105 protein-coding genes, 1 rRNA gene, 1 pseudogene and 1 riboswitch (1 of these 108 only partly in view) are annotated in these 114,003 nt (G+C 69.8%); of the genes and pseudogenes, 55 read left to right on the top strand and 52 right to left on the bottom strand.

Annotated features, from left to right (window positions below; translation table 11 throughout):
- A 5S ribosomal RNA gene (gene rrf / locus FHS44_RS23020) occupies positions 1-92 on the top strand; the annotation flags it as partial.
- A gap of 137 nt (positions 93-229) precedes the next feature.
- Here the strand turns inward: rrf and FHS44_RS23025 are convergent.
- Positions 230-1,033 carry a PhzF family protein gene (locus FHS44_RS23025; RefSeq protein WP_184718006.1) on the bottom strand — a complete coding sequence of 268 codons (804 nt, stop codon included), beginning with the start codon at positions 1,031-1,033 and terminating at the stop codon, positions 230-232.
- 193 nt (positions 1,034-1,226) lie between these two features.
- On the opposite strand from FHS44_RS23025, the gene FHS44_RS23030 reads away from it, so the two are divergent.
- Complete coding sequence (locus FHS44_RS23030; protein WP_184718008.1) at positions 1,227-1,613, top strand: cell division protein SepF; 387 nt, start codon at positions 1,227-1,229, stop codon at positions 1,611-1,613.
- An 84-nt stretch (positions 1,614-1,697) separates the two neighbouring features.
- Here FHS44_RS23030 and FHS44_RS23035 read toward each other — a convergent pair whose 3' ends face one another.
- The 5 genes from FHS44_RS23035 to FHS44_RS23055 all read right to left on the bottom strand — a co-directional run bounded on the left by FHS44_RS23035 (position 1,698) and on the right by FHS44_RS23055 (position 9,059).
- On the bottom strand, positions 1,698-3,026 hold the full coding sequence (locus FHS44_RS23035; protein ID WP_246435919.1) for a hypothetical protein: 1,329 nt from the start codon (positions 3,024-3,026) through the stop codon (positions 1,698-1,700).
- A 144-nt stretch (positions 3,027-3,170) separates the two neighbouring features.
- On the bottom strand, positions 3,171-4,898 hold the full coding sequence (argS, locus tag FHS44_RS23040) for an arginine--tRNA ligase (protein WP_184718011.1): 1,728 nt from the start codon (positions 4,896-4,898) through the stop codon (positions 3,171-3,173).
- Positions 4,895-7,246 (bottom strand): HAD-IC family P-type ATPase, encoded by a 2,352-nt coding sequence (locus FHS44_RS23045; protein ID WP_312863776.1) that lies wholly within the window; start codon positions 7,244-7,246, stop codon positions 4,895-4,897. Before FHS44_RS23045 ends, argS begins: the two co-directional genes overlap by 4 nt.
- A gap of 74 nt (positions 7,247-7,320) precedes the next feature.
- The gene (plsX, locus tag FHS44_RS23050) at positions 7,321-8,307 is read right to left on the bottom strand and encodes a phosphate acyltransferase PlsX (protein ID WP_246435945.1); all 987 of its coding nucleotides are present in this window, start codon (positions 8,305-8,307) and stop codon (positions 7,321-7,323) included.
- Positions 8,308-8,465: 158 nt separating this feature from the next.
- Complete coding sequence (locus FHS44_RS23055; RefSeq protein ID WP_184718014.1) at positions 8,466-9,059, bottom strand: DUF1707 SHOCT-like domain-containing protein; 594 nt, start codon at positions 9,057-9,059, stop codon at positions 8,466-8,468.
- A gap of 176 nt (positions 9,060-9,235) precedes the next feature.
- Between FHS44_RS23055 and FHS44_RS23060 the strand changes: the two genes are divergently transcribed.
- Complete coding sequence (locus FHS44_RS23060; protein ID WP_376771606.1) at positions 9,236-10,567, top strand: KamA family radical SAM protein; 1,332 nt, start codon at positions 9,236-9,238, stop codon at positions 10,565-10,567.
- 52 nt (positions 10,568-10,619) lie between these two features.
- On the opposite strand, the gene FHS44_RS23065 is transcribed toward FHS44_RS23060, so the two are convergent.
- From FHS44_RS23065 to FHS44_RS23080, 4 genes are all read right to left on the bottom strand, one after another.
- Positions 10,620-10,799, bottom strand: coding sequence for a hypothetical protein (locus FHS44_RS23065; RefSeq protein WP_246435921.1), 180 nt, complete (start codon positions 10,797-10,799; stop codon positions 10,620-10,622).
- A 177-nt stretch (positions 10,800-10,976) separates the two neighbouring features.
- On the bottom strand, positions 10,977-11,498 hold the full coding sequence (locus FHS44_RS23070) for a YbhB/YbcL family Raf kinase inhibitor-like protein (RefSeq protein ID WP_184718017.1): 522 nt from the start codon (positions 11,496-11,498) through the stop codon (positions 10,977-10,979).
- A 73-nt stretch (positions 11,499-11,571) separates the two neighbouring features.
- Entirely contained in the window at positions 11,572-12,423 is an 852-nt protein-coding gene (locus FHS44_RS23075; protein WP_184718018.1) for an ABC transporter ATP-binding protein, read from the bottom strand.
- Positions 12,416-13,345 carry an ABC transporter permease gene (locus FHS44_RS23080; protein WP_184718020.1) on the bottom strand — a complete coding sequence of 310 codons (930 nt, stop codon included), beginning with the start codon at positions 13,343-13,345 and terminating at the stop codon, positions 12,416-12,418. Before FHS44_RS23080 ends, FHS44_RS23075 begins: the two co-directional genes overlap by 8 nt.
- Positions 13,346-13,846: 501 nt before the next feature.
- On the opposite strand from FHS44_RS23080, the gene FHS44_RS23085 reads away from it, so the two are divergent.
- The 5 genes from FHS44_RS23085 (at position 13,847) to FHS44_RS23105 (ending at position 19,464) form a co-directional block, all read left to right on the top strand.
- Positions 13,847-15,469 (top strand): peptide ABC transporter substrate-binding protein, encoded by a 1,623-nt coding sequence (locus FHS44_RS23085; protein ID WP_184718022.1) that lies wholly within the window; start codon positions 13,847-13,849, stop codon positions 15,467-15,469.
- A 100-nt stretch (positions 15,470-15,569) separates the two neighbouring features.
- A complete protein-coding gene (locus FHS44_RS23090) occupies positions 15,570-16,508 on the top strand; it encodes an ABC transporter permease (protein WP_184718025.1) in 939 nt (312 codons plus the stop codon).
- Positions 16,501-17,448, top strand: a complete 948-nt coding sequence (locus tag FHS44_RS23095; protein WP_184718027.1) for an ABC transporter permease — start codon at positions 16,501-16,503, stop codon at positions 17,446-17,448. The genes FHS44_RS23090 and FHS44_RS23095 overlap by 8 nt, the downstream gene beginning before the upstream one ends.
- A gap of 8 nt (positions 17,449-17,456) precedes the next feature.
- Positions 17,457-18,491: an ABC transporter ATP-binding protein gene (locus FHS44_RS23100; protein ID WP_312863777.1), complete on the top strand. Its 1,035-nt coding sequence runs from the start codon at positions 17,457-17,459 to the stop codon at positions 18,489-18,491.
- Positions 18,475-19,464: an ABC transporter ATP-binding protein gene (locus FHS44_RS23105; protein ID WP_184718029.1), complete on the top strand. Its 990-nt coding sequence runs from the start codon at positions 18,475-18,477 to the stop codon at positions 19,462-19,464. The genes FHS44_RS23100 and FHS44_RS23105 overlap by 17 nt, the downstream gene beginning before the upstream one ends.
- 4 nt (positions 19,465-19,468) lie before the next feature.
- On the opposite strand, the gene FHS44_RS23110 is transcribed toward FHS44_RS23105, so the two are convergent.
- A complete protein-coding gene (locus FHS44_RS23110) occupies positions 19,469-20,296 on the bottom strand; it encodes an SAM hydrolase/SAM-dependent halogenase family protein (protein ID WP_184718031.1) in 828 nt (275 codons plus the stop codon).
- Positions 20,297-20,394: 98 nt separating this feature from the next.
- On the opposite strand from FHS44_RS23110, the gene FHS44_RS23115 reads away from it, so the two are divergent.
- The 5 genes from FHS44_RS23115 to FHS44_RS23135 all read left to right on the top strand — a co-directional run bounded on the left by FHS44_RS23115 (position 20,395) and on the right by FHS44_RS23135 (position 23,847).
- Positions 20,395-20,688, top strand: coding sequence for a DUF3263 domain-containing protein (locus FHS44_RS23115; protein WP_184718033.1), 294 nt, complete (start codon positions 20,395-20,397; stop codon positions 20,686-20,688).
- 51 nt (positions 20,689-20,739) lie between these two features.
- Complete coding sequence (locus tag FHS44_RS23120; RefSeq protein WP_184718035.1) at positions 20,740-20,979, top strand: hypothetical protein; 240 nt, start codon at positions 20,740-20,742, stop codon at positions 20,977-20,979.
- Positions 20,976-22,355: an IS607 family element RNA-guided endonuclease TnpB gene (gene tnpB / locus FHS44_RS23125; protein ID WP_184718037.1), complete on the top strand. Its 1,380-nt coding sequence runs from the start codon at positions 20,976-20,978 to the stop codon at positions 22,353-22,355. The genes FHS44_RS23120 and tnpB overlap by 4 nt, the downstream gene beginning before the upstream one ends.
- A gap of 107 nt (positions 22,356-22,462) precedes the next feature.
- Complete coding sequence (otsB, locus tag FHS44_RS23130; RefSeq protein WP_184718039.1) at positions 22,463-23,242, top strand: trehalose-phosphatase; 780 nt, start codon at positions 22,463-22,465, stop codon at positions 23,240-23,242.
- A 35-nt stretch (positions 23,243-23,277) separates the two neighbouring features.
- Positions 23,278-23,847: a hypothetical protein gene (locus FHS44_RS23135; RefSeq protein ID WP_184718041.1), complete on the top strand. Its 570-nt coding sequence runs from the start codon at positions 23,278-23,280 to the stop codon at positions 23,845-23,847.
- Here the strand turns inward: FHS44_RS23135 and FHS44_RS23140 are convergent.
- Positions 23,834-24,982: an MFS transporter gene (locus tag FHS44_RS23140; RefSeq protein ID WP_184718043.1), complete on the bottom strand. Its 1,149-nt coding sequence runs from the start codon at positions 24,980-24,982 to the stop codon at positions 23,834-23,836. The genes FHS44_RS23135 and FHS44_RS23140 overlap by 14 nt on opposite strands.
- 64 nt (positions 24,983-25,046) lie before the next feature.
- Positions 25,047-26,471 (bottom strand): alpha,alpha-trehalose-phosphate synthase (UDP-forming), encoded by a 1,425-nt coding sequence (locus FHS44_RS23145; RefSeq protein WP_184718045.1) that lies wholly within the window; start codon positions 26,469-26,471, stop codon positions 25,047-25,049.
- A gap of 105 nt (positions 26,472-26,576) precedes the next feature.
- Here FHS44_RS23145 and FHS44_RS23150 point away from each other — a divergent pair, with 105 nt between their 5' ends.
- The 5 genes from FHS44_RS23150 to groL all read left to right on the top strand — a co-directional run bounded on the left by FHS44_RS23150 (position 26,577) and on the right by groL (position 31,541).
- Complete coding sequence (locus FHS44_RS23150; protein ID WP_184718047.1) at positions 26,577-27,137, top strand: RNA polymerase sigma factor; 561 nt, start codon at positions 26,577-26,579, stop codon at positions 27,135-27,137.
- 113 nt (positions 27,138-27,250) lie between these two features.
- A riboswitch (SAM riboswitch) is annotated at positions 27,251-27,393 on the top strand.
- 14 nt (positions 27,394-27,407) lie between these two features.
- Complete coding sequence (thrC, locus tag FHS44_RS23155; RefSeq protein ID WP_184718049.1) at positions 27,408-28,670, top strand: threonine synthase; 1,263 nt, start codon at positions 27,408-27,410, stop codon at positions 28,668-28,670.
- Positions 28,671-28,692: 22 nt separating this feature from the next.
- Positions 28,693-28,968, top strand: coding sequence for a MoaD/ThiS family protein (locus FHS44_RS23160; protein WP_184718916.1), 276 nt, complete (start codon positions 28,693-28,695; stop codon positions 28,966-28,968).
- Positions 28,969-29,348: 380 nt separating this feature from the next.
- Entirely contained in the window at positions 29,349-29,549 is a 201-nt protein-coding gene (locus FHS44_RS23165; protein WP_113704857.1) for a cold-shock protein, read from the top strand.
- Positions 29,550-29,915: 366 nt separating this feature from the next.
- Positions 29,916-31,541, top strand: coding sequence for a chaperonin GroEL (gene groL, locus FHS44_RS23170; RefSeq protein WP_184718051.1), 1,626 nt, complete (start codon positions 29,916-29,918; stop codon positions 31,539-31,541).
- Between the two features lie 144 nt (positions 31,542-31,685).
- On the opposite strand, the gene FHS44_RS23175 is transcribed toward groL, so the two are convergent.
- The 5 genes from FHS44_RS23175 to FHS44_RS23195 form a co-directional block, all read right to left on the bottom strand.
- Positions 31,686-33,740 (bottom strand): HelD family protein, encoded by a 2,055-nt coding sequence (locus FHS44_RS23175; RefSeq protein ID WP_184718053.1) that lies wholly within the window; start codon positions 33,738-33,740, stop codon positions 31,686-31,688.
- Between the two features lie 303 nt (positions 33,741-34,043).
- Entirely contained in the window at positions 34,044-35,690 is a 1,647-nt protein-coding gene (locus tag FHS44_RS23180; RefSeq protein ID WP_184718055.1) for a DNA repair helicase XPB, read from the bottom strand.
- Positions 35,691-35,810: 120 nt separating this feature from the next.
- Positions 35,811-36,386 carry a DUF4190 domain-containing protein gene (locus FHS44_RS23185; protein ID WP_184718057.1) on the bottom strand — a complete coding sequence of 192 codons (576 nt, stop codon included), beginning with the start codon at positions 36,384-36,386 and terminating at the stop codon, positions 35,811-35,813.
- 73 nt (positions 36,387-36,459) lie between these two features.
- A complete protein-coding gene (locus FHS44_RS23190) occupies positions 36,460-38,832 on the bottom strand; it encodes a helicase C-terminal domain-containing protein (protein ID WP_184718059.1) in 2,373 nt (790 codons plus the stop codon).
- Positions 38,833-38,864: 32 nt separating this feature from the next.
- A complete protein-coding gene (locus tag FHS44_RS23195; protein WP_184718061.1) occupies positions 38,865-39,494 on the bottom strand; it encodes a TetR/AcrR family transcriptional regulator in 630 nt (209 codons plus the stop codon).
- A gap of 138 nt (positions 39,495-39,632) precedes the next feature.
- Here FHS44_RS23195 and FHS44_RS23200 point away from each other — a divergent pair, with 138 nt between their 5' ends.
- The gene (locus tag FHS44_RS23200) at positions 39,633-40,250 is read left to right on the top strand and encodes an HAD family hydrolase (RefSeq protein WP_184718063.1); all 618 of its coding nucleotides are present in this window, start codon (positions 39,633-39,635) and stop codon (positions 40,248-40,250) included.
- Between the two features lie 89 nt (positions 40,251-40,339).
- Positions 40,340-40,738, top strand: coding sequence for a cold-shock protein (locus FHS44_RS23205; RefSeq protein WP_184718065.1), 399 nt, complete (start codon positions 40,340-40,342; stop codon positions 40,736-40,738).
- A gap of 45 nt (positions 40,739-40,783) precedes the next feature.
- Here FHS44_RS23205 and FHS44_RS23210 read toward each other — a convergent pair whose 3' ends face one another.
- Complete coding sequence (locus FHS44_RS23210) at positions 40,784-42,244, bottom strand: MFS transporter (protein WP_246435923.1); 1,461 nt, start codon at positions 42,242-42,244, stop codon at positions 40,784-40,786.
- 387 nt (positions 42,245-42,631) lie between these two features.
- On the opposite strand from FHS44_RS23210, the gene FHS44_RS23215 reads away from it, so the two are divergent.
- Positions 42,632-43,447, top strand: a complete 816-nt coding sequence (locus FHS44_RS23215; protein ID WP_184718069.1) for a DUF3027 domain-containing protein — start codon at positions 42,632-42,634, stop codon at positions 43,445-43,447.
- An 87-nt stretch (positions 43,448-43,534) separates the two neighbouring features.
- Positions 43,535-46,570: a sacsin N-terminal ATP-binding-like domain-containing protein gene (locus FHS44_RS23220; protein ID WP_184718071.1), complete on the top strand. Its 3,036-nt coding sequence runs from the start codon at positions 43,535-43,537 to the stop codon at positions 46,568-46,570.
- Between the two features lie 6 nt (positions 46,571-46,576).
- Here the strand turns inward: FHS44_RS23220 and FHS44_RS23225 are convergent, their stop codons facing one another.
- Together FHS44_RS23225 and FHS44_RS23230 are read right to left on the bottom strand one after the other, a co-directional pair.
- Positions 46,577-46,807: a DUF2530 domain-containing protein gene (locus tag FHS44_RS23225; protein WP_312863778.1), complete on the bottom strand. Its 231-nt coding sequence runs from the start codon at positions 46,805-46,807 to the stop codon at positions 46,577-46,579.
- A gap of 48 nt (positions 46,808-46,855) precedes the next feature.
- Positions 46,856-47,959, bottom strand: coding sequence for an alpha/beta hydrolase family protein (locus tag FHS44_RS23230; RefSeq protein WP_184718073.1), 1,104 nt, complete (start codon positions 47,957-47,959; stop codon positions 46,856-46,858).
- 233 nt (positions 47,960-48,192) lie between these two features.
- On the opposite strand from FHS44_RS23230, the gene FHS44_RS23235 reads away from it, so the two are divergent.
- Positions 48,193-48,978 carry a hypothetical protein gene (locus FHS44_RS23235; protein WP_184718075.1) on the top strand — a complete coding sequence of 262 codons (786 nt, stop codon included), beginning with the start codon at positions 48,193-48,195 and terminating at the stop codon, positions 48,976-48,978.
- On the opposite strand, the gene FHS44_RS23240 is transcribed toward FHS44_RS23235, so the two are convergent.
- Both FHS44_RS23240 and FHS44_RS23245 read right to left on the bottom strand, forming a co-directional pair.
- On the bottom strand, positions 48,973-50,394 hold the full coding sequence (locus FHS44_RS23240) for a WD40 repeat domain-containing protein (protein WP_184718077.1): 1,422 nt from the start codon (positions 50,392-50,394) through the stop codon (positions 48,973-48,975). The two genes, FHS44_RS23235 and FHS44_RS23240, sit on opposite strands and share 6 nt — an antisense overlap.
- A gap of 57 nt (positions 50,395-50,451) precedes the next feature.
- Positions 50,452-51,804 (bottom strand): WD40 repeat domain-containing protein, encoded by a 1,353-nt coding sequence (locus FHS44_RS23245; RefSeq protein ID WP_184718078.1) that lies wholly within the window; start codon positions 51,802-51,804, stop codon positions 50,452-50,454.
- A gap of 465 nt (positions 51,805-52,269) precedes the next feature.
- Between FHS44_RS23245 and FHS44_RS23250 the strand changes: the two genes are divergently transcribed.
- The 3 genes from FHS44_RS23250 to thpR all read left to right on the top strand — a co-directional run bounded on the left by FHS44_RS23250 (position 52,270) and on the right by thpR (position 54,840).
- The gene (locus FHS44_RS23250; protein ID WP_184718080.1) at positions 52,270-52,731 is read left to right on the top strand and encodes a MarR family winged helix-turn-helix transcriptional regulator; all 462 of its coding nucleotides are present in this window, start codon (positions 52,270-52,272) and stop codon (positions 52,729-52,731) included.
- 206 nt (positions 52,732-52,937) lie between these two features.
- A complete protein-coding gene (locus tag FHS44_RS23255) occupies positions 52,938-54,311 on the top strand; it encodes an MFS transporter (RefSeq protein ID WP_312863779.1) in 1,374 nt (457 codons plus the stop codon).
- Positions 54,268-54,840 (top strand): RNA 2',3'-cyclic phosphodiesterase, encoded by a 573-nt coding sequence (thpR, locus tag FHS44_RS23260; protein WP_184718082.1) that lies wholly within the window; start codon positions 54,268-54,270, stop codon positions 54,838-54,840. The genes FHS44_RS23255 and thpR overlap by 44 nt, the downstream gene beginning before the upstream one ends.
- A 109-nt stretch (positions 54,841-54,949) precedes the next feature.
- On the opposite strand, the gene FHS44_RS41870 is transcribed toward thpR, so the two are convergent.
- Positions 54,950-55,075: a hypothetical protein gene (locus FHS44_RS41870; RefSeq protein WP_281401562.1), complete on the bottom strand. Its 126-nt coding sequence runs from the start codon at positions 55,073-55,075 to the stop codon at positions 54,950-54,952.
- A 260-nt stretch (positions 55,076-55,335) separates the two neighbouring features.
- Positions 55,336-55,833 (bottom strand): hypothetical protein, encoded by a 498-nt coding sequence (locus tag FHS44_RS23265; RefSeq protein WP_184718084.1) that lies wholly within the window; start codon positions 55,831-55,833, stop codon positions 55,336-55,338.
- Positions 55,834-55,945: 112 nt separating this feature from the next.
- Here FHS44_RS23265 and FHS44_RS23270 point away from each other — a divergent pair, with 112 nt between their 5' ends.
- The gene (locus FHS44_RS23270) at positions 55,946-57,244 is read left to right on the top strand and encodes a tetratricopeptide repeat protein (protein ID WP_184718086.1); all 1,299 of its coding nucleotides are present in this window, start codon (positions 55,946-55,948) and stop codon (positions 57,242-57,244) included.
- A gap of 59 nt (positions 57,245-57,303) precedes the next feature.
- Here FHS44_RS23270 and FHS44_RS23275 read toward each other — a convergent pair whose 3' ends face one another.
- Positions 57,304-58,272, bottom strand: a complete 969-nt coding sequence (locus FHS44_RS23275) for an aldo/keto reductase (protein WP_184718088.1) — start codon at positions 58,270-58,272, stop codon at positions 57,304-57,306.
- Between the two features lie 126 nt (positions 58,273-58,398).
- Here FHS44_RS23275 and FHS44_RS23280 point away from each other — a divergent pair, with 126 nt between their 5' ends.
- Complete coding sequence (locus FHS44_RS23280) at positions 58,399-59,427, top strand: YjiK family protein (RefSeq protein ID WP_184718090.1); 1,029 nt, start codon at positions 58,399-58,401, stop codon at positions 59,425-59,427.
- Between the two features lie 67 nt (positions 59,428-59,494).
- Positions 59,495-63,430, top strand: coding sequence for an SCO7613 C-terminal domain-containing membrane protein (locus FHS44_RS23285; RefSeq protein WP_184718092.1), 3,936 nt, complete (start codon positions 59,495-59,497; stop codon positions 63,428-63,430).
- Positions 63,431-63,447: 17 nt separating this feature from the next.
- Here the strand turns inward: FHS44_RS23285 and FHS44_RS23290 are convergent, their stop codons facing one another.
- The gene (locus FHS44_RS23290; RefSeq protein WP_184718093.1) at positions 63,448-64,671 is read right to left on the bottom strand and encodes a hypothetical protein; all 1,224 of its coding nucleotides are present in this window, start codon (positions 64,669-64,671) and stop codon (positions 63,448-63,450) included.
- A gap of 629 nt (positions 64,672-65,300) precedes the next feature.
- Between FHS44_RS23290 and lhgD the strand changes: the two genes are divergently transcribed.
- The 3 genes from lhgD to FHS44_RS23305 are packed head-to-tail and all read left to right on the top strand — an operon-like array spanning position 65,301 to position 68,630.
- Positions 65,301-66,491: an L-2-hydroxyglutarate dehydrogenase gene (gene lhgD / locus FHS44_RS23295; protein ID WP_184718095.1), complete on the top strand. Its 1,191-nt coding sequence runs from the start codon at positions 65,301-65,303 to the stop codon at positions 66,489-66,491.
- A gap of 34 nt (positions 66,492-66,525) precedes the next feature.
- Entirely contained in the window at positions 66,526-67,233 is a 708-nt protein-coding gene (locus FHS44_RS23300) for a response regulator transcription factor (protein WP_312863780.1), read from the top strand.
- Between the two features lie 8 nt (positions 67,234-67,241).
- On the top strand, positions 67,242-68,630 hold the full coding sequence (locus FHS44_RS23305) for a sensor histidine kinase (protein WP_184718100.1): 1,389 nt from the start codon (positions 67,242-67,244) through the stop codon (positions 68,628-68,630).
- A gap of 16 nt (positions 68,631-68,646) precedes the next feature.
- Here FHS44_RS23305 and FHS44_RS41875 read toward each other — a convergent pair whose 3' ends face one another.
- Positions 68,647-70,485 carry an efflux RND transporter periplasmic adaptor subunit gene (locus FHS44_RS41875; protein ID WP_184718102.1) on the bottom strand — a complete coding sequence of 613 codons (1,839 nt, stop codon included), beginning with the start codon at positions 70,483-70,485 and terminating at the stop codon, positions 68,647-68,649.
- Positions 70,486-70,630: 145 nt separating this feature from the next.
- Between FHS44_RS41875 and FHS44_RS23315 the strand changes: the two genes are divergently transcribed.
- The 7 genes from FHS44_RS23315 to FHS44_RS23345 all read left to right on the top strand — a co-directional run bounded on the left by FHS44_RS23315 (position 70,631) and on the right by FHS44_RS23345 (position 78,979).
- Positions 70,631-71,803: an efflux RND transporter periplasmic adaptor subunit gene (locus FHS44_RS23315; RefSeq protein WP_184718104.1), complete on the top strand. Its 1,173-nt coding sequence runs from the start codon at positions 70,631-70,633 to the stop codon at positions 71,801-71,803.
- The gene (locus tag FHS44_RS23320) at positions 71,800-72,552 is read left to right on the top strand and encodes an ABC transporter ATP-binding protein (RefSeq protein ID WP_184718106.1); all 753 of its coding nucleotides are present in this window, start codon (positions 71,800-71,802) and stop codon (positions 72,550-72,552) included. The genes FHS44_RS23315 and FHS44_RS23320 overlap by 4 nt, the downstream gene beginning before the upstream one ends.
- Positions 72,549-73,805 carry an ABC transporter permease gene (locus FHS44_RS23325; protein ID WP_184718108.1) on the top strand — a complete coding sequence of 419 codons (1,257 nt, stop codon included), beginning with the start codon at positions 72,549-72,551 and terminating at the stop codon, positions 73,803-73,805. The genes FHS44_RS23320 and FHS44_RS23325 overlap by 4 nt, the downstream gene beginning before the upstream one ends.
- Positions 73,806-73,841: 36 nt before the next feature.
- Positions 73,842-74,414, top strand: a complete 573-nt coding sequence (locus tag FHS44_RS23330; RefSeq protein ID WP_184718110.1) for a hypothetical protein — start codon at positions 73,842-73,844, stop codon at positions 74,412-74,414.
- Positions 74,415-74,488: 74 nt separating this feature from the next.
- Positions 74,489-75,184: a response regulator transcription factor gene (locus FHS44_RS23335; protein WP_221461256.1), complete on the top strand. Its 696-nt coding sequence runs from the start codon at positions 74,489-74,491 to the stop codon at positions 75,182-75,184.
- Between the two features lie 262 nt (positions 75,185-75,446).
- Positions 75,447-77,360: a P-loop NTPase family protein gene (locus tag FHS44_RS23340; RefSeq protein WP_246435924.1), complete on the top strand. Its 1,914-nt coding sequence runs from the start codon at positions 75,447-75,449 to the stop codon at positions 77,358-77,360.
- Positions 77,357-78,979: a GTPase gene (locus tag FHS44_RS23345; protein WP_184718115.1), complete on the top strand. Its 1,623-nt coding sequence runs from the start codon at positions 77,357-77,359 to the stop codon at positions 78,977-78,979. The genes FHS44_RS23340 and FHS44_RS23345 overlap by 4 nt, the downstream gene beginning before the upstream one ends.
- 37 nt (positions 78,980-79,016) lie before the next feature.
- Here the strand turns inward: FHS44_RS23345 and FHS44_RS23350 are convergent.
- Positions 79,017-79,409 (bottom strand): annotated as a pseudogene (locus FHS44_RS23350) (IS701 family transposase); the annotation flags it as partial.
- A gap of 229 nt (positions 79,410-79,638) precedes the next feature.
- A complete protein-coding gene (locus FHS44_RS23355) occupies positions 79,639-81,288 on the bottom strand; it encodes a hypothetical protein (protein WP_184718117.1) in 1,650 nt (549 codons plus the stop codon).
- 219 nt (positions 81,289-81,507) lie between these two features.
- Here FHS44_RS23355 and FHS44_RS23360 point away from each other — a divergent pair, with 219 nt between their 5' ends.
- On the top strand, positions 81,508-81,945 hold the full coding sequence (locus FHS44_RS23360; protein ID WP_184718119.1) for a DUF4132 domain-containing protein: 438 nt from the start codon (positions 81,508-81,510) through the stop codon (positions 81,943-81,945).
- An 86-nt stretch (positions 81,946-82,031) separates the two neighbouring features.
- Here the strand turns inward: FHS44_RS23360 and FHS44_RS23365 are convergent, their stop codons facing one another.
- The 3 genes from FHS44_RS23365 to FHS44_RS23375 form a co-directional block, all read right to left on the bottom strand.
- The gene (locus tag FHS44_RS23365) at positions 82,032-82,565 is read right to left on the bottom strand and encodes a DUF6879 family protein (protein ID WP_312863781.1); all 534 of its coding nucleotides are present in this window, start codon (positions 82,563-82,565) and stop codon (positions 82,032-82,034) included.
- Between the two features lie 124 nt (positions 82,566-82,689).
- Positions 82,690-83,202, bottom strand: a complete 513-nt coding sequence (locus tag FHS44_RS23370) for a DUF6879 family protein (RefSeq protein WP_184718121.1) — start codon at positions 83,200-83,202, stop codon at positions 82,690-82,692.
- A gap of 179 nt (positions 83,203-83,381) precedes the next feature.
- Positions 83,382-83,648, bottom strand: coding sequence for a hypothetical protein (locus tag FHS44_RS23375; protein ID WP_184718123.1), 267 nt, complete (start codon positions 83,646-83,648; stop codon positions 83,382-83,384).
- A gap of 325 nt (positions 83,649-83,973) precedes the next feature.
- On the opposite strand from FHS44_RS23375, the gene FHS44_RS23380 reads away from it, so the two are divergent.
- The 3 genes from FHS44_RS23380 to FHS44_RS40235 all read left to right on the top strand — a co-directional run bounded on the left by FHS44_RS23380 (position 83,974) and on the right by FHS44_RS40235 (position 85,960).
- Positions 83,974-84,486 carry a hemerythrin domain-containing protein gene (locus tag FHS44_RS23380; protein ID WP_184718125.1) on the top strand — a complete coding sequence of 171 codons (513 nt, stop codon included), beginning with the start codon at positions 83,974-83,976 and terminating at the stop codon, positions 84,484-84,486.
- 59 nt (positions 84,487-84,545) lie between these two features.
- Positions 84,546-85,460 carry a hypothetical protein gene (locus FHS44_RS23385; RefSeq protein ID WP_184718127.1) on the top strand — a complete coding sequence of 305 codons (915 nt, stop codon included), beginning with the start codon at positions 84,546-84,548 and terminating at the stop codon, positions 85,458-85,460.
- 233 nt (positions 85,461-85,693) lie between these two features.
- Positions 85,694-85,960 (top strand): cupin domain-containing protein, encoded by a 267-nt coding sequence (locus FHS44_RS40235; protein ID WP_221461204.1) that lies wholly within the window; start codon positions 85,694-85,696, stop codon positions 85,958-85,960.
- On the opposite strand, the gene FHS44_RS23395 is transcribed toward FHS44_RS40235, so the two are convergent.
- Both FHS44_RS23395 and FHS44_RS23400 read right to left on the bottom strand, forming a co-directional pair.
- Complete coding sequence (locus FHS44_RS23395) at positions 85,924-87,000, bottom strand: hypothetical protein (protein ID WP_184718129.1); 1,077 nt, start codon at positions 86,998-87,000, stop codon at positions 85,924-85,926. The genes FHS44_RS40235 and FHS44_RS23395 overlap by 37 nt on opposite strands.
- A 299-nt stretch (positions 87,001-87,299) precedes the next feature.
- The gene (locus FHS44_RS23400) at positions 87,300-88,148 is read right to left on the bottom strand and encodes an SDR family oxidoreductase (protein WP_184718131.1); all 849 of its coding nucleotides are present in this window, start codon (positions 88,146-88,148) and stop codon (positions 87,300-87,302) included.
- Between the two features lie 127 nt (positions 88,149-88,275).
- Here FHS44_RS23400 and FHS44_RS23405 point away from each other — a divergent pair, with 127 nt between their 5' ends.
- Positions 88,276-88,884: a TetR/AcrR family transcriptional regulator gene (locus FHS44_RS23405; RefSeq protein WP_184718133.1), complete on the top strand. Its 609-nt coding sequence runs from the start codon at positions 88,276-88,278 to the stop codon at positions 88,882-88,884.
- Here FHS44_RS23405 and FHS44_RS42415 read toward each other — a convergent pair.
- On the bottom strand, positions 88,872-89,138 hold the full coding sequence (locus tag FHS44_RS42415) for a DUF397 domain-containing protein (RefSeq protein WP_184718135.1): 267 nt from the start codon (positions 89,136-89,138) through the stop codon (positions 88,872-88,874). The two genes, FHS44_RS23405 and FHS44_RS42415, sit on opposite strands and share 13 nt — an antisense overlap.
- 123 nt (positions 89,139-89,261) lie before the next feature.
- On the opposite strand from FHS44_RS42415, the gene relB reads away from it, so the two are divergent.
- Positions 89,262-89,549, top strand: a complete 288-nt coding sequence (relB, locus tag FHS44_RS23415) for a type II toxin-antitoxin system RelB family anti-toxin (protein ID WP_312863782.1) — start codon at positions 89,262-89,264, stop codon at positions 89,547-89,549.
- Positions 89,550-89,568: 19 nt separating this feature from the next.
- On the opposite strand, the gene FHS44_RS23420 is transcribed toward relB, so the two are convergent.
- Both FHS44_RS23420 and FHS44_RS23425 read right to left on the bottom strand, forming a co-directional pair.
- Entirely contained in the window at positions 89,569-89,781 is a 213-nt protein-coding gene (locus FHS44_RS23420; protein WP_184718137.1) for a DUF397 domain-containing protein, read from the bottom strand.
- A complete protein-coding gene (locus tag FHS44_RS23425; protein WP_184718139.1) occupies positions 89,769-90,647 on the bottom strand; it encodes a helix-turn-helix domain-containing protein in 879 nt (292 codons plus the stop codon). The genes FHS44_RS23420 and FHS44_RS23425 overlap by 13 nt, the downstream gene beginning before the upstream one ends.
- Before the next feature lie 258 nt (positions 90,648-90,905).
- On the opposite strand from FHS44_RS23425, the gene FHS44_RS23430 reads away from it, so the two are divergent.
- From FHS44_RS23430 to FHS44_RS23440, 3 genes are all read left to right on the top strand, one after another.
- Positions 90,906-91,325 carry an ATP-binding protein gene (locus tag FHS44_RS23430; protein WP_184718141.1) on the top strand — a complete coding sequence of 140 codons (420 nt, stop codon included), beginning with the start codon at positions 90,906-90,908 and terminating at the stop codon, positions 91,323-91,325.
- Positions 91,326-91,660: 335 nt separating this feature from the next.
- Complete coding sequence (locus tag FHS44_RS23435; RefSeq protein WP_184718143.1) at positions 91,661-92,638, top strand: AraC-like ligand-binding domain-containing protein; 978 nt, start codon at positions 91,661-91,663, stop codon at positions 92,636-92,638.
- A gap of 186 nt (positions 92,639-92,824) precedes the next feature.
- On the top strand, positions 92,825-93,478 hold the full coding sequence (locus FHS44_RS23440) for a hypothetical protein (RefSeq protein ID WP_184718145.1): 654 nt from the start codon (positions 92,825-92,827) through the stop codon (positions 93,476-93,478).
- Here the strand turns inward: FHS44_RS23440 and FHS44_RS23445 are convergent.
- Positions 93,465-94,394, bottom strand: a complete 930-nt coding sequence (locus FHS44_RS23445) for a LysR family transcriptional regulator (protein ID WP_184718147.1) — start codon at positions 94,392-94,394, stop codon at positions 93,465-93,467. The two genes, FHS44_RS23440 and FHS44_RS23445, sit on opposite strands and share 14 nt — an antisense overlap.
- Before the next feature lie 128 nt (positions 94,395-94,522).
- Here FHS44_RS23445 and FHS44_RS23450 point away from each other — a divergent pair, with 128 nt between their 5' ends.
- The gene (locus FHS44_RS23450; RefSeq protein ID WP_184718149.1) at positions 94,523-96,208 is read left to right on the top strand and encodes an ATP-binding protein; all 1,686 of its coding nucleotides are present in this window, start codon (positions 94,523-94,525) and stop codon (positions 96,206-96,208) included.
- 48 nt (positions 96,209-96,256) lie between these two features.
- Positions 96,257-96,913: a response regulator transcription factor gene (locus tag FHS44_RS23455; RefSeq protein WP_184718151.1), complete on the top strand. Its 657-nt coding sequence runs from the start codon at positions 96,257-96,259 to the stop codon at positions 96,911-96,913.
- A 63-nt stretch (positions 96,914-96,976) separates the two neighbouring features.
- Here FHS44_RS23455 and FHS44_RS23460 read toward each other — a convergent pair whose 3' ends face one another.
- From FHS44_RS23460 to FHS44_RS23500, 9 genes are all read right to left on the bottom strand, one after another.
- Complete coding sequence (locus tag FHS44_RS23460) at positions 96,977-97,576, bottom strand: phosphatase PAP2 family protein (protein ID WP_184718153.1); 600 nt, start codon at positions 97,574-97,576, stop codon at positions 96,977-96,979.
- A gap of 120 nt (positions 97,577-97,696) precedes the next feature.
- The gene (locus FHS44_RS23465; RefSeq protein WP_184718155.1) at positions 97,697-98,869 is read right to left on the bottom strand and encodes a glycine C-acetyltransferase; all 1,173 of its coding nucleotides are present in this window, start codon (positions 98,867-98,869) and stop codon (positions 97,697-97,699) included.
- Complete coding sequence (tdh, locus tag FHS44_RS23470) at positions 98,869-99,897, bottom strand: L-threonine 3-dehydrogenase (protein WP_184718158.1); 1,029 nt, start codon at positions 99,895-99,897, stop codon at positions 98,869-98,871. The genes FHS44_RS23465 and tdh overlap by 1 nt, the downstream gene beginning before the upstream one ends.
- Positions 99,898-100,043: 146 nt before the next feature.
- Complete coding sequence (locus FHS44_RS23475) at positions 100,044-101,129, bottom strand: SPFH domain-containing protein (protein WP_184718160.1); 1,086 nt, start codon at positions 101,127-101,129, stop codon at positions 100,044-100,046.
- A gap of 4 nt (positions 101,130-101,133) precedes the next feature.
- Complete coding sequence (locus FHS44_RS23480; RefSeq protein ID WP_184718162.1) at positions 101,134-101,568, bottom strand: NfeD family protein; 435 nt, start codon at positions 101,566-101,568, stop codon at positions 101,134-101,136.
- 104 nt (positions 101,569-101,672) lie between these two features.
- Positions 101,673-103,598 (bottom strand): ATP-binding protein, encoded by a 1,926-nt coding sequence (locus FHS44_RS23485; protein WP_184718164.1) that lies wholly within the window; start codon positions 103,596-103,598, stop codon positions 101,673-101,675.
- A gap of 56 nt (positions 103,599-103,654) precedes the next feature.
- Positions 103,655-104,791, bottom strand: coding sequence for a fumarylacetoacetase (gene fahA, locus FHS44_RS23490; protein ID WP_184718166.1), 1,137 nt, complete (start codon positions 104,789-104,791; stop codon positions 103,655-103,657).
- Positions 104,791-105,534, bottom strand: coding sequence for a hypothetical protein (locus tag FHS44_RS23495; RefSeq protein ID WP_184718168.1), 744 nt, complete (start codon positions 105,532-105,534; stop codon positions 104,791-104,793). Before FHS44_RS23495 ends, fahA begins: the two co-directional genes overlap by 1 nt.
- On the bottom strand, positions 105,531-106,703 hold the full coding sequence (locus FHS44_RS23500) for a homogentisate 1,2-dioxygenase (RefSeq protein ID WP_184718170.1): 1,173 nt from the start codon (positions 106,701-106,703) through the stop codon (positions 105,531-105,533). The genes FHS44_RS23495 and FHS44_RS23500 overlap by 4 nt, the downstream gene beginning before the upstream one ends.
- A gap of 132 nt (positions 106,704-106,835) precedes the next feature.
- On the opposite strand from FHS44_RS23500, the gene FHS44_RS23505 reads away from it, so the two are divergent.
- Positions 106,836-107,189 carry a VOC family protein gene (locus FHS44_RS23505; RefSeq protein WP_184718172.1) on the top strand — a complete coding sequence of 118 codons (354 nt, stop codon included), beginning with the start codon at positions 106,836-106,838 and terminating at the stop codon, positions 107,187-107,189.
- Here the strand turns inward: FHS44_RS23505 and FHS44_RS23510 are convergent.
- Positions 107,182-108,531, bottom strand: coding sequence for an MFS transporter (locus tag FHS44_RS23510; RefSeq protein WP_184718174.1), 1,350 nt, complete (start codon positions 108,529-108,531; stop codon positions 107,182-107,184). The two genes, FHS44_RS23505 and FHS44_RS23510, sit on opposite strands and share 8 nt — an antisense overlap.
- 97 nt (positions 108,532-108,628) lie before the next feature.
- On the opposite strand from FHS44_RS23510, the gene FHS44_RS23515 reads away from it, so the two are divergent.
- The 3 genes from FHS44_RS23515 (at position 108,629) to FHS44_RS23525 (ending at position 110,730) form a co-directional block, all read left to right on the top strand.
- Complete coding sequence (locus FHS44_RS23515; RefSeq protein ID WP_184718176.1) at positions 108,629-109,522, top strand: LysR family transcriptional regulator; 894 nt, start codon at positions 108,629-108,631, stop codon at positions 109,520-109,522.
- A gap of 2 nt (positions 109,523-109,524) precedes the next feature.
- Complete coding sequence (locus tag FHS44_RS23520) at positions 109,525-109,968, top strand: MarR family winged helix-turn-helix transcriptional regulator (RefSeq protein WP_184718178.1); 444 nt, start codon at positions 109,525-109,527, stop codon at positions 109,966-109,968.
- A gap of 72 nt (positions 109,969-110,040) precedes the next feature.
- Positions 110,041-110,730: a DUF981 family protein gene (locus FHS44_RS23525; protein ID WP_246435926.1), complete on the top strand. Its 690-nt coding sequence runs from the start codon at positions 110,041-110,043 to the stop codon at positions 110,728-110,730.
- 9 nt (positions 110,731-110,739) lie between these two features.
- Here FHS44_RS23525 and FHS44_RS23530 read toward each other — a convergent pair whose 3' ends face one another.
- Together FHS44_RS23530 and FHS44_RS23535 are read right to left on the bottom strand one after the other, a co-directional pair.
- A complete protein-coding gene (locus tag FHS44_RS23530) occupies positions 110,740-111,561 on the bottom strand; it encodes an SAM-dependent methyltransferase (RefSeq protein WP_184718182.1) in 822 nt (273 codons plus the stop codon).
- A gap of 113 nt (positions 111,562-111,674) precedes the next feature.
- Positions 111,675-112,307: an IclR family transcriptional regulator gene (locus FHS44_RS23535; RefSeq protein ID WP_184718185.1), complete on the bottom strand. Its 633-nt coding sequence runs from the start codon at positions 112,305-112,307 to the stop codon at positions 111,675-111,677.
- Positions 112,308-112,540: 233 nt separating this feature from the next.
- On the opposite strand from FHS44_RS23535, the gene FHS44_RS23540 reads away from it, so the two are divergent.
- Entirely contained in the window at positions 112,541-113,905 is a 1,365-nt protein-coding gene (locus FHS44_RS23540; protein WP_184718187.1) for a hypothetical protein, read from the top strand.
- 43 nt (positions 113,906-113,948) lie between these two features.
- Here FHS44_RS23540 and FHS44_RS23545 read toward each other — a convergent pair whose 3' ends face one another.
- A protein-coding gene (locus FHS44_RS23545; RefSeq protein WP_184718189.1) for a nuclear transport factor 2 family protein crosses the window boundary here: on the bottom strand, positions 113,949-114,003 show its final stretch. Its footprint extends 374 nt past the window's final position; only the last 55 of its 429 coding nucleotides appear in the window; its start codon lies off the right edge, out of view; the stop codon is at positions 113,949-113,951.

Consider the following 114,003-nt stretch of genomic DNA (forward strand, 5'->3'; position numbering starts at 1 on the left):
CACCCGGTTACATTCCGAACCCGGAAGTTAAGCTCTTCAGCGCCGATGGTACTGCACCGGGGACGGTGTGGGAGAGTAGGTCGCCGCCGGACAATTGTTCAGGTGGGGGGTCACCCGTTACGGGTGGCCCCCTGCTTGTTTTCGTATATGCGTGTGTTGGGGGGCTGCGGCCCCCCTTTTTTTGTGCCTGAAAACGTCTGGAGGCAAGGAACCGCTCCCGGCTTGAGGGTCAGGGCTGAGGCGGGAGGGCGTGGAGTTCGCCGGACAGGATGGTCACCGCGCGTCCGGCCAGTTCGACCCGGTCTCCACGGACGGTTGTGCGGATCAGGCCGCCGCGTTCGGACACCTGGGCGCCGACCAATGTGTTCGATCCGAGCCTGTCCGACCAGAGGGGCGCAAGGGCGCAGTGGGCCGAGCCGGTCACCGGGTCCTCGGGGACGCCGGCCCTGGGGGCGAAAAACCGGGAGACGTAGTCCACCCCGGGCTGCGATGCTTCTGCCGTGACGATGATTCCTCTCGCGTCCACGGCCTCCAGCGCGCGGAGGTCGGGTGAGGCGGCCCGTACCGCCTCCTCGGACTCGACTTCGACCAGATAGTCCCAGACGTTCCTACCGACCCATCGGGGCTCGACCCCGAGCGCCTCCAGCAGTCCTTCGGGAGGAGAGACCTCCTTGAGGACCTTGGCGGGGAAGTCCATGCTGATCAGTCCGAAGTCGTCCCTGGTCGTGGACAGGATCCCGCTCCTGGTGGTGAACCTGAGGGCGTCGGGAACGGACCCGGTGGAGTAGAGCACATGCGCCGCGGCCAGCGTCGCGTGACCGCACAGATCGACCTCGACCTTCGGCGTGAACCACCGCAGGGAGTACGGCTCGCCGGGCTCCCCGGCGAGCAGGAAAGCGGTCTCGGAATGCCGCATCTCCGCGGCGAGATCCTGCATCCAACTGTCCGGCGCGGGGTTGTCGAGTATACAGACCCCTGCGGGGTTACCCTTGAAAAACTGATCGGTAAACGAATCAACTGTGTAGATATGCATGACGCAACACTAGCCGTGTAGGAGATAAGCAGCCCAAAGCGGGTAGAGAGAACACAACGGACCGGTGCGCTAGCCGTACAAAGTGGGAATATGCGCTGGGCGTGTCGCGCGGCGAACCTTCCTTCGTCGGTTACCGTCCAAGGTTGTAGGGACAGGCCGAGTACGGCGTGGTCCTGAAGGAAAGGACGAGCCGATGGGGGCAGTGCGTAAGGTGGCGAGCTACCTGGGGCTGGGTGGGGCCGAGGAGTACGACGAGGCCTACGACTACGAGGACGAGGTTGAGGGCGAGGACTGGCAGCCCGCCTCCGAGCGCGCGGCCAAGCGTTGGCGAGCCGTTGTCGAGCCCTCCCGCATCGTCATGCTCACCCCGCGTCAGTACAACGACGCTCCGATCATCGGCAAGCACTTCCGTGAGGGCCAGACCGTCATCATGGATGTCAATTGCATGAGCACCGCTGAGGCCACGAGAATGGTGGACTTCGCGGCGGGGCTGGCCTACGGCTGCGAGGGCCACATCGAGCGCATCGCGGAGAAGGTCTTCCTCCTGGCCCCCGCCGACGTGGAGATCACCACCGCCTGATCCCGCCTCGAAGTCCGGCGTAGGTCTCCGGTAGCTGAGTTGATCGACGAGGAACAACCACTACCGGAGACCGTGCCACCCTCTTCATCCGGCTCGGGGACCCCTACGTAGCAGGCGGATGAGTTCTGCCAGGTCTGAGGTGGCTCCCTGGGCTCGCTTGTCGGCCTCGCGGGCGTATTCGTGGAGGGCCCACACCGCGCCGTCGGCGAGTTCCCGCAGCTCGGATAGCTGCTTGGTGACGTATTCGGCGTCGGCCCGCTCACGGCGGTGGCGTGACCAGAGCTGGTGTCCCCCTCCCGCGGCCAGCAGCGCCGCGAGCGCGGCGGCGGGCAGCGTGACCGGGGTGACGACTCCGACGACCAGGGTGGTCGCCGCCAGGGCCAGCAGCGCGTAGGCGAGCCACGGCCTGCCCCGGTTCGGGACACCCTCAACGGTGATGTGCCGTTCCGCGGCGGCCATGGACTCCGGGTCGGGGCCTTCGGGGCGCAGGGTCACCCGGTGCCCGAGGAGCGGGATGGAGACCGACTCGGGCGGCGCGACCTGGGTGGCCTGCGCCAGGCACTCCGCCGCGGTGCGCACGATCGGCGCGGCGACGTGCAGGGCGATGGCCGCGAGCGCCGGGTCGGAGGAGGGCCGCAGGTCGTCCAGCAGGTGCTCGACGAGCGGTTTCTCTGCCCTCTCCGGTCCTCGTACGGCACGCTCCGGCCGCACCAGGTCGCGCAGCACGGTCAGCGTCTCGTCGGCCGACCACAGGGCGCATGCCGTACGGCTGGCGGCTCCTGTCCTGGTCGTGGTGATCTCGGTGCAGCGGCCGAGCAGGCGGCTCAGCTGGGCGGCGGCCTGCACGGGCTGCGCCAGCTCGGGGAACTCGGCCAGCTCGGGGAAGTCCACGAGGGAGGGCGGCACGACCATGGACGGTTCGTGCGGGGTCAGCGCGCTCAGCCACCTGGCGGGCTCGGATCGGGAGGGCACGGCGACCGCGTCGAGCTTGCGGAGCACGAAGATCTTGCCTGCCGGGCCGTACGCTCCCTGGGCCGCGGCGAGCCAGAGCGCCCGCTGGCCGTGGGAGACGGGGCTGTCGAGGGACAGGTCGCCGAAGGCGATGCCCATCCAGGAGGCGTGGATGCGGTCGCCCTGCCCGCACAGGGCCAGGGCGAGGCAGAGGAACAGTGCGGTGCGCCGCTCGTCGAGCTTGGCGGCGCGGCCGAGAGGTTCGAGGGCGTCCTGTCCGCGCAGGAGGAGCAGCAGGGCTTCGACGGCGGGGGAGAGCCAGTAACCGGGGACGTTCGTCGAGCTCGTGGGGGTGGGGATCGTGGAGCAGGTGGCGTCGGCGGCCAGGTTCGCCAGGAGCGCCTCGGCGTAGCGGTGCAACTCCGTCCTGGCGTGAGGGTTCGCGGTCAGGTCCGTGCTCAAGGCAGAGAACTCTCCGAAGTTGTGACCGATGACCGCGCCAGCGTAGTGCGATTCGGTCATCCCCATCGGGAGGCGCGCCGAACCCAACTTTGCCGGATGATCACCTCGATTTGCCGAATCAAGGCGATCATCCGGCGGAACGGCTCACATCCGCTCGGGCACCGGGACGCCGAGCAGCTCCAGCCCGGTGTCCAGGACGCGCAGGGTGAGGGCGCACAGGGCGAGCCGGGAGGCGCGCACGGCCGGATCGACGTCGTTCTTCAGGACGGGGCAGTTCTCGAAGAACGTCGTGAAGGCGCTGGCGGTCTCGAAGAGGTAGGAGGCGAGCTTGTGCGGGGCCGAGGTCTCGGCCATCTCCGCGACGACCGCGCCGAACCCGAGCAGCCGCAGCGCCAGGGCCCGCTCGGCCGGGTGGGTGATGACGATCGGGCCGGTCGCCTCGGCCGGGTCGACGCCGCCCTTGCGGAAGATGGAGCGGATACGGGCCTGGGCGTACTGGAGGTAGGGGCCGGTGTTGCCGGTCAGGGCGAGCATGCGGTCGAAGTCGAAGACGTACTCGCTGTCGTGGCTGACCGACAGGTCGGCGTACTTGACCGCGCCCATGCCGACGGCGTGGGCGATCGCCCTGCGCTCCTCCTCGGGGTAGTCGCTGTCGCGGATGACCTCGGCGGCGCGGACCTCGGCCTCGTCGAGGAGGTCGAGGAGCTTGACCGAAGCGCCGCTCCGGGTCTTGAACATCTTGCCGTCGCTGCCGAGGACGCTGCCGATCTGGACGTGCTCGGCGTGGACGTGGTCGGGCAGCCAGCCGGCCATCTTGGCGGAGGCGAACAGCATCGACATGTGCTGGGCCTGGGTCGCGCCGATGACGTAGAGGAGCCGGTCGGCCTTGAGGTCCTGGACGCGGTAGCGGATGGTGGCCATGTCGGTGGTGGCGTAGCCGTACCCGCCGTCGCTCTTGCGGATCATGAAGGGGAGCGGCTGGCCCTCGCGCCCGGTGAAGCCGGGCGGGAAGACGCACAGCGCGCCGTCACTGACGACGGCGATGCCGCGCTCCTGCAGCTCGTCGCAGACCTGGGCCAGCACGGGGTTGTACATGCTCTCGCCGGCGATGTCGTCGTCGGTCAGCGTGACGCCGAGCTGGGTGTAGACCTTGTTGAAGTAGCGGACTGTGGCGTTCATGAAGATGTGCCACAGCCGCATCGTCTCCGGCTCCTCGGCCTGGAGCGTGACGACCCGGGTGCGGGCGCGGCGGTTGAACTCGGGGTCGGAGTCGAACTTGACCCGGGCGGCCTGGTAGTAGGCGTTGCCCTCACCGGCTTCGAGCTGGGCGACGGCGGCCTCTTCGCCGATGTCGAGCAGGTGCTCGATGAGCATGCCGAAGGGGGTGCCCCAGTCACCCAGGTGGTTCTGCCGGATGACCCGGTTGCCGAGGTGCTCGTGGACGCGGGCCAGCGCGTCGCCGACGATCGTCGTGCGCAGGTGGCCGACGTGCATCTCCTTGGCGGCGTTGGGCGCGGAGTAGTCGATGACCACGATCTGCGGGGAGTCGGCCACGGCGACGCCCGCGCGGGGGTCGGCGAGCGCCTCGCCGGCCTGGGTGGTGATCCACTCGTCGGAGAGCGTGATGTTCAGGAAGCCGGGGCCGCTGACCTCGACGGTGCCGGGGAAGTCGGCGAGGTGGTCGGCGATCTCCTGGGCGACCTCCCGCGGGGCTCGTCGCAGCCGCTTGCTCAGACTCATCGCGACGTTCGCCTGGTAGTCGGCGAACTGCGAGGGACGGATCAGCGGGTCTGCGTCGGTGTACTCAGCGCCGAAGGCGGCACCCAGCGCCTGCTGGACGCGCTCGGTGAGCACGATTTGCGGGTCGGTCATACCTCAAGGGTATCGGTTGGTCTGTCCTGAACCTGCGATTTATCGACCCGTCGCACGACCCTGAAGACGATCGTCAGGGCGAGGGCGGCGACCGCGGAGATGCCGACCGCGACCAGGTCGTCGGTGGGGTCGCCGAGGGTGAGGGCGAAGAACTCGCGGGTGAACGGCACGGCCAGGGAGAGCGCGAACAGCACGGCCATGGCCGCGACCAGTGCGACGCGCCACAGGAGGTACGGCCTGGCGATCAGGACCAGCACCCACCAGGTCACCAGGAAGAGGGTGATGACGGCCGCGGTGCGGCACTCCTCGGGGGTCGCGGAGCGGGCCTCTGCCAGCCGGTAGGTCAGGTGGACGGCCAGGGCGCAGACCACTCCCCAGGGGATGGCCAGGCGGAGCACGCGGGGCACGAAGCCGGGTTTGGCGCGTTCGTTGCTCGGCGCGAGGGCGAGGAAGAAGGCGGGGATGCCGATCGTCAGCGCGTTGACCAGCGTGGAGTGGCGGGGCGTGAACGGGAAGGCGATCCCGATGACCCCGGCGAGCAGCGACAGGACGATCGCGTAGAAGGTCTTGGTGAGGAAGAGGCTGGAGACGCGTTCGATGTTGGCCAGCACCCGTCTGCCCTCGCCGACGACGGAGGGCAGGCTGGTGAAGTCGTCGTCCATCAGCACGATCTGGGCGACGGCCCTGGTGGCGCCGCTGCCCGAGCCCATCGCCACGCCGAGGTCGGCGTCCTTGAGGGCCAGGACGTCGTTGACGCCGTCGCCGGTCATCGCGACCGTGTGGCCCCTGGACTGCAGGGCGCTGACGAAGAGCCGTTTCTGGTGCGGGGTCACCCGGCCGAAGACGGTGGTCGTGTCGAGGATCTCGGCGAGTTTGTCGGGGTCGTCCTCAGGCAGGGTGCGGGCGTCGACCGCGTTCTGGCCGCCGGGGACGCCGAGGGAGGTGGCGATGGCGGACACGGACTCGGGGTTGTCACCCGAGATGATCTTTATGGCGACGTTCTGCTTGGCGAAGTAGCGCAGGGTTTCCGCGGCTTCGGGGCGGATGCGCTGTTCGAGGACGACGAGGGCCCGGGGTTCCACGGTGCCGAGGGACTCGTTGAGGGTCTCGACCCTGCCGAGGGCGAGCACGCGCAGGCCGGTGGCGGCGAGGTCGGCGGCCTGGCCGTACTCGGGGGTGGCGGGGGTGAGCAGGACGTCGGCGGCGCCGAGGATCCAGGCGCCCTTCTCGCCGAAGTCCGCCCCGCTCCACTTGCGGGCCGAGGAGAAGGGGACGGTCGCGGTCACGGTCCAGCCGGACGGGGCGGGGTTGGCGACCTTGATGGCCTGGACGGTCGGGTTGGGCGTCTTCTCCAGGTTGGCGAGCGCGGCCAGGGCCTCGGTGGTGAGCGGGTCGTCGCCGAGCGGCCGCACCTCGGCGAGGTTCATGCCGCCCGCGGTGAGGGTGCCGGTCTTGTCGAGGCAGAGCACGTCGACCCTGGCCAGGATCTCGATCGCGGGAAGCTCCTGGACCAGGCAGCGGCGGCGGCCGAGCCGTACGACGCCGACGGCGAAGGCGATGCTCGTCATCAGCACCAGCCCCTCGGGGATCATGGTGACGATGCCCGCGACGGCGCCGGTGACGGCCTGGCTGAAGTCCTCTGCTTTGTTGAGCTGGCTCCAGATGAGCAGCAGGCCGATGGGGACGACCAGCCAGGTGATGTACTTGATGAACTTGGTCACGCCCGCGCGCAGCTCGGAGTGGGCGAGGCCGAAGGCGCTGGCCTCCTTGGCGAGTCTGGCGGCGTAGGCGTTGTCGCCGACCTCGGTCGCGACGTAGGACCCGGTGCCCGCGACCACGAAGCTGCCGGAGAGCACCCGGTCGCCGGGGGCCTTGTGGACCGGGTCGGCCTCGCCGGTGAGCAGGGACTCGTCGATCTCCAGGCCGCCGGACTCCATGACCTCACCGTCGACCAGCAGGCGGTCGCCGGGGCAGAGCAGGACCAGGTCGCCGAGCACGACCTTCCTGGGCGGGATCTCGGCCTCCTCGCCGTCCCGTCTGACCCTGACCGGGGCCTCGTTGACGACGGCGAGCCGGTCGAGGGTGCGCTTGGCGCGCAGCTCCTGGATGATGCCGATCGCGGAGTTGGCGACGATCACCAGTCCGAAGAGGCCGTCCTGCCACTGCCCGAAGATCATGATCACGACCCAGAGGGCGGCGATCACGGCGTTGAACAGGGTGAGGACGTTGGCGCGGACGATCGCCGACAGCGACCTGCTCGACCGCCTGCCGACCTCGTTGACCTGTCCCAGCGCCGTGCGCTTCTCGACCTCGGCCGTGGTCAGCCCTCGCTCGGCCACCTGCTCCACGTGTCGTCCCCCCGAGATCGGTGCGAATCCCACCATACGGGGAGCGAGGGCTTCGGGGCGTCATCCCAGACGGATCACCACAGGCGGTGTGGGCGGTGCGTGGCGGCCAGGCGCTCGCCGACGCGGGCGACCACACCGGTGCGGGCCAGCTCCGCCGCCAGCACGCACGCCGCGCTCACCCCCGTGGCCTGCGAGGACCCGTGCGCGATGACCACGGTGCCGTTCAGTCCGAGCAGTACGGCGCCGCCGTGCACCTCGGGGTCGAGACGGCGCTGCAACCGCCTGATCCGGCCGCGTTGCAGCATGCCGCCGACCCTGGCGACGGGGCTCTCCTGGATCGCCCCGCGCAGCTCGGCGAAGGCGTAGCGGACGCTGCCCTCCATGGTCTTGAGCGCGACGTTGCCGGTGAAGCCGTCGGTGACGATGACGTTCACGGCCCCGGTGAGCAGGTCGTGGCCCTCGATGTTGCCGGTGAAGTTCAGGCCGGGGGCCGCGGAGAGCAGTTCGTGGGCCCGTTTGACGAGCTTGTTGCCCTTCTCGGGCTCGCTGCCGATGGTCAGCAGGCCGATCCTGGGGTCCTCGATCCGCAGCGTGGTCTCGGCGTAGGCGGCGCCCAGGTGGGCGAACTGCACGAGCATCTCCGGCTTGACCTCGGCGTTCGCCCCGGCGTCCAGCAGGACGGTCGGGGTGGGCAGGGTCGGCAGGGCCACGGCGATGGCCGGTCTGAGCACCCCCTGCTGGCCCTTGAGCCTGAGCTTGCCCGTGGCCACGATGCCCGCGGTCGATCCCGCGGAGACCACGGCCGAGGCCTCGCCACGCCGTACGAGATGACAGGCGACGGCGATGCTGGAGCGGGGGCGGCGCAGACTGGCGAGGGCGCCCTCGTCCATGGCGAGCGCCTCCTCGGCGCGGACGATCGGGATCTCGGTCGTCGCGTCGTGACGGGAGAGCGCCTCCTGGAGCGGGCGGGGCGCGCCGACGAGGACCACGCCGATCCCGTGCTCCCTGACGGCCTGTACGGCTCCCGCCACGATCTCGTGGGGAGCGTTGTCGCCGCCCATCGCGTCGAGCGCGACGGGTGAAGTGGCATGTGGGGCGGCCGCTGTGGCGCGGAGAGCCTCGGTTTCGGGCAAGCGGTCACCTCGTGCGGGATGGTTTGTCCGCATCGTAGGCGTGCCTGGCGGCAGATGACGCAGGCGGGGGGCCGGGGCGTGTTTTCCTAGGGTCTGTTGGGGAGGTTCCAGTCGGTGCGGGCCCTGGAGACGATGATCTTGCCGAAGGTGGCCTTGCCGGTGACCCTGATGACGGGGCCGTTCTCGGCGCCGACGCCGCCGGAGATGCCGCGCTTGGCGAACAGCGCGCTGACCTCGTCGATGACGTAGGCGTTCTCGGGGACCCGGATGATCAGTTTGCCGAACAGGGACGTCACCTCAAGGGTGATCTCGCGCCCGGGGAGCACCGCGTCGGACAGGTCCACGATGAGCGCGCCGAAGGTCGAGGACAGCTTCGTGTGGCGGCCCGCGATCCACCGGCCGCTCCTGACGACCTTGCTGAAGACGGCGCTGACCTCCTGGTTGGGGGCGCTGCGGCCGCCGGTGGAGGTCGTGGTCTCCGGCAGGTCGTGGATGATCGGGGCCAGTTCGCCGACGGTGACGGCGCCGTAGGTCGCCTCAAGGCGGTCGGCGTGCTCGACGCTCGTGAGGCGCCCCGTGGCGAGGGCCTCGGCCAGGACGGACGCCACCCGGTCGCGGTCGGCGTCCGAGGCGCGCAGGGCGGGGTTTCCTGACACGGGAGCCAGGTGGGAGGAGGTCATGGGCCGATTGTACGACTGTTCGAGATATATCGCGATAGTCGATGGCAAAGAAATCGCGAACCTGGGAACCGGCTGCTGGTCTGGTTACGTCCGGGTATATAAGCGCCAACGACGCGCGAGAAGCATGAGAGGTTTACATCAAGAGCAACAAAAAGCGGAGGTAAAACTTAGTGAGCGTGCAAGAGAGCGTAGCGCGTGGGTTTCGCGCATACACCGCGAAACACCTCGACGACCTGCTGCGACGGGCCGGTCTCGACGAGGAGAACCGGGTCCGGGTGAGGGCGGTCGCGACCGTGCTGCCCTTCCGCACGAACTCCTACGTGGTTGACCAGCTCATCGACTGGTCGGCGGCGCCGGACGATCCCATCTACCGCCTGGTCTTCCCGCAGGCGGACATGCTGCCCGAGGCCGACGTCTCCCGGCTGGCCGCCCTGCTGAGGAGCGAGGCGTCCCAGAAGGAGATCCAGGCCATCGCGCACGAGGTCAGGGAACGGCTCAACCCACACCCCGCGGGACAGCTCAACCTCAACGTCCCCCGGGTCGGCGACGAGCCGGTGCCCGGGATGCAGCACAAGTATCCGGAGACCGTCCTCTTCTTCCCGAAGCAGGGACAGACCTGCCACGCCTACTGCACCTACTGCTTCCGGTGGGCCCAGTTCATCGGCGAGCCCGACCTGAAGTTCGCCTCAGGTGACGTCGCGAGCCTGGTCGGCTACCTGAAGGAGCATCCCGAGGTGACCGGGGTGCTGATCACCGGTGGCGATCCCATGATCATGGGGGAGCCGGTGCTCAGGCGCTATCTGGAGCCGCTGCTCGACCTCGAACAGCTGGAGTCGATCCGCATCGGCACCAAGTCGCTGGCCTACTGGCCGCAGCGCTTCGTGTCCGACCCGGACGCCGACGACACGCTGCGCCTGTTCTCCTCGGTGGTCGAGGCGGGCAAGAACCTGGCCTTCATGGCGCACTTCTCGCATCCCCGCGAGATGGAGCCGCCCATCGTCAGGACCGCCGTCGAGCGCATCCGTGAGACCGGGGCGGTGGTCAGGACCCAGGCGCCGCTGATCAGGTCCATCAACGACCACCCCATGACCTGGGCGTCGATGTGGCGCACCCAGTTGGCGATGGGCATGGTGCCGTACTACATGTTCGTCGAGCGGGACACGGGGCCCCAGGACTACTTCGCGGTTCCGCTGGCCAGGGGATACGAGATCTTCAGGGACGCCTACGCCAGTGTCTCCGGGCTGTGCCGTACGGTGCGGGGGCCGTCCATGTCGGCGACGCCGGGCAAGGTCTGTGTGGACGGTGTCGCGGAGGTCGGGGGTAAGAAGGTCTTCGTGCTCCACCTCATCCAGGCGCGCGATCCCGACCTGGTCGGGCGGCCCTTCTTCGCGGAGTATGACCCGGAGGCGGTCTGGCTGACCGATCTGCGGCCCGCGTTCGCCGACCGGTTCCCCTTCGAGCCCTCGCTGGCCGATCGGGTGCCCCTCGCCCGGCGGCTGTCGGCCTGAGTTCCGGTCGGCGCGTTTTCCACAGCCCTCCGTGTCGGGCCCACGCCCGTGGTCAGGAGTTCTGCGGCTCCTGGGAGTGTGGGGGGCGGACGGAGGTGCGGCGGGCGATCTGGGCCTGGAGTCTGGCCATCTGCCAGTGCAGCTCGATCAGCTGCTCGGCGAGCTGCAGACGCGGAATCTCGGACGGGTCCTCTGTGGCCAGGTGGTCGATCGCGGCCGACAACTCTCGCATCGCGCGCTCCCACTCCATGACGACTTCCTCGGATCGAAACAACGTTCGAATCATAGCGGAACGCCGATCAGAGTGTCAGTTGATTGCCTTCCGTTCCTGAACGGCTGGACGGAGGGCCGCTGACCAGGCGGGACGCCGGCGGTCGTGGGCGACACGCCGGCGTCCGACCGGGAAGGATCAGGTCTCGTAGACCGGCGCGACGTAGCCGCGGGCCAGGGTGTGCGCGGTGATGTTGAAACCGACGACCGCGGCCGGGGAGTCGGGGTCAACGTCGAGTTTCTCCACGTCCAGGGCGTGCACCGCGAAGACGTAGCGGTGCGGGTGGCCGGGAGGCGGGGCGGCGCCGCCGTAGGCGTTGATGGCGTAGTCGTTGCGCCCGTGCACGCCGAAGGTGGTGTCCGGCCCTCCCGCGCCCGCGGGCAGCTCGGTCACGTCGGCGGGGATGTCGAACAGCAGCCAGTGCCAGAACCCGCTGCCGGTCGGGGCGTCGGGGTCGAAGCAGGTCACCGCGTAGCTCCGGGTGCCCTCGGGGCCGCCCGACCAGCGCAGGTGCGGGGAGACGTTCTGCCCGTTTGAGCCCCACCGATCGAACACGTGGGTCAGGGCCAGGGTCTCGCCGTCGCGGACGTCGTCGCTCTCGACGGTCAGCGCGGGGACCTGGGGCAGGAAGTCGTAAGGAATCGGTGGCCGTGCGGACACGGATTCACCTCCGTTGGGAGCGTCGTACTTGGTCGCTCCTCATCCTGCCCTGTCGGGGGATCACACAGGTGTCTCAGGCGTTGTAGGCGGCGAGGACCGTCTTGGGGTCGCCGTCCATCTTGATCTTGCCCTTGTGCAGCCAGATGACCCGGTTGCAGGTTTCCTCGATCACGTCGAGGTTGTGGGCGACGAGGAAGACGGTGCCCGCCTCCTCGCGCATCTGCATGATGCGCTCCTGGCTCTTGCGCTTGAAGTCGCGGTCGCCGGTCGCCAGGGCCTCGTCGATGAGCAGCACGTCGTGGGCCTTGGCCGAGGCGATGGCGAAGCGGAGCCTGGCACCCATGCCCGAGGAGTAGGTGGACATGGGGAACTGGACGAACTCCCCGATGCCGGAGAAGTCGACGATGTTGTCGTACTTCTCCCTGACCTGGGCGGGTGTCATGCCCATGGCGTAACAGCCGAGGACGATGTTGCGCTCACCGGTCAGCTCGCGCATCAGCGCCGCGTTGACACCCAGCAGGGAGGGCTGGCCGTCGGTGTAGACCGCGCCCGAGTGCGGGGGCAGCAGCCCGGCGATGGCGCGCAGCAGCGTCGACTTGCCCGAACCGTTGCGGCCGATGATGCCGATGGCGTCGCCGTGGTAGGAGACGAAGGACACTCCGCGTACGGCGTGCACCTCCTTCATCTCCGGCCTGCCCTGGCGCTTGACCAGGCGCATGAGGGCGTTGGCGGCGTTGCCCTTCTCGGTCTCCGAGGCCGCGCCGTACACGCGGTAGATGATGTGCAGGTCGTCCACGATGACCGTCGGCGTGCCCTGGCGGGGGTTCCTGGGCGGCTCGGGGGCGGGATGCACCCTGACGTCCGTGCTGGGGACGGCAGGCTCGTCGGCCTTCACTTGGGGCAGCTCCTCGGTCAACTCAGCCACGGCCGTACTTCTCCTCGGCTCGCCAGAAGTACCAGAAGCCACCGATCAGGGCGAACACCGCCCAGAATACGCAGGTGAACCACACCAGGGGGCGGGTGGGGTGGAACTGGATGAGCAGGTCGCGCATCAGCTCGATGTAGGAGGCGGCCGGGTTGAAGTACATGAGATCGGCGATCCACTGTTGCTCGCCGACCCTGTCCTGGATGGAGAAGAACACCCCGGAGGCGTAGAGCCAGGTGCGCGTGATGAAGGGCAGCAGCTGGTTCAGGTCGCGGGAGGTCGAGCCGATCCTGGCCAGGACCATGCTGGCGCCGATGTTGAACATCGTCTGCAGCAGCAGGGCGACCGGGATCAGCAGCCACATCCAGGTGATCGGCTGGCCGGTGACCAGCACGAGCAGGAGGAGCACGCCCATGGAGATCAGGACCTGCTGGAACTCCTGGATCGTGTAGGCCAGTGGCAGCGCGGCCCTGGGGAAGTGCAGGGCGCGGATGAGCGAGAGGTTTCCGGAGATCGACTTCGCGCCGCTGGTCACCGAGCGCTGGGTGTAGGTGAAGACGAACACCCCGGTGACGAGGAAGGCGATGTAGACGTTGGGCTCCATCTTGCCCCTGGCGCCCAGGATCACGCCGAACATCAGCCAGTAGATCGCCGCGTTGAGCAGGGGTGTCAGGACCTGCCAGAGCTGACCCAGGGCTGAGTTGCTGTACTTCGAGACGTTGCGCGAGGTCGCGTACGTCATGACGAAGTGCCGTCGTTCCCACAGTTGACGCAGGTAGACGGGCAGACGGGGGCGTGCGATGGCACGCCGAAGTCCGTAACGCTCGGCGAGCTTGGCCAGCGGCTCCTGCGGCGTGGCAGGGGTGCCGTTACTCGGGCCGCCCGCCTGGGCGTCCGCGATCGCGGATTCCGGCTGGCTCATGGCAAGGACTCTATTGGATGCGGATGGATGGGGTGCCTGCGGCGGTGCTCCGCCGCACACATTGGACGGGATCTCTGAGAAAGAGGTTCCAGGGCAATTGTGCGGTTCGCCGCCGGAGCCTTGAGCCCCCCGCGACCTCGCCAACGTTAGCCCAGCCACACCCTGCTCGTGGGCGATGAACGCGAGCATCCTGGACGCAGGGGTATTTTTGCGTGACCCTTCCCGCATCACATATGACTCTATGTCGGCTTTATATCCTGCTGTGGGATTGGGCTGGGCCAGTTGGCGGCCGTACGGCGTGCGCCGGACGTGTGCGTGACCGAACTGCAACATCACAGAGACAACTCGGTGTGGAGCGGTACGGGATAGTCGCGTCCGACCGGTGTGACGTCGGCGCGTCGGCCGGGACGGCGGGAGCGGAGGACACGAGAGATCCTTCGCCGGTCGCACGGGCTTCGTCGGCCCGGGGCGACGCCGCCTGCAAAGGGAGGAAACACCGTAATGCGCGTTACTAAGGGCGCACAGGTCATCGCTGGTATCGCGCTGCTCGCCCTCGGCCTGGCCGCATGCGGCGGACAGGGGGCGACGGGTACGGCGGCGGGTGATCCGCCGATACGCATGGAGCTCGCCGAGCCGCAGAAGCTGTTCTACCCGGGCGACACCATCGAGACCGAGGGCGCCGAGGTGCTCAGCGCGGTCTTCGCCCCGCTGGTGAGCTACAGCGACGACAAGCAGGTCGTCAACAACGTGGCCGAGTCGATCAAGACCAGCGACAGCAGGGTCTGGACGATCAAGATCAAGTCGGGCTACACCTGGCACAACGGTGAGCCGCTGGTCGCCCAGAACTACGTCAACGCGTGGAACTACGTCGCCAACCGCGACAACGCCCAGGGCGCCAACAGCTTCTTCAGCCGCGTCGAGGGCTGGGAGGACCTGAACCCGCCGGAGGGCAAGCCGGTCACCGTCACGAAGATGCGGGGCCTCAAAGCCCTTGACGAGCACACCTTCCAGGTCACGCTGAGCAAGCCGTTCTCCCAGTTCAAGACGATGCTCGGCTACGTCGCCTTCTACCCGCTGCCCGATGCGGCCTTCAAGGACGGCAAGGTCACCGAGTCCTACGCCAGGCAGCCGATCGGCCAGGGCTACTTCAAGATGGACCGGCCGTACAACAAGGGCGTCGACCAGACGATCGACCTGACCCGCTACGACGCCTTCCCCGGGAACAAGCCCAAGTTCGACAAGCTCCAGTTCAAGATCTACACGGACTCGGAGACGGCCTTCAACGACCTGCGCTCCGGCGGGCTCGACGTCCACGACTCGCTGCCGCCCGCGTCGATCGCCAGCGCCAAGGCCGAACTGGGTGAGCGCTACATCGACCAGGCGGACGCGGGCGTCGGCTACATCGGCTTCCCGCTGCAGTACAACGACACCTACTCCAACATCAAGGTCCGCGAGGCCATCTCGATGGCGATCGACCGCAAGACGATCACCGAGACGGTCTTCGCCGGGACCCGCTCCCCGGCCGACGACTTCATCAACCCGCTCCTGGACGGCTACCGTCCCGGCATCTGCGCGGCCTGCACCTACGACCCGGCCAGGGCCAAGGCGCAGTACGAGGAGAACAACGGTCCCAAGTCGATCGAGCTGGGCTACAACACGGACGGCGCGCACAAGGAGTGGATCGAGGCCATCGCCAACAACCTCCGCGCCAACCTCGGCGTCGAGGTCAAGGTCAGGACGTTCGAGAAGTTCGCCGTCCTCCTCGACAGCCTGGTCAAGAAGGAGTACGGCGGCATGTTCCGCATGGGGTGGTTCATCGACTACCCCTCCGTCGAGAACTACCTGACCCCGGTCTTCTCCACCAACGCCATCAAGACCGGCTCCAACTACGCGGGCTGGTCGAGCAAGGAGTTCGACGACCTGCTGGCCCAGGGTGACGGCGCGACCTCCCTGAAGGACGGCCTGAAGTACTACCAGCGGGCCGACGACATCCTGATCAAGGAGCTGCCGTACATCCCGATCTTCTACTACCGCGTCAACGCCGCCTACTCCCAGCGCATCAGGGGGTTGAAGATCAACCTGATCAACCTGGTCGAGTGGAACAAGATCGAGAAGGTCGGCTGACGGACGGCGGGGCCGTTCCCCGGCGCCGGGAACGGTCCCGGCGCCGCGTGTCGGAGCGGCCCGGGAAGACGTCCCCGACGTGGCACGTACCGGAGGCTGAATGGGCCGCTACATCATCAGGCGCCTGGTCCAGGCGATCCCCGTCCTGCTGGGCGCGACCCTGCTCGTCTACGCCGTCGTCTTCGCGCTGCCCGGGGATCCCGTCGAGGTGCTCGCCGGGGACAAGCGGATGGACCCGCACATCACCGCCGTCCTGCGCGAGCGCTACCACCTGGACGATCCGTTCCTGCTCCAGTACTGGCACTACCTCACCGGCCTGTTCCACGGCGACCTGGGCGTCACCGTCTCCGGCGGGTCGGTCTCCGACATACTGGCCGGCCGCTTCCAGGTGACCGCCAACCTGGCGATGACGGCGCTGGTCATGGAGGCGGTCGCCGGGGTCGGCCTCGGCCTGTACGCCGCGCTGCGCCACGGCAGGGCGCAGGACTCGCTGGTCCTGGCCGCCACGCTGGTGCTGATCTCCATCCCGCCGCTGGTCACCGGGTTCGTGCTGCAACTGCTGCTGGGCGTCAGGCTCAAGCAGGCCGGGATCGACCTCTTTCCCGTCGCGGGTCTGGCCGAGGGCTGGCGCGGCTACCTGCTGCCCGGTCTCGTGCTCGCCGGGACCTCGATCGCCTACCTGACCAGGCTCACCAGGACCAGCCTCGTGGAGACGCTGCGCGCCGACTACATCCGCACCGCCATCGCCAAGGGACTGCCCAGGCGCAGGGTCGTCGGCAGGCACGCGCTGCGCAACGCGCTGATCCCGCTGGTCACCTACCTCGGCGCCGACTTCGGCACGCTGATGGGCGGCGCCGTGATCACCGAGACGGTCTTCAACCTGCCCGGCATCGGCCAGCAGCTGTTCACCTCGGTCTCCCTGCGCGAGCAGCCCGTGGTCGTGGGCGTGGTGACGCTCCTGGTGCTGGTCTACGTCCTGGCGAACCTGGTCGTTGACCTGCTCTACGCCGTGCTCGACCCGAGGATCCGCTATGAGTGAGACCACCGTCGAGCGCCAGGGACGCGGCAAACACGCCAGACGCGGGAGATACAGCCCCGGCGGGCCGTGGCGGTTCGGGCCACCGAGGGCGGCGAGCCTGTGGAGCGACGCCTGGCAGGACCTGCGGCGGCGGCCGATGTTCGTCGGCGCGGCCTTCGTCATCGCCGTCTTCCTCGTCATGGCGGCCTTCCCCTGGCTGTTCACCTCGATCGACCCCCACGACGCCGCCACCTGCCACCTGTCCGAGGCCAGGCAGGGGGTGAGCGACCTGCACTGGTTCGGCACCGACAACCTGGGCTGCGACGTCTACGCCCGCAGCGTGTACGGCGCCCGCAACTCGGTCGTGATCGGCGCCACGACCGCCGCCCTGACCGCGCTGGTCGGCGGTCTGCTCGGCCTGTTCGCCGGGTTCGCCGGAGGGGCGCTCGACGCCCTGCTCTCCCGGGTCACCGAGATCTTCTTCGCGATCCCCTCGGTCCTCGGGGCCCTGCTCATCCTGTCGGTCTTCCGCACCGGGAGCGTCTGGACGGTCGTGCTGGCGCTGGCCGTACTGGCCTGGCCGATGACCTTTCGCATCACGCGGGCCGCGGTGATCACGGTGAAGGGGCAGGAGTACGTGCTCGCCGCGCGGGCGCTCGGCGCCTCCTCGGGACGGATCATGTTCCGGCACATCATGCCGAACGCGCTCGCGCCCGTCATCGTGGTCGCCACGATCAACCTCGGGACCTTCGTCGCGGCCGAGGCCGGGCTCTCGTTCGTCGGCGTCGGGCTCCAGTCGCCCGACATCTCCTGGGGACTGATGATCTCCGACGCCAGGAGGCGCTTCCTTGAGGCCCCGGAGCCGTTGCTGTTCCCGGCGCTGCTGCTGAGCCTGACCGTGCTGGCCTTCGTCATGCTGGGCGACGCCGTACGCGACGCCCTCGATCCGAAACTGAGGTAGGGAAAGCCGTGTGGAGGTCCTCGACGGCCGAGCGGGACGGACGGGTCCCCGGTGGGGAGGCGCTGCTGACCGTGGACGGCCTGCGGGTGGAGTTCGCCACCAGGCAGGGCGTGGTCAGGGCGGTCAACGGCGTCAGCTACCGGATCGACCCGGGGGAGACGCTCGCGGTGCTCGGTGAGTCCGGCTCGGGCAAGTCGGTAACCGCGCACGCGATCATGGGGCTCCTCGACACCCCGACCGTCCGGGTCCCGGCCGGGGAGATCCGCTTCCACGGCACCGACCTGCTCGGGCTGCGAGAGGACGACAGGGCCCGCATCAGGGGGCGGCGGATCGCGATGGTCTTCCAGGACGCCCTGTCGGCGCTGAACCCGGTCTTCACCGTCGGGGCGCAGATCGGAGAGATGTTCCGGGTGCACGAGGGCCTGTCGCGGCGGGAGGCCGAGCGCAGGGCGGTCGAGCTGATGGACCGGGTCCGCATCCCGGCCGCCGCGCAGCGGATGTACGACTACCCGCACCAGTTCTCCGGCGGCATGCGCCAGCGCATCATGATCGCGATGGCCATCGCGCTCGGCCCCGAACTGCTCATCGCCGACGAACCGACCACGGCGCTCGACGTGACGGTCCAGGCCCAGATCATGGACCTGCTGGCCGAACTGCGCAGGGAGAGCGGCATGGCGATGATCCTCATCACCCACGACCTCGGCGTGGTCGCCGACAGCGCCGACAGGATCGTCGTCATGTACGGCGGGCGCGTCGTGGAGAGCGCGCCCGTGCACGAGGTCTACCAGGCGCCCGCGCACCCCTACACCAGGGGCCTGCTGGAGTCGATCCCCCGCCTCGCCCGCAAGGGCAGGGCGCTGCCCGCGATCGAGGGCACCCCGCCCGACCCGCTGGCCATGCCGACCGGCTGCTCCTTCCACCCCCGGTGCTCCTACCGCCAGGACAACTGCGTCACCGACGCGCCGCCGCGCTACCGGATCGGGCCGACCCGCGACAGCGCCTGCCACTACTGGAGAGAGGTCCTCGATGGCAGCCACGGGTGAGCCGATCCTGGAGGTCGGCGGCCTCGTCAAGCACTTCCCGATGAGCCAGGGCGTCGTGTTCAGGCGGCGGATCGGGGAGATCAGGGCGGTCGACGGGGTCTCCTTCACGCTCAGGCGCGGCGAGACGCTCGGCATCGTCGGCGAGTCGGGCTGCGGCAAGTCCACCCTGGCCAGGCTCCTGATGGCCCTGGAGCGGCCGACCTCGGGCTCGGTGCGGATCAACGGGCGCGAGATCACCCGGGCCAGGGGCGCCGAGCTGCGGCAGGTCCGCCGCAACATCCAGATGGTCATGCAGGACCCCTACACCTCGCTCAACCCCAGGATGACCGTCGGGGACATCGTCGGCGAGCCGTACGAGATCCACAGGAAGGTCGTCCCCAGGCGGGAGCGGCGCCGCATGGTGCAGGAACTCCTTGAGGTCGTCGGCCTCAACCCCGACCATGTGGACCGCTATCCCCACCAGTTCTCCGGCGGCCAGCGCCAGCGCGTCGGCATCGCCAGGGGGCTCGCGCTCAAGCCGGAGATCATCATCTGTGACGAGCCGGTCTCCGCGCTCGACGTCTCGATCCAGGCGCAGGTCGTCAACCTGCTCGAACGGCTGCAGGACGAGTTCGGCCTCGCCTACGTCTTCATCGCCCACGACCTGTCGGTCGTCCGTCACGTCTCCGACAGGATCGGCGTGATGTATCTCGGCAAACTGGTCGAACTCGGCACCGAGGACGACGTCTGCGAGCGTCCGTCCCATCCCTACACCCAGGCGCTGCTGTCCGCGGTGCCGGTGCCCGACCCCAGGGGGCGCGAGACACGCGGGCGGATCGTCCTGCAGGGCGACCCGCCCTCACCCGCGAAACCGCCCTCCGGCTGCCGTTTCCGCACCCGGTGCTGGAAGGCCAGGGACGTGTGCGCCGAGCAGGAACCGGCCCTCCAGGCACGCTTCACCACCGGCCACGCCGTCGCCTGCCACTTCGTCTGACTTTCTACAGAGATTCCGGCGGGGTACGGCGGGAGCCAGAGGACAGGCGCACGTGGGCGCCGGGGGGCAGCGCGAGCCGCTGGGCGGCGTCACCGGTGTTGATCGCCAGCACGACCAGCCCCGCGGAGTCGGTGAAGGCGACCAGCTCTCCGGGAGGCACCGCCGCGAAGGTCTCCCTGAACGGCAGGGAGACGTGCCTCCTGCCCAGCCAGACCACCAGCGTGCCGCCGGGACGCACCCCCACCACCCCGAGGTCGGCCGCGCTGATCGAGAGCTGGACGTTGCCGTGGTCGTCGACGGAGAGCACCTCGCCCTCGACCTCGTCGTCACGCACCAGCGACGTCGGCGTGCGCAACGCGACCAGCCGCTCCTGCGGGATCTCAGGGCCCACCTCGGCCAGGGGCAGCCCGGTCGCCAGGCGCGCCGCGACGGGGGCGAAGACGTCACGGCCGTGGAAGGTCGGCGAGACCGGTTTCCTGAACAGGTCCTCGTTGGTGAGCTCGCGCGCCGTCCTCGCGCCGCCCGCGGCGGTGACCGCCCACGACAGCACCCCGTTGTCGGGGCCGAGGAACACGTGCTCGCCCGCCTCGATGGCCACGGCCCCGCGCGAGGCGCCGACCGGGCTCACCGCGGCGACGTGGACACCGGGCGGCAGATGGGGGATCGTCTGGGCCAGGATCGCCGCGGCGCGCCGTACGTCACCGGTGGGGACCAGGTGGCACACGTCGATGATCCGGACCTGCGGCGCCGTCAGGACGATCACACCGTGGCAGGCGGCCACGGAGCCGTCCGCCAGCCCGTAGTCGGTGAGAAGGGTGATCACTGGAGTCACACCTGGTGACTGTACGTCTCGGAACCGGCCATGAACAGCATGAAATTCCCGACTATCCTGGCATCGCGAGGAGCCGCACGGTCAGCAGGGGGAGAGCGATGGACGAGGTGCCGCCTCCCGGCGAGGAGACCGGTGACGAGCACCCGGCCAGGCCCCTTACCGAGAGGGAACGGGAGCTGATGGCCTTCGAGCGCCGCTGGTGGCGCCGTCCCGGGGCCAAGGAACAGGCGGTCAGGGAGACCTTCGGCATCTCCTCGACCCGCTACTACCAGCTGCTCGCCGAGCTGATCGACAGGCCGGAGGCGCTCGCCCACGACCCGATGCTGGTCAAGCGCCTGCGCAGACTCCGCGAGACCCGCAGACGCGAACGCGCCGCCAGGAGGAGGGGTTAGCTGCTGGTGTTCCAGTGGTCTTAACGACATGTAGCACGGTGTAATGTCCGCGTGAACTTGAAGGAGCAGGTAGCGGTAACCGGGGTCTCGTACGTGACCGCACGGCGGCAGTACGCGGCCGGGACGCTGCCCGTTCCCGCCTACCGACTCGGTCGGCTCATCATGGCCGGTGAACCGCTGACCGGCGCTGTGGTGCGTGCCCGGATCAGCCTGGACCGGCAGGTCACCCGGGCCACCGTGTGGGCCACTGGGCAGCACCTCGCGGCGGCCACCGAGGGCGGCCAGGCGTGAAGACAGTCCAGGCATACCGGTTCGCCCTGGACCTTACCCCGGGTCAGGAGCGCAACGTCCTCGCACACGCCGGGGCCGCCCGCCTCGCGCACAACTGGGCGCTGGCCCGGGTCAAGGCGGTCATGGACCAGCGGGCAGCTGAACGCACTTACGGTGTTACAGACGAGCGACTCACCCCGGCGTTCTCCTGGTCGCTGCCCACGCTGCGCAAGATGTGGAACGCCGCCAAGGCGCAGGTCGCGCCGTGGTGGGCCGAGTGTTCCAAGGAGGCGTTCAACACCGGTCTGGACGCGCTGGCCCGTGCGTTGAAGAACTGGGTCGACTTTCGCACCGGCAAGCGCAAGGGGCGGCCGGTTGGGTTTCCCCGGTTCAAGTCTCGTCGCCGCGTCACACCGTCGGTGCGGTTCACGACGGGGGCGATCCGGGTGGAGCCAGACCGGATGCATGTGGTGCTGCCCCGGCTGGGCCGGTTGAAGCTGCACGAGTCGGCCCGCAAGCTGGCCCGCCGCCTCGACAACGGTACGGCCCGGACCATGTCCGCCACCGTCCGGCGTGACGGCGGCCGGTGGTACGTCTCGTTTACCGTCGAGGTTGATCGAGCTGAGCGGGTCCCGGCCCGGCCCGGTTCGGTGGTCGGCGTGGACGTCGGAATCAGGCATCTGGCGGTGCTGTCCACCGGTGAGCGGGTGGACAATCCACGCCACCTGACCGCCGCGCAGACCCGCTTGCGGCAGCTCGGCCGCTCCCTGTCGCGCAAGATCGGCCCGGACCGGCGCATTGGGCAGCGACCATCCAAGCGTTGGGAACGCGCTGCGGCTCGGCTTGGTCGCGCTCACGCCCGTGTCGCCGCTTTGCGCCGCGACGGGCTGCACAAGCTCACCACCCGGCTGACCCGCGAGCACGGCACGATCGTGGTCGAAGACCTCAACGTCCCCGGCATGCTGGCCAACCGGCGCCTGGCGCGGCACATCGCCGATGCCGGGTTCGCCGAGATCCGCCGTCAGCTCGCCTACAAGACCTCGTGGAACGGCGGTCGGCTGCTCGTGGCCGAGCGCTGGTATCCGTCCTCCAAGACCTGCTCGGGCTGTGGCGCGGTGAAAGCCAAGCTGGCCCTGTCCGAGCGTGAGTACCACTGTGAGGTGTGCGGCCTGGTCATGGACCGGGACCGTAACGCCGCCGCGAACCTGGCCGCCCTGGCGGCTGAGTTCGACACCGCCGGGAGTGGTCCGGTGGCAGCACGTGGAGCCGACCGGAAGACTCGCCTCGGCGGGCAGGTGGCTGTGAAGCGTGAACCCGGCACGACGCCAGTCGGTCAGACCGGGACCGTCCCGCCGCAAGTCGGGACTACTGATCATGTGCTCGCCAAAGCGCACTGAAAGGTAACGGACTACGTCCCTGATGTCCGGGGTACAGCCGCTCATGCGCGTCTGACGCCGCGCCGTACGATCATGCCGACCGGCCGACGACGAGCGGGAGAACGCCCATGGAGACCCCAGAAGGACTGCGCGCCATCCTCGCCGATCCCAAGGGAGCGGTGATCGGCCTCGACTTCGACGGCACGCTCTCCCCGATCGTGCCCGACCCGGACACGGCCAGGATCCACCCGCGCGGCCCGGCACTGCTGGCCAGGCTGGGCGGGCTGGTCGGGGCGGTCGCGGTCGTGACGGGCCGTCCCGCGGCCACGGCCGTGGAGTACGGCTCGCTGGCCGGGGTGCCCGGGGTGGTCGTGCTCGGTCACTACGGACTTGAGCGCTGGGAGGCGGGCACGCTCACCGCTCCGCCCGTCCACCCCGGCCTGGCCAGGGCGAGGGCCGAGCTGCCCCGGCTGATCGAGGGCGTCCCGGGCGCCAGGCTTGAGGACAAGGAGCGCTCGGTCGCCGTGCACACCCGGGGTACGGCCGCGCCGCAGGCCACGCTCGACGCGCTGCGCGACCCGGTCGCCAAGCTCGCGGCCGAGGTGGGGCTGGCGGTCGAGCCGGGCAAGTTCGTGCTGGAGCTGCGGCCCCCGGGGATCGACAAGGGGACGGCGCTCGGGGCGTTCCTGGCGGAGCGGGCCGCGCGTTCCGTGCTGTTCGCCGGTGACGACCTGGGGGACCTGGCGGCCTTCGCCGCGGTGCGGGCCTCGGGGCTGCCGGGGGTGACGGTGTTCAGCGGCTCGGCGGAGGCGAGCGCGGAGATCGCCGCCCAGGCCGACCTCGTCGTGGACGGCCCCGACGGGGTGATGGATCTGCTGGCCTCGATCGCCGATGCCATTGAGCGTTAAGTGACCGACAAGTGGGGGCCGTTAGCGTCCCCGCCATGAGAAAGATCGTCCTCGCCCTCGCCGCGCTCGTCGGCGCGACCGTGATCACCGTTCCCCAGACCGCCCAGGCCGCAGCCGCGGGGGCCATCACCTTCCGCGGTATGACCCTCACGATCCCCTCGGGGTGGCGGGTCCACCGTGACGCCGACCGGATAAAGGTGATCACGGGCCGGTGCGTCAAGCCGACCGCCGGATATTTCACACCGAAGTGTGAGGCGTTCTGGATCTTCGGCCCGAAGGCGCTCAAGTACGGGCAGGAGGGTTTTTCTTCCTACACGGGAAAGCAGCCGTTCTACCCCGCCAGTGACGTGCAGCGCTGCCCGTTCGACGGCGGGAGCGGCCAGGTGATCGGCAAGGCGTACTTCAAGGGACTGCGCCCGGTGGGACGCGGGCACAAGGCGGCCTTCACCGGCTGGAACGGCCGGTGCGTCAGGTACGACAACGGTAGGCAGACCGCGACCTTCCACCAGCGCGAGTGGTTCCTGCCCACCTCGAAGATCCTCGTCGTGGACGTGTGGGACAACCCACGCCTGGTCGGCGTGCTCGCAGGGGCTACCTGGAACTGACCAGGATGCCGCCGACGGCCAGCACGATCATCACCGGCACCATGAGGAAGGCCTGCCGGGTGCCGGAGACGTCGGCGAGCGCCCCCAGCAGGAACGGCCCGACACCCGTCGCCGAACTCGAATAGAGGGAGGCGACGCCCGTCGCCCGCTCTGGGCGTCCGGCCGTGGCCGTCAGCACGCGTGAGAGTGCCAGCGGGAAGTGCAGGGAGACCCCGATCCCCGAGACGAGCAGGCCGGCGTAGGCCGTCACGGGGGTCGTGCTCGTCCAGAACAGCAGCCAGCCCACGAAGGTCAGGGCCAGTGCGCCGACCAGCAGCGACGAGGGCGGGATCCGCAGCGCGAGCCTGGCCCCGCCGAAGCGCCCGAGCGCGAGCCCTGCGGTGAAGGCGGTCAGCGCGCTGGCCGCGACCGCGGCCGACAGGCCCGTGTTGTCGCTCACCAGCTTGGCGGCCCAGAGGTTGAACGAGAACTCAAGTCCGACGCAGCAGAACAGCACCGCCCCGGCCAGGTGGAAGCGCGGGCCGAGCCCAGAGGCGCCCTTCTCCCGGGGGGCCGCGTGGTCCTCGGCGGGGCGTTCCTGGATCCACACGCGGCCCATGGCCAGCGCGAGCAGTACGGTCAGCACCGGGGTGAGCAGCAGCGCCGTCCGCCAGCCGAGCGCGCTCTGCGCCGCGAGGCTGACGACGAACGGCGCGAACAGGCCGATGGTCCCGCCGACCGCGTTGGCCTCGCTGATCGCGGACGGTCCCGCGGGGCCGTGGTGGTCGCTGAGCACGGCCATGCTCGTGTAGAGGCTGATCGAGCCCATCCCGCCCGCCAGGCCGTACCCGAGAAGCGTGACCTGTGGTGTGTGGCCGAGGATGACGAGCAGGACCCCGGCGTTCATCCCCGCGAGGCCTGTCCAGATGGTCGCGCGCCTGCCGAGGCGGCGGGTCAGCCGGGGGAGCGCCAGGCCGGTCATGACGCCGCCGACGGCCATCACGGTGCCGTGCAGCCCGGCGACCGTCTGCGAGACGCCGAGTTCGGCGCGGAGCATCGGAAGGGCTGCGCTGAGGCCGTACAGATAGGTGGCGAAGACGCCGAGCTGCAGGTAGACGAGCCAGGTCGGACGGTCACGGGTGAGCCTGGCGGACACGGGTTCCCCTGGGCATGGATGGAGCGTGGAGACTCCCTGAACTATCTCATATCAGGGCAAAATCTCAGCCAAGCGCGGCGAGCTGGTCGGCGAACCAGCGCTGCGGGGGGAGCGCGGTCGCCAGGCGGGCCAGCCTGTCGCCCCGGCCCGCGCGCTCAGGCTCGGGCATGACGAGGCCCTCGTGGAGGGCCCGCGCCGTGGCCGAGACGTCGTAGGGGTTCACCAGCAGCGCGTCCGCGCCCAGCTCGGCCGCCGCCCCCGCCTCGCGGGACAGGACCAGCGCGCTGCTCGGGGACAGCACCGGCCCCTCCTTGGCCACGAGGTTCATCCCGTCGCGGATCGGGTTGACCAGCATCACGTCGGCAAGCCGGTAGGCGGCCAGCGAGCGGGGGTAGTCGTCCTGGACGTTGAGGATCAGCGGGTCCCAGTCCTCGGTGGCGTACTCGTCCTCGATCTCCAGGGCGCAGCGCTGCACCGCCGCGGTGTACTCCCGGTACTCGGGCAGGTCGTGACGGGAGGGATAGGCGAAGGCCAGGTGCACGACCCTGCCGTGCCACTCGGGATGCGCCGCGAGGAACTCCCGATAGGCGGTCAGGCCCCTGACGATGTTCTTCGACAGCTCGGTCCTGTCGATGCGCACGATCAGCTTGCGGTCGCCGACAAGCTGCCGCAGCGCGGCCATGTGGGACTCGACGTCAGGCTCCCTGGCCCGCGCCCACAGCGCCTGCCCGTCCACCCCGAGCCCGTGCACACCGATCCTGGTCGTACGGCCCGCATGGGTCACCGTACGGCAGGCGCGCTCGACCCTGGCGCCCAGCACGCTCTCGCAGCAGTCCATGAAGGCCGCGGCCCAGCGGTCGGTCAGGAAACCCGCCTGGTCGGCGCCCAGGATGCCTTCGAGCAACTCGGCGGCGACCTCGTCGGGCAGCAGGCCGAAGTACTCAGGCGGGGCCCACGGCGTGTGGGAGAAGTGGGAGATGCGCAGGTCGGGCCGCTCGCTCCTGAGCATGGCCGGGACCAGGGCGAGGTGGTAGTCCTGCACCATGACCTTGGCGCCGTGCGAGGCCTCCTCGGCCAGCGCCATCGCGAACGCCTCGTTGTAGGCCTGGTAGGACTCCCACTCCCTGCCGAACCTGGCGTCGAAGTGCGGTCTGTTCGGGGTGTCGTAGAGCAGGTGGTGGACGAACCACAGGGTGGAGTTGGCGACCGCGTTGTAGGCCCGCTGGAAGGTCGCCTGGGGGATGTCGAGCATCCGCAGCGCCCCGGTCTCGTATCCCGCCTGGTCGAGCCGCCCTCCGGGTGCGAGCCGTACGGCACCGCGGTCGCCGTCGGACAGGGCGGCGCAGACCCAGAGGATGTCGAGCTCCTTGGCCACCTCGGACAGGCCGGAGACCAGACCGCCGCCGCCCCTGCGCATGCTCAGCGCGCCGTCCTCCGACATGGTGAAGGAGACCGGGCCGCGGTTCGAGGCCACCAAAATCCCACTCATCTGATCCCCTCGCCCGGGGGACGTGGCTTGTCCCGAAGGTTAACCAAACGATAACCGGCGACCATAGGATGTCGAGCGACTATGACCGCTGATAGGGGCTCGTGAATGGCGCTGGACGAGACGACCGAGGAACTTGCCCGCGCAGCCGCCGGAGGCGACCACCGGGCGCTGGGCGAGCTGCTGAAGCGGATCGAGCCCGAGGTGCTTCGGCACTGCGGGCGGATCCTCCCCTTCCGGCAGGACGCGGAGGAGGCCTCCCAGGACACCCTGCTCGCCGTGGCCCGCAACATCGCCAGGTTCGAGGGGCGGGCGCGTTTCAGCACGTGGCTGCACATCGTGACCGCCAACTGCGCGCGCACCACCTACCGCTCGCTCAAGCGGCGTTCCGCCGAACAGAGCTCGGAGGAGCTGCCGCTGCACAACAAGCCGGACGTCGCCAGGGTGAGCGTGATCGCGGGCTCCCGCCTCGACCTGCTCGACGCCATGGAGGCCCTTGAGGCCGACAAGCCCGACCTGGCCCAGGCCCTGGTGCTGCGCGACATCTGCCAGCTCGACTACAACGAGGTCGCCGAGCAGCTCGGCATTCCCCTCGGCACGGCCAAGTCGCGCATCCACCAGGCCCGCAAATACGTGCAGGGAGCGCTCGGCGACGCCTACGGCTTCTGACCTTTGTCCGCCTGATGACACACTTCGTCTCGTTTGGCGAGACAACACGTCAGAAACGCCGCAAGGCGAGGTAGAGTGCTTGAGACCTGCGTGTCAGGTCCACAACTGAACATTGCTCATCCAGAGGGGTGGAGGGACCGGCCCTGCGAAGCCCCGGCAACCCTCCCGGTTCAAGACTCGCGATCTGGCGAGGGGTCGACCGGGACAGGTGCCAATTCCGGTCTGTGACCAGGGTGGTCGCAGACGAAGATGAGGGAAAGGCCTCGCTTCATGGCGCTCGCAACCACTACCACCTCCACCTCGCTCGACTTCGGCCCCGCCGTCGCGCTGTCCTGTCGCGAGTGTGGCGCCCGCTACGAACTCGGTCCGAGCTTCGCCTGTATCGAGTGTTTCGGGCCCCTTGAGATCGCCTACGACTTCGGGCGTGTCACCCGGGAACAGATCTCACAGGGGCCGGCCAACATCTGGCGCTACCGCTCCCTCCTTCCCGTCCCCGTGGACGTCGCCTCCAAGCCCAACACCGAGCCCGGCTGGACCAGGCTCGTCAAGGCCGGCAACCTGGCGCGCGAGCTGGGCCTGCGCTCACTGCACGTGAAGGACGACTCGGGCAACCCCACCCACTCCTTCAAGGACCGCGTGGTCGCCATCGCCGTCGAGGCGGCGAGGAACTTCGGTTTCCACACCCTTTCCTGCTCCTCGACCGGCAACCTGGCGGGCGCGGTGACCTCCGCCGCCGCGCGGACCGGGCTCGACGCCTGCGTGTTCATCCCCGCGGACCTTGAGCAGGGCAAGATCGTCATGGCCTCGGTCTACGGTGGCAAGCTGATCGGCATCGACGGCACCTACGACGACGTCAACCGCTTCTGCTCCGAGCTCATCGGTGACGAGCTCGGCGACAAGTGGGGCTTCGTCAACGTCAACCTCAGGCCCTACTACGCCGAGGGCTCCAAGACCCTGGCCTACGAGATCGTCGAGCAGCTCGGCTGGCGCATCCCCGAGCAGATCGTCATCCCCGTCGCCTCCGGCTCCCAGCTCACGAAGATCGACAAGGCGTTCAAGGAGCTGATCGCGCTCGGCCTCGTCGAGGACACGCCCTACAAGATCTTCGGTGCCCAGGCGGAGGGGTGCTCCCCGGTCTCGGCGGCCTACAAGGCGGGCCACGACGTGATCCGCCCCGTGAAGCCCGACACGATCGCCAAGTCGCTGGCCATCGGCAACCCCGCCGACGGTCCCTACGTGCTGGACATCGCCAGGCGCACCGGCGGCGGGGTCGAGGACGTCACCGACCCCGAGATCGTCGAGGCCATCCACCTGCTCGCCAGGACGGAAGGCATCTTCGCCGAGACCGCGGGTGGCGTCACCGTCGGGGTGCTGCGCAAGCTGGTCGAGTCGGGGCGGATCGACCCCGACGCCGAAACGGTGGTTCTCAACACGGGTGACGGCCTGAAGACCCTTGACGCGGTCTCTGACCAGGCACGTCCCACCGCTGTCATCCGGCCCTCACTCGACGCGTTCCGCGCGGTCGTCGCCTAGAACTCGTGAAAGGTACTGAATGATGAGTGTTTCTGTACGGATTCCGACGATTCTCCGTACGTACACCGGCGGCGTGGCCGAGGTGAACGGAGAGGGCGAGACCCTGCGTGACGTTCTCCAGAAGCTCGACGCCGACTTCCCGGGGATCGGTGCCCGCATTCTCGATGAAACGGGCAAGATTCGCCGTTTTGTGAACGTCTATGTCGGTGATGAGGATGTCCGTTTCGCCGACAACCTCGACACCGTGACGCCGTCCGGAGTGCAGATCTCCATCATTCCCGCGGTGGCCGGAGGCTGAGCCCCGGCGAGGGCGCCGGGGGCCTGGAGAGGCCCCCTGGCGGCCCGTGGCGCCCACTGCCATGGAACGGCGCCCCTGGAACACCTTCCACGACACCCGCACCGGCCCGGCCGCGTGCGGGTGTCGTCATTTGTGATGCAAGCTCACATTTTTCTCCCGAGACATAATGTAATATTTAACTAACTAGTAGTGATAGCAAAACTATGGTGGCGTGTTGAATGCGTCCGTAAAGCGGTAGTTTGCTGGTTGACTCTGTTGCCCTACGGGCTCCCACAGGTATGGTCGAGGACGATCGACGTAGGCGATGTCTCCGCCTCGGAGATTGAGGACCTCGCGAGAGGAATGGGCGGCGTCCTCAAGTCCAGTAAGAGGAGTCGGAAGTGGCGCAAGGCACCGTCAAATGGTTCAACGCGGACAAGGGCTACGGCTTCATCGCGGTAGACGGTGGTAAGGATGTTTTCGTCCATTACTCCGCGATCATGATGGATGGCTACCGTGCGCTCGAACAGGGCCAGAGGGTCGAGTTCGAGATCACACAGGGACAGAAGGGACCCCAGGCGGAATCGGTCCGGACGGTCTGATCCCGTCTTCCGTCAGTTCGTCGGGAACCCGCTGGCGCATCCCGCGGCAGCGCAGTTCGCGCGGATCGCCCTCGGCATGTCGGCCCGGCCCGCCGCTCCCATCGGCGGGCCGGGCCTTCGCCTAAGCTGAGAGCGGGCCAACCCGACGAGACCGGGTCAACCTAATCTGAGACCAGGTCAAATGGACCTTGGCTTGCACTCGTCGGGGGAGAGTGCTAAACAGTGGATTAGCACTCCTCGTTGGAGAGTGCCAAAACCCTGGATCGAGTCGATGAGGCCCGCCGAACGGAGTCGCGGGCCTACATGCCGTCGCGGGCGTCGTCTCGGTCTGGTGCAAGCCACCCTGTGTTTGGGAGGTCTAGCCGTATGGCAGCCAAGATGATCGCGTTTGACGAGGACGCCCGGCGCGGTCTCGAGCGTGGTATGAACCAGCTCGCGGACGCCGTCAAGGTGACCCTCGGCCCCAAGGGCCGCAACGTCGTGCTGGAGAAGAAGTGGGGCGCCCCCACGATCACCAACGACGGTGTCTCCATCGCCAAGGAGATCGAGCTTGAGGACCCGTGGGAGAAGATCGGGGCCGAGCTCGTCAAGGAAGTCGCCAAGAAGACCGACGATGTCGCGGGTGACGGCACCACCACGGCCACCGTGCTGGCTCAGGCACTGGTCCGCGAGGGCCTGCGCAACGTCGCCGCGGGCGCCAACCCCATGTCCCTGAAGAAGGGCATCGAGGCCGCCGTCGAGCGCGTCTCGGAGGAGCTTTCCAAGCTTGCCAAGGACGTGGAGACGAAGGCGCAGATCGCCTCCACGGCCTCCATCTCCGCGGGTGACCCGCAGATCGGCGAGATGATCGCCGAGGCGATGGACAAGGTCGGCAAGGAAGGTGTCATCACCGTCGAGGAGAGCAACACCTTCGGTCTGGAGCTTGAGCTCACCGAGGGCATGCGCTTCGACAAGGGCTACATCTCGCCCTACTTCGTCACCGACCCGGAGCGTATGGAGGCCGTCCTCGACGACCCCTACATCCTCGTCGTCAACTCCAAGATCTCCGCGAACAAGGACCTGCTCCCGGTTCTCGACAAGGTCGTGCAGGCCGGCAAGCCGCTGCTGATCATCGCCGAGGACATCGAGGGCGAGGCCCTGGCGACCCTGGTCGTCAACAAGATCCGCGGTCTGTTCCGCTCGGTCGCCGTCAAGGCGCCCGGCTTCGGTGACCGCCGCAAGGCCATGCTGGGCGACATCGGCATCCTGACCGGTGCCCAGGTCATCAGCGAGGACCTCGGCCTCAAGCTTGAGTCCACCACGCTCGACCAGCTCGGCCGCGCCCGTCAGATCATCGTCACCAAGGACGAGACGACGATCGTGGACGGTGCCGGTGACGCCGAGCAGATCGCGGGCCGGGTCAACCAGATCCGCGCCGAGATCGACAACACCGACTCCGACTACGACCGCGAGAAGCTGCAGGAGCGCCTGGCCAAGCTGGCCGGTGGCGTGGCGGTCATCAAGGCCGGTGCGGCCACCGAGGTCGAGCTCAAGGAGCGCAAGCACCGCATCGAGGACGCGGTGCGCAACGCCAAGGCGGCCGTGGAGGAGGGCATCGTCCCCGGCGGCGGTGTGGCGCTGCTGCAGGCCGGTGCCAAGGCCTTCGACAAGCTGGAGCTGTCGGGCGACGAGGCCACCGGTGCGGCGATCGTGCGCAAGGCGCTGGAGGAGCCGCTGAAGCAGATCGCGGTCAACGCCGGTCTTGAGGGCGGCGTCGTGGTGGAGAAGGTCCGCAACCTGACCCCGGGTGAGGGCCTCAACGCCGCCACGGGCGAGTACGTCAACCTGTTCGAGTCGGGCATCATCGACCCGGCGAAGGTGACGCGTTCGGCGCTGCAGAACGCCGCCTCGATCGCGGCGCTGTTCCTGACGACCGAGGCCGTCATCGCCGAGAAGCCCGAGAAGGCCGGTGCCGCTCCCGCCGTTCCCGGCGGCGGCGACATGGACTTCTGAGTCCGGCGCTTTCCCAAAAGAGGCGACCCCGAGGTGCCGGGGTCGCCCCTTTTTGTTTTCCACCCGATTTCTTTCCGGCCCGTGAAGGGACGCGTTTTACCCGCGTTTCTCATGGGACGTTCGTTTACGGCCCGGCGCCGGGCCTCAGCGGAGCTGGGCGGGCAGGTCGCCGGTGTGCAGGACGGTCAACGAGGTCACCGCCCTGGTCAGAACCACGTAGAGACGGGCGAGACCGCGTGGCTCGGCGGACACGATGTCGGCGGGCTCGACCACGATGACGTGGTCGTACTCAAGACCCTTGGCCAGGGTCGCGGGAATCACCAGGAGACGGTGCTCCTCGGCCGTGTCCTGGCTCAGTACCCCGTGCTCCACGGACCCCAGGGCGGCCGAGACCGTGGCCACCGCGGCGTCGGGGGCGATCACGCCGATCGAGCCCTCGCGGGAGAGTGTCTCGCGCACCACCTCCGTCAGGGACGCGGCAAGGTTGGCAGCGGGCCGTACGGACAGGGAGCCCTCGCCGGGGCGCAGGGAGCGGGGCGGGGCGAGGTCGGGGGCGACGGAGGGCAGCAGCCTGGCCGCGTAGTCGAGGACCTCGCGGGGGACGCGGAAGCCGAGGGTCAGCTCGGTGACCACCCCGTCCTCGAAGCCCAGGTGGGCCAGGACCTCCTTCCACGAGCGGGCCGACCAGGGCGTGGTGCCCTGCGCGAGGTCACCGAGAACCGTCGCCGATCCCGTACGGCAGCGCCGCCCCAGCGCCCGCAACTGCATGGCCGACAGGTCCTGGGCCTCGTCGACCACCAGGTGGCCCAGCGGGGCGGTCCGCTCGATCATGTCGCCGAGCTCGTCCATCAGCGCCCCGTCCGCGGCCGACCACTTCGCGGAGCGGAAGGTCTTGGCGGGCTTGGCCCACAGCAGCGTCGCCTGCTCCTCGGCGGTCAGGTCGTCCCTGGCCGCGGCGGCGAGGAAGTCGGGGTCGCCGAACAGCCGGTGCAGGACCTGCTGCGGGGTGACCTTCGGCCACACGGCGTCCACCAGTTGCTTGACCGGCTTGGACCTGGCGACGGCGTCCTGCACCCGGTCGTCCGGGGACTCGCCGCGCTGTTCCATCCGGACGAGCACCAGGTGGGCCAGGCGCTGGGCCAGGGCCGCGCGGCCGGGGGCGTAGCGGGTGGTGCCGCGCAGCGAGGCGACGATCTCGCGGACCTCGTGGTCGGCCACCCGGTAGCGGTTGATCCCCTTGGTGAACAGCACGCCCTCGGTCGGCTTGACGATGTGCGCCCACAGCGCGCGCCTGAGCACGGGCACCATTCGGGCGTCGCCCTTGATCGCGCTGACTGCGGGGTCCTCGGGCGTCGCGTGGTCGCCCAGGATGTCGGCGACGGTCGTCTGGTCCACCTTGACCTCGCCGAGTGCGGGCAGCACCGAGGAGATGTAGGACAGGAAGGCGCGGTTGGGGCCGACGATCATCACCCCGGACCTGGCCAGCCGTTCCCGGTGGGTGAAGAGCAGGTAGGCGGCCCGGTGCAGGCCGACGGCGGTCTTGCCGGTGCCGGGGGCTCCCTGGACGCAGACGGTCGTGCCGAGTTCGGAGCGGACGATCTCGTCCTGGTCCGGCTGGATGGTCGCGACGATGTCGCGCATCGGGCCGGAGCGGGGCCGTTCGATCTCCTCGGTGAGGATCCTGCTGTGCCCGCTGCTGTGCCCGAGGGCGTCGTCCTGGTCCAGGCGTTCGTCCTCGTAGGCGGTCAGGTCGCCGCCGTGGTAGCCGAATCTGCGGCGCCGTACGACACCCATCGGTTCGGCGGGGCTGGCCTGGTAGAACGCGCGGGAGATCGGGGCCCGCCAGTCGATGACCAGGGGGCGGCTGCGGTCGTCGTGGACGTGCCTGCGGCCGACGTAGACGGTCGGGGGCAGGTCGTCGTCGACCGCGCGGTCCAGGCGGCCGAAGAACAGCGGGGTGCCCGCGTGGTCGGCCAGCGCCGCGACCCGCTGGTCGAGCAGCGACTGGAGGATCTGCTGGGAGACCCAGTCGCCCGCGGCGTCGGCGGACAGGGACTGGGCGTGCTCGCGCATCGCGCGCAGGGCGGCCCGGGACAGGGCCAGGTGCGTGCGCTCGGCGGCGAGGATCTCGGCGGGGTCGGTGATCTCGTCGGTGTTCTCGTCGGTGGTCTCAGAGGGGGACAATGGATGTCCGGGCACGCGAAAGCGCCTCCTGTTCGGTAAGCGAGGGTGGTCGTCCAAGGCAGCGAATCCACCAGCCTAGCGACGTGCCCCAACGGCTCAAACCGATTAACCCCCGCGTGCCTTGCGTGAGCGCGCTACCACCGTCCGTGTTTGTGCGTCCAAATCGCTAAAAAGGCGGGAAAATCCAGTGACGCGCGCAGATCATGGGGGTATGTCGCCAGTGGCCGTCGAGGCCTAGCGAGGGGGTGGTTGCTTTGGAGAAAGCCTGCGGAATCTCGTGGACCTGACACGAACGACGACGTGTTCGCCATGGGAACGCTAGTCGCCGGCGAGCACGTCGTCAGCGTCGATGATCTGGTAGGCGTATCCCTGCTCGGCCAGGAAGCGTTGCCGGTGCGCGGCGAAGTCCTGGTCCACCGTGTCACGGCTGACCACGGAGTAGAACCGCGCCCCGCCGCCGTCGGCCTTCGGGCGCAGCACCCGGCCGAGCCGCTGGGCCTCCTCCTGCCGTGACCCGAAGGTCCCCGACACCTGCACGGCGACCGAGGCCTCGGGCAGGTCGATGGAGAAGTTCGCCACCTTGGAGACGACCAGCACCTGGATCTCCCGGTCGCGGAAGGCCTGGAACAGCCGCTCGCGCTCCTTGATCTTGGTCTCCCCCTTGATGACGGGCGCGCCCAGGTGCTCGCCGAGCTCGTCGAGCTGGTCGATGTACTGACCGATGATCAGCACCTGCTCGTCAGGATGGCGCCTGACCAGCGCCTCGGTCACCCGGGTCTTCGACGGGGTGGTCGCGCAGAAGCGGTAGCGCTCCTCGGAGTCGGACATCGCGTACGCGAGCCGTTCCTCGTCGCTCAGCGTGACCCGCACCTCGACGCAGTCGGCGGGGGCGATCCAGCCCTGGTTCTCCATCTCCTTCCACGGCGCGTCGTAGCGCTTGGGCCCGATCAGGGAGAACACGTCGCCCTCCCTGCCGTCCTCGCGCACGAGCGTCGCGGTCAGCCCGACCCGCCGCCTGGCCTGCAGGTCGGCGGTCATCCTGAAGATCGGGGCGGGCAGCAGGTGGACCTCGTCGTAGACGATCAACCCCCAGTCGCGGGCGTCGAACAGCTCCAGATGGCGGTAGACCCCCTGCCTGCGGGTCGTCATCACCTGGTAGGTGGCGATGGTGACCGGCCGGATCTCCTTCTTCGTCCCGGTGTACTCGCCGATCTCGTCCTCGGTCAGCGAGGTCCGTTTGATCAGCTCCTGCTTCCACTGGTGCGCGGAGACCGTGTTGGTCACCAGGATCAGCGTCGTCGCCTTCGCCTGGGCCATCGCCGCGGCGCCCACGATCGTCTTGCCCGCGCCACAGGGGAGCACGACCACGCCGGAGCCGCCGTGCCAGAACGCCTCGGCGGCCTCCCGCTGGTAGCCGCGCAGCAGCCAGCCGTCCTCCTTCAGCGCGATCGGGTGGTGCTCGCCGTCCACGTATCCGGCGAGGTCCTCGGCGGGCCAGCCGATCTTGAGAAGGAGCTGCTTGATGTTGCCGCGCTCACTCGGGTGCACCGCGACGGCGTCGGCGCCGATGCGCTCGCCGAGCAGCGGCTGGATCTTCTTCGACCGCAGGACCTCCTCAAGGACGGCCCTGTCGGTGCTGGTCAGGACGAGTCCGTGGACGGGGTGCTTGTCCAGCCTGAGCCTGCCGTACCGCGCCATGGTCTCGGCGATGTCCACGAGCAGGGCGTGCGGCACCGGGTAGCGGCTGTGGCCGATCAGCGCGTCCACGACCTGCTCGGCGTCGTGCCCGGCCGCCCGCGCGTTCCACAGCGCCAGCGGGGTGATCCGGTAGGTGTGCACGTGCTCGGGGGCACGCTCAAGCTCGGCGAACGGCGCGATCGCCTTGCGGCACTCGTCTGCCCTGTCGTGGTCGACCTCAAGCAGCAGGGTCTTGTCCGACTGGACGATCAGCGGTCCGTCACTCACGGCTTCTCCCTCGTTGTACGGCGGGCGAGCCCATGGTCGCACTCCCCCGGGGAACTCGCCCACCGCCTCCCCGACCTCGTATGTCCAACGGCGTCGAGGCCCGGGACAATCCCGGACGGCTCAGTCGAAGGCGCCGTTCACTCCGGCGATGATGATGCCGCCGACCCCCAGGACGACAAGTGCGACGTTGATGCCGATGCTGATCCAGGTCCACTTGAGCAGGTTCTTCGCCCCGTGGGGATCACGCTCGACCTTGCTGAGGGCGACGGCCGACAGGATGACCCCGGCGAGGCCGCCGAGGCTGACGTAGCAGGTGATGGCCAGGAAGATGCTGACGACCAGCGCGACGATCGCGTGCGTCCTGGTGCCGTCCACGTGCTGCTGGGGACCCGGATAGGGGCCGGGGCCGTACGACGGGGGGTACTGCCCGTAGGGCGACTCGCCGTAGCCCGGGGTCACGGGGTAGGCGGGCTGGCCGTAGCCCTGTCCGTAACCCTGCCCGTAGCTCTGGTCGTAGGACGGTTGCTGCTGGTTGTAGTTCTGGCCCGAGCCCTGACTCGGCTGGGTGTGCTGCAGGCCGTACCCCTGGTCGTAGGAGGGGGTGCCGTAGCCGGGGTTCTGCCCGGGACCGGTGCTGTAGGGGCTCTTCCAGTCGTCGGGGTTCGCGCTGGGGCCTTCGGGGGGACCACTGCTCACGGGAGCGTCTCACTTCCTCTTCTTCCGTGCACCAACGACCCCCACCGTAGGGGAAACCGGGAAATCCGGGCGCTCACTCGACGTCGGAGATGCCGGTGATGCGGTGCAGGGCGAAGCGGTGCACCGCGGCGCGGGTCTCGTCGTAGGCGGTGAGGTAGCCCCCCTCCATCCGGGCGGGTTCGAGGATTCTGCTGGTCGCGTTGCCCTGGGAGTCGAGGTAGCCGATCCAGACCTGGGACCCCTGCCGGATGGCCTCGCGCAGGGCGTTGATCGTCGCGGTCGCCGGGGAGCGCGGGACCTGCCCCGCGGGGGCGTCGACGGGGACCCTGCGGGCCAGGTGTGCCGCGTCACCCGCCCGCACGGCCCGTACGGCGGCCGCCACGACCTCGGCCTCGGGGCCGGTGAACGTGACGGGCTGCCGGGGGACGGGCTGTCCCTCGGTCCTGCGGACGTCGAGCTGCGCGATGATCACGTCACCGTCGAGCGACTCGGCGGCCGGGGCGTATCCCATCGCGCGCAGCGAGTCGACCAGCGTCCCCCGCGAGGTCTTCGAGGCGATCACGGTCGGGGCGAGCCTGCGTAGCCGCAGCGGGACGGCACGCCGGTCGGCCATCACCTCGTCGAGCAGGGAGGAGTCGTCACACCTGATGTAGGCGCTGGCCGTACCGACACGCATGCGGCCGTGACGGCGGGCCACGTCCGTGACCAGGTAACTCAGGGGCTGCGGCACGGGGGTCGCCGAGTGGCGCTCCAGCATGGCCAGCATCTCGTCGGCGCCCTGCCCCGCGTCGAGCGCCCGCCTGACGGACTGCTCGCAGAACCGGTAGACCGTCGCGCCCCCGGTGGACTCGATGTCCGCGGCCAGCGCCAGCCAGCGCCTCAGGTCGCCGGTGAGGGGGCCCGGGGCCACGGCGGTCAGGTCGGCCTGCAGGAGCACGTGGTCGAGCGGCTCGGGCAGCAGCGGCGCCAGGGCCTGGGCCGCCGCCCCGGAACGGCCGCCGCACGACAGCAGGGCGCGGCCGTGCCCCGCGATCACCCCGAGGCCGGTCATCCCGATCTGCTCCGCCTCGCGCAGCGTGAACTCCACGAGCTGGTCACGCCTGCCGCCACGGCGGCGCGGCTGCTCCCACGCCAGACGCCCAAGCACCGACTCGATGCCCGGCGAGACCCCGGGGCCCGCCGCGGCGAGTATGCCGAGCGTGGTCGAGCGCACCTCGGGGGCCGAGGAGCGCCGCAGGTCGGGATGGAGCGCGTTGAGCAGCCGGTCACGCTCGTCACGCTCGCCGATCATCCCGGGGACCCGGTCCATGGACAGCCAGCCGGAGGCCAGCGTCACCCAGCGGTCCTCGGTGCTCTTGACCCGCCAGGCGTCGTAGAGCGGCGTCGGCAGCCAGTCGCCGTCGACCGAGCCGCTCGCGGCGACCAGCCCCACCGCGTGGGCCACCTCGATGACCAGCCCCGCCGCCCACTCGGGCAGGTCGAGCAGGCCGGTGGTCCGCTTCAGGTCCCGTACGGCCAGGCCGCCGCCGCGCAGCACGCCGGGCGGGTCGGCGCTCCAGCGCTCGCACAGCTCCTCGACCGCCCGCACGAACGTGAAGGCCTGGCCCGCCGCGGTGCGGTCGGCCAGCGCCTGGTCACGGCCCGTGCCGTCGAGCGGGGGCGGGACGGGCGAGAGGTCCCGGTGGATGCGGCCGCCGCGCAGGAACAGGCCGACCTCGCGGGGCAGGGTGACGCTCTCGTCCCCGGTGGCGGCCAGCAGCGCGCGGGCGAGCAGCTGCTCGATCGGGGACTGGGCGCTCTCGGCGCGCACCTGTCTGCGGGCGTTGGGCACCCGGCCGCTCGGCGGCCCCCATGCCAGCTCGTTGAGCGCGGACCTGGCCTGTGGCGAGACGTCCTCGACGAGCCGCGCGACGACCTCCCGGTCACCGAGCAGCTCCGCCAGGGCCTGCCTGGTGTCTCCGCTCTCACCGCCCGCGTCCTGGACCAGCTCGGCGAGGCGTTCGGCGGGGTGGTGCCTGAACGCCTCGACCGCGGGCGGGCCGAGCCCGGCGGGCGTCTCCAGGATCTCCCTGACCCCGGGGGCGGGAACCAGGGCGTTCTGCGGGCCGTACACCAGGGCGAGGGTGCGCAGGCGCTCGACGGTCTCCTTGAGAGCGGCCCGCAGCGTCGCGACGGTGACCCCCTCGGGCAGCGCGCGGGCAAGCTGGTCGCGCAGCGCGCGCTGGTCGACCGGGGACGGCAGCACCACCAGGGTCTCGACGACCGAGAGCGTGAACCGGTCGAGCCGGTCGAGCACGCGCCCGATGGCCGACGGGCTGCTCGCCCGCCCGGCCAGGCCCTCGACGTGGGCGGGGACCGGGGTGATGAGTTCGGGCCGAACCGTGACCAGCGCCCGCAACTGCTCGTCGCTCCGCTCGCGCAGCCACTCGGTGAACTCCGTGCTCATTCCGTCAATGGTAGGAGCCCTGACCGACAAAGCTAGGTTTGGGAAAGTTCGGGTTCGCGGGGACATCCGTTGGCCATGGGGAGCAGGCCGAGCGCGAGGGACACCCAGGAGGCGACGAAACGGTCACGACCGGCCCTTCCCGGAGGCTCGCCGACGGTCTCCTCGAAGAGCAGGTGGTGGACGAGCGCGCCGCCGAGCACCGCGCCGACCGCGGACGGATCGAGGTCGGCCCCGCCGTACTCGGGCTGGGAGAGCAGCCACGAGCCGACCGCGTCGAACATCGGCTGCAGCAGCCCCGCGCGCACGACCTCGACCAGCTCGGGGAAGCGCCCGAGGTCGCGGAAGAACACGAGGATCAGCTCGCTCTCCTCGCCGACCCCGGCGAGCCCGGCCCCGCACAGGCGCGTCAGCCGCTCCCCGACGGGCAGCGCGGGATCGGCGGCGCCCATCGCGGCGATCCTGGCCTCGGCCCGCACGGCACGCTCGTTCACCGCGGCGGCCAGCACCTCGTATTTGGACCTGAAGTGCCGGTAGAGGCCACCCGCGCCGGGGGACAGCCCGGCGGCGGCCTCGATCTCGGCCACCGAGGTCGCCGCGTAGCCCCGCTCGGCGAACAGGCGCAGGGCCTCTTCGAGGATCCGCTCCCGCGTCGATCTGGTCATCTCCCTGCTGACACCTCCACCGCGACCCTATGCGGCGGGGGTGCGGGGTGCGGGTTCCCCGACCGGGCTATCCCTGTTCGGTGAGGATTTGGCATCCTGCCAGGGGCACTCACGGGAGTTTCGGAGGGGAAAAGGGCGATGGACGCGGTCGGGTTCGACCTGGACATGACGCTGGCCGACACGCGTGCCGGTATCGCCGCGGTCTACGACGAACTGGCGCTGCGCGTCGGGGTGTTCATCGACAGCGCCGTCGTGGTCGCCAGGCTCGGGCCGCCCCTGGAGTGGGAACTGGCCAACTGGCTGCCCGCAGAGCGCATCCCCGAGGCCGTCACGATCTACCGGGCGCTGTACCCCTCGATCGCCGTCCCGGTGACCACCCCGATGCCCGGGGCCGCCCAGGCCGTCGATGCCGTACGGCGCGCGGGCGGCAGGGTCATCGTGGTGACCGGCAAGAACCCCATGGACGCGGAACGGACGGTCAGGGCCCTGGGGTTCGACGTGGACGAGGTCGTCGGATCGGTCTTCGGTCCCGCGAAGGGGCCCGCGCTGGTGAGCTTCGGCGCCGCCGCCTACGTCGGGGACCACGTGGCCGACGTCGAGGCGGCGAAGGCGGGCGGGGCCTTCAGCGTCGGGGTCGCCACCGGCCACCATCAGGCGGAGGAACTCCGTGGCCACGGCGCCGACGTGGTGCTCGCTGATCTGACCGAGTTCGCCGAATGGTACGGCGGTTGGCGTAGCCCAACCGTATTCGTGTAATTCAGGGCTGAATACACGGTCGCTCCCAGGCCGCGCTGGGCATAACCTACATCCATCCTTTTCACGACAGTCTGAACGAGGTCACCCCTGTGCCGAGTGGCAAGGTCAAGTGGTACGACGCCGACAAGGGTTTCGGCTTCCTCACCCGCGACGACGGCGGTGAGGTGTTCGTGCATTCTTCCGCGCTCCCCGGTGGCGTGGAATCCCTCAAGCCGGGACAGAAGGTCGAATTCGGCGTGGCCGAGGGGCGCCGTGGACAGCAGGCGCTCTCGGTGCGCGTGATCGACCAGCCCCCGACTCTCGCCAAGGTCGCCAAGCCCAAGGGCAAGCGCAAGAAGCCCGACGAGATGGTTGTCATCGTGGAAGACCTGATCAAACTGCTGGACTCGGTCTCGATGTCCTACCAGAAGGGCAAGCACCCCGAGGCCGCGCACGCCAAGAAGATCGCCGCGGTGCTGCGCGCCGTGGCCGACGACCTGGACGAATGATCCCCGCCCGCCTCTCCTGCGCAGGAAGGAGAGGCGGGCGGGCGTTCAGCCGTGGGGGTTGGTCAGGGGCTTGGTCCGTCGTTCCGGCGCCGGGACGTCGCGCCGTACGACGGTGGTTGTCGTGTTTCCCGGGGCGCTCTCCGGCGTCGGCTGTTCCGCCTGCGGCTGTGACGCCCTGGCCTCCTCGACCCTGGCGTCCCGCGCGTCCACCCGCCTGCGGCGCCGTACGAGAAGCCAGACGAGCGAGCCCGCGAGCACGACGGCCATCACGCTCAGCCCGGCCGTACCGTCGGTGAACAGCGACAGCAGCAGCCCGACCAGGCCGCCGGTCACCCAGGAGACCTGGAGGAACGCCTCGACCACCCCGAAGGTGGACGAACGGACCTCTTCGCCGATCTCCCGCTGCACGATCGCGTCGAGCGCCAGCTTGCCCAGCCCCTGGGCGAATGCCGCGACCAGCGCCACGGCGACGGCCGTCCACAGGGTGAAGAAGACGGCGGAGGCGATCGTGGTCACCAGCGCGAGCGTGAGCGTGAGCAGCACGATCACCTGCGGGGAGCGTCCGCGCGTCCACGAGGCCACGGTCGTGCCGGTCAGGCCGCCGACGCCCGCGGCCACGGCCAGCAGGGCGATCGTGACCGGAGGGGCGAACCCCGGCAGGTTCCTGTCCTGCACCAGGAAGAGCAGGTAGAACAGCAGGAACCCCGAGTAGAGACGGATGGCCACGTTGGCCGTCATCGCCTCGGTGACCACGGGGCCGACGTTCAGCAGCGTGCGCCAGCGGGCGGGCCGTACCTCCCCTTCCTGATCTCTGTCGAGCGCCTCGTCGAGCACGTCGAGGTCGGGGGAGTCGACGTGCCGCGGCAGCCGTACGGCCAGCACCCCCAGCAGCAGGAAGAGCACCATGGCGGCGCGTAACGTCCACTCGGCCCCGATCCAGGCGCTGACGCCCGCGCCGACCGGCACCGCGACACCCGCCGTGACCAGGGCGAACAGGGCGACCCTCGCGTTGGCCGTGACCAGCGCGATGTCGGCGGGCAGCACGTTCGGCATGATCGCCGCCCGGGAGACGCTGTAGGCCTTCGACAGCACCAGCACCGCCAGCGCCGCCGGGAAGATCGTGAACACGTCCCCGGGCATGATCGCCGCGGCCATCGCGAAGCAGAGCAGCCCCCGGCCGAACAGCGTGCCCGCCATCACGAAGCGCCTGCCGTACCTGAACCGGTCGAGGACGGGACCGACGAACGGCGCGACCACCACGAAAGGGATCATCGTGATCAGGAGGTAGAGCGCGACCTGCCCCCTGGCCTCGTTGACCGGCAGCTTGAACAGCGTCCCGGCCAGGGCGGCGGTGACCAGCGCGTCACCGGCGCTCTCCAGCGCGGTCAGCTCGATCAACTGGCCGAGTCCGGTACGGCCCGCGCCCTGGGCGTGGGTCAGCCTCCTTGAGGCCGCGCCCATCCGGCGAGTCCCGCTCGCCGCCCCCCGCCCGGCGCGCACGGTCATCCGGCCCGCCTTCCGGCTCGCGCGCACCGTCGCCCGTCCGGCCCCCATCGTGGAACGACCGATCCGACGGGAGGCCTCGCCTGCCGTCCTGCGTGCTTGTTCCCAGCCACCTGCCACGCATCCAGTCTTACCCAAAGGGCGGATGGGATGTATGTGGCGGTCCGTCCCATCTCAGACTTGAACGGTCGGCGAACTCCGGGACAGGTTGCCGGTCGAGGCGGGAGCGCGTTACGGTCCGTTGGCGCGGTGACCCGGCGCGACCTCGCCCGGGGCCGGTGACGGTGCCGTTCGCTCCGGGCATGGGTGAGAATGAACTGTGAGTCAGCGTAGCGAGCTAGGCAGTGGGGACAGCGGCCGTCCGGTCGCGAGGACTGCGGAGGAGGACTCGTGACCCGTCCAAGAACTCGCGCCGTCGTCGTCGACCCGGCCTGCGCAGCCGCCGTCGACCTGGCCCGCTCCGCGATCGAGGAGAACGTCAGACCGGAGGAGATCGGCGACCACCTCGGCGTCGAGGGCGAGGACGACCGCGTCGTCACCCACTACTTCACCTGTCTCGACCGCGCCTACCGGGGATGGCGCTGGGCCGTCACGGTCGTCAGGGCCTCAAGGGCACGCAAGGTGACGGTCAGTGAGGTCGTGCTGCTGCCCGGCGCCGGAGCGCTGCTGCCGCCCGAGTGGGTGCCGTGGAGCGAGCGCCTGCTGCCCGGCGACCTCGGCGTTGGCGACCTGCTGCCGACCTCCGACGACGACGTGCGTCTCGCGCCCGGTTTCACCCAGACCGAGGACGACGTCGACCGTCAGATGATCTTCGAGTACGGCCTCGGCAGGGCGAGGGTGCTCTCTCCGATCGGCAGGGACCGTGCCGTGCGCCGCTGGCACGCGGGCGAGTCCGGGCCACACACCCCGCTCGCGCACGCCGCGCCCGCCCAGTGCTCGACCTGCGGCTTCTACTGGCCGCTCGCCGGTGCGCTGGGCATCGGCTTCGGGGCGTGCACCAACGAGTACGCCCCCGACGACGGCCGCGTCGTCGCCGCCGACCACGGCTGCGGCGCGCACTCAGAGGCCGCCGTGCTTCCGCACCAGGTCGAGCCGACGTCGCCGATCCTCGACGACCTCGCCTACGACATCGCGGTGGAGACCTCGGAGACCGACCTCGCCGGCTCCGTGGACGACACCGCCGCCGAGCCGCTGGGTCACTCCTGATCCGACGTCATCACAGGTGCGCCGGAGACCCCGGCGCGCCCCGATGCGACGTGACCTGTGGGGCCCCCGACCTTTGGACTCATCGCTGTGACTGACATCTTCGGCACCGACCGAATGCGCGCCGCCGTACTCGCGGCGTGGACCGCCTCGCCCGCGAGGTTCCGCGAGGACGCCAACGCGGAGGAGGACTTCGCGCTCGGCGGCTACCGCGACCGGCTGATCGTCGAACTGGCCCAGAACGCCGCAGACGCCGCGCTGCGCGCCGGGGTGCCCGGACGGCTGCGCCTCTCGCTGCGCGAGGGGGTGCTCTCGGCCGCCAACACCGGCGCCCCGGTCGACGCCGCGGGGATCGAGAGCCTGTCCACGCTGCGCGTCTCCAACAAGCGCGACGAGTCCGGCGCCGCCGGGCGTTTCGGCGTGGGCTTCGCGGCCGTGGTCTCCGTCTGCGACGAGCCGGTGATCGGCTCGCTGGGCTCCGGCGTCGTGCGCTGGTCCCGCGACCAGACCGCCGTGCTCGTGGCCGCCGAGCCCGCCCTCGCCAAGGAGTTCGCCGAGCGCGGCGGGCACGTTCCACTGCTGCGCCTGCCCTTCCCCGCAGGGCCGCTTGAGGTGCCCGGCGGTTTCGACACGCTCGTACGGCTGCCGCTGCGCGACAGGAGCGCTGTCGACGCCGTGCGCCGCATGCTCCAGGAGACCAGCGCCGCCCTGCTGCTCGGCCTGCCCGCCCTTGAGTCCATCGAGATCGACCTTGAGGGCGAGACGCGGACGGTCCTGCCCGACGGCTGGAAGGTGGTCTCGGCCTCGGGACGTTTCTCCCCGGAGGAGGCCGCCGAGCTGTACGCCGACCGGCCGACCGAGGAGCGGGCCAGGCCGTACTGGCTGGTGCGCTGGGCGGTTCCCGTCGTCGGCGCCGCTCCCGCCGAGGAGCCCAGGCCGCTGCCCGCCAGGGTGCCGCCCGTGGTGCACGCGCCGACGCCGAGCGACGAGCCGCTGGACCTGCCCGCGCTGCTGATCGCCTCGTTCCCGATGGCCACCGACCGGCGGCACGTGGCCATGGGGCCGCTGACCGACTTCCTGGTCGAGCGGGCCGCCGACGCCTATGTCGAGCTGCTGTCCGGCCTCGCCCGTACGCCCAAGCTGCTCGACCTCGTCCCCGGCCTGATGGGCAAGGGGGAGCTGGACGCGCACATCCGCAGGGCCATCCTGCGCAGGCTGCCCGACGCCCCGCTGCTGCCCGCCCTCTCGCCACCTGTTGACGGGGAGGACCAGCAGGAGGTCGTGACCGGGCGGCAGGCGTCCGTGGTGGCCGCCCCCGGCGACCTGCTGCGCAAGGTCGCCCCGATGGTCCCCGGCCTGCTGCCCGCGGGATGGCCCTCCAGGCACCCGGCGATCACCTCGCTCGGGGTGCGGCGGGTCGAGCTGGCCGACGTCGTGGACATGCTGTCCGGCGACGCCGTCGCCGACCGGGAGCCGTCCTGGTGGCGGTCGCTGTACGAGGTCCTGCCCGCCGACGACCCCGAGGCGCTCGGCGCGCTGCCGGTGCCGCTGGCCGACGGACGCCTGGTCAGGGGAGCACGCGGCACGCTGCTGCTGACCGAGGGCTCCACCCTCGACCCGGCCGTGCTCGCCCCCCTCGGGCTGCGCGTCGTCCACCCCGAGGCCGCCCACCCGCTGCTGCTGCGGCTCGGCGCCGCCGAGGCCACGCCGAGGACGGTCCTTGAGGACTCGCTGACCCGTTCCGCCGTCGCCGAGTCCCTGGACAGCGCCGACGCCGAACCGGTCGCCCAGGCGGTGCTCGCGCTGGTCGACGCGGCCGGGCTGGTCGCCGGTGAGGCTCCCTGGCTGTCCGACCTGGCGCTGCGCGGCGCCGACGGTGAGCTGTACCCCGCCGGTGAACTGCTGCTGGCCGACGGCTCGCTGGCCGGGCTGCTCGACGAGGAGACCCACTTCGGCACGGCCGCCCCCGAACTGGTCGACCGGTACGGCCCGCGCGTCCTGGCCGCGGCCGGGGTGCTCGACGGCTTCGCCGTGGTCAACGACACCGACGTGATGATCGACCCCGACGACTGCGACCACGACCTCGACCGCGAGGACGAGTGGCTCGAAGCCGTGCTCGACCTGCTGCCCGAGGTGGACGTGCCCCCGGTCGCCAGGGAGTTCTCCGCGGTCCGCGACCTGGAGTACGTCGCCGACTGGCCCTCGGCGCTGGCCCTGCTGTCCCGGCCGCCGCTGCGGGCCGTACTGAACCCGCTGCGGTTGCTGGTCGCGGGCGAGGTCGTCGAGGTGCCGTCCTACACGGCGTGGTGGCTGTCCACCCAGCCCGTCCTGGCCGGGCGCCGCCCCACGCAGCTCAGGCTGCCCACCGCCGACCCACTGCTCTTCGGCCTGTACGGCGACGCCCCCGCCGTCGTGGACGAGGCGGCGCTGTCCATGATCGGCGTCAGGACGACCCTGACCGACCTGCTGGCCTCGCACGGCGGCCCCGACGAGCTGCTCGAACTGCTCGGCGACCCCTCGGTCGAGGTGGACCGGGCCCAGCTCCGTGCTCTGTGGGTGGCGCTGGCGGGGGTCGATCCGGTGCGCGTGGCCCCGCCCCGGGCGGTGCGGGCCGTGCTGGACGGGGAGATCGTCGTCGCCGACGTCGAGGACGGTCACCTGCTGTCGGCGGAGTCCCGTGAGGCGGCGGGCGAGCCCGTGGTCGTGGAGGCACCCGACCTGCTGCCGCTGGTGGCTTCCCGGCCGCTGGTCCTGGCGCCGTTCGACCTGGCGGAGGCGCTGTCCGAGCTGCTCGACCTGCCGCTGGCCGGGGAGGAGGCCGCGGGGGAGGTGACCTCCGAGGGCGCGGTCCGCGAGGTTCCCGGTGCCGTGCGGTCGCTGCTGCCCACGGCGCCGACGACCTACGTCGAGCACGAGAAGCTGCTGGTGGACGGGGTCGCCGCGACCTGGCGCTTCCACGAGGGCACCGTGCACGCCTCCGGCGTCGAGGGCCTGGCACGCGGCCTCGCGTGGGCGTCGGGCCAGTGGGGCGACCGGCTCGCCGTGGCGGCCCTGCTCCGCGACCCGGCCGCCGTCCCGCTGCTGCTGGCCGAGGCCGACCTCGACAGCTGGACCGCCTCGACCTGAGCGGTCCTACAGGTCTTCCGGAGGGGCCTTGCGGTCGCGGCGCCGTACGAACCACAGGCCGAAGGCGCCGCCGCAGATGCCGGACACGCAGGTCCAGATCCACCACTGGTGCTCGGGTGCGGGCCGTACGACCAGGAGAACGACCAGGGCGAGCGCCCACAGGGCGGTTCCCACGAGGATCGTGGCCGTGTCATTGGTCCGCAACGGCCGCAGGTCCGGCAGGCGAGGCTGGTTCACGGTTTCCAGCGTAGGCGACCGTGGGGCTGTGCCGAGGTTCGCCACCGTTTACGGCCAGGAGGTGATCTCCGGATAGCGGGGGAAGGGCCGCTGGCGGTGGCGGAGGGTGCGGTCGAGGAAGGTGCCGACGTAGGTGCGGGTGATCTCCAGTGAGCGGGCGCCGGGGAGCCGGTCACCAGGGTCGAGACCGAGCTGGTCGGTGATCAGCGGGTAGTCGGTGAAGGAGGCGTGGTCGGCGCCCTTGACCGTGAACCAGCGCTTCCAGCCGGTGAGCCGCGGCCAGTCCCGCTTCCAGGTGGCGTCGGCCCCCGTGGGGACGTGGGCCTTCGGCTCGCCCAGGAGCATGAACGGCCGGGAGAGGCCGCGCTCCGGGATCGGGATGTGGAAGGCGCCGTCCATGTTGACCCCGGCGTCGATCCTGGGATCGTTCAGCATGGCCAAGGTGGCGCTGTTGCCGCCGATGGAGTGGCCCGCCATCGCGATCCTGGACGGGTCGATCAGCCCGGCGTGCCGCCAGGCGGGACGCGGCCCGGTGAGCCGGTCGAGCACGAACGAGACGTCCGCGGCCCTGACCCTGGTCGTCTTGGGCCCGTAGTCGGGGGCCTGGCAGGCGACGCAGGTCATGGTGTGCCCGTCGGGGAAGGTCGTGCCGAAGGACTCGTAGGTGTGGTCCACTCCCGCCACGACATACCCCTTGCTGGCCAGGTCCTCGGCCAGGGCCGTCAGCGAGCTGCGCGGAGCCGTGAACCCGGGGGAGAGCACGACCAGGGGGAGAGAACGCCTCTGTCCGGTGGGCCGGGCACCGACTACCGCGTTGGTCCGCGTCCTGCTCAGGATGTCGGGCGGAACCCCCTCGATGCCCTGCCCCTTCAACAGCAGCGCCGACTCCTCCGCCGTCATGTACGGTGCCGTCCGCCCGTGGTTCGACCGGGCCGGATACCACAGCGAGACCATGAGCTGCCGGGACTTCTCCGAGGGCACCCAGGGGTCGGGCCGCGAGGTGTCGATCAGATGCAGGGTGGTCGTGCCCACCGCGTGATCACCGGTCGGCCTGGGCAGTTTGGGGGTCACTGTAGCTGCTGTGGCGGGTGTGGCCAGGAGAAGCAGGGTGACGGCCGTGGCCAGCGCGCCACGAAGAGCGAATTTCGACATAAGGGGATTTTTTTCCGTGTACGGCTCCCGCCGCCTCGGCTGAAAAGGCGGAACCGAGGTGCGACTTCCGGCGCACGGCTACCCCGAGGGTCGCAGTCGTATCCGGGCACAGGCGGAACATGCGGTGAATTCTCATGTCGTACGGCAGTCCACTCCATGAGACCATGCGAGTCTGCCATACGAGAGTCGAAAGGCCTTCACGCTCGGCGCTGTTTCCCCCAGGAGTTCAAGGCATGACCCGCTACACCTCTGTCACCGGTGGCGCCGTGGCCTGGAAGGCGTCGCTGACAGCCGCCTTCGAGGCCCTTCTCGGTCGCTCGCTCTCCGGTTACGACCGCGGTGCCGAGTACGCCGCCTACTACCACGGGCACTTCTTCCACGAGACACGCATCGACAGGGACCCGATCTGGCTGAACCCGGCGGTCCTGTCCGGTGGTGAACCGGTCGAGGTGGGAGACCTCTACCTGTACGACATGGGGGAGCCGCCCCTGCGGTTCGACGCGGGCCGTTCGCTCTTCCAGTTCTCCAGCCACGGCCTGTCCGAGGCGTTCGCCGCCGACCTGGCGCGGGCCTGCCTGGCACCCGACGTCGTACGGGGCGCCGACCTGGCGCCGGTGCTGTGGCGTCACGACCTCGACCTCGCCGACCCGATCCTGGCGGAGAACTGGCACGTCTGCTACGCCAGGATCGCCTCGAACGGCACGCTCCTGGACGCGATGCGGGTCGCCACCGGCATCGGCGACGGCCCCGGCAGCCTGATCCCCTTCGAGGGGAACGCCGACGCGACGTGGACCCCGGCCCTTGAGGCCGTCGCCAACCCCCGGCTGCGCGCCCACCTCAGCCTGGGCTGCTGCGACGTGTCCGAAGCCGAGGGCCTGACCTACCTGGGCGCCGACGCCCCCCTCGGCCCTCTGCTTGAGGAGGGCGGCTGCTCGGTCGTTGCAGGCTGGAAGGACGGCCACGGCCAGGTAGACGTAACAGTCCTCCAACTCGGCACCCCGCTCACCGGTCCGTCATGACCACCAGTCGATGAGGCAGACGCTGACGCTGTCCGAGTCTTCCGATCTGTACTCCGACCAGTCCACGCCGCCCGCGTAACGGGCCCACTCGGCCTCGCTGATCCTCTCGTCGTGACGGCCACAGGACACCAGCTTCGGGTCGGCGACGATCTCATCGAGGTCGGCGAGGTCCCAGAAGGAGACCCCGCTGGAACCGGCCATCAGGGCGAGGCAGCCGTCGGCGCGGAGGGCCACGGATTCGACCTCCCGCATGTGTCCGTTCAACGTGGCCAACCGGGCCGGTCTGGATGGAGTGGAGAGGTCCCAGAGGGCGCCGGAACCGCCCGGTCCGGCGAGTAGGAGGCGCTTCTCGTCGGGGGTCAGGGACATGTCGTAGGTGCCGTACAGCTTGTCGAAGGACACGTCGAGTGTGGTGTAGCGCACCGGATGCGACCGGTCGTCAAGATTCCAGACCTCGATCCGCCCCGCCCTTCCGATGAGGACGACGTGCCCGTTCGCGCTCATGGCCATCCTCGTCGCACTCTGCGAGAGATCCAGGCTCGCCCCCTTGACCGGGCGCTCTGTGGTGGTGAGGTCCCAGACAGCCGCTTCGTTGTGGTCGTCCACGGTGACGGCGGTCCGGCCGTCCGCGCTGAGCGCGAAGTCGCGGATGGGGACGGTGTTCGATCTCGTCTTCGACAGACGCTTCGGACGAGATCGGTCGGCCAGATCCCACACGGTCATGACGCCGTCGTGGTTGACGATCACCGCTGTACCGCCGTCGCGTGACAAAGCCACCTTTTTCACACCGTTGGTGTACTTGGTGGTTCGTCCGGCCGCCATCGTCGCCAGCCGGACCGGTTCTGCCAGGTCGGTGAGATCCCACACGGTCGCGGTGTTGTCGTCATCGCCGGTCAGCGCGGTCCGTCCGTCGAAGGACAGCGCGGTCGTGTTCACGAATGATCTTCCGTGCCCCTTCAACGTGGGGATCCGGTCAGGCTTCTCGATGACTTTCGGGTCGGCCCAGGGCTTGAGGTCCCAGACGTTCGCCTCGCCGTCGTCCTTGCTCAGGGCGACCCGTCCATCGCCGCTCACCGTCACCTCGCGGGATGCCTCCTGCGTGAGAGGCGAGAGGGCCCTGCCGTACATCTCGACCATCGTGTCGACCAGCCCCGCCCGGGTCTGCTCGTCATCGTGGATCCCGACCGCTGCCATGCCGAGCTTCCTGGCCGTGACGAAGTCAGTGTCGCGCAGTTCCGCGGCGTGGAGCGCGAGCCCGTGCGCCAGCGCGACGCGCTCCTGGGTCGAGGCCCTGCCGTACACGCGTTGCCACGCGAGCCCGCCGACGACCAGGAAGACGGCTGAGAGTACGGCGAGCGCGACCGCGAGCGTTCGCCACCGGGGGTTCACCTGCCGGGTTCCGGCCAGATCATTCATCTCGGCTCCACATCGTGGGTTCCTCGTGTCGGAGAAGCCGCCCCACCTCGCGCTCGCTCAAGGGCGGCTCTCAGGGCATGGGAGGAAGTCGTCCAGGGCGCCGAAGGAGGCGGGCCACTCCTCGCCACCGGCTGCAGAGGACCACGGGTCCTGGGTGAGAGGGCGGTGGAAGCGCCCCTCGAATCTGGGATCGGCGCACACGATCCGCAACGGGTCGGTGCCGACCCCGGAGAGGTCCCAGGTCATCGCGCCCCAGCGGGGGGTTCCGACCATCGCGACCAGGCCCTTCGGGTCCAGGGCGACCACGTTCACGTCATTGCCGGGCACGGTGAGAGCGGCAACCTGGACCGGGTGGAGGCGGTCCCTCAGCTCCCAGATGACCGTTGGCCCGGCGTGTGAGGAGGTCATGGCTGTTCGCCCGTCCGGGGACAGCGCCACGGCATGCACCGAGGTCGTGGGAAGCGGCAGGGAGACCAGACGTGTGGGGCGGGCCCGATCCGTCACGTCCCAGATGTCCGCACCGAGTGAGCCGCCGGTCACCGCCGTACGGCCGTCGGCGCTGAGCGCCACGCTTTCCCAGTCCCAGGAGGCGCGGGGACGAGGCAGCGTCCCCCGCCAGACCGGACGGGACCGGTCGGTCAGATCCCAGACGATCCCGGTCTCCTGGCTCACGGTCACCGCGGTCCGCCCGTCGGAGCTCAGCCCCACTCCCGTCACGCGTGAGGCGTGCCCCGACAACGTGAACAACCGGATCGGGTGGGACTTCTCACTCAGGTCCCACGCCGGTACGTCACCGTTCTTCCGGCCGATCAGGACGGTCTTTCCGTCGGGGGTCAGCGTCAAGGGGTGGGCGCTGCCGGTGTCGTCGTCGTTCTCCACGGTGGCGGCTCTGACCGGATGAGACGTGTCGGTCAGGTCCCAGACGCTCATCGAGTCTCCGCCGTCCGTCACCGCCGTGCGGCCGTCGGCGGACAGGGCGAGCGCGGACACGTCCTCGCCGGGTCTCACGAGCGTTTGCGACATGACCTCGTCGAAGCCCCGCCTGTACCCCGAGGCGCGTCGCATGGCCCACAGGATCACGCCCCGCTGCGGATCGCTGGTGAGGGCGGTCAGTCCGTAGGCACCCAGCGCCGCCGCCTGGACGTTGCCGGTGCCGGTCAGCGGGGTTCGACGCTCGGAGAGCACGGAACCCATCAGGGCCGACCGGGTGTGGGCGTTCGCCTCGACGCGTGTCGCGATCACTCCGAGGAGCAGGGCGTTGAAGGGGTTGAGCTCCCGTAGTTCCGCACCGTGGAGCGCCAGTTCTCCCGCGTTCGCCGCTTCTCGCTGGTGGATCGCCTCGACGCCGACCCCGACAAGGGCGGTGAACAAAACAACGACCAGGGCGAGAAGTAAGCGAACGCGCTTCATGCAGGGACCCTAGCCGAAAGATTTTTTAGTCGATCTCCTGCGGTTCTCCTCGCGCACACCTGATTCTGTTCCCGGGCATTTCTCACCGGTTCTCGTCCGCTCTGACAGCCAGCGTGGCCGCTGTTCGCCGGAAGGCGGATGAAACTCGTCGATGGTTGCGTTGAGCTTGATGGGTCGTGCCGTTCTCACGTGACCTACTCTTCTCCGGGCTTTCCCGGATTTCCCCTGGAGGGCGGGAACGGGCGCGGAGACCGTGATTTCGGCGAGGGCTCTTTTCCTGGGCATGCCAGATGTGACCTTCGCCACCCTTCCCCATTGTTGACTCGATGTCACCGAGTGTTCACACAGGGCGACCGCGTGGAGTGGGTGGCGGGGCGGTCTGGCAGGCTGGGCGGCTCATGGTGGGAAAAGTTCGCGCGGAGGGAATCACATGAGCGGGTATATAGTTAGCAAAGGTAATGACTTATGCTAACGAACCCTCCCAGGAAGGACCACGTCGCGAGCCTGCGCAGCGACGCCGGTCTGGCCTCAGCACTGCGCGTGTCCCTGGCACGCTTGAACAGACGCCTTCGCAGGCAGGCAGGGGGACACTCGTTGACCCCCACCCAGGTCGCGACGCTCGTCGCGGTGGAACGGCATGCCGGGATAACCCCCGGCGAACTGGCCGAGCACGAGAAGGTGCAACCGCCCTCGATGACGCGCGTGATCGCCGTACTGGAAGAGCGGGGACTGGTGTCACGCACACCGCACCCGTCCGACCGGCGGCAGGTGAGCGTGAGCGTGACCGAGCGGGGATCGGCCCTGCTGAAGGAGGAACGCCGCCGCAAGGAGGCGTGGCTGACGCAGCGGCTGAAGGAGCTGTCACCGGAGGAGAGAGCCGTGCTCAGGCAGGCGGCTCCGATTCTGGAGAAGCTCAGCCGGAACTAGCCGACCCCGACGAACCCAGGGCCTCGGCCGTTCGACAGGACGCCGAGGCAGCCCCCGAACAAAGCCCCACAGAAAGCCCCGAAAAGAGCTTGGGGGCGGTCCCCGAGGAGACAGCTCCCGAACGAAGCCCCGTGGAAAGCTCGGAGGTGGCCCCCGAGATCGCTCGGAAGGTCGCTGGGACAGGGCGCGGGAGGCGTCTCGCCAGGGTGTTCGCCGTACCCGTGCGGAAGCTGGGCACGCGAGCCAGGCGCAGGCGGATCGCTCGGGCGGCGGCGGCCAGCGAGGTGCAGGCCGTCGAGACCGGCTCCGCGCAGGCGGTTCCCGAGGCGCGGGGCGGGATGTTCCGTTCGCTGCGCGTCTATAACTACCGGCTCTTCGCCATGGGCGGTGTGGTCTCCAACGTCGGCGGCTGGATGCAGCGCACCGCGCAGGACTGGCTGGTGCTCGACCTCACCAAGGGCAGCGCGACCGCGCTTGGCGTGACGACCGCGCTGCAGTTCCTGCCGCAACTGCTGTTCGGGCTGTGGGGTGGAGTGCTCGCCGACCGCTACCCGAAGCGGCCGGTGCTGATCGTCGCCCAGTCCATCATGGGGCTGCTCGCGCTCACGCTGGGCGCGCTGACGCTGACGGGGAACGCGCAGGTCTGGCACGTCTACGTGATGGCCTTCGCGCTCGGCCTCGTATTGTGCGTCGAGGTGCCCACCAGGCAGTCGTTCGTGGTCGAGATGGTCGGCCGCAAGGACCTGCCGAACGCCATCGCGCTGAACGCCTCCAGCTTCAACCTGGCCCGCGTGGTCGGCCCCGCCCTCGCGGGTGTGCTGATCTACGCGCTCGGCGGCACCGGCCCGATCTTCGTGATCAACGCGCTGTCGTTCCTCGCCGTGCTCGGCGGGCTGGCGCTGATGCGGACCTCGGAGCTGACCACGCCGGAACCGGTGGCCAGGGCGAAGGGACAGCTCCGTGAGGGGCTGCGCTACGTCATGGAACGTCCTGACCTGCTGCTACCCGTGCTGCTCGTCGGTTTCGTCTCGCTGTGCGCGCAGTCGTTCTCGATGTCCATAGCGCTGATGGCCCGCGAGGTCTTCGGCGCCGGGGCCTCCTCCTTCGGGCTGGCCTCCAGCATGTTCGCGGTCGGCGCGCTCGTCGGCGCCCTCATGGCGGCCCGGCGCGTACGGCCAAGCAGGAAGCTGCTGATCGGCGGTGCGCTGTCGTTCGGCCTGTTCCAGGTCGTCACGGGACTGGCCCCGTGGTACCCGCTCTATCTGCTCCTGCTCATCCCCGCCGGTGTCGCGCTGATCTCGGTCAACACGACCGCGAACACCAGCGTGCAACTCGCGGCCTCCCCGGAGATGCGGGGCCGGGTGATGGGCATCTACGTGCTGGTGTTCACCGGTGGAGCCCCGATCGGCGCCCCCGTGCTCGGCTGGGTCGCCGAAATGGGCGGTCCCCGCATGGGCGTCGCGGTCGGCGGGGTGCTCACGATGCTCGGCGTCGGCGCCGCGATAATGCTGACCAAGGCGATCAGCAGGAGGTCCCGTGCGGTTGTTCGTGGGCGTACTGCCGTCCCGGCAGGCGTGTGACGAGCTGACCCGCGCGCTGCGTCCCGTCAGGGAGGCGTGGCCCGGGCTGCGCTGGGCCGACCCGGCGAACTGGCACGTGACGCTGTCGTTCCTCGGGGAGGTCCCCGACGAGGTCCTGCCCAGGCTGGAGACGCGGCTCGCCCGCGCCGCCGCCCGCTACGCGCCGCTGACACTGGGCCTGGCCGGGGCCGGTGCCTTCCCCTCGGTCCGCCGTGCCCGCGTCCTGTGGACCGGCCTGTACGGCTCCCGCCTCCCCCTCGCCCGCCTGGCCGAGTCGCTGGCGGCGGGGGCGCGGCGGGCGGGAGCCGTACAGGTGGATGGAAAGCGGTTCAGCCCCCACCTGACCCTGGCAAGGGCCCGGCAGGAGACCGACGTCACGGCCATGGTCGAGGCGCTCTCCGGGTTCGCGGGGACCACGTGGGAGGTGCGGGCCGTACATCTGATCCGTAGTCATCTGGGGGCGTCGGTGCGCTATGAGTCGATCGCCGAGTATGCCCTGGCGGCTCCGGCACCCGGCGGGCGGAGCTAAGCTCCAGAACGTGGATCGTCCCCGTCGCTGGCTCCTTCCCACGGTGCTCGCACTCCTCGTGCTCCTCGTGGTGCTCGGCGCCCTCCTCACCTGACTTTTGCGAGGGTCTCTAATGGCTTCCGTAGTTGATGGTGAGGATCGCCACCACCCGGTGCTCGTCGCTGTCGGGTGATGTCTTGTAGGTGTCCGAGTACTGATAGTCGATGCGACCGGCGCCGCTTATCTCGTAGTGCACGGTCCTGGACCACCCCTCGCCCTGAGGCCTACCGGCCTTTCCTCGCAGGAAACAGGTCGAAGCGATCGGATCGGGCTCACCCGGAGTCTGACTCACGTGATCCCAGAACTGCTGAGCGGCTTTGAGGCCCACGTTCGCCACGAGTTGTTCCCAATGACCGAGGAACTTGCGGTGAACCAGAACCCTGTACACGGGTTGCGCGTCAGGACTGCCGCCTGGCCGTCTGGCGGGTGTGTACGGCCTGTAGGCGCTGCTGCCTGTCATTCACCCGTCCTGGCCTCTGGACCGTTCATGGCGTCGGGGCTCTCGGCAGGAACGTAGTCGTCGGAATGGTGTGTGTTCAGAAGGACGGATCGGCGTAGGGGGTCCGAAAGCTGACGCGCCGTTGCTTTCCACGCGCGAACGCACTCGTCCAGGATCGCTGTGTCCCCGTCGGCCTCGGCCGCGATGATGGTGTCCTGTAGCTCGGTCAGGAACTCTTCCATGTCCTCCCGGTCGAACGGCCGTAGCCATGCCAGCTCGCCGAGCTCGGAGGTGTTGGGAACGCCTGTCTTTCTCCGGAGAAGAGTGCTGAGCTTGATATAGGCTCCGCCCCATTTGGCGATGGTTTCGAGAGTGGCCAGCGTGCGCTCTGGCAGCATCACCAGACTTGTGCCGTCCGTGGCCCGTAGACGGGCACGATCGCGTCGTGCCTCGTTGAGGAACTCCACTCGTCTGCTGCCGGTTAGATCGGTCGCCTGGTAGATGATCTCGCTCATCGTGATCCACCTGCCCTCTGCGTACCTACTTTCATACCCATGATAATACCCATGATCCTACTAGGATGGCACGCGGAAGTGATGGCGCGAGGTAAAGCATGGGGAGTTCCGAATGCCCGACCGATGGCCTTTCGACGCTCAGGAGATCTATCTCTCCGACCGGTCGAAGGAGATGGGTGGATGGCGGACGGTCAGCCTTGTCGTGGCCTTGCGCGAGACACTGAAGGACGGCTGGTTCAGGGGTACGGCGACCACGGAGATGGCCGAGATCTTCGATGGAGCCGCGCGGGAACTCACCCGACGAGGTCTGGACGCCGTCGCCCTGGTCCGCCATGGGCTGTATGAGGAGGTGGCCGGTGCCCTGATCGCAAGTATCGCCGCGACACGCCTGGCCCCGGAGATGCTTGAGGGATTCGAAGATTTCGACCACGAGTCCTGGGCGGAGGTTCTGAGGTTGCCGAACCGCATCCTGGCCGTCGAGACCAAGAGCCTGGGTGAGGTGGTCGACGCCTTCGGACGCGTGATCGTTCCGCTGTTCCCTCAGGTCATCTCCTGGATCTCAACCGCTTCGCTGAGGGACATGGTCGAACTGAGGGCGCCAAAAACCATACGGGAGATCTCGGATGATGAGATGAGCCAGTTCTTCGAGCTCCACACCCCCTATCGGTGGATGATCGACTACTTCTCCATGACGTTCTACCGAGAGTGGAAGACGGAGTCGCTTCACCTGACGCATCGGTGGCTGAAGGGCCTCGAAGGACCGCCGTGCTCTCCTGAACTGATGGACGACCGACGAATCGACCCTGGGACTCTGGCACTCGAGATCGCGGATCGCGTCTCTTCCAGGGAGGATCGTGAGTCTCGCAAGGCGCTGCTCCTGAAGACGTTGCCGCCGCACAACAAGGAGGCGGCCGCCCTGGTGATGGGGAGCCTCACGGGGGAGATGACGAGGCACGCCGTGACCCTGCTGCAGCAGGGGCGGGCGCAGGAGGCGGCGGCGCTGTTCGAGTTCGGCGTTCGGGGGGCTCCCGACAATGCCGAACTGCACAACAACTGGGGATTCTGTCTCATCCCGGTAGATCCGCACAGGGCACTGAAGCTGCTCATCCGGGCGCAGAATCTGGGATATTTCTGCGATCCCCTCAACATCTACAACCAGATGTGCTGCCTGGTTTCGCTCGGACGGCATCAGGCCGCGCTTTCCCTGGCGGCGAACAGTTGGGACTCGGTAAGGGCGTGTCCACCGGAGTGCGGAAACATATGGCGCCTGGACGGCTCCTCCTGGACGCTGGAGCACACGAAGAACCTGTGCCGAGACGTCGCCGGCCTCGCGGCCTCGGTCGCTGCCCGTCATGGTGGGCAGGACCAGGTGAAGGCCTGGAGCGAGCGGATCGCCGCCCTGGAAGGGTGATCAGCCGTGTGTGCCTGACCGCCCGGGAAGGGGCCGAAGCCCCCTCGCCGGGGTGGGGTCTACCAGGCGTAGTCCTCCGGGGCCGTTTTGTGGCCGGGGAAGATTTCTTCGAGGGAGGCGAGTGCCTTGTCGTCGAGGTTGATCTCCAGGGCCCTGGTGGTGCCGTCGAGTTGCTCACGGGTGCGCGGGCCGATGATCGGGGCGGTGACGGCCTTCTGGTGGAGCAGCCAGGCGAGGCCGACGTTGGCCGGGTCCTCGCCGAGCTCCTCGCAGAACGCCTCGTAGCGCTCGATCTTGGAGCGGTGCTTGTCCAGCTCCTCGACGATCCGCTCCGAGGCGGAGCGACCCTTGTCGATCTTCTTGAGGATGCCGCCGAGCAGGCCGCCTGCCAGCGGGCTCCACGGGATCAGGCCCAGGCCGTAGTCCTCGCAGGCCGGGATGACCTCAAGCTCGGGGGCCCGGACGATCAGGTTGTAGTGCGACTGCTCGGAGACCAGGCCGAGCGTGTTGCGGCGGGCGGCGGCCTCCTGGGCCTTGGCGATGTGCCAGCCCGCGAAGTTGGACGACCCGACGTACAGGATCTTGCCCTGCTGCTTCAGGACGTCCATTGCCTCCCAGAACTCGTCGAAGGGAGTGTTCCTGTCGATGTGGTGGGCCTGGTAGATGTCGATGTAGTCGGTCTGGAGACGCTTCAGCGACGCCTCGGCCGCGCGGCGGATGTTCAGCGCGGACAGCAGGTTCTCGTTGGGCCAGTCACCCATCGAGCCGTAGAGCTTGGTGGCGATGACCGTCTTCTCACGACGGCCACCTCCCTGGGCGAACCACCGGCCGATGATCTGCTCGGTGATGCCCTCGCCCTGCTTCCAGCCGTAGACGTTGGCTGTGTCGAAGAAGTTGACACCCAGCTCGTGGGCGTGGTCCATGATCGCGAAGGAGTCCTCCTCCGTGGTCAGAGGACCGAAGTTCATGGTGCCCAGGCAGAGGCGGCTGACCTTCAGGCCGGTACGGCCAAGCTGCGTGTATTCCATATGTCCACACTAGGCACCTGGAGTGCGCTCCAGGCGAGACCCCGGCCTCGGGAAGCGCTGTGGTTCCCGCCGATCCGCTGTCGCACAGGGCATGATGGCGGGATGGGGAGCAGACCGGGGTATGTCGTGATTCGCGTGTTGGCGGCAGCCGTACTGGCCGGAACGACACTGGCGCCGGGGCTCGCGGCGGCGGACACGGGCGAGGAGGGGCAACGGCTGTTCACCTTCAGGGACAGCCGGATTACCGAGTCGAGTGGGCTGGCCGTGTCGCCGACACACCGGGACGTCTACTACACCCACAACGACAGCTCGGACGGCCCGATCTTCTTCGCGGTCGGCCCTGACGGGCGCACGAGGGCGAAGTTCACCCTCCAGGGCGCCGTCGCCCGCGACTGGGAGGCGATGGCCGCGACCAAGGACCCGAAGACGGGCCGGGGAGTGCTCTGGTTCGCCGACATCGGCGACAACTTCGACGGGGCGTGGCCCGACGTCTCGATCTACCGGGTTCCCGAGCCGACGACGATGCGCGACGCGGTGATCCCGGCGACGCGCTACCGGTTCAAGTACGAGGACGGCGGCCACAACGCGGAGGGGATCATGGTCAATCCGCGCACCGGCCGCCTCTACGTGGTGAGCAAGGCGTTCGTCGGGGCGGTCTACGAGGCGCCGAGGCGGCTGCGCACCGACAGGACCAACGTGCTGCGCAAGGTCGGCTCCGCCCCGATCATGGCGACCGACGCCGCCTACGCCCCAGACGGGTCGAGCTACGTGATCCGCACCTACTTCTCGGCGACCGTCTACCGCCCGTCCGGGGACCAGCTCGCCCGGCTGTCGATGCCGCAACTCGAACAGGCCGAGTCGATCACCTACACCCTGGACGGCAAGGCCGTGCTGACCGGCAGCGAGGGCAGGAACAGCCCGGTCTACCGGGTGTCGCTGCCCGAGCGCGTCCTGCAGGAGACGGCGCCCTCCCCGGCCCCGACGCCGACCGGGAAGGCCGCCGGGAGCAAGGGTGACTCGACCAAGCTCGTCGCCGACGCGCGGGAGGCCGATGACCGCGAGGCGGGGGTACCGGGCACGGCCGTGGCCCTCTGGCTGGCGGTCGCGGCCGGTGCGACCGGCCTGATCACCTTCATCGCGCGCCGCGTCCGATAAATACCTAAACGAGATTGAGTACGGCACCGCAAGCGGATCGCAACCTGAACTCGGCATTCTTCATGACATGCACGACCAGACAAGGCCCGGCTGTCCCGGGTGCGGCCTGCCCGTCACGGGAACCTCCGAGCGCTGCCCGCGCTGCGCGCTGCCGCTGAAGGGGCCGACGGCGGCCGAACTGTGGCGGCTCGACGTGGAACTGGCCGGGCTGCGGGCCAGGCAGACGGACCTGCTGGCTCGCCGGAACCACCTGCTCGGCGTGTTGCGGGCGGAGGGCGCTCGTCCTGCGGCTGTGGGGCCTGCGGGTCCCGCTGTGGGAGCTGGTGGGTCCGGGGTCCCTGGTGTGGGATCCGCCAAGGGGTTTGTGGGACCCGGGGAGGCGCCTCGGAGGGACTTCTCGCCCAAGGCGGTGCAGAACCTGCTGCTGACGCTCGGCGGGCTGCTGCTGATCGTCGCGGCCGTGGTGTTCACCGTGGTCAGCTGGGGACACATCGGGATCGGCGGGCGTGCCGCCATCCTGGCCGGGGTCACCGCCCTCACCCTCGTCGCGCCGAAGCTTCTCCTGGGCAGGAGGCTGGACGCGACCGCAGAGACGATCGCGATGTTCGGCGTGGCGCTGCTCCTGCTGGACGGCTACGCGGCCCGGCAGGCGGGGCTGTTCGGCGCGGACGGCCCCGAGACGAGCCACTACGCCGCCGCGTTGGTCGGGCTGGTCGCGCTGGCCATGGCGGGATACTCCCGGCTGCTGCCATTGCGGCTGCCGCTTCCGGTGGCCGTCGTGTTCGCCCAGATCCCGCTGCCGTTGCTGGCGTTCGACACGACCGCGCCGTGGTTCACCGCCTCCCTGACGGCGAACGCCGTGCTCGACGCCGTCCTCCTGCTGTTGCTCGGAGCCCAGGCCGGGAGGACGACGGCCAAGGTCTGCTTTGGGGTGACGTGGACGCTGGGCGTGCTCTACGGACTCCTGGACTCGGTGGTCGAGCTCACCGGCGGGGGACCGGTGACCGCCCTGGCCAGGGGCGTGCTGCTCGTCGCCCTCGCCGCGCTCGGGCTCGCCGTCGCCGGACGGGCCGGGCGGGTCGCGCTCGGGTTCCTCGCCTTCGGTTCGATGTTCGCGCTGGCCATGGGCCTGGCCGCGCCGGTCTGGCGGTGGCTCCCCTCCGACTGGCGGGGCGTGCCGTACACCGTGGGCGCACTGGTGGCCGTCGCGGTCGCGCTGTATCTGCCGGGCCTGAACGCACGGGTCCGTCGCCCCGGCGCCCTCTCCGCGGGGGCGGTCGCCGGGCTCACCGCCCTGCCGGTCGTCCCCTGGATCGCCTCCGAGGTGCTCACGCCGTTCATGCTGCTGGAACGGGTGTGGGCGTGGCCCGCCGACCTCGACGACGGGCAGGCCTGGCCGTTCGCCTCCGCCGCGCTGGTACCCGCCCTGCTGGCCGCCGCCCTGACGGTGGCGGCCCTGCGGCGGCCTGTGGTGGGGGACGGGGGTGGTGGCTCGGGTGCGGGGGGCTCGATGGGCGTGCCGGTGGGCGCTTCGGGCGCGGACCGGACGGCTTCGGGCGTGGACGAGGCGCCTTCCGCGGCTTTGGATGTGGACGAGCCGGTGGATGCCCCGGTGGGCGCTTCGGGCCTGGGCGCTTCGGAGGTTGGCGGGGCGGTGGGTGCCTCGGGGGTTGGTGGAGCGGCTTCAGCCGGGGATGAGCCGACGGATGTACCGGTGGGCGCCTCGGGGGTTGGCGGGGCGGCTTTGGGGGTGGATGTCTGGCGGTTGGTGGGGGTTTCCGCCCTGGTGATGGGGGTGGCGGCGGTGCTCGCGGTTCCCGGTGCCTTCGCGCTCGGTCACATGGCCGCCCTCGTCGTTCCGCTGGCCCTGGCCGTGGCACTCGTGGCCTGGCTGACCCTGACGGGCGAGGCGTGGCGGGCGTGGACCCTCACGGTGGTCGCCGTACCGGTGACGCTGGTGGGAGTCGTCACCGCGTTCGCCACGCGGGCCGAGACGTACGGCGCGCTGGCCGTGGCGCTGGTGGCGTGGACGGCGGCCACGGTCGCGGGCCGGGTGCCGAAGGTGCGGGCGGCGGCGCTGGTCATGGCCGTGCTCTCGGCGACCGGCCTGATCTGGGCGGTCGCGGCAGGAACGGGCTGGCAGCCGGTGACCACCGGCCTCGCACTGGCCCTGGCGGCCGGTTCGGTGCTCGCGGTGGGTCTCTGTGTGACGTACGGCAGGGCCAGCGGGGAGGCCGTCACCCCGGAAGCCGACGTCCGGGATGCCGTCGATCAGAAGGCGACTGATCGGGAGGCTACCGGTCAGGAGGTTTTCTCCCAGAGGGAGACCCTTCAGGAGGTTTCCTTCCGGAGGGACATCTATCAGGAGGAAGGCGTCAAGGAGGGCACGGCTCGGAAGGCAACCGGTCAGGAGGCCACTGATCAGGGGGCTTCCTCCCGGAGGGACACCCCTCAGAAGGACACCGCCCGGGAGGACACCGCCCGGGAGGAAGCCGTCTGGGAGAACTCCGGTCGAGAGAACTCCGTTCGGGAGAACCCCGTTCAGGAGGGCGCCGGTGGAGGGAACGTTCAGGAGGGTTTCGGTCGGGAGGACGTTCGGGGGGACACCGCTCGGGAGGGCGTTACGCGGGAGGAGACCGCTCAGGAAGGCGGGAACGGTGGGTGGCCCGGGAGGCGGCGGGATCCTCGGTGGGGGGCCGGGCTGGGGCTGGGGGCGTTGCTCGGTATGTGCGCGGTGCCGCCGATCGCCAGTCCCCTCGCCGGGATCGTCGGCTTCTACCGGCCGCTGTTCTTCCCGTGGACGGGGCAGCGGGTTCTGCCGGTTCACCTGCCGATTCTCGTCGTGGTCGCGGCCCTGTTGGCGGTGACGGCGGTTACGGTCTCCTGGCAGGTGGCGGGGCGTGGGGCCGGGCTCAGGGCTGCCCTGGTGGCCTCGCCGGTGCTCCTGGCGACGTTGCCGCTCTCGGTCGGCCTGCCGTACCCGGTGGAGATCGGGTTGCTCGTCGCGGGGCTTGTCCCTGCGGCGTGGGCGGCGGCGCGGAGCCGTACGGAATGGACATTTGGGGCGGCGACCGGGCTGTGGGCGGCGTCGCTGGCGGTCTCCTGGTCGCTCGTCACGCAGACCGCCACGCTGGTCACGCTGCCGGTCGTGGCGCTGGCCGCGGCGGTGACCGCGTTCCTCGGGCGGGAGCGGCGGGTGCGGGCCGGGGGTGCCTGCGTGGCGACGCTGCTCGCCGGGATGCAGGCGCTGGCCGTTGGTCTGGCGCTCGACTGGCCCGCGCGTACGGCGGCCTTCGGCGTGCTCGCCGTCGCCTGCGTCGCGGCGGCCGTCGCGGGCCGTTTCAGGAGGGAGACGTTCGCGGCCGGAACCGAGGTGGCCGGGTACGCTCTGGCCCTGGTCGGCCTGGCGCTCGCCGCCGACGGCCTCGCAAATGCCTCGCTGGCCTGCGCCGTCGTCGGCGTGATGATGGCCGGTACGGCGCTGCGGCCCGACCGGCGCCGGGCGGGATACGTGGGGACGGGGCTGTTGCTCGTGGCCTCCTGGCTGCGGCTGCTGGCCTCGGACATCACGGTGATCGAGGCCTACACGGTGCCGTTCTCGCTGGTCCTGCTCGGGTTCGGCTGGTGGAGGGCACGCGGGCAGGCGCGTTCCTCATGGCTCTCGTACGGCCCGGCCCTCGGTTCGAGCCTGCTGCCCAGCGCGGTCGCGGTGCTCAACGGGTCCGGGTGGGTCAGGCCGCTGCTGCTCGGCCTGGTGTGCCTGGCCGTACTGCTGGCCGGGGCACGGGCACGGCTGCAGGCCCCCGCGCTACTGGGCGGCCTCGTCCTGGCCGTCGTCGTCCTGCACGAACTCGCGCCGTGGATCGCGCAGGCCGTGATGACGGTGCCGCGCTGGGTGCCGATGGCGCTCGGCGGCCTGCTGCTCGTGGTGGTCGGCGCGACCTACGAGGCCCGGCTGCGGGACGTGCGCAGACTGCGAGCGATGGTCGGCCGGATGCACTGACCCGGCCGACCACCTGGTCACCGTACGGGATCGACCGGAGCGGCGGGGACGTCGGAAACGGGGGGAACGGTGGCTGTGGAAGTAGTGGCGGCGGTTCTCGCGGGAGAGACGGCGACGGAGAGGCTGGAGGCGGCCGGAGGGGCTACGTCGGAAGCCGGAGTGGCTGCGCTGGAAGAGGGAGCGGCGGCTGTTTTGGCGGGGGCAGCCGCGACGGAGCTGGTTGAAGCGGTGGTTTTGACCGGGGCGACGGAGACGGTGGAGCTAGCGGGTTTGGCCGAAGCACCGGAGGCGGCGGGGGTGGAGTCGGCTGTTTTGGCGGGGATAGCCGGGGCGGAGCCGGTTGAAGTGGCGGTTTTGGCCGGGGCGATGGAGGTGGCGGCGTTGGAATCGGTGATTTTGGCGGGGGCGGAGCTGGTTGAAGGGGGAACGGCGGTGGAGGGGCTGGAAGCGGTCGGAGGAACGACGGCGGGGGCCGGAGGTGCTGCGATGGAAGTAGGGGGAGCAGGGGGGACGGCGGTTGTGGAAGCGGGGAGCGTGGGGGCGGAGATCACCGCGATGATTCTGCCTTCGGCGCATGAGCCGTCGCGGTCGCAGGCTCTGACCGGCACCTCGTGGATTCCCGGTGCCGTCGATCTGAGTGTCACCCGGCCCTCGGAGGTGACCGTGGCCTGGGGGCTCGCGGTGTCGTTCAGGAGGTAGGTGATCTCGCCGCCCTCCGGGTCGGACGAGGTGAGGGAGCCGGTGAGTTCGCCGTCCGCGGGGCCGGTCAGCAGGAGATAGGGCGAGGTCGGCGGCAGGTTCCGCACGCACGGGGGCTCGCACGAGATCTCCACCGAGTCGAGGAGGTTGCCCTGGTTGGGCAGGCCGCTGCCGGAGGAGATGGAGACGAACTCAAGCCGGGTGACGGTCTGACCCGGTGGGACCAGATATCTGCCCGTGTAGTGGCCCCATTTCGCGCCGCCGTCGGCGATGTCCGGGGTGCTCTGGCCCTTGGGAACCTGGGTGACCCCGCCGATCCTGACCTGCAGGACGTCCTTCGTGTTCCCCTCGGTGCGTCCCCGGTGCGCCAGGTGCCAGGTCAGCGTCGAGCCCGGCACGGTCCTGACGTCCTGGGAGAGCGTGGCAGGCGCCGTACCGTTGACCTCGGCGAACTGCCTTCCGGTGTCGGGCCGTACGGCAGGAGCATCGGGCCCCCAGACCTCGACAAGCCCGTCCCCCGCCGAGGTCTTCCACCCGGGCACCCCGGAACGCAGGTTGCTCTGACCGTGTAGACCACCGGGCTCCTCGAACCCCCCGTTGACCAACCTGCACGCCGAGGCCGGAACAGGGGCCAGAGCCGAGACCGGAGCCGAAGCTGGAGCCGAGGCCGGGACCGAAGAGGCCGAAGCCGGGGCTGAAACCGAGGCCAGAGCCAAAGCCGGAACCGGAGCCAGGACCGAAGAGGCCGGAGCCAGGACCGAAGAAGCCGGAACCGAGACTGGGGCCAGAGCGGAAACCGGGGCCAAGGGCAGGGCGGGAACCAGGGCCGAAGCGGAGGTCGGATAAGCGGTGGTGGTTACGCAGGTTGTGCAGAGGAGGGCGATACTCAGGAACGCCCGGGAATGTGGTCTTTCCATCTGTTTCCCCCCGATCGAAGGACGCCTGGCCGGGGGGATCAGGCGTTGAGCGGGGGAAATGCTACAGCGATCGTCGTGGCCGTCCGTCGAGAAACGCGCGGGTTCCGGTACCCCGGGTGGAGAGTCGGGGGCATATGGTTACGATCCCCAACATGGCCTAATAAGGCGCCGTAAGTCCTTCTCCTTCGGAGAGATATGGCGTTAGCTTTCGGACATGGGCGATCAGGTCCGGTGGCGATCAGGGAGGTAGGGACGTGAAGGTCGGGGTCGTCGGTGCGGGGATCGTGGGCCTGGCCGTCGCCAGGGAGCTGGCGCTGACGCATGGGGCCACGGTGACCGTCCTCGACAAGGAGGACCGCGTCGGGGCGCACCAGACCGGCCACAACAGCGGAGTGGTGCACGCGGGCATCTACTACAAGCCGGGCTCGCTCAAGGCCAAGCTCTGCCGGGACGGGATGGCGCTGCTGAGGGAGTACTGCGCCGAGCACGCCATCGCCTACGACGAGGTCGGCAAGCTCGTGATCGCCTCGACCCCCGCGGAACGTTCCGGGCTGCACGGCATCGCCGAACGGGCCCGCGCGAACGGGGTTCCCGGGATCGTCGAGCTGGACGCGCTCGGGCTGCGTGAAGTCGAGCCGCACGCCGTCGGGGTGGCCGCGGTGCACTCCCCGCACACCGCCATCGCCGACTTCCCCGCGGTCGCCCGCCGCCTGGCCAGGGACGTCGAGGAGTCGGGCGGCTCGGTGCTGCTGTCCCATCCGGTGCGCGCGCTGCGGGAGACCGCCAACGGCGTGGAGGTGATCGCGGGAAGCCGCAGGCTCGCCTTCGACCGCCTGGTCGTCTGCGCCGGGCTCGGCACCGACACCGTCGCCAGGATGGCGAAGTCGACGGCGGACGTGCGGATCGTGCCCTTCCGCGGCGAGTACTACGCGCTGGCCGGGGCCTCGAAGGACCTGGTCAGGGGCCTGATCTATCCGGTTCCCGACCCGCGCTACCCCTTCCTGGGCGTGCACCTGACCCGCAGGATCGACGGCGAGGTGCTCGTCGGCCCCAACGCGGTCATGGCGCTTGCGCTTGAGGGCTACTCGTGGCGTGACGTCGATCTGGCCGACCTGCGCAGGACCCTGACCTGGAAGGGCACCAGGAAGCTGGCCGCCCGGCACTGGCGCACCGGGGTCAGGGAGGTGGTCGGCTCGATGTTCAAGGGCTCCTTCCTGGCGGCGGCCCGCCGCTACGTCCCCGAGCTGACCGGCGCCGATCTCGTCAGGACGACCGGTGGCGTAAGGGCCCAGGCCGTCGCGGGCGACGGGAGCATGCTGGACGACTTCGCGATCGACGTGCAGGGCCGGGTGGTGCTGGTGCGAAACGCCCCGTCACCGGCGGCGACCTCCAGCCTGGCGATCGCCAGGCACATCGTGGGGTTAACCTCAGTATTGACCAATTAACTCCTTTTTCATGTGGGCGAGTGAAGATAAACCCGTGACCGATTCCCCTGAGGCTCGCCTCTTGATCGTCGAGGACGAGCCCAACATCCTCGAACTGCTGGCCGCGAGCCTGCGGTTCGCCGGATTCGGGGTTAACACGGCGGGAAGCGGAACCGAGGCCGTCGCCGCGGTTCAGCGGTATCGTCCCGACCTCATCGTGCTCGACGTCATGCTTCCCGACATGGACGGCTTCGACGTCGTACGGCGGTTGCGCGGCGGCGGTACCGACACGCCCGTGCTCTTCCTGACCGCCCGCGACGCCACGGAGGACAAGATCCGTGGGCTGACGGCCGGTGGGGACGACTACGTGACCAAGCCGTTCAGCCTTGAGGAGGTCGTGGCACGCATCAGGGCGGTGCTGCGCCGTACCGGAGCGGGAGATCTGTTCGCCAGGCCGCCCAGGCTCACCTTCGCCGACATCGAGCTCGACGAGGAGAGCCACGAGGTGTGGCGCGGGGGCAAGCCGGTCTCGCTGTCGCCCACGGAGTTCAAGCTGCTGCGCTACTTCATGGTCAACGCGGGACGGGTGCTGTCGAAGGCGCAGATCCTGGACCACGTGTGGGACTACGACTTCCGGGGGGACGTGGGCATCGTCGAGTCCTACGTCTCGGTGCTCCGCAGGAAGATCGACAACGTCGATCCCCGGTTGATCCACACCCTGCGCGGGGTCGGCTACGTGCTTCGTCTGCCACCGGGACACTGATGGGCCCGATGGTCGGAGCCACCCCGCTCAGAGTCAAGCTGATCGCCGTCGTCCTCCTTCTCCTCACCGTCGCCCTCGCGCTGATCGGCTTCGGCAGCGTCTCGATCATGCGCGGCTACCTCATCGACCGGGTGGACAGCCAGGCGCAGTTGAACGCCGACAGCGTCATACGCCGCCTGCACCGCAACGGCCCCGCGACCCTGGTCGGCAGGCCGGTTCCCTCCGACACCCGGGTGGAGATCCGCGACCCGCACGGCACGATCACCCTGCTGCTCCAGGGCACCGACGTCGAGAACAAGGCGGGTCCCCATCTGCCGCCCGTCGTGGAGAGCTATCCGTTCGAGATCGACGAGTGGCGGGTCCACCGCTTCCCCACCAACGACGGCGGCAGCGTCGTGGTGGCCGTGGACATGTCCGAGGTCCGGCAGATCGTCGGCCAGCTCGCCCTGATCGAACTGCTCGGCGGTGGCGGTCTCATGCTGATGCTCGCCGGGGTCGGGGTGGTGATCATCCGAAGGAGCATGCGGCCCCTTGAGGAGATCGAGCAGACCGCCCAGGCCATCGCCGCCGGTGACCTGAGCCGCCGTGTCCCCGCCGCGAATCCGGCCACCGAGGTCGGCAGGCTCGGTCAGTCGCTGAACAGCATGCTCGCCCAGATCGAGTCCGCCTTCGAGGCCAGGTCGGAGTCGGAGCTCTCCGCCCGCCGTTCCGAGGAACGCATGCGCAGGTTCGTCGCCGACGCCTCCCACGAGCTCCGTACGCCGCTGACGTCGATCAGGGGCTTCGCCGAGTTCTACCGGCAGGCCCCCGAGGTCGATCCCGCGCCGCTGATGCGCAGGGTCGAGTCGGAGGCGGTCAGGATGGGCCTGCTCGTGGACGACCTGCTGATGCTGGCCAGGCTCGACCAGCAGCGGCCCATGGCCATGCGCCCCGTGGACCTGCTCGCCATCGCCGCCGACGCCACCCACGACGCCCGCATCCTCGCCCCCTCCCGCGAGGTGACGCTCACCGTCGACGGCGCCGCCCTCATCGTCTCCGGCGACGAGGTACGGCTGCGCCAGGTCGTGGGCAACCTGACGAACAACGCCCTGACCCACACCCCGGACGGCACCCCGGTCCGCATGACGCTCTCGGCGCAGGGCTCCATGGCGGTCGTCGAGGTGACCGACGAGGGGCCGGGGCTCAGCGCGGAGCAGTGCGAGCGGGTCTTCGAACGGTTCTACCGGGTCGACTCCTCACGAGGCCGCCGCGCCCCCGAGGACGGCGGCAGCGGCCTCGGTCTGGCCATCGTGGCGGCCATCGTCGAGGCCCACGGCGGCACCGTCGCCGTGGACTCCGACCCCGGCAAGGGTTCGACCTTCCGCGTGACCCTCCCCCTCGCCCCCGACTCCGCCTGACCGCTCAGGGCCGGGGTTACGAGAGGCCGCCGGGCCAGGTGCCGTCGGGGAAGCCGCCGGTGGTGGCGCCGGTGGGGAGGACCACCCGGTCGTTCTCGGTGAGGCCCGAGGTGATCTCGACGTACTGGTCGCTCCGCACGCCCGTCGTCACCACGCGCTCGCCGCCACCCTGCACGGTGACCCGCGAGACGCCCTCCTTGGTCCGTACGGCCTGCGCGGGCAGATAGAGCGCGGCCTGGGACTGGGCGACGGTGACGGTGACCGTGGCGGTCTGACCCACCAGGAGGTCGGTGGGGGCCTCGTCGAAGACGATCGTGACCCCGTACCTCACGAGCTGGCCGGTGGTCGTCGCGGTCGGCGCGATGTGGGTTACCGTGCCGTCGTACTTTTTGCCCTCCCGGGTGGCGAGGGTGATCGTGGCGCGCTGTCCCAGTTTGAGGCTGCCGATGTCCGACTCGGTGAACAGCGCCTCGACCTGGAGCTCGTCGAGGTTGCCGAGGGTGACGAAGGCACCGGTTCCGGCCTCGTCGCCGACGGCGCCCGCCACGGACATCACGGTCCCGTCGGCGGGAGCCGTGATCTGTACCCCGTCCAGCTCCTCACGGGCGTCGGTCAGCTCGGCCTGCGCCCGCTTGACCTGGGCCTGCGCCTGGTCGACGCTGAGCGCCCCCTGCCCGCCCGTCCCCCTGGTGCCCCCGCCCTGGAGCTGGGCCGTCTTGCCCTGGCCGGTGCTCTGGCCGGTCCCGCGCTTGACGCCCTGCCCGGCTGTTCCCTGGCCTTTACCGGTGCCGGTGCCGGTGCCGGTGCCGGTGCCGGTGGTGGCGCACGTGGTCGGCCTTGCGGTCGCGCCCGGCTTCGCCGTCGGCTTTCCGCTGGGCTTGGCAGTGGGTTTGGCAGTGGGCTTGAGGGTGGGTTTGGTGGTGGGCCTCGGGGAGGGCTTCGCGGTGGGTTCCTGGGTCGGCTGTGTCGAGGGGCCGGGGCGGGTGGGGGTCACCTGGGGGGTCGCGGTCACCGTGACCGTCGCGGTGACGGTCACCGTGACGGTGACCTCGGGTGCGGGGTGGCCGGACCCTCCACCGTGCCGCTTCGTCCTGGCGGTCGGCGTCGGGGTCGGGGTGGGCGTCGGTACGGCGGTCGGGCCGGTCTTGACGAGGTATCCGGCGGGCACGACCGCGCCCATCCGGCCCGCTCCACCGCTGGGCACGGCGCTCGGGGTGATGTCAGGGACGGCGGGCGTGGGGGTGGACGTGCCGCCCGGCACCAGTGTCTGTTCAGGTTCCGCTGTACGGCTGCGCCCGGGTGACGGGTTCGGCGTCGCCGTACCGCCCGGAGGAGGGGTTGGGGCGGTTGGGGGACACTGCGCCCCACCGGGCTGGCCCTGCCCCTGGGACTGACCCTGGCCATAAGCCTGGCCCTGTGACTGGACCTGGGACTGCCCGGAAGACTGCCCCTGAGCGGCCGGGGTGGGGGAGGCGGACTGGGTTTCGGCGTTGTCCAGGGCTTCCTGGGCCGCCGCGAGTTGTGCCTTGGCCGCCGTGTACCGTTCGCGGGCCGGTGCCGAGCCGATGGTGGCGAGCACCTCACCCCTGCGCACCTTGTCCCCGGCCCTGACGTAGACCTTCTTGACCGTTCCCGAACCGCCGAAGGCCAGCTCCCTGGTCCGTTCGTCCACGGTGTTGCCCGCCGCCGAGACCGCGGCGGTCACGGTTCCGCGCCGGGTGGCGACGAGCTCGACCCGGGGTGCCTTCTCGGAGCCGTCGTCGAGGACGTAGAACACGCCCGCGCCCACGAGGACAAGGGCGGCAAGGGCGAGTCCTCCCACGCGTGCGGGTTTCGGGAGGTTGGTCGGTCTCATGGCGGACCATCTTGGCGTGCCCGATTCACTGCCTGCTCACAAAAACCTGAATATTTCCTGTATGTCCACATCTGTGGAGGGCTTGCAGGAAACACTCAGCAAGAGTTGGGTTTAGCTCAAGTCTGGTACGCCAGGGTCGAGCGCTGTGAAGCTGTCGACCAGGCGTGGGACGCTGCTCGTGAACGGGACCCTGGCGGTCCTGTTGCTGGGCGGCGTGGGAATCGCCTTCTCCTCTCTCGGGGGATCCACCTCCTCCTCCGCGGAAACCGCCGCGACCGCGGGTGGTGTGGCGCGGGCCGTCTCGGTGACCCGGAGCACGGTGACCGCCTCGGTCTCCGCCTCGGGTGCCGTGGAGAGCGCCCGCGCCCGCTCGCTGGGCTTCGGGACGAACGGCACCGTCAAGAAGATCTACGTCGAGGTGGGGGACAAGGTCAAGAAGGGGCAGCTCCTGGCCAGGCTGGACGACAGCGCGGCCCGGGAGAGCCTGGACGCCGCGGCTGCGGCGCTCGACTCCGCCGACGACGACACCTCGACGGCCGCCCTCTACGCCCAGTACGTCAACGCGAGGAACACCTACCGGGAGGCCGGGCGCGCGGTGGCGGCGACGGTCATCAAGGCGCCGTTCGCCGGTACGGTCACCGCGGTCAACGGCACGGTCGGCGGCCCCGCGAGCGGCGGTTCGTCGGGCTCCTCCGGCTCCTCCGGCTCTTCCGGAGGGAACTCAGGCGGGACCTCGGGAGGGAACTCGGGCGGCGGGTCCAGCGGGTTCGTCGAGCTGGCCGACACCCGCAAGCTCCAGCTCGTCGGCACCTTCACCGAGTCGGACATCACCAAGCTCAAGGTCGGCCAGAGCGCCTCGGTCACCTTCGACGCGCTGCCCGGCGTCACCGCGACCGGCAAGGTCACCCAGATCCAGCCGACCGCCTCGACCAGCAACAACGTCGTCCAGTATCCGGTGACGATCTCCTTCGTCCAGGTGCCCTCCGAGATCAGGCTCGGTCAGACGGCCACGGTCAAAGTGGTCGTCGGGGAGGCGGAGAACGTCCTGGTCGTCCCCTCGACCGTGGTCACCACGACGGGCGGACGCAGCACCGTGACCGTCCTGCGGGACGGGGCCCAGAGTCCCGTCACGGTCGAGGTCGGGGTCAGGGGCGACACGCTCACCGAGATCACCTCCGGACTCGCCGAGGGCGACCAGGTAGTCCGCCCGGCCGCGACCGGGACCAACCAGCAGGGCGGCTTCCCCGGCTTCGGCGGCGGAGGCGGAACCCGTGGCGGAGGTCCCGGTGGCGGCGGTGGGCTCGGGGGCGTCAGGTGACCGCCCCCGTCCTGTCCCTCACCGACATCACCAAGGTGTACGGCAGAGGCGACGCCCAGGTCAGGGCGTTGCGCGGGGTGTCCCTCACCGTCGAGAGGGGCGACTACGTGGCCGTCATGGGCGCCTCCGGCTCGGGCAAGTCCACGCTCATGAACATCCTGGGCTGCCTCGACATCCCCTCCTCGGGCCGCTACCTCATCGACGGTGTGGACGTCGGAACCCTGGACGAGCGCAGGCTCGCCATCCTGCGCAACCGCAAGATCGGGTTCGTCTTCCAGTCGTTCAACCTCATCCCGAGGATGAGCGCGCTGGCCAACGTCGAACTGCCCATGGCCTACGGCGGGGTCTCCGCCACCGAGCGCAGGACCCGCGCGCTGGCCGCGCTTGAGCAGGTCGGCCTGTCCGACCGGGTACGGCACGAGCCCAACGAGCTGTCCGGAGGTCAGCAGCAGCGGGTCGCCGTGGCCAGGGCGCTGGTCACCTCGCCCGCCCTGCTGCTCGCCGACGAGCCGACGGGAAACCTCGACACCAAGGCGACCGGGGACGTGCTGGAGATCCTCGACGGGCTCAGCGAGGCCGGCCGTACGATCGTGCTCATCACCCACGAGGACGACGTCGCCGCGCACGCCAAGCGGGTCATCCGCCTGGTCGACGGACTGGTCGTGGACGACCACCGTCAGGCGCCGGTCGACGGCCCACCGCCCCGCTCGGCCACCAGGACCCAGCCCGTGCCGGGAGGCGCCTCGTGAGCAGGCTGGAGATCCTGCGCTTCGCGCTGCGCGGCCTCGCCGCCAACAAGCTGCGCAGTTTCCTGACGACGCTGGGCATCCTGATCGGGGTCGCCGCGGTGATCCTGCTGGTCGCCTTCGGTGAGGGCGCCTCGCAGAGCATCCAGAAGAGCATCCAGCGGCTCGGCGCCAACACCCTGACCGTCTCCGCCTCCTTCGGCGGGGGCGGCTTCGGCGGCCCCGCCGCGGGTGGGAGCAGGCAGGGCAACGGCCCCCGCACCCAGGCCAGGCAGCTCACCCTTGAGGACGCCAAGGCCCTGGCCGATCCCGAGCAGGTGCCCTCGGCCAAGAGCGTCTCCCCGGTGGTGAGCACCGGTTCGGCGACCGCCGTACGCGACGGTGCGAGTCACACGATCTCCCAGCTCGTGGGCACCTACCCCAGCTACTTCGAGGCGACGAACAAGCCCGTCGAGACCGGGTCCTACTTCGTCAACGACGACGTGCTCGCGGCGCGGAAGGTCATGGTGGTCGGCAAGACGGTCGCGACGGAGCTGTTCGGCACCGCGAACCCGGTCGGCGAGCAGGTCAGCCTCTCCGGGGTGCCGTTCACCGTGATCGGGGTGCTGAAGGAGTCGGGCTCCTCGGGACTCGGCTCCCAGGACGCCGACGACGTGGCCATCGTGCCGCTGCCCGCCGTACAGCAGAGTCTGACGGGGTTCGGCGCGCTCAGCTCGATCGTGGTGCAGGCGACCGGGACCGACACGACCACCTCGGCGCAGAACGAGGTGACCGCGGTGCTCAACCAGCGCCACGGCATCACCCCGACGGGCAGCGCGGACTACCGCATCCTGAACCAGGCGACCCTGCAGGAGACGGTCAGCTCGACCGTGGGGATCTTCACCGGCCTGCTCGGCGCGGTCGCCGCGATCTCCCTGCTCGTCGGCGGCATCGGCATCACGAACATCATGCTGGTCACCGTCACCGAGCGGACCAGGGAGATCGGCATCAGGAAGGCGATCGGCGCGCCCAGGGGAGCCATCCTCGGCCAGTTCCTGCTTGAGGCGACGGTGCTGAGCCTGCTGGGCGGGCTGACGGGCGTGCTGATCGCGTTCGTCGGCACCCGCTTCACGGTCGCGGGCATCGAACCGGTGCTGGTGCCGTCCTCGATCGCGTTGGCCCTGGGCGTCTCCGTGGGCATCGGGCTGTTCTTCGGCGGCTACCCGGCGAACCGGGCGGCCAAGCTCAGACCCATCGAGGCGCTGCGCCACGAATGACCTGTACGACCTGTGCGAGCTATACGAGGAGAAGAGATGGGCGACGGCGCGGACGACAAGGCCCCGGCGCGGGAGTTGCTTGAGTCCTCCCCGTTCAAGGGCGACCTGGACGGCGAGCTCGCGGCCGGGGGCAGGCGTGGGATCTCCAAGCTCACCCTGGTGCTCGGCGCGGCCCTCGCGCTCGTCGTCGGGGTGATCGTGGGCATCCAGGCGCAGAAGGCGCTCGGCGCGCCGACCGGCGACCGGGCTAATGCCGTACGGCAGGGCCCGGGTGGTTACGGCGCTCCCGGCGGCTACGGGCAGCGCGGCGGATTCGGCGGCGGCCAAGGAAACGGGCAGGGGAACGGGCAGCGTGGTGGATTCGGCGGTGGCCAGGGTGGCATGACCGTCGGCACCGTGCAGAAGGTCGAGGGCGGCAAGGTCTACCTCCAGCAGCAGGACGGGACCGTCGTCACCGTGAACACCACAGACGAGACGAACGTGCGGATCTCCAAGGAAGGCAAGGTCAGCGACCTGACTGCGGGCGGCACGGTCGTCGTGCAGGGCGCCAAGGGCGAGGACGGCTCCGTCACCGCGACCTCGATCAGCGAGGGTGGGGGCAGGCGATGACGGTCTCCTCTCTCAGGAAACGTTCAGCCGGACCTGAGCTGCGTTCCAGGGGGGTGGGCAAGCCTCGTGATGTGCTGGACAAGGTCGAAGCCAGGTTGCTGATCGTCGACGACGAGCCGAACATCCGCGAGCTGCTCTCCGTCAGCCTGCGCAGATCCGGCTTCGAGGTGGTGACGGCGGCCGACGGCAGGGAGGCCGTGCACTTCGCCGAACGTATCCGCCCCGACCTGGTCGTGCTCGACGTGATGCTGCCGGACATGGACGGGTTCACGGTCGCCGGGCGGCTGCGGGCGATGGGCGGGCAGATCCCCGTGCTCTTCCTGACCGCGAGGGACGCCACCGACGACAAGGTCACCGGTCTGCGGGTCGCCGACGACTACGTGACCAAGCCGTTCAGTCTTGAGGAGGTCCTGGCCCGCATCCGGGCCGTGCTGCGCCGTACGCGAGGGGACCTGGACCTGCCCGTCCGCCTGAAGGTCGCCGACCTGGAGCTGGACGAGGAGGCGCACCAGGTCTGGCGCGCGGGCAATGCCGTACGGCTCTCGCCGACGGAGTTCAAGCTGCTGCACTACTTCATGGTCAACACGGGCAGGGTGCTGTCCAAGGCGCAGATCCTCGACCACGTCTGGAACTACGACTTCGGGGGAGACGCCGGGGTCGTCGAGTCCTATGTCTCCTATCTCCGGCGCAAGGTGGACATGACCGAACCACGGCTCATCCACACCTTGAGGGGCGTTGGGTATGTTCTCCGGCCGCCCCAGAGTGATTGAATATTCAGCGGACATTCAGCTTCGGCTCAAGTGACCCTGAGCTTCGGGTGTTCCAATGAACAGCGAGTGACCCCCGATCACCCCGCGGTCGCGCGGAAGGGTCGGGCTCGCCTCCAGCTGCGGGGGAGACGAGCTCGGACGAAGCCCTCACGCGGACTTCGGGGTTAAGGCCCCACCGCTCTACCGGGTTCGCCCCCGTGATCCGGTCGAGCGGTGGGGCAAAACCATGTCTAGGGGGCGTTCGCCGGGGAAAGTCGCTCCTATGAGCCGGAGCGACGGGCTGCTTGAGGCGCTGCGCGAGCTGCGGCGCCACCTCGACCGCGATCTTTTCCCCCTGGCCGCCGGTGACGCGCCGGCCGGACGTGCCGCCCAGCGGGAGCTGGCCGGCCAACTCGACGACTACCTGATCCCCAGGCTGACCGCGCTCGACGCCCCGCTGCTGGCCGTCGTCGGCGGCTCGACGGGGGCGGGCAAGTCCACGCTGGTCAACTCCGTCGTCGGCACCGACGTCACCGAACCGGGGGTGCTGCGGCCGACCACGCTCGCGCCGACCCTGGTGACCAATCCCGCCGACGAGGCGTGGTTCACCGCCCAGCACGTCCTGCCCGGTCTGCCCCGCGTCACCGGCGCCCGTGGGCAGCCCGGCACGCTGCGGGTGGTCACCGCGCCCTCGCTGCCCGCAGGTCTGGCCCTGCTCGACGCGCCGGACATCGACTCGGTCGTGGCCGCGAACCGCGAACTGGCCGCGCAACTGCTCGCCGCAGCCGACCTGTGGCTGTTCACGACCACCGCCGCCCGCTACGCCGACGAGGTGCCGTGGGGCTTCCTGCGCGCGGCCAGGGAACGCAGCACCGCGCTCGCGGTCGTGCTCTCACGGGTGCCCCCCGAGGCCATGGGCGTCGTCAGGAAGGATCTGGCCAGGCTCCTTGAGGAGAACGGCCTCGGCGGGACCCGGCTGTTCGAGGTGCCCGAGCTGACGCTGCCCGAGGAGAACGGCCGCCTGCCGCGCTCCGCCGTACGGGACGTCACCGACTGGCTGACCGGCATCGCCGCCGACTCGCAGGCCCGCGCGCGGGTGGTGCGCCAGACCCTGTCCGGGGCGCTGGAGAGCCTCGCCGTGCGGGTGCCCGCGCTGGCCGACGCCGTCGACCACCAGCACGCCGCCGCCAGGGAGCTGCGCTCGCTGACGGCCGACGCCTACACCGCCGGTCTGGCCGCCTTCGACGAGGGCATGCTCGACGGGTCGCTGCTGCGCGGTGAGGTGCTGGCCCGCTGGCAGGACTTCATCGGCACCGGCGACCTGATGCGCTCCCTGGAGAGCAGGGTCGGCAGGTTCAGGGACCGGATGGTCGCGCTGTTCACCGGCCGCCCCGCCCCGGAGAACGACCTGCGGGTCGCGCTGGAGAGCGGCGTCGAGGCGCTGATCAGGGCCTCGGCCGACGGCGCCGCAGAACGCGCCCTCGACGCCTGGACCGCGCGACCCACGGGCCGCGCCCTGCTTGAGGAGGCGGGGGTCGTGGCGGCGGGACGCCTGGGCAGGGCCTCGTCCGACCTGCCGACCAGGGCAGAGACGGCGGTCAGGGGCTGGCAGGGATACGTGCTCGACCTGGTCCGTGAGGAGGGCGCCGACCGGCGGAGCGTGGCGAGGTTCACCTCCTACGGCGTCAACGGCGCCGGGCTGCTGCTGATGCTCGCGGTGTTCGCCTCGACCGGTGGCCTGACCGGCATCGAGGTCGGCATCGCCGGAGGCACCAGCGTGCTGAGCCAGAAGCTCCTTGAGGCGGTCTTCGGGGACCAGGCCGTACGGACCCTCACCGTCAAGGCCCGCGCGGACCTGCGAGCCAGGGTGGCCATCCTCCTCGACGAGGAGGCCGACCGGTTCACCGGCCTCCTGGACGCGGTCGAACCCCCGAGGGAGGTCGGCACCGCACTACGCGAGGTGGCGGTAGCCGTACGAGAACGCAGGAGAGAACTCCCCTCGACGGGGGGTGGACCGGAGCTCGGAGGCAGACCGGACGCGGTGCGTGGGGACGAGCCGGGCGAGGTGACCGGAAGCGGACCGGGTGGGACGCCTGGGGATGGGCTGCGTGGGGTGTCCGGAGGCGGACCGGATGGGGGCTCGCGGGGGGTCGCCGGGGGCGGATCGGATGGGGCGCGTGAGGGGGAGGAGTGGTGAAGCTGCTGCGTCGCAAGGAGGCCGCCTCTCTCGACGACCGGCTCGACGCGCTGGCCAGGGCGGCGGACCTGGCCGAGGGACGGCTGGCCGAGGACGTGGTCGCCGGGGCGCGTTCCGTGGTCGCCCGAGCGGGGGTACGGCGTGGCCTGTCGGTGGGCCACACCGTGGTCGCGCTGGCCGGAGCCACCGGAAGCGGCAAGTCGTCGCTGTTCAACGCGCTGTCCGGCACCGAACTGGCCACGGTCGGGGTGACCAGGCCGACCACCTCGACCGCGCAGGCCGCGCTCTGGGACGGCGAGGGCGCCGGGCCGCTGCTCGACTGGCTGGAGGTGCCCCGCCGCCACGAGGTGCCGAACGCCGAGGGTGAGGCGGCCGGGCTGATCCTGCTCGACCTGCCCGACCACGACTCGATCGAGCCCTCGCACCGGCTTGAGGTCGATCGGCTGGTCGAGATGGTCGATCTGCTGGTGTGGGTGCTCGACCCGCAGAAGTACGCCGACGCGGCAGTTCACGACCGCTACCTTCGCCCGCTCGCCGGGCACCGGGACGTGACGGTCGTCGTGCTCAACCAGATCGACCGGCTCAGCCAGGACGCCGCCCGGCGCTGCCTGGACGACCTGCGGCGGCTGCTCGATGAGGACGGCCTTGGCGGCGTGCCGCTGTTCGGGATCTCCACGCGTACCGGGACAGGCATGCACGAACTCGGCAAGCTGCTGGCCGCCAGGGTCGCCGACCGGCGCTCGTGGGCCACCCGTCTTTCCGCCGACGTCGGTACGGCGGCCGCCCGGCTGGACACCGCCTCGGGAACCGGGAAGCCGTCGCGGGAGGACGTGGACGGCCTGGCCGGGCCGCTGACCGCCGCGCTGTCCGACGCGGCCGGGGTGCCGGTCGTGGTCAGGGCGGTCGCGACCTCGCACCGGCACCGTTCGATCGCCGCGACCGGCTGGCCGCCGACCCGGTGGCTGCGCCGCTTCCGCCCCGACCCGCTGCGCCGCCTACGGCTGGCCGCCCAGACCGAGGGGCCGGTCGGCCGTACGTCGATGCCCGCCGTCTCCGCCGTGCAGCGCTCCAAGATGGACACCGCGATCCGTCGCACCGCCGACACCGCCGCCGAAGGACTGCCCGAACCATGGGCGGCAGCCGTACGGCGTGCGGCGAGGTCGCATGGGGACGAGCTTGAGGACGGCCTCGACCGGGCGGTGGCCGCCACCTCGCTTGGTTCGGCGAGGAAGCCCGTGTGGTGGCGGGTTGTCGGGCTGGCGCAGTGGCTGGTGTTCGCGGTCGCCCTGGCGGGCGGCCTGTGGCTGCTCGGCCTCGCGGGCCTGGACTATCTCCGGCTGCCCAGGCCGTACATGCCAACGGCCGGAGAACTGCCCTGGCCCACGGTGCTGCTGGTCGGCGGCATCCTGCTGGGACTGCTGATCGCCGGACTCTCCCGCCTGGCAGCCTGGGCAGGCGGCCGCCGAAGGGCCCGCAAGGCGGGCAAGGCGCTGCGGGCGAACGTGGACAGGGTAGGCAGAGACCTCGTCCTCACCCCGATCAACGACGAGGTGACCCGCCACAAAACCTTCACCGAAGCCCTCACCGTCGCCGAAGGGTCTGAACGGAGAGCTATCTAGTACTCCAGTGACACTTCGCGATCATTGCTCGGACCCGCCCGGCTGGGGTGGCGTAGGCGAGGAAGACGCCGATCTGGCAGTTCTCGATGCGGCCCGCGGTGCCGCTGTATTGCCGCTGCACTCCGGCCGAGCCGGTGCCCTTCTTGACGAAGCCGGTCTCATCGGCGATCAGCACGCCGTCGGGGCCGAGCCGGTCGACCACGAAGTCCCGGATGCCATCGCGGACCGCATCGGCGTCCCAGCGGGCGGTGCGGAGCAGTCGCTGCAGGGTCTGCGGGCCGGTCAGTCCGGCGTGCTCGGCCAGGTTCCAGCAATTCTTGCGGTCGATGTCGGCCAATAGGGCGCGTACGTAGGCGGTGGCGGCGCGGCGTGGTTCGACGCGGCCGAAGTGGCTGGCGATTCGGGTCATCAGCTCGTTGAAGATGACCATCCAGCCGTCAGGGTCCACGCTGTGGAGCGCGGCCACCGCACGATCTTTGGTTGTCTTCACAAACTCCGAACGATCACGCGGTGGCCGTTGCCATGTGACCCGATCCCACAAGATCGTGAACTGTCACTGGAGTATTAGTCATGGGCTACCGGAACCGTCAGGGCCTGGTGAGTCACCGCCGGATCCCGGCCGAGGTGCCCGGCCCGGCGGCCGGGCACCGGTCGTCGGGTCACTTGACGATGATCTGATGGGTGGCCTGGGCTGGTCCGGTCCCGCCATCCCCCGCATAGCTCGCGAGGTAGCTGTACCTGCCGGCGTTGGCGGGCGTGTCGGTGAACGTGTACGTGCCGTCGGCGTTCACCCTCACCGGCGGGAGCTTGACGGTCTTACCGCTGGTGCCCTTGACGTACAGGGTGCGCCGCACGGTGAGCGTGGACCCCGGAGAGGGCGGCCTGTCGCCCGCCGCCAGGACGCCGCTCAGGTCCACGGCCGTGCCGGCGACGCCGGACTGCGGCCCTGTCAGGGTGAGCGTGGCTTCGCGCTTGACCGTCACGGTGACGGAGGCGCTGCTGCGGCGGTGGCCGTCGTCGCCGTCCCAGAACACCCAGTAGATCACCTCGCCGATGTACGGCGGCAGCTCGAAGACGGGCGTGTCCTGGAAGGTGAACGTGCCGTCCTGCCGCGTCGTCACGCCGGTGATCGGCAGTTTCCTCCAGCCGGGCAGGTACTGGATCACCGTGAGCGGCTTGAGCCCGAGCGCCTCGCCGTCGGCGCGGGTGAGCCGCCCCTCGACGGTGATCGGCGAGCCGACGTACGCGTCCGCGGGGGCCGTCACCGTGAGCTTGGTGGCCGGTAGCGCGACGCCCGTCACCCGCCACAGCAGCAGCCGGTCCGTGGAGCTGCGCAGCAGTGCGAAGACGTCCGTGCCGGAGAATGCGACGCCGTCCGGGAGCAGTTCGGCGTCCGGCTGGTCGGCCGCGAACAGCTCCGCGCCCGTCGCCGCGTCGTAGAGGGTGAGGTCGGTGCTGCCCCACTGGCGTCCGGCCGCGACGTACGCGCCGTCCGAGCCGAGCGCCACGGCGGACGGGTACCCATCCCAGCCATCGCCGTAGGTGCCGGTCGCCGCCAGGGTCCTGGTGTCGTACCTGGTGAAGTGACCGGGGGTGTCGGCCGCGCTGAACAGGGTGCCGCCGTCGGAGCTCAGGGTGAGGTCGCGCAGAGAGTCGATGCGCCACTCCTTGCCGTCGATCGTGCCGCGCAGCGCGGGGACGCCGTCGCCGAGGTCGTAGACCAGCATGTCGGCGTGGTGCAGGGCGGTCTGGCCGACCACGAGCGTGTCGCCGGCGGCCGCGAGCACGGGAGGCCGCAGGTGCTCGCCCCCGACCGCCACGGGCGCCGGGGCGCTCGCGCTGAGATCCAGGCCGACGACGCCGCCGGGGCCGTTGTCGCATCCGTGCCCCACCCACAACCGCTCGCCCAGCAACGCCAGGGTGGACGGGCAGGGGTGGGCCGACAGGTCGATCCGGCGGGTGACGGCGAGGCTCGCGGTGTCGATCTCGGCGACCTCGTTCGAGCCGGTGAGAGCCGCGTACAGGCGGGTGCCGTCCGCGTTCACGGCCAGCTCTTGGACGCCGGGCAGGCCGGTGACGGCACCGCCGGTGAGGTTTCCGTCAGTGCCGGCCACGATGATGCGGTCGCCGGCCGGAACGAATACCCGGCCGCCGCCGACGGCCAGGTCGGCGGTGTAGGAGTCGGTGACCCCGAGGTCGGTGGTGGTGCCGACCGCCGAGGCGGCGGGGGCCGCGACGGTGAGCAGGCCGGTGATCAGGCCGGCGGCGCCGCAGTAAACGGCTAATCGGCGAACCAGGGATGGGGACACGAGAGCCTCCTGCCGGGATGGGAAAATATGTTCTAATAACGTCTCATGGGTGCTCCCACGTCAAGATCATTCGGTCGCGCGACACCAAACCGTGATCAAGCATCCTCCGGGGTTAGAGACCGGGACGATTGTCGGTGCCCGCCGACATAGTCGTCGCCATGACGATTCCCCTCACGTGAGTCCGCGCCGTCCGCGGCCACGAGCCAGGCGCTGGACGGGATGACCCTGCGCTGTAGGAAGACCGGCGGCCAGCTGCTGGCGTCCGTGCCCAGGGCCGTGCGGTCCAGCCCGGTCGGTGAGCAGTTCGCGGCGCTGCTTGAGCACCTGGACGGGCACGAAAAGGAGTGCCGCGCCACCGTGGAGTCATGGATGCTGAACGGGCTGCCGGTGCCTGCCGGACTCCTCGCCGGGGTGTGGCCCGATCCCTGGTGGCGGGCCTGCCTGCGGCATCTGGTGGTCCGCGTGGAGGGGCGGGCCGAGCTGCTGGAGGAGGTGTCCGAGGACAGGCGGGCGAGCGTCAGGACGGCGGACGGCGTCCCGTACGAGTCGCCGCCCGGCGCCCCGGTGACTCCGGCGCACCCCTCCTGCTGGACGCCCCGGGGCCGTGGCGGCGGCTGCTGGCGGAGCATGACGCCGTTCAGGGCATTGAGCAGGTGAGCCGCCGGGTCCATCGCGGGCGGGAGGGCCATGACCCCGAGCCATGTGACCCCGACCCCTCAAAATCCCGAAGTGTCACTGGAGTACTAGATCGTGTAGTTCTCGTGGTCGATTGCGAGTGCCCAGACCGACGCGAAGGAGGCCGCGCAGAGGGCGGCGGCATCCGGGTCGTCAGTCACCTCCACGCCGAGCCATTCGCCGTCGCCGGTGAAGTGGTTCCAGACCACGGTCTCCTCGTCGAACAGCCAGAAGTCGTTTCCCGGCAGGGTGAGCTTCGAGGCTCGCCAACGCGGCAGCCACCGTACGGCCTCGCCCGCCGCGATGTTCACGGCCCGCGTGGCGGCGTGCTCCCATGCCACATAGGCGCTGACCGGTTCGCTGACCACCCGGGCGCGCCGTACCTCCACGCCCCGGTTCACCGCCTCGGCGACCGTCGCCATCCATGGTTCGTCCGATGAGTCGGCCGCCACGGGGGAGGGGCGACCATCCGCGAGCCACCGGGTGAACAACTCGTCCGCCATGTAGCCGTCCCGCATCTCCAGGTGGAGCGCGGAACGCCGGGCCTTGCCGAACAGCGTCGGGAAGAAATCCGGGTCAGGCGGACTCAGATCCGGGCGCACGCGGAGCCTCCAACAGACGGGGTAAGCGGGAATCTGACGGACGGCTCATCCGGAGCGGCCCGGCTGGTTTAGTCCATTGTCGGTACCTGTGCTGGAGCCGGAAGCGTGATGGTCGTTCCGGCCTTCAGGTTTTCACGTACTCGGCAAACGGGATCGCCTCGTTGAGGGCGATTTCCCGGTAGTGACGGTAGAGGTCCACGTCTGGATTTTCCAGCAGTTCCCTGCTGATCTGTGTGCCGTCGGGTGTGTAGTGCATCAGAACTACCCGGTGGTCGTCGAATAGGTAGAAGTCCTGGTCGGGAAGGCCGGGGTTCGGTCTTTCCGTGAGGTCGAGTATCCGGATGTCCTCACCGGCCCGGGAGTGTGGTCCGTAGTACATGAATTCGAACTGGAGATAGGTGCTGAGAGGTTGGACCAGGGTGTGCACGCGCTGAACACGACGGCCTCGCGCGACGTGATCGGCGACCCTGTCCATCCAGGCCGAGTGGTAGTCCTCGGGAAGTCGTTCGCCTTCCAGAAAACTTCTGATCCCGTCTGCCTCCTGTGGCACCCGGTACTGCGAAAGGGTTTCCAGGCGGAACGACGACCGTTCGAAGCCGTGAAGCACCCGTTGCCAGGCATCACCATCCAAGAGCACGGACGGCCTCCCGAATGAGCTTCAGTGAGATGTCGACGATTCCCGCGACGTTCATTCGGAAGGTACGGGGGAGGTTCACACCCGTCAAGCAAGATCGAGGATAATTCGCGGTGAGGAATAAAACGTCGGTCCCGGTGGTCGTCGGGTGACGGCCACCGGGAAGGAAGGCTCCCCTCAGGTCAGCACTGGGCGGCGTGGCCGGCGTTGTAGCCGTCTACCCAGCCTTTTCTGTCCCAGCTGTCCGACTCGTCGTAGGAGAAGCTCGCGGCCTTTTCGCACATGTTGGCCGCGTCGGCGTATCCCTTCTCGTAGGCCTGCTGGTAGGCCGGTGGCTTGTCGTCGGGGGCCGTCACCCGTGCCGAGGCGGTGGTGGCCGGGAGGAACGCGACGCCCGCGAGGGCGAGTGCGGCGAGAAGCGCCGGGCTTGGGCGGTGCCTGCGGTCCATGGACTCCTCCTCTGATCAGGCCTCCGGAGGACTCCCGGAGGACACGATCGACAAGGCCAGAATACGAAGGGATTTATCCGTTAAGTCGGACTTGTGGATTTCTCGGGAAGGGCTTTTATCGGTCTATATCCAGACTTCCGGGAATCCCTGCGACGGCCGGATTTCAGCTCTCGGGAAAATGCTGACCGTTTACCGTGTGCGGCGGTTGGGCGTACCGGGTGGGTTGACGGAGGCGGCCAGGCATGATGGAATCCCGCCTCAGCGTCGCAGTGCACCCGGCAAGGAGATCGTCGAGGGCATGGAGGCGCCGAAACATGGGACAACCATGGAAACCCCCGACACCCGCCTTACGGCGTTCGGCAACCAGTTGATCGAAGTTCACAACTGGCTCCGTGAGGAGCTCGCCAGGCTCGGCGACGACGTCGACGCCCACCTCGAAGGCCGTGCGGAGCGGCCACGACAGCTACGGGCGCACTGCCTGGCCTTCTGCTCCGCGCTGACCCTGCACCACACCGGCGAGGACGCCGGGGCCTTCCCCGCCCTCGCCGAGCGCTTCCCCGAACTGCGGCCCGTCATCGAGCAGCTCGAACACGACCACCTGTTCGTCGCGGACATCCTGCGCGACCTGGAGAACCTGGTCGATGGCCTCGACGACCGGCCACCCGGCCCCGAGGAGGCGCGGCGGGTGCGCGTCACGCTCGACGGCCTGGCCGCCGTCCTGGAGACACACTTCCTCTACGAGGAGAAGAAGATCGTCGCGGCCCTCGACGGCCTCGGCTCTCCCGGCGACCCCGACTTCAGACCCCCCGCCTGGCTCGAATCCTCCAAAAACGACTAACCCCAAAAAGGCCGTTCCTTGCAAGACGCATGCCGTACGGCCTGGCCACGATGGGGGTCATGAGCATTGACCTCGCCGCGGCGGCGTCCTTCATGGCCGCGCACGCGCGTGTTCTCGACCGTCGTCGCTTCCAACTCCTGACCGGCCAGGCCGACCCCGGTGCCGTGCTGGCCGCGCTCGACGGCTACCGCAACGCCGACGGTGGCTACGGGTGGGGCCTTGAGGCCGACCTGCGTTCGCCGGAGAGCCAGCCGGGGGCCGCGCTGCACGCCTTCGAGGTGTTCGAGGACGTCGCCCCGGTCACCACGGGGCGGGCCGTCGAGCTGTGTGACTGGCTCGGGTCGGTCACACTGCCCGACGGCGGCCTGCCCTTCGCCCTGCCGCTGACCGTGGCCGAGGGAACCGCCCCGTGGTGGGCGGCCGGGGCCGAGACGCCGGGTTCGTCGTTGCAGATCACCGCCGTGACGGCAGCCGCCGCGCACCGCGTCGCCGGACACGACCGGGCCGTCGCGGAGCACCCCTGGCTGGCCCGCGCCACCCGCCACTGCCTGGACGCGATCGAGGCGCTCGGGGAGCGGCCCTCCGCCTACGTGCTGCTGTTCGCCGTACGGTTCCTCGACGCCGTGCACGACACGTACCCCGAGGCGGCCGGGCTCCTGCGGCGTCTGGGGGAGTATGTCCCCGCGGACGGTGTGGTGGCCGTCGAGGGCGGCACCGAGGAGGAGGCGCTTCGCCCGCTGGACTTCGCGCCCCTGCCCGGCCGTCCCGCGCGTGCCCTCTTCACGCCAGAGGTGGTCGCCGCGGACCTGGACCGCCTGGCCGGGGCACAGCGGGACGACGGCGGATGGACCGTCGAGTACGCCAGGATCTCCCCGGCGGGAGCGCTCGACTGGCGCGGACACGTCACCGTCCGCGCCGTCGAACTCCTGCGTCGCAACGGCCTCCTGGACCTCGGAGCCGCCACGGCGCTCTGACCGGGGAACATGGCAGGGAACACGTGGAAACCGACGATGTCCTATCCCGATCCGAAGTATTTGGGGGAGAACCGGCCCGCGAGCACTCCGCCGGAGCTGGTCAGGTCGCCGGTCAGCACCGCCTACCTGGCCACCGGGGCCTCGACGAACGGACAGTTCGGCCTCTACCGGTGGAACATGGGGCCGGAGCCGAGCGGCCCCAGCCCGCACTTCCACCGTGGGATCTCCGAGTGGTGTGTCTGTACGACGGGGAGCGCTGGACGGAGGCGACCGGCGGGGACTTCCTGCACGTTCCCGAGGGCGGGGTGCACGCCTTCAGGAACGAGTCCGGCGAGGACGCGTCGATGCTGATCCTGTTCGCGCCCGGCGCGCCCCGCGAGCCGTACTTCGAGGACCTGCCGACGCTCGCCGGGATGAGCGAGGAGGAACGCGCCGAGTTCTACCTGAGCCGGGTCCGACGGGGTCACCCCCAGCGCTTCTTGGCCTCCTCGTCGGTGTAGCCGACCAGGGCGACGAGGAGCCGGTAGAGCTGTTTGTCGTCGAGTTCCCTGGCCTTCTTCGCCGCGCGGTAGGCCTTGGGCTCGAACTCGTGGTTCTCCTCGGCGGTCTTCAGCACCTCAACGAGGATGCCCCGGACGTTCTGCTCACCCCTGATGGCGTAGCGGGTCAGCAGATAATCCACGTGGTCGGGGTAGCTGAGCAGCACCCTGGGGGCCGCGCCCGCCGTGACCACGATGGCGTCGTCGGGACCGGCGATGTGGCATTTCGCGTGCTCGTAGACGGCCCTGGTGTGCGTCGCGTCGAGGTGGTCGAGCGCGCCCAGGATGCTCTGGACCGAGGTGGCCCTGCCGGTCAGCGTGTCCTCGGCGGTGAACAGGATGACGCTCAGCTCGCCGGGCGTGGTGAGGACGGCTCCGGCCTTGATCACGTCCGTGAAGAACTCCGTCACGTTCTCCGCGATCGTCTCCGGCGACGTGCTTGAGTCGGCGTGGGACAGGTAGGAGATGCCTGCCGTACGGCTCCACATGGCCAGGGCGGTGCAGGTGTGGATGCGGGTGGTCCACGCCGTCTCGGGGCCGACGTGGTAGTAGAGCTGGTTGTGCGGGAAGTCCGACTTGTCCTCGGCGTCCTGCTCGATCGACACGCCCAGGTCGGACAGGTCGGCGGGGGCGCTCTCCGTCAGGTCCACGACATCGATCCGGCGTTCCTGGGTGCCGATGACGAGCCCGAGCGCCTCCAGCCTGTTCACCTCGTCGCGGGTGCCTTGGAACCGGACGCGGGTGCGTTCGGGGTAGGCGCCCCGCAGTGCGGCGCTCAGCGGGATGAGGACCCCCGACTCGTCGTCAACGGCGTTGCCGGCGATCGTGATGCCGGCCAGGCCCCGGGTGATGGAGCCGACGGTCCTGGGGTCGGCGAGGGTGTAGGTCACCAGGCTTCCCACGGGGTGGCGGTTCCTGAGGGCGTGCGGGATGTCGTAGGTGCTCTCGGTCTTGAGGTCGCGCAGGACGCCTGGGGTCATGAAGATGCTGCCGCTCGGCATGTAACGCTCCAAAGCTGGGGGTGACCCGTTGCTGGGAATCAGGATGGGGTCGGCCCCGGACCCCAGGGAAATCCACGCTGGCGAAAGCAGACCGAAGAGGCGAATACGGACCCGCTAATTATGGATGACCGCGACTCCCGCAGCGTAACACCGGCAAGTCCCCTCGAACAGTGATGAACACCATCACAATCCAGCGAACACCTGGTCACGTGGGTCGTTCGGGCGAATAATTCCCAAAAGCGCTATATAACGCTAAGTAAGAAATTATTCGCCCGGCCCATTCGGTTTTCCCGGCCCGGTCACTCCGGAAGTCCCGGCGCGGGTACAGCGTGCTCGGCCGCCCGGCTGACCTCCTCCCAGCTCTCCCAGGTCTCCATCCGCTGACGGCAGACGTTGAAGGCGAGGTCGTAGACCATGTTGCCGAGCAGCAACCGCAGCGGTGGGTTCTCACTGTCCACCAGCTTCAGCACCGCCTCCGCGGCCAACCGCGGTTCGCTGTCGATCGAACCCTCCGCCCACTGCTTCTCCAGCTCGGCGCGGAGCGGGCCGTACGGCTCGGCGGGCGTGGTCATGGTCGCGCTGGTGTAGAGGTCGGTCCAGTAACCGCCGGGCTGGACCATGGTGACCTTGACGCCGAAGCCCGCCGCCTCCATGGCCAGCGCCTCACTCATGCCTTCGAGGGCGAACTTGCTCGCGCTGTACATCCCGGTGCTGGGGAAGCCGCCGAGTGCGGCGATGCTGGAGACCTGCAGGATGTGCCCGGCCCCCCGCTCCCGCAGATGGGGCAGTACGGCCTGGCAGACCCACATCGCCCCGAAGAGGTTGACCTCGAACTGGGCGCGGGCCTCGGCCTCGGTGAACTCCTCGACCATGCCCATGGACAGGGTTCCCGCGTTGTTGACCACGATGTCGAGATGGCCGAAGTGCTTGACGGCGGTGTCCACGGCGGCGAACACGGCCTCCCTATCGGTCACGTCCAGGGACAGCGTCAGCAGGCGGTCGCCGTACCGGTCGCCGAAGTCGTTCGGGGTGACGGTGCGGGAGGCGGCGACCACCCGGTCGCCGCGCTCCAGTGCCGCCAGGGTGAAGGCACGGCCCAGGCCCCGGCTCGCGCCGGTGACGAACCAGGTACGTGGGGAGGTGCGCATACAGGAACTCCTTGGTGTTTTTGGCGAAGCGAGACGGTTCGTCTCGTTCGATGACGGTAACCATAGAGGGGTTTTGTGGATGCGTCAAGACGGTCCGTCTCGTCTTGTGTTTTGCTAGGTTGGGTGCGTGACCACGCGACGCCAGAACACGCCGAACGCCGCCCGCCGCAGCGACGCCTCGCGCCGGGCCATCCTCACCGCGGCCTTCGAGCTGGTCGGCGAGGTGGGATACGCCAAGCTGAGCATCGAGGGCATCGCCGCGCGGGCCGGGGTCGGCAAGCAGACGATCTACCGCTGGTGGCCGTCGAAGGGGGCGGTGCTCTTCGACGCCTTCCTCATGCTCGGTGAGGGGGAGGGCGGCGAGGCCGCGCTGCCCGACACCGGTGACCTGGAGGCCGACCTCAAGCTGGTTATGCGCGCCACGGTGGACGAGCTGAACGATCCGCGCTTCGACGAGCCGATGCGCGCGCTCAGCACCGAGATCTCACACGATCCCGACCTGGCCGCCGTCTACCGCGAACGCCTCGACGGGCCGATGCGCGAGATCAAGAAACGCCGCCTTGAGGCCGCCCAGCGGGCCGGTCAACTGGCCGAGGATTTGGATCTGGACATGGCCGTCGACGTGCTCTGGGGCCCCCTGCTCAACCGCTGGCTCCAGCGGACGGGCCCGCTGACCCCCGAATACGCCGACAAACTCATAGAAACCGCCCTGAACGGGCTGCGTCACCGCAGGTGATCGTGGCGTTCGGCGAGATCTCCGACACCTGAGTGCAGGGTTCCGGCGAACGACAGGCTTGGGCGGTTTTGGTGGAGAGTGTCGCTCTTGATGGCCTTGACGAGGTTGGTCCAGGCGGTTGGGGTGAGGGGGAGGGTTGGGCCGGTGCGGTTCTTGGAGTCGCGGAGGGCGTGACGGCCGTCCGGGAGGACCGCTACCTCGACGCAGTCGCTTCCATCGTGGCCGGACAGGCTGGACGTGCGCCATGTGATCATCCGCGTGTCGCCTCCTTGGTGGGTGTTCGATACCGATGGAAGCGTCTCACCTTTTGTGTTTGGGTAAACGCGAGGCGTCATAACGAAGTGGCCCTGGACGCGTGCGAGTGGGAGGGAGGCGACGTGAGCCGACGGGAGCTCAGGGGGCGCCGGATGGACGAGCCGGACGCAGCCGAGGTCTACGAGGCGGCGCGTCTCGCCTACGAGCTGGGCAAGGTCGTCCGCGCGATGCGTGAGGGCCGGGGCTGGAGCCAGGACGACCTGGCCCGCGCGGCCAGGCTGAGGCGCTCGACGGTCGCCCGCTTCGAGGCGGGCGGGAGCATTCCCACGCTGCCGATCCTGGACCGGCTGGCCCGCGCCCTGGACGCCGAGCTTGAGATCCGTCTGGCCCCTCGGGCTCCCGCCGCCTGAGAGGCCAGTCGCGTTCGGCTCAATCGAGGGCGTCGGTCCTGAGGGTGCTCAGGAGGTTGGACCAGGCGGCCGGGGTGAGGACGAGGGCGGGGCCGGTGCGGTCCTTGGTGTCGCGGAGGGCGTGGTGTCCGCCGGGCAGGGCCGCGACCTCGACGCAGTCGCTCCCGTCGTCACCGGACAGGCTGGACTTACGCCACCGGGCGGTGGAAAGGTGCCTGGTCAGGTCGTCCATCTGCGCATCGTCTCCTTGATCAGGTTGAGGGACTCACGCCGGGGGAGGGCGTCGGCGCGGATCGCTTCGTAGCGGAATGCCAGGTTCTTCATGTCGGTCGCCCGGTCGGTGACGCGGTCGTCCAGGCTCTGCGAGTCGATGTAGGCCACCGGGTAGGTCTCCCTCGGCAGGTCCGCCAGGGTGAAGCTTCCCAGCAAGCCAAGCACGTTCCGCGCGCTGTAGGGAAGGATCTGCAGGGATATGCGCAGGTGCTCCCCGGCCTCCAGCAGTCGCTCGCACTGGCCCAGCATCACCTCGGGCTCGGCGACAGGACGATACAGCACGCCCTCGTCCAGCACGATCCACAGCATGGGCGGCATCCGCCGCTTCAGGATCTCCTGCCGCTCCATCCTGGCCACCACCTTGTCCTCGATCTGCTCGGGGGTGGCGCCGGGCTTGCGGCTCAGGATGGCCCGCGCGTAGTCCTCGGTCTGCAGCAGGCCGGGCACCATCAGCGCCGCCCAGATGCGCAGCGTCTCGGCCTCGCGCTCGAACTCGAGCCACGGGCGGAACCAGCGGGGGAGCTGGGCCTCCGCCCTGTTCAGCCGGTCGAGCAGCCCGGCGAGGGTGGAGCCGATGTTGAGGGCCTTGTCCACCCTCCTGGCCAGGGCGAGGGTCGGTGCGCGGTGGCCGTTCTCGATCATGCTGAGCTGGCTGACCGACAGGTGGATGAGGTTGCCGAGCTCCCGCTGGCTGAACCCCGCCGCGAGGCGGAATTTGCGAAGTTCTGCCCCGAATCGAATTCGCGGGGAAATGTAGGGATCGATGGGGTCTGTCGGCTCTGTAGCCGAATCCGGGGGCTGTTCCTGTTCCGGGGGGACGGTCATCTCCAGCTCCTCTCGGTTTCGCGGATGGGTACGAGGCCATTGTGGAGGGGGATTTAGCGGGTTCGGCAGGTGTTCGCAGAAGTGTGAAGGCAGAGTGAACACTTTTGCAACCGCCTCCGCTCACGGCTTTGCGACCGTATGAGTGGCCGTCCAGGAGTAGGACGAGACCCTGGTCGGCGAACCGAGTGAAACGGAAAACCAGCCCAATACGGCTGGGGAAGGCGACCCATGAGACCGGAGAAAAACAGCGAAACCTACTTGCCCAACCACCCGGAGTCCGCTTCACGGGCTCGCGAAGAAGTCCGTGAATGGCTGGGGGAGGACCACCCCGCCTACGAGAACGTACGGCTCGCCGTGTCGGAACTGGTCACCGACGCCGTACGGCACGCGGGCGGCCCGCTGACGTTGCGGCTGCTCACGCTCGACGACCTGCTGCGGGTCGAGGTCGAGGACCAGGAGAACGTTCGAGGGCTCCCGCTGTCGGAGAGTGGCCGGGGCATGATCCTCGTCGGCCTGCTCTCCGGTGGGAGGTGGGGCTGCCGCTCGTGCGAGCGGGGCCGTACCGTCTGGTGCGAGGTCCCCGCCGTCCCGAAGGACCCTTTCCCCGGGCTGGGAGAGGCTCCCGACCATCTCCCGGCGCATGACGACATTCCCCGGCCGAGACGGAATTTCGGCTGAGCGGTTCTCCCCGTTTTCCACACGTGCCGCCTCGCCGTACCCCGTTGTCAGGAGCTTGTTGTCCGGTGTCCGGCTTGCGACACCGGACAACGGGCCGCCCGTAGAAAAGGACGCGGACAGCGTGTCGAGGGCCGGAGAAAATCGGGTCACGGGGAGGGTGTCGGTCGATCTGGAGGGTGATATTTCGGCCAGAGCGATATCGACGTTTCATGCAACCCCTGCATTCATTAGCAAACAACGAAATATCATGAAAAAGGGGGGTTTGTAGAGGCCCGGTTCCGGTCGGCACGAGCACGAACGGTAGGAAAATCGGTGACGTCATAAGGAGGACGACAGTGCACACCGTGATTCACACCGGTGGTGTCGCACCCGCCGAACGGTTCGAATACTGGCGGAATCTGGTCTCCAGGACGCTGTTGCCGCTGGAGATCGTCAGCGAGTCCCCCGCCGACTTCCAGGGGGAGATGCGCAGCACGGACTTCGGCGCCGTCCAGCTCTCCCGAGTCGGTTGCTCGGACATCTGGACGCATCGCACCATGAAACACATCCGGCAGTCCGACCCGGAGTTGCTCCAGGTCGCGGTGCCCCTGCGTGGCCACGGCGCCGTGGTGCAGGGACGCGAGCACGTCGCCATGGGCCTGTCGACCATCGTGGTCTACAACAGCTGGACCCCGTACTCCGTGCTGACGACGGGTGACGACGAGGGCGCGATCCGGGGCATCTTCGCCATGGTCCCTCGCGCGATGCTCCATCTGCCCGAGCCCGTGTCCGAACGGCGCACCCCGTGGGTCTTCTCCGGTCGGGAGGGCGTCGGCGCCCTGCTCCTGGGGTTCCTCGGCCACCTCGCCGCCAACGCCGACCAGTTCCAGGCCTGTGAGACCACCCGTCTCGGCGCGACCGTGCTCGACCTGCTGACGATGCTGCTCGCCCGCGAGAACGGCACGGAGGTCTCTCCCGAGACCCGGCAGCGCGTCCTGATGGCGCGGATCCACGCCTTCATCCACCGTCGGCTCGGCGATCCCGCGCTCTCACCGGAGATCATCGCCGCGGCGCACAACATCTCCGTCCGGGCCCTGCACCGGCTCTTCCTGGGCCAGGAACACACGGTCGCCGCCTGGATCCGCGCTCTGCGGCTGGACCACTGCCGCCGTGACCTGGCCAATCGTCGGCTCGAAGGCAAGCCGGTCCACGCCGTCGCCGCCCGGTGGGGGTTCACCGACGCCGCCCACTTCACCCGTGCCTTCCGGACCGCCTACGGCATGACCCCCCAGGCGTACCGGCGGCTGCACCTGTCCGGTCACGCGGGGGCCTGACACATACGGGCAATGGCCTGGCGCATCCACGCAATGCCGTGAGAACGCGTGCGGGTCAATCTTGTCTTGCGGCGGGCGCCACGGACGACCAGGCCAAAGGTCTCCAGCCCCCGCGCCCCGGGCCGTGAAGAGCGCCCTCAGGAAGACGGCCCGGGGATCTCTTTCCACCAACGAAAGGACCGTGCGATGAGACCCCTGACCGTGCTGTCGGGCGCCGCGCTGGCGCTGTTCCTCACCGCCCAGGGCGCGGGAGCCGCGACCCCGACCTCGCCCGACGACCCCGCGAACGTGGCCCCTCCCGGGGACTCCAAGACCGTGACCCCGCCCGAGAACTTCGCGAACGCCACCCCGCCCGACGCGAAGGCGGCCTTCGCGGAGCAGGGCAGGGCGGCGGGGCTGACCGAGGAGCAGATCACCACGCTGCAGAACAGCGCGAACCTCTACGTGTTCACCATGGGGGGCAGGCAGGTGGCCCTCAACAAGGTCGTCATCGAGGGGAAGGCGGACGTGCTCATCGCCCTTCCTGACGAGGACGCTCCCCGCGAGCTGTCTCCTGAGACCGGTCTCGCCGCCAGTGGCTGTGCCGGAGGTAAGGCGGCTTACAAGCACTTCTGCGCTTGGAGGAGTCCCAATTTCACGGGCACCTCAATCGACATGTACAGCTGCGACAGGTATCCCATCTCCCTCGTCGGTAACGGTTCCTGGGACAACAACCAGACGAAGGGTACGAAGGCCCGGATGTACGACAAGAACGGCAAGCTCATCTACACCACCCCGCCGGCGCGCAGCCGGGACAGCAGTGGCGACTGGACCCCCGTGTACAGCGTCAGGAACTGCTAGTGGGGTAATCGGCCGGGTGACGTAGGGCCGTCGCGACGTCCCGCAGGGCGTCCATAAGGGGGACCAGCAGGGGGTGGTGCTCCGCGCCTCGCCGTACGGCGGCGAAAACTCGGCGCTCGGGGCCGGCGACCGGGCGGACCGTCACCCCCGACAGGTCGGGGCCGCGCAGCGCCAGGCGCGGCACCATCGCCACCCCCGCCCCGGCGGCGGCCAGCGCCACGACGGCACTGAAATCGTCTGAGGAGTGTGCGAACTCGGGGGTGAAACCCGCGTGCTCACAGGCCAGTGCGATCACGTCGTGGCAGGGGTTACCGGGGTAGGGGCCGATCCAGGTCTCGCCGTGCAGGTCCGTCACCGTCACCTCCTGCCCCGCGAGGGGATGCTCGCGGGGCAGGACGACGTCGAACGGCTCCGAGTACAGCGGGATGCGTGAGAGCCTGCGGTCGGTCTCGGCGGGGGCACCTCGATACTCGACGGCCACCGCCAGATCGACCGCGCCGTCCAGGACCATGGTGAGGCTCTGGTCGCCCTCGGCGTCCATGACGCGAACCCGGATGCCGGGCTCCTTGTCCTTGAGCCTGCCGATCGCCGGGGCGACGAGCAGGCCGATGGCGGTGGCGAAGGAGGCGACCTTCACCTCCCCGGCCGTGCCGGTCGTGTAGGCGGCGATGTCGGCGTCGGCCCGCTCCAACTGGGCGAGCACCTCGTTGGCGTGGCCGAGCAGGATGCGTCCGACGGCGGTCAGCCGTACGCCCCGGCCGTCGCGTTCGAGCAGGCGGTGGCCGACCTCGTGTTCGAGGGCGATCAACTGCTGGGAGACGGCCGAGGGAGTGAGGTGGAGCGCGGCGGCAGCGGCGGTGACCGTACGGTGGTCGGCCACCGCACGCAGGGTCCTGAGCCGTCGCGTCTCTATCACCTGTCCATTTTCGCTGGAATTATTTACAGACGGCCACAAACCGGGGTTGTTTCCAGGCCCCTGGGAGTTATCCACAGGTTGACTTTCGGCAGTGGGAGCACTCCCCGGGGGTGGATAACGTGGCCGGCATGGCGACGGGGACGAGGGGAAAGGCGCTCACGGCGGTGCTGCTGTGGGTGGTGCTCGCCGTGCCCGTGCTGTGGGCCGGGTTCACCTCCAGGATGGCCCATCCCCTCTCGTGGTGGGGCGCGCTCACGTGCCTGGCGGTGATCGGCGCCGGGGTGGCGCTGGGCCGTAGGCATCCTTTGGTGGCGTTGCTGCTGGGGTCGGGGCTGTGGCTGGTCGAGGTCATGCGCGGCAACCCGTTCACGGTGTTCGCGGCGCTGGTGGCGTTCTGCTACCTGGCCGGGGTGCGGATGGACCGGGCCGGGCGCGCGGTGGCGGCGCTCGGCGGCCTGCTGGTTCTGGCGGGTACGGTGACCCCGCTGGTCCGCGACGCGGGGGCCGGGTTCGTCGCGGTCGCGGGCGCCGTGCTGGGCGCGGTCGTGCCGTGGCTCGCGGGTCGCGCCCGGCGGCAGTACGTGCTGTTGGCCCGGGAAGGCTGGGAACGGGCCGAGGAGCTCGAACGCGCCCAGCGGGTCATCGCCGAGCAGGCCAGGGCCCGCGAGCGTACCCGCATCGCCGGTGACATGCACGACCTGCTCGGGCACGAGCTGGGGCTGGTCGCCCTGCGGATCGGCGGCCTTGAGGTGGCCCCCGGCCTCGACGAGCGCTACCGGCAGGCGGCGGGCGAGGCACGCAGGGCCGTCACGGCCGCCTCGGAGCGGCTGCAGGAGATCGTGGACATGCTGCACCGGGACGTCGGCTCCGCCCAGGAGGAGAGCGTCCCCGAACTGGTCGAGCGCGCCAGGGCGGCGGGCATGCGGGTCGAGCTGAGGACCGTGGGCGACGGCCCCCATCCGGTGGCCATGGCCGAGCGGGCACTGCGCCGGGTGGTTCAGGAGGGCCTGACCAACTCCGCCAAACACGCCCCCGGCGCCCCGGTCACCGTGACGGTCGAGCACCTGCACTCCGAAACCGTCGTCACGGTCACCACGGCCCCGAGCCTCGGACAGCCCGGCGATCCCGGCTCCGGTGGCCACGGCCTTGAGGGCCTCAGGGAGCGGGTCCGGCTCTGCGGCGGTTCGCTACGCGCGGGCCCCCGGAGCGAAGGACCCGACGGGGAGTACGGCAGGCACGCCCGGAAGCGCGACATGGGGCTCAACAGGAAGCACAGCGGGTACGGCGGGCTCGCCCAAGCGTCCGATGCGGGGTTCGATGGAAGGCGCGGCGGGCCTGTCCGGGAGCGTGGTGCCGGGTTCGAGGTGCGGGCGCGGTTGCCCCGTGTGCCGGGGCCGATCGCCGAGCCCGATCCGCCCTCGATCTCCGCCGCCCACCTGGCCAGGGCGCGGCTCAGGGCACGCCGGACCCGCGTCACCGCGATCGTCACCGCCGTCACGGCGGGTGCGGTGGTGACCCTGCTGGTCGTGGCCTTCACGGTCTACGACGCCGTGACCTCGGTGTTGACGCCCCACGACTTCCAAGGGCTGCGTCCTGGCCAGGACCAGGCGGCCGTGGCGCGGGTGCTGCCTGGCCGTTCCCGCATCGACGGGCCGGTGTCCGGCGAGCCTGCCAGGCCCCCGGGGGCGAGCTGCCGTTACTACGGCACCCATGCCAACCCCTTCGACGCGTCGCACAGCGAGCTGTTCCGGCTGTGCTTCGCGGACGGCCACCTGGTGAGCAAGGACTTCCTGCCCACCGACCGGGGGCCGTAGCGCCGGGCGAGCGCTCAGCGAGGTCCGAAGGATGAGAGGGGGACGACGGTGGTGCGAGTGGTGCTGGCCGACGACGAGGCGGTGGTCCGCGCCGGGGTGCGGATGATCCTGTCGGCCGATCCGGAGATCGAGGTGGTCGCCGAGGCCGCCGACGGGCGGGAGCTGGTCGAGGCGGTGCGGGCACACCGGCCCGATGTGGCGCTGGTCGACATCCGCATGCCGCGCCTGGACGGCCTGGCCGCTACCGCCGAGCTTCGTGCCGTCGCGCCCGCCACGGCGGTTCTGATCATGACCACGTTCGGCCAGGACTCCTACATCTCCCGTGCCCTCGCTGACGGCGCCACCGGGTTCCTGCTCAAGACCGGAGATCCGAGGGAGTTCCTGCTCGGGGTGCGCGCGGTCGCCGGGGGCGGGGCCTACCTCTCGCCCAGCGTGGCGGCCCGGGTGATCAGGGAGCTGACCGGCGACGAGCTGACCAGGACGACGACCGCCCGTGACCGTGTCGCGGTGCTGACCGGCCGCGAACGGGAGGTGCTCGCCCTGATCGGCGCCGGGCTGTCCAACGCCGAGATCGCCCGCCGCCTCCACCTGGCCGAGGGCAGCGTCAAGACCTACACCAGCACGATCCTGGGCCGCCTCGGGGTGCGCAACCGCGTCCAGGCCGCGGTTATCGCCCACGACGCCCGTCTGGTGCGCCGAGAGTGAAGCACGGACGCGTCATGAGTGCGGCATGGATGTGTCATGAGTGAGACATGGATGCGGCGCCGGTCAGCCACGGTCGGCGCGGGGGGCGAGCAGCAGCGGACGCAGCACCGTCAGCCCGCGCAGCCGTACGACCAGCGTGGTCGTCGGTCCGCTGAGCGCGAGCACCACCACCGGCACCAGCACTCCGCCGAGCAGCAGCCCCGCCGCCACGTCGTGCGGATAGTGCACGCCGACGAACACCCGCGACATCCCGCTCAGCAGGGCCAGCACCACGACGTACGGCGCCAGCGCCCGCCAGGCGATCACCAGCCCGGCCGCCGCCCCGGCCGCGAGCGTCGCGTGGTTGCTCGGCAGGGACCAGTCCCCGTACGGCGGGCACGGCACGAGGGTTGTCACCCCGTGCAGCGCCCGGCACGGCCGTTCCTCCCGGAGGAGCACCTTGACGACCTCGCTGACCGCGTAGGCGGCCACCGTGCCCACCGGGCCGAGCAGCGCCAGCGCCATCGCCCCGGCGGGTCCCCTCCTCGCGCGCCACCACACCCACAGGGACAGTACGGCGAACACCGCGAGCACCGCGTCGGTGCCCGTCTCCGCCAGTTCCCGCAGCCACTCCGGCGTGCCCGCCGCGAACTCCACGACGTCCCGGTACAGCCGGCCGTCCATGGCCCCTCCCGCATATCCCCTGGTCAATGACCTTACGAAGGTAGAAACCGGGGGAAGCGGTACACAGCTACCGATCGTCGCCGACGGACATTGACTTTCGTCAACCGTCCGGCCCAGGGGCTATTTTCTGGCCGCGACGAACGCCTCGACGGCCCGATCCACGTCATCGAGCGAGTGGGCCGCCGACAGTTGGACCCGGATGCGGGCCTTGCCGTGCGGTACGACGGGATAGGAGAAACCGATCACGTAGACGCCCTGTTCGAGCAGCCGCTCGGCCATCGCGCCCGCCTCTGCCGCGTCGCCGATCATGACGGGGACGATGGGATGATCACCGGGCAGCAGGTCGAACCCGGCCTCGGTCATCCGGGTGCGGAAACGCTCGGTGTTGGCGCGCAGCCGTACGCGAGCCTCGTCGGAGGTGCTGATCAGGTCGAGGACGCGCAGCGAGGCGGCGGTGATCGCCGGGGCGAGCGAGTTGGAGAACAGGTAGGGGCGCGACCGCTGGCGCAGCAGCTCGCAGATCTCCTTGCGCGCCGACACGTAACCGCCGCTGGCGCCGCCGAGGGCCTTGCCGAGGGTGCCGGTGATGATGTCCACCCGGTCCATGACGCCGTGCAGTTCGGGGGTGCCCCGGCCGCCCTCGCCGACGAAGCCGACGGCGTGCGAGTCGTCCACCATGACCATGGCCTCGTACCGTTCGGCCAGGTCGCAGATCTCCCGCAGTGGCGCGACGTAGCCGTCCATGGAGAACACGCCGTCGGTGACGACCAGCCTGCGCCGGGCGTCCGAGGCCTCCTTGAGCCTGGCTTCGAGCTCGGCCATGTCGCGGTTGGCGTAGCGCAGCCGGCGGGCCTTGCTCAGCCGGATGCCGTCGATGATGCTCGCGTGGTTGAGCGCGTCGGAGATCACCGCGTCCCGGTCGTCGAGCAGCGTCTCGAAGACCCCGCCGTTGGCGTCGAAACACGAGCTGTACAGGACCGTGTCCTCCTGGCCGAGGAACTCGGCGAGCCGTGCCTCAAGCTGCTTGTGCACCTCCTGGGTGCCGCAGATGAAGCGCACCGAGGCCATGCCGAAGCCCCAGCGGTCAAGCGCCTCCCTGGCCGCGTTGACGACCTCGGGGTGGTCGGCCAGGCCCAGGTAGTTGTTGGCGCAGAAGTTCAGCACCTCGCCGCCTCCGGCGACGGCGATGTCCGCCCGCTGGGGGGTGGTGATGACCCGCTCGGGCTTGAGCAGTCCGGCGGCGGCGATCTCGTCGAGGGTGTCACGCAGGTCGGCGCGGACGTTGTCGAACATCAGGCGGTCCAATCCATGATGACTTTTCCGGTCTTGCCACTCGCCGCGGTGTCGAAGGCCGCGTCGAAGTCGCGGTGGGAGAAGCGGTCGGTGATGACGGGGGACAGGTCGAGCCCCTTCTCCAGGAGAACCGACATGGAGTACCACGTCTCGTACATCTCCCTGCCGTAGATGCCCTTGATGGTGAGCATCGAGGTGACGACGGTCGAGAAGTCGACAGCGAACTCCTCGGCGGGCAGACCGAGCATGGCGATCCTGCCGCCGTGCGTCATGTTGGCGATCATGTCGCGGAGCGCCCTCGGGTTGCCGGACATCTCCAGGCCGACGTCGAAGCCCTCGCGCAGGCCCAGCTCGTGCATGCCGTCCGCGATGGACCGTTCCGCGACGTTCAGCGCCAGGTTCACGCCCAGTTTGCTCGCCAGCGCCAGCCGTTCCGGACTGACGTCGGTGACGACCACGTTGCGCGCCCCGATGTGCGTGGCGACCGCGGCGGCCATCAACCCGATCGGCCCCGCGCCGGTGATCAGCACGTCCTCGCCGACCATCGGAAAGGTCAACGCGGTGTGTACGGCGTTGCCGAACGGATCGAAGATCGCCGCCACGTCCGGATCGACCGGGGTCCTGTGCACCCAGACGTTGGAGGCGGGCAGCGTCACGTACTCGGCGAAGGCGCCGTCACGGTTGACCCCCAGGCCGACCGTGTTGCGGCACAGGTGCCGCCGCCCGGCCATGCAGTTACGGCACTTGCCGCAGACCAGGTGCCCCTCCCCGCTGACCAGGTCGCCGATCGCGACGTCCTCGACCCCGGGTGCGATCTCGACGACCTCGCCGCAGAACTCGTGCCCGACGATCAGCGGGGGCCGCAGGGTCTGCCTGGCCCAGGCGTCGAAGCCACGGATGTGCAGGTCGGTGCCGCAGATGCCGGTGCGCAGCACCCTGATCAGCACCTCGCCCGCCCCGACGACCGGCTCCGGCACGTCGGCCAGCCGAAGCCCGGGCTCCGCCCTCTCCTTGACCAGCGCTTTCATGAAGATCCCCCCTCAGCTTCCGACCCTACGCACTGTGCCGGGCCGGTTCCCGGGGTGTCCATCGCGGTTTTCTTAACCCGTCCCACAGCATTGCTTCACGCTTGTGCCGAGCTGGGCTTTTCCTCCGCGTCTGAAGTTCAGGGGGGCTAGCTGCGTTCGGCCCTGTCCCGTTCGACCGATGACAGCGGGTCGGGCATCGGAGGCACGCCGGGGCCGATCTGGCGGGGGCCGGGGTCGGCCTCGGCGGCGTCGGCGACCGCCTCCGCCGCGGCTCGTTCCGCCTGGGCGGTCTCCCTGGCCGCGGCGTTCCTGGCGGCGGCCTCGTCGACCGCGGTGACCTCCCTGGTCGCGCTCGACCGGGGCAACGACTCGGTGAAGGCCTTCGACACGCCCTGGAGCGCGGAGGTGACCTCGCTGGGGATCACCCAGAACGTGTTGCCCTCGCCCTTGGCCAGCTCGGGCAGCACCTGGAGGTACTGGTAGGCCAGCAGCTTGGGGTCCGGGTCGTTGCGGTGGACGGCCTGGAAGACCTCGTCGATCGCCTGGGACTGACCCTGGGCCTTGAGGATCGCGGCGCTGCGGTCACCTTCGGCGCGCAGGATCGCGCTCTGCTTGTCACCCTCGGCGGTGAGGATCTGGGACTGGCGCTGTCCCTCGGCGGTGAGGATCGCGGCGCGCTTGTCCCGTTCGGCGCGCATCTGCTTCTCCATCGCCTCCTTTATGCTTTTGGGCGGGTCGATGGCCTTGATCTCGACCCGGTTCACCCTGATGCCCCACTTGCCGGTCGCCTCGTCCAGCACGCCACGCAGCTGGCTGTTGATCGTGTCGCGGGAGGTGAGCGTCATCTCCAGGTCGAGCGAGCCGACGACGTTACGCAGGGTGGTGACCGTGAGCTGCTCGACGGCCTGGATGTAGTTGGCGATCTCGTAGGCCGCCGCCCTCGGGTCGGTGACCTGGAAGTACAGCACGGTGTCGATCTCCACGACCAGGTTGTCCTCGGTGATCACCGGCTGCGGGCGGAAGGAGACCACCTGCTCGCGGAGGTCGATCACCGGGTAGACGCGGTCGATGTAGGGGATCACGAAGTTCAGGCCGGGCTTGAGCGTGGTGTGGTAGCGGCCGAGCCGTTCCACGTTGCGGGCCCGGGCCTGGGGAACGATGCGCACCGAGCGCAACACCGTGAAAACGGCGAACAACACGATGAGCAGACCGGCGATCAGCAGTGCGTCCATGTGGCTACTCCCGGGGATAAACGAGCGCGGTGGCGCCCTCGATCTCGATGACGTCGACGACTGCCCCCGCCGGGATCACCAGTGTCTCGTCGTACGCCCTCGCGGACCACTCCTCGCCGCCGATCCGTACCCGACCGTCCCTGCCGGTCACCTCGGTCAGGACGTAGGCGGACTTGCCGACGAGGGCCTGGATCCCGAACCGTCTGTCACCGGACGGCGGCAGGAGATGGCGTCTGGCGATGGGCCGTACCACGACCATTCCCGTCACCATGGCCGCCGCGAACACCAGAAGCTGAAGGGGAAGCGGCAGGCCGAGACCGGCGGCGACGGAGGTGATCAGCGCGGCGCCGCCGAGCAGTCCCAGGGCGGTGGTCAGCGTGAAGATCTCAGCGACGCCGAGCACCACCGCGAGAATCAACCAGATGACCCAGTAATCCATCTCCGGCCCTCCTTAATATTGAACGGCTCGGATGTCCAGAAGGTTCCCTTCCCTACGGTATTCCGATACTTGAGAGCCGTCAGGGCTCCGTTGGACGCGGGTTCTCAGACGCCCTCCGGGATGGCCTGCCCGTGCACCCGCCGGAGGTACTCCATCGCGTGTTCCGCGGCCGGATCGTGGTTCAGCCGTTCACGGTAGAAGTGGAGCCGGTCCTCACAGTCGTCGATGATCTCGCTCCAGGTGCGCGCCCAGATGCGGACGCCCCCTCCCCACTCGGCGATGCAGCCCGGCGGGCGGTCCGGCGCACTGGCGTCCCGCCTGACGATGTCCGTCATCTCGGTCGAGACGACCCAGAAGTCCCATGAGACCCGGGCGTCACGAAACTGCGGGTCGCTGACGATCGCCTCCGCGTAACTCTTGATCTGGGCGACCTCGCTCTGACCGATCTTGACCCTGGGGGCCTTGAGTTCGACCACGAGGTGCTCACGCCCCGAGCTGCCACGGTGTGCGCGTCCGAGCAGGAGGTCGACGATGCCCGTCCTGCCGTCCTCGCGGCGGACAGGATTCAGCCCGCCGTTCTCGGGCTCACGGCCCAGTTCGTCGAGATGACGCGTCAGTACGGCGTCCAGGCTCTGGTCGCTGACCATCAGTGCGTAGGCATCACCGAAGATCCAGGTCTCACGCTCCAGGATCTTGTGCAGTTCGCTCCGCTCCCTGACGGTCCGGCTGAGCTCCGGCTCGAAGACCAGTTTCTTCAGGGCGGCCAGGAAGTCGAGCCGGTCACTGACCTGTCCGGTCGCCTTGATCACCTCGGACAGGCTCGTCCGCTGGAGGATCCGCCTGAGCTCCTCCTGCTCCGACTGGGGCAGCCGGAACAGCTCGTCCAGCACCGGGTAGAGCCCGCCCGGGTCGCGGGCGATGATCTCCCGCAGGAGCCGCAGGGTGGTTCTCTTGCTCTGGGTCGCACCGGGCAGGCGACGGGAGATCCTGGTGGCCACCTCGTCGAACATCTCGCGCTCGACCGCCTGGGCCGGTTCGACGGGCTTCTCCGCGTACGGGTAGACCCCCTCGGACTTCCACTCGTGGATGAGCCTGGCGCGGCGTTCCTGCTCGCGCCTCCTGACGTGCGTGCGAAGGCTGTCCCGCGCGAGCGCGAGAAGAGGGCCGATCTCGTCCATCTCCGCCAGCGGCAGATCACCCCGGCGTTCGACGAAGCCGTCCCACAGGAGGTACGCCGTGAAGTGGTAGCCGGGCGCCTGGATACCGGGTGAGAGTTCGTCCAGGACGACACCGTTGGCGTCGCAGAGGGCGAGCACCCGGCCGACGTCCTTGGGCCATTCGATGACGCGCAGCACCGGTGCGGGATGGACGTCCTCCGCCCACGGCACCGCGTACTCGGCCGTGTCCGTCCACACCATGGCCGGGTCGAGGGCCGTGCCCTGGTAGACGATCCGCACGTCGGGGTTGGCCGCGAGGAAAGGAGCGAAGGTCGAGGCCAACTGCTGGGCGGTGTCCTCGTGGGTGAGACGGGTGACGAAGTCGGCGGGAACCGACGCCTCGATCCGTGTCCCGCACGACTCCTCGACGGTCTCCGGTTCGGAGATCTCGAAGTCGGCGGGCCGGTCGACCGCCCCGCTGATCACCGTTCGCTCGATCCGTCCGTCAACCGCCTTCGCGACGGTGATCCAGCGGACCTGCTCGCCGAGCGCGAACGCGCGGAGCCTGCCCTGCCCGCTCCGCCCGTGGAGTCCCCGCTTCAGCTCCGGGGAGATCTTGGCGGTGGTCTTCCATGACCCGCCCAGGCCGCCGAAGTAGTTCGCGCAGGAGGCGTTGGGCATGCCGTGGCCGTCGTCGGTGACACGGACCGACTCCACGCCGTCCAGCTCGTTGAGCTCAAGGTCGATGCTGACGAGGCTCGCCTCCGCGTCCAGCGCGTTCCAGACCATCTCCGCGACCGCGCCGATCGGGTCCCTCTGCTTGGCCAGGCGTAGCAGATGGTCAGGTTTGGCCTCGATGTGAACCGTACGCACACGGTCACCATCCCATACGGCCCCCTCCGAAGACCGGAGGAGGCCGCAAGAACGACTCAGCGGGCCGGGAGGATGGTGCCGGTTACTTCGCCGAGGGTTAGGAGGGTGCCGTTGGGGCCGGGGGCTGTGGCGGTGATGGTGATCGTGTCGCCGTCCTCCAGGAAGCTTCTCGATGAGCCGTCCGGCAGTTTGAGGGGTTCGGTGCCGTTCCACGTCAGTTCGATCAGCGAGCCCCGCTGGTCGGGGTCGGCGCCCGAGATCGTGCCGCTGGCGTACAGGTCGCCGGTGCGCAGGCTCGCGCCGTTGACCGTCATGTGCGCGAGCATCTGGTCGGGCGTCCAGTACATCCCCCGGTACGGCGGCCGCGAGACGACGTCCCCGTTCAGCGCGATCTCCAGCGTCAGGTCGAGGCCCCACGGCTCGTCCCTGCGCAGGTAGTCCAGCGGCTCGGGGTCCTGGGCGACGCCGGGGACACGGGCCTCGGACAGCGCGTCGAGAGGCGTGATCCACGGGGAGACCGAGGTGGCGAAGGACTTGCCGAGGAAGGGGCCGAGCGGGACGTACTCCCAGGCCTGGATGTCCCTGGCGCTCCAGTCGTTGACCAGCGTCACCCCGAAGACGTGGTCGGCGAACCGGCCCGCCCGCTCGCCGAGGGTCGTCGGCGCGCCGACGACGAAGCCCAGCTCCGCCTCGATGTCCAGTTTCGCCGACGGCCCGAAGACACCGGCGCCGCGCTGCCCGGACGGCCTGACGACCGGGGTGCCGGAGACGACGACGGTTCCCGCCCTGCCGTGGTAGCCGACGGGCAGGTGCCGCCAGTTCGGCTTCAGTGGCTCCTCGTTGGGCCGGAACATCCGGCCCAGGTTGGAGGCGTGCTCAAGCGAGCAGTAGAAGTCGACGTAGTCGGCGACCTCGAACGGCAGGTGCAGCCTTACCTGGTCGAGCGGCACCAGGTGCGCCTCCACGGCGCCGGGGTCGGTGCGCAGCTTGTTCTGGAGCACCGCCCGGGTGTCCCGCCACGCGGCCGAACCCCTGGCCATGAAGGCGTTGAGCGAGCCGGTGGCGAACACCTCGTCGTGCAGGGCCCCGGCGAGGTCCACGACGTGCTCGCCGTACCGGACGCCGACGCGTGGGGTCTCGCCCTCGTGCCGGGAGAAGACCCCGTAGGGCAGGTGCTCGACGCCCCAGGACATCACACGTTCTCCTCTACTGCTGCGTTCTCGACGAGCCCAAGGGCTCGCAGGTCCTCGATCGGGGTTGCGGTGCTGCACGAGCCGTAGGAGACCAGCAGCTCCCTGGCGCGGGTGGCGGTCTTCCCGGACACCTCGCGGGCCAGCCGTACCAGCTCACCCACGTCCGTCGAGCCCAGCACCGGCACCGGGTCGTGGCCGTCGACGGCGGCGCAGACCGCCAGGACCAGGTTGAGGAAGCCGTGCCGGTCGACGCCGAGGGCCGGGTCGAAGTGGCGTACCGCGTTGTGCAGTCCGGCCGTGGCCTTGAACGGGATGCCGTGCTCCACGCAGTGGGAGATGAAGGCCCCCAGGTCCTGGGCGGAGGGGAAGGCAGCGGCGGTCGTCCCCCCGCACCTGACCTTGAGGCCGACCCCCGGCGGGGGTTCGAAGGGGGCGGCCTCGACGAACAGCCGGGCCTTGAGGTCGCCGAGATCCACGATTCTGCCGGGGACCTCGACCAGCTCCACGTCGAGGCCGTCGAGCGGCGGCAGTTCGGGGGTGTCCAGGACGATGCCGAGCCTGATCGGGTGGTCCAGGTGCTCGCGCAGCTCGCCGATCCGGCTGGCCGCGACCAGGAAACGGTGGGTCAGCACCGGGTTGCCCGCCGCCAGGTCCGCCCGGTGCCTGGCCAGGGCCTCGGTCATGGGCAGCGCGGTCGGCGGGAACAGCCCGGCGTCGTCGACCAGGGCGTCGAAGAGCGTCATCGGGCCCACGTCCAGGCGTAGGCGGGGTCCTCGACGGAGAGGCCGGTGGAGCCGAGGTCGAGGGGACGGAAGGTGTCCACCATCACGGCGAGCTCGCTCGTCTGCGTGTGGCCCTGCCGTACGGCCTCGACGGAGGCTTCGACGGCGCCCGGCTGGGGGCCGTGTGTGAAGCCCGCGGGGTGCAGCGAGATCGAGCCGACGTCGATGCCGGAGCCCCGGCGCGCGGTGTAGTCGCCGCCCGCGTAGAACATCAGCTCGTCGGAGTCCACGTTGTGGTGGTTGTAGGGGATCGGGATGGCCTCGGGGTGGAAGTCGAGGGGCCGGGGGCAGAAGGAGCAGACCACGAAGTTCGGGCCCTCGAAGGTCTGGTGGACCGGGGGCGGGGCGTGGGTGCGCTTCACGACGGGTTCGAAGTCGCTGATGTTGAAGGCGTAGGGGTACAGGCAGCCGTCCCAGCCGACCACGTCGAAGGGGTGGTTGCGGTAGACCAGCCGGGTCAGGCCGCCGCGCGTGCGGACCAGCACCGGGACCTCCTCGCCCTCGGCGAGCATCGGCTCCTGCGGGGTGCGCAGGTCACGCTCGGAGTAGGGGGCGTGTTCGAGGAACTGGCCGTACTGCGACAGGTAGCGCTTGGGCGGCCTGATGTGCCCGGCGGCCTCGATGACGAAGGCCGTGACGCGCCCCTGGGGGACCCAGCGGTGGATCGTCCCGGTCGGCACGACGACGTAGTCGCCCTCCCCGGCTTCGAGGGCGCCGTAGGTGGACTCGAAGGTGACCCGCCCCGAGGCGATGTAGACGCACTCGTCGCCCATGGAGTTGCGGTACAGCTCGCTGGGGGTCTCGGTCGCGGCGTACGACATGCGGACGTCGGCGTTGCCCGCCAGCAGGCCGCGCCCGGAGACCAGGTCACCGCCGGGCGGGAGGTCCTGGGTGCGGAAGTGCCTGGGCGAGAGCGGCAGGTTGGGGGTCAGCGTGGCGGAGGAGGCCGGAGGTTCGACCGCCTCGGCCTTGATGATCGCCGTGGGCAGATACCGGTGGTAGAGCAGCGAGGAGTCGCTGGAGAAGCCCTCCTCGCCCATCAGCTCCTCGGCGTACAGCCCGCCGTCGGGCCGCCGGAACTGCACGTGTCGCTTGCGGGGAATCTCTCCCACGACGCGGTAGTACGGCATCCGCTTCTCCCAAGCTCGTCCGTTTATCGGACATTGTTGTCCTTTATACGTACAACCTTCCGTCAACGAGGGGCCGCTGTCAAACATCCCGGGGGTGAAGTATCTTGATGTCGAGACACTTTTGGAGGCGTGATGATCCACCATGTGCAGCTCGCCTGCCCTCCCGGAAGTGAGCAGGCCTCACGCGACTTCTACGCGGGGGTGCTCGGCCTGGCCGAGATCCCCAAGCCGCCCCTCCTCGCGGCCAGGGGCGGCTGCTGGTTCCGTGGCCACGGCATCGAGCTCCACCTCGGCGTCGAGGCCGACTTCCGCCCGGCCCGCAAGGCGCACCCCGCCCTCCTGGTCCACGACCTCGACCGGTGGGCCAAGCTTCTGGACGAGGCGGGCTACCCGGTCGAGGTCGCCGACGACTTCCCCGGCATGCGCCGCTTCCACAGCGCCGACCCCCACGGCAACCGCCTGGAGTTCCTGGAACCCCTCACCTGAGCGCGGGCGTCCGCGAGCGGTGCAGGGCCATCGCGGCGATCGCGCACAGTACGGCGGGCAGCAGGAGGGCGCGTGCCGTACCCGAGGGCTCCGGGGTCAGCAGGGCGCCCATGAGGACCACGCCGAGGGTGGCGCCGAGCTGCCGGGCCGCGTTGAGCAGGCCGCCCGCGGTGCCGGCCGTACCGGACGGGGCCGAGGTGACGACCGTGGTGACCAGGGCGGGCAGGGCGAACGAGACGCCGAAGCCGGTGCAGAGCAGACCGGCGACCAGCACCGGATACGCCGACCCGGCCAGCACCGCGACCGCGAAGATCACGCCGCCGAGGGTCAGCAGGGCCAGGCCCGCGGTCACCGGCCCGCGCGGGCCCGACCTGGCGACGATCCTGCCGGTGAGCAGCGGGTTGACGGCGAACGGCAGCGTCATCGGCAGGAAGGCGACCCCGGTCTCAAGGGGAGACAGCCCAAGGGTCCGCTGGAAGAGCAGCGGCAGCACGAACAGCACCCCGGCCATCGTGAAGTTGACAGCCGCCCCGGCCAGCAGCGCGGGCGTCACCCCCGGAGCACGCAGTACGGCGGGCGCCAGAACCGGTTCCCCGGTGGACGCGCGCCTCTCAAGGGCCGCGAAGACCGCCCCCGCGGCGAGGGCGACGGAGCCTGAGCACAGCGCGTGGACCGACTCGTCCGCGCCGAGCGCGATGAGCGCGTCTGTGCCCAGTCCGAGCGCTACACAGGCCGCGAACTGGGCGGACCAGGCGATCCTGCGCTCACCACGCGGACAGTGCACGGCACGCCCCCTGGTCAGCGCCAGTACGGCCGCCGCCAGTGGGACGTTGACCAGGAAGACGGCCCGCCAGCCGTACAGGCCGACCAGCAGTCCACCGGCGATCGGCCCGGTCGCCAGCGCGGCGCCGCTGAGGGCCGCCCACACCGACAGTGCCTTGGCGCGTTCGGCGGGCGCCGGGTAGAGCGTGCTGATCATCGCCATCGAGGCGGGCACACAGGCCGCCGCGGCGGCGCCGAGCAGCGCCCGCGTCGCGACCAGCGTCCACAGGTCGGGCGCGAACGCGCTCAGCAGGGAGCCGACCCCGAAGACGGCGACGCCCGCCCTGAAGACCCGGTGCGCGCCGTACCTGTCGCTGATCGCCCCCGCAGACAGCAACAGGGCGCCGAACACGACCGTGTAGCCGGAGACGGCCCACTGCAGGCCCGCCACCGAGCCGCCGAGCGAACGGGCCAGGTCGGGCTCGGCCACCGAGAGCACGGTCATGTCGAGCAGGACCGTGAAGTAACCGAGCGAGATGCCGAACAACGCCAGGGAACGCCTGGTGGAACCGATGGTCATGGGAAACGACTGTGCGGGAGGTGGGCCGTACGGCTCCACCGGCGGAGACGCAGGCTCCGTTCGGAATATCCGAACGCTCGGCGGAGGTTGGCCGGACATGGAGCTTCGCCAGTTACGGGTCTTCGAGGCCGTCGCCAGGCACGGGACCGTCACCGACGCCGCCAACGCGCTCGGCAACGCGCCCTCTTCGGTCTCCGCGCAGATCCGGGTGCTGGAGCACTCGCTCGGGGTCGCGCTGTTCGAGCGCGGCGCCCGGGGGATGGTCCTGACCCCGGCGGGGGAGCGCATGCGGCCGTGGGCGCGGCGCCTCCTCGACCAGGCCGAACAGGCCCGGCTCGACGTCACCGGGGGGCGGCGTGAGCTGCGTCTCGGCGCGCTGGAGACCATCGCCGCGACCCACGTGCCCGCGATCCTCGCCCGGCTGGCCGTACGGCGTCCCGAACTGCGGGTCGAGGTGCGCTCGGACGCCGCGCGGGATCGGCTGCTGGCCGACGTCGCAGACGGTGGCCTGGACGCGGCGCTGCTGCTGGACACGGGGGAGGGGCTCGGCGGGCTCGGCTTCGGCCTGCCGCCCGCGCCGCTCGACTTCCTCGACCTGGAGACCGTACGGCTCATGCTCGTCGCCGCCCCCGATCACCCGCTCTCCGGCAGGCACCGGGTGACCAGGGACGACCTGCGCGACCAGGACCTCCTGGTCAACGTGCCCGCCTGCTCGTTCTGGCTGGCCGGGGAGCGCCTGTTCGGGCAGGACGTGCGCCGGGTCAGGGCGGGCGGGGTCGCCGTCATGCGCGCCTGGGCCGAACGGGGTCTCGGCGTCACCCTGCTGCCCGAGTTCGCGGTCTCGGCCCAGCTCGCCGAGGGCTCTCTCGTACGGCTCGGCCTCGACGCCGCGCCGCTCGCGCTGCGGCTGGTCTGGCGCGCGGACCGGGAGGACGTGCCCGGCCTGCGCGAGGTCCTGTACGCCGTGGCGGACCCAGGCCTTAGGTTGTGACCGTGAGCACGCAGAGCGCGGAGCAGCGGATCTCCTCGGCGACCGGTTACCTGCTCCTGCGCCTGGGCGGCCTCGTGCGCGACCGGGTCGAGGGCGAGCTGCGGTCGTGGGGCGTTACGGGCAAGGAACTGCGGGTGATGAGCTTCGCGCACGGGAGGGAGGCCTCCCAGCGCGACCTGTGCGAGCTGTCCGGCCTCGACCGCACGACGATGGTCGCGGTGATCGACAAGCTGGAGCGGCTCGGCTATGCCAGGCGGGCCCGCAGCGAGGCCGACCGGCGCAAACAGCTCGTCCTGCTGACCGACAGGGGCAGACGGGCCGTCGAGGAGGCCGTGACGCGGATGACCGAGGTCGAGGCCGACTTCCTCTCGCCCCTCGAACCGGCCGAACGCGGACTGCTCAACGAGATGATCGCCCGGCTCTACGCGGCTCACCGTCCGTCGTGAGATTACTTACCGTTTTGGTGTGACTACATAGGGAAATGGTCCCTTATGTGGATAGCGGGGGCCGCTCCTGGGTTGAAGATCGACTGGGCCAGGATGCCCACCTACAACACGATCATGGCGGTCGCGGCGGGCGTCGGCCTGATCCTGGTGGTCGGGCTCGGCCACAAGGTGCTGCGCGGCAGGATCAACGACCACTTCGAGGGCTGGGCGCTGGCCTTCGGCGTGCTCGGCCTGATCCTCACCGCGACCGGCCTGCACATGACGCTCACCTGGCCGCTCGCCGGGCAGGGCTTCCCCTTCGACAACATCGTCTTCGGGGAGCCCTCGCTGGCCTTCGGGGTGCTGCTGCTGGCCGCCGCCCTCTACCTGTGGCGCAAGGGCGTGCTGATCGCCGCCGCACTCGACCGCCCCGCCCTGCTCGCCCGTACGGCGGGGCCCATCTCGCTTTTCGTCGCGGGGATGGGGCTGGGGTGCTTCGGCATCGCGGCGGCCGGATGGACCTACACCCTGTTCGCGGCGCCGCCCCAGGAACCCATCTCCGGGGCCTTCGCCGACATGCCGCTGCTTGAGGCGACGTTCATCTCCGGTCTCTACGTCCTGGTCGGCCTGGGCGCGGTGCTCTTCCCCCTGGCGCTGCGGTCCAAGGGGGGAAGGCTCACCACGGTCGTCGGGGTGTGCTGGGGGCTGGCGGGAATCGCCTTCACCCTGTTCGGGGCACTGAACTACTTCACCCACATCGGCCTGATCGTCAACACCATGTAGGCCGTACGGTCAGGGCTTGCGGGCGAGGCCGCAGAACTCGTCCACCTCGTGTTCGGCGCCGGGCAGGACGGGGTCGGGCCGCCAGCGCGGGCACGAGACCACCCCGGGTTCGACCAGGGCGAGTCCGTCGAAGAACAGGGCGATCTCGTCGGGGGAGCGGAGCGTGTACGGTGTCGAGCCCTCCCGGTTCCACACGGCGATGGCCGCCTCGAACTCGGGTCCCTTCACGACGTTGGTGCCGTCGGCGACCGCCAGGTAGCTGCCCCGGGGCAGCGCCCCCATCAGGTGCCCGACGACGGCCCGCGCCTGGGCGAGGTCGGTGACGTGCCCCAGGATGTTCATCAGCACGAGTCCGACGGGCCGGGACAGGTCCAGGGTGCGGCTCGCGGCCTTGAGAATCCGGTCGGGGTCGCGCAGGTCGGAGTCGATGTACTCCGTGCTCCCCTCCGGGGTGCCGACGAGCAGGGCGCGGGCGTGCGCGAGCACCAGGGGGTCGTTGTCGACGTAGACGACGCGGGCGTCGGGGGCCACGCGCTGGGCGACCTCGTGGGTGTTGTCGACGCTGGGCAGCCCGGTGCCGATGTCGAGAAACTGTCTGATGCCCGCCTCACCGGCCAGATACCGTACGGCCCGCGCGAGGAAGCCTCGTGACGACCTTGCGATATCGGCTATTTCTGGAAATATCGCACTAAACTGGTCACCGATCTCGCGGTCGATCGTGTAGTTGTCCTTGCCGCCCAGCCAGTAGTTCCAGATTCGCGCTGAATGGGCCACGCTGCTGTTGATTCCCCCCGGCTGTTCCTGGCCGGAGGGGAGAGGGGCGTCGGGCACGGAAGACTCTTTCTGTGGCGCCTGAAGCGAACGAACCCCTTTATAGCGCCCTCTCACCGATTTGCCGATTTTTATATAGATAAATCATCTCTTAGCGCCATATTTCCTGAACGTCAGGCCAGCGCCCGGGACAGTTCGGCGGCGGAGGCGGCCACCTGGGGGCCGACGACCTCGGGATCCAACGGCGTGAAGGAGACCACCCCGACCGACGCCTCAAGCCACGGCAACCCCGGCACCGGCGCCGCGATCCCCTTGGCCCCCTCCTGCAACTGTCCCTCGGTGACCACATATCCCGTACGGCCCGCACGCAGGGCGAGCACGGCCAGCCCGGCGGCCCCCCGGGACAGCGGGTGACGCGACCCCTCGCGGTAGGCGACGTGCATGTCCGTCCACGACGGCTCGACCACCGCGACCGCGAGCCCGTCCTCCCCCTCGGCGACCGTGAGGTGCGCGGTCGCCCCGACCTCCTCGGCGAGCCTGCGCAGCGCGGGCAGCGCGCCCTCGCGCAGCAGCGGTTGCACGGCCCTGGCCAGGACGAGGACGCCGAAGCCCAGGTGGAGACGGCCTTCACCGTCCCGCCTGACGAACCCCTCGCTCTGCAGGGTCGTGAGCAGGCGGTAGACCGCGGGGCGGCTCAACCCCAGTTCGGTCGCCAGTTCGGTCGGGGTCCTGCCCGGTCGGCCGTCGGCGAGCAGGCGTAACAGGCGCAGACCGCGCTCCAGGGTCTGCGAGGACTCGGCGGGCATCAGGGCGTCCGTCGGGCTGGGAACATGTCCCGATTATCCGTGCTGTCCCCGTACGGTGCCCGCGCGGCCTCCGCCGTACGGGAGCTGCCGGTATGACTTTTCGGTATGACCGAGCTGAGCTGAATGGGGCATGGCAGGAATCTGTTGATTTCCTGACTGGGGCTGTTGAGGGGTCGGAGATCTGTATAGGGTGCGAAACGATCGTTTTGACTGGATCACCGGGAGTTCGGGACATGCGACTCAACCTGCGACGGACTCTCGCCGTCGGCGCGGCCCTCGCGCTCGTCGGAGTGCTGACACCCGCGGCGGCGGCCTTCTCGGCGGACGACGACCGCAGTTGCAACGATCTGATGGGTGACGACGCCCCCGCCTTCATCGTGTGCCGCTGGCTGGCCAAGCCGGATGAGGCCTACGACATCGTGAAGTTCTGGGGCGCGAACGACAACGCCAACCTCAAGGCCGCGACCCCCACCGACGGCCAGTTCATCGACTGCTCGGCCCCGGGAAGCTCCTGCCCCCAGCTTGAGGGCGACGGCACCGTGGGCGACGAGAACACCCCGATCCCCGAGGGCGGCGACTCCGACGGCGCGCCCGAGTGCGAGAGCGGCCAGGAGTGCGCGGTCGGCGGCTATGAGGAGGGCGGCGACGGCACGGAGAGCGCGCCCGAGCAGAGCAGCGGCCTCAAGCCGACCGGTACCGCCGCGACCACCCAGGCCACACAGAGCACGCAGCCGGTGGCGGCCACGGTCCCGACCCAGCAGGAGGTCGCCGCCGCCACGCAGAGCCCCGTCGGCCAGGTGGTCACCACCGCCAAGGGCACCGGCCTGCGCGTCTGGATCGACACCGAACTGGCCGACGACTGGAAGGCCGGGGCGCAGAGCTTCGCCGCCGCCGTCAAGCGGGTCGCGGCCCTGGCCGCCCGCCCCGAGGTCGCCGGAATCCGGTTCAGCTCCCAGCTCGGCTACAACACGACGTTCAAGACCGACGACGAGGTGCTCGCCTTCGTCACGGCCGCCTCCTCCGCGCTGCGCCAGGCCGTACCGGGCAAGCGGCTCGGCGTCCACACGGTCGTCCCCGAGCTGGCCTGCGGCGGCAACGAGGCGTGCAAGACCGCGATGCGCACGCGCTACCCGCTGCTGGCCCCCGAGCGGGTCGAGTCGCACCTGATCTCCGGCCGGATCGACCAGCTCTCCCTTGACAACGGCCTGACCTACGGCGGCTACACCACCTGGAAGATCACCCCGGAGCAGGCCCAGGCCAACCAGTGGATCCAGGTCCGCGCCCGCGCCTGGGACGCCCTCGGCCAGGTCACCGCGGAGGACACCAGCCTGGTCGGCAAGGTCACCGCCGCGCACGCGGCCAAGGTCTCCAAGCCCGTCCTTGAGGGCTCCGCCCAGCAGGTGAACCTCTGGACCCGGGTCCAGGACGCCAAGGGCACCGTCACCCGGCTGACCGCCTGGGACGAGCTGAAGAAGCTCGCCCCGATCCAGCGCCGCATGGCCGCCGTCTACACCCCGGCGACGCCCGAGGTGGACGTCGCCACCGACCTCAAGAAGATCGCCGAAGCCTTCGGCCAGGTCTACCTGACGGTGGTCTGACCGACCCCTGGCTCACGACGGAAGTCATGAGCCAGGGCAGAGGTCACACCCCCTGTTGGGAGAAGACCGGGCGCCAGGAGGTGCCCTCGCCCTTCTCC

The organism is Streptosporangium saharense, assembly GCF_014203715.1.
In the GTDB taxonomy this organism is placed as follows: domain Bacteria; phylum Actinomycetota; class Actinomycetes; order Streptosporangiales; family Streptosporangiaceae; genus Streptosporangium; species Streptosporangium saharense.

Bases quoted from the DNA above. Each gene is read 5' to 3' on its own strand.
- FHS44_RS23025 (WP_184718006.1), bottom strand. From the start codon at position 1,033: ATGCATATCTACACAGTTGATTCGTTTACCGATCAGTTTTTCAAGGGT.
- FHS44_RS23030 (WP_184718008.1), top strand. From the start codon at position 1,227: ATGGGGGCAGTGCGTAAGGTGGCGAGCTACCTGGGGCTGGGTGGGGCC.
- argS (WP_184718011.1), bottom strand. From the start codon at position 4,898: ATGACCGACCCGCAAATCGTGCTCACCGAGCGCGTCCAGCAGGCGCTG.
- plsX (WP_246435945.1), bottom strand. From the start codon at position 8,307: ATGGGCGGCGACAACGCTCCCCACGAGATCGTGGCGGGAGCCGTACAG.
- FHS44_RS23055 (WP_184718014.1), bottom strand. From the start codon at position 9,059: ATGACCTCCTCCCACCTGGCTCCCGTGTCAGGAAACCCCGCCCTGCGC.
- FHS44_RS23065 (WP_246435921.1), bottom strand. From the start codon at position 10,799: ATGCGAGAGTTGTCGGCCGCGATCGACCACCTGGCCACAGAGGACCCG.
- FHS44_RS23080 (WP_184718020.1), bottom strand. From the start codon at position 13,345: ATGAGCCAGCCGGAATCCGCGATCGCGGACGCCCAGGCGGGCGGCCCG.
- FHS44_RS23085 (WP_184718022.1), top strand. From the start codon at position 13,847: ATGCGCGTTACTAAGGGCGCACAGGTCATCGCTGGTATCGCGCTGCTC.
- FHS44_RS23090 (WP_184718025.1), top strand. From the start codon at position 15,570: ATGGGCCGCTACATCATCAGGCGCCTGGTCCAGGCGATCCCCGTCCTG.
- FHS44_RS23095 (WP_184718027.1), top strand. From the start codon at position 16,501: ATGAGTGAGACCACCGTCGAGCGCCAGGGACGCGGCAAACACGCCAGA.
- FHS44_RS23105 (WP_184718029.1), top strand. From the start codon at position 18,475: ATGGCAGCCACGGGTGAGCCGATCCTGGAGGTCGGCGGCCTCGTCAAG.
- FHS44_RS23115 (WP_184718033.1), top strand. From the start codon at position 20,395: ATGGACGAGGTGCCGCCTCCCGGCGAGGAGACCGGTGACGAGCACCCG.
- otsB (WP_184718039.1), top strand. From the start codon at position 22,463: ATGGAGACCCCAGAAGGACTGCGCGCCATCCTCGCCGATCCCAAGGGA.
- FHS44_RS23135 (WP_184718041.1), top strand. From the start codon at position 23,278: ATGAGAAAGATCGTCCTCGCCCTCGCCGCGCTCGTCGGCGCGACCGTG.
- FHS44_RS23145 (WP_184718045.1), bottom strand. From the start codon at position 26,471: ATGAGTGGGATTTTGGTGGCCTCGAACCGCGGCCCGGTCTCCTTCACC.
- FHS44_RS23150 (WP_184718047.1), top strand. From the start codon at position 26,577: ATGGCGCTGGACGAGACGACCGAGGAACTTGCCCGCGCAGCCGCCGGA.
- thrC (WP_184718049.1), top strand. From the start codon at position 27,408: ATGGCGCTCGCAACCACTACCACCTCCACCTCGCTCGACTTCGGCCCC.
- FHS44_RS23160 (WP_184718916.1), top strand. From the start codon at position 28,693: ATGAGTGTTTCTGTACGGATTCCGACGATTCTCCGTACGTACACCGGC.
- groL (WP_184718051.1), top strand. From the start codon at position 29,916: ATGGCAGCCAAGATGATCGCGTTTGACGAGGACGCCCGGCGCGGTCTC.
- FHS44_RS23190 (WP_184718059.1), bottom strand. From the start codon at position 38,832: ATGAGCACGGAGTTCACCGAGTGGCTGCGCGAGCGGAGCGACGAGCAG.
- FHS44_RS23195 (WP_184718061.1), bottom strand. From the start codon at position 39,494: ATGACCAGATCGACGCGGGAGCGGATCCTCGAAGAGGCCCTGCGCCTG.
- FHS44_RS23200 (WP_184718063.1), top strand. From the start codon at position 39,633: ATGGACGCGGTCGGGTTCGACCTGGACATGACGCTGGCCGACACGCGT.
- FHS44_RS23210 (WP_246435923.1), bottom strand. From the start codon at position 42,244: ATGACCGTGCGCGCCGGGCGGGGGGCGGCGAGCGGGACTCGCCGGATG.
- FHS44_RS23230 (WP_184718073.1), bottom strand. From the start codon at position 47,959: ATGTCGAAATTCGCTCTTCGTGGCGCGCTGGCCACGGCCGTCACCCTG.
- FHS44_RS23235 (WP_184718075.1), top strand. From the start codon at position 48,193: ATGACCCGCTACACCTCTGTCACCGGTGGCGCCGTGGCCTGGAAGGCG.
- FHS44_RS23240 (WP_184718077.1), bottom strand. From the start codon at position 50,394: ATGAATGATCTGGCCGGAACCCGGCAGGTGAACCCCCGGTGGCGAACG.
- FHS44_RS23245 (WP_184718078.1), bottom strand. From the start codon at position 51,804: ATGAAGCGCGTTCGCTTACTTCTCGCCCTGGTCGTTGTTTTGTTCACC.
- FHS44_RS23250 (WP_184718080.1), top strand. From the start codon at position 52,270: ATGCTAACGAACCCTCCCAGGAAGGACCACGTCGCGAGCCTGCGCAGC.
- FHS44_RS23265 (WP_184718084.1), bottom strand. From the start codon at position 55,833: ATGAGCGAGATCATCTACCAGGCGACCGATCTAACCGGCAGCAGACGA.
- FHS44_RS23270 (WP_184718086.1), top strand. From the start codon at position 55,946: ATGCCCGACCGATGGCCTTTCGACGCTCAGGAGATCTATCTCTCCGAC.
- FHS44_RS23275 (WP_184718088.1), bottom strand. From the start codon at position 58,272: ATGGAATACACGCAGCTTGGCCGTACCGGCCTGAAGGTCAGCCGCCTC.
- FHS44_RS23285 (WP_184718092.1), top strand. From the start codon at position 59,495: ATGCACGACCAGACAAGGCCCGGCTGTCCCGGGTGCGGCCTGCCCGTC.
- FHS44_RS23305 (WP_184718100.1), top strand. From the start codon at position 67,242: ATGGTCGGAGCCACCCCGCTCAGAGTCAAGCTGATCGCCGTCGTCCTC.
- FHS44_RS41875 (WP_184718102.1), bottom strand. From the start codon at position 70,485: ATGAGACCGACCAACCTCCCGAAACCCGCACGCGTGGGAGGACTCGCC.
- FHS44_RS23330 (WP_184718110.1), top strand. From the start codon at position 73,842: ATGGGCGACGGCGCGGACGACAAGGCCCCGGCGCGGGAGTTGCTTGAG.
- FHS44_RS23340 (WP_246435924.1), top strand. From the start codon at position 75,447: ATGAGCCGGAGCGACGGGCTGCTTGAGGCGCTGCGCGAGCTGCGGCGC.
- FHS44_RS23360 (WP_184718119.1), top strand. From the start codon at position 81,508: ATGACCCTGCGCTGTAGGAAGACCGGCGGCCAGCTGCTGGCGTCCGTG.
- FHS44_RS23375 (WP_184718123.1), bottom strand. From the start codon at position 83,648: ATGGACCGCAGGCACCGCCCAAGCCCGGCGCTTCTCGCCGCACTCGCC.
- FHS44_RS23380 (WP_184718125.1), top strand. From the start codon at position 83,974: ATGGAAACCCCCGACACCCGCCTTACGGCGTTCGGCAACCAGTTGATC.
- FHS44_RS23385 (WP_184718127.1), top strand. From the start codon at position 84,546: ATGAGCATTGACCTCGCCGCGGCGGCGTCCTTCATGGCCGCGCACGCG.
- FHS44_RS23395 (WP_184718129.1), bottom strand. From the start codon at position 87,000: ATGCCGAGCGGCAGCATCTTCATGACCCCAGGCGTCCTGCGCGACCTC.
- FHS44_RS23400 (WP_184718131.1), bottom strand. From the start codon at position 88,148: ATGCGCACCTCCCCACGTACCTGGTTCGTCACCGGCGCGAGCCGGGGC.
- FHS44_RS42415 (WP_184718135.1), bottom strand. From the start codon at position 89,138: ATGATCACATGGCGCACGTCCAGCCTGTCCGGCCACGATGGAAGCGAC.
- FHS44_RS23420 (WP_184718137.1), bottom strand. From the start codon at position 89,781: ATGGACGACCTGACCAGGCACCTTTCCACCGCCCGGTGGCGTAAGTCC.
- FHS44_RS23425 (WP_184718139.1), bottom strand. From the start codon at position 90,647: ATGACCGTCCCCCCGGAACAGGAACAGCCCCCGGATTCGGCTACAGAG.
- FHS44_RS23440 (WP_184718145.1), top strand. From the start codon at position 92,825: ATGAGACCCCTGACCGTGCTGTCGGGCGCCGCGCTGGCGCTGTTCCTC.
- FHS44_RS23450 (WP_184718149.1), top strand. From the start codon at position 94,523: ATGGCGACGGGGACGAGGGGAAAGGCGCTCACGGCGGTGCTGCTGTGG.
- FHS44_RS23460 (WP_184718153.1), bottom strand. From the start codon at position 97,576: ATGGACGGCCGGCTGTACCGGGACGTCGTGGAGTTCGCGGCGGGCACG.
- FHS44_RS23465 (WP_184718155.1), bottom strand. From the start codon at position 98,869: ATGTTCGACAACGTCCGCGCCGACCTGCGTGACACCCTCGACGAGATC.
- tdh (WP_184718158.1), bottom strand. From the start codon at position 99,897: ATGAAAGCGCTGGTCAAGGAGAGGGCGGAGCCCGGGCTTCGGCTGGCC.
- FHS44_RS23475 (WP_184718160.1), bottom strand. From the start codon at position 101,129: ATGGACGCACTGCTGATCGCCGGTCTGCTCATCGTGTTGTTCGCCGTT.
- FHS44_RS23480 (WP_184718162.1), bottom strand. From the start codon at position 101,568: ATGGATTACTGGGTCATCTGGTTGATTCTCGCGGTGGTGCTCGGCGTC.
- fahA (WP_184718166.1), bottom strand. From the start codon at position 104,791: ATGTCCTGGGGCGTCGAGCACCTGCCCTACGGGGTCTTCTCCCGGCAC.
- FHS44_RS23495 (WP_184718168.1), bottom strand. From the start codon at position 105,534: ATGACGCTCTTCGACGCCCTGGTCGACGACGCCGGGCTGTTCCCGCCG.
- FHS44_RS23500 (WP_184718170.1), bottom strand. From the start codon at position 106,703: ATGCCGTACTACCGCGTCGTGGGAGAGATTCCCCGCAAGCGACACGTG.
- FHS44_RS23505 (WP_184718172.1), top strand. From the start codon at position 106,836: ATGATCCACCATGTGCAGCTCGCCTGCCCTCCCGGAAGTGAGCAGGCC.
- FHS44_RS23510 (WP_184718174.1), bottom strand. From the start codon at position 108,531: ATGACCATCGGTTCCACCAGGCGTTCCCTGGCGTTGTTCGGCATCTCG.
- FHS44_RS23515 (WP_184718176.1), top strand. From the start codon at position 108,629: ATGGAGCTTCGCCAGTTACGGGTCTTCGAGGCCGTCGCCAGGCACGGG.
- FHS44_RS23535 (WP_184718185.1), bottom strand. From the start codon at position 112,307: ATGCCCGCCGAGTCCTCGCAGACCCTGGAGCGCGGTCTGCGCCTGTTA.
- FHS44_RS23540 (WP_184718187.1), top strand. From the start codon at position 112,541: ATGCGACTCAACCTGCGACGGACTCTCGCCGTCGGCGCGGCCCTCGCG.